General features: G+C 63.8%; 99 protein-coding genes and 1 pseudogene (1 of these 100 cut by a window edge). 68 read left to right on the plus strand and 32 right to left on the minus strand.

What is annotated here, in order from left to right:
* A protein-coding gene (locus QWY74_RS09165) for a hypothetical protein (RefSeq protein WP_264823971.1) crosses the window boundary here: on the minus strand, window positions 1-570 show its 5' portion. The gene continues 69 nt to the left of window position 1, outside the view; the window shows 570 of its 639 coding nt (coding positions 1-570); its start codon is at window positions 568-570; its stop codon lies beyond the left edge, outside the window.
* Window positions 571-648: 78 nt separating this feature from the next.
* Entirely contained in the window at window positions 649-1,581 is a 933-nt protein-coding gene (locus QWY74_RS09170) for a LysR substrate-binding domain-containing protein (protein ID WP_264823970.1), read from the minus strand.
* A 200-nt stretch (window positions 1,582-1,781) separates the two neighbouring features.
* On the opposite strand from QWY74_RS09170, the gene QWY74_RS09175 reads away from it, so the two are divergent.
* The gene (locus tag QWY74_RS09175) at window positions 1,782-3,161 is read left to right on the plus strand and encodes an L-serine ammonia-lyase (RefSeq protein ID WP_264823969.1); all 1,380 of its coding nucleotides are present in this window, start codon (window positions 1,782-1,784) and stop codon (window positions 3,159-3,161) included.
* 6 nt (window positions 3,162-3,167) lie between these two features.
* Here QWY74_RS09175 and QWY74_RS09180 read toward each other — a convergent pair whose 3' ends face one another.
* A complete protein-coding gene (locus QWY74_RS09180; RefSeq protein WP_264823968.1) occupies window positions 3,168-4,070 on the minus strand; it encodes a LysR family transcriptional regulator in 903 nt (300 codons plus the stop codon).
* A gap of 122 nt (window positions 4,071-4,192) precedes the next feature.
* Between QWY74_RS09180 and QWY74_RS09185 the strand changes: the two genes are divergently transcribed.
* Entirely contained in the window at window positions 4,193-5,302 is a 1,110-nt protein-coding gene (locus QWY74_RS09185; RefSeq protein ID WP_264823967.1) for an S-(hydroxymethyl)glutathione dehydrogenase/class III alcohol dehydrogenase, read from the plus strand.
* Between the two features lie 63 nt (window positions 5,303-5,365).
* Window positions 5,366-6,217, plus strand: a complete 852-nt coding sequence (gene fghA / locus QWY74_RS09190) for an S-formylglutathione hydrolase (RefSeq protein WP_264823966.1) — start codon at window positions 5,366-5,368, stop codon at window positions 6,215-6,217.
* Here the strand turns inward: fghA and QWY74_RS09195 are convergent.
* Window positions 6,193-6,417 carry a hypothetical protein gene (locus QWY74_RS09195; RefSeq protein WP_290314201.1) on the minus strand — a complete coding sequence of 75 codons (225 nt, stop codon included), beginning with the start codon at window positions 6,415-6,417 and terminating at the stop codon, window positions 6,193-6,195. The two genes, fghA and QWY74_RS09195, sit on opposite strands and share 25 nt — an antisense overlap.
* Before the next feature lie 146 nt (window positions 6,418-6,563).
* Between QWY74_RS09195 and gbdR the strand changes: the two genes are divergently transcribed.
* The 8 genes from gbdR to etfB all read left to right on the plus strand — a co-directional run bounded on the left by gbdR (window position 6,564) and on the right by etfB (window position 16,626).
* Window positions 6,564-7,706, plus strand: a complete 1,143-nt coding sequence (gene gbdR, locus QWY74_RS09200; RefSeq protein ID WP_264823964.1) for a choline metabolism transcriptional regulator GbdR — start codon at window positions 6,564-6,566, stop codon at window positions 7,704-7,706.
* 14 nt (window positions 7,707-7,720) lie between these two features.
* On the plus strand, window positions 7,721-8,419 hold the full coding sequence (gene mtgA, locus QWY74_RS09205) for a monofunctional biosynthetic peptidoglycan transglycosylase (protein ID WP_264823963.1): 699 nt from the start codon (window positions 7,721-7,723) through the stop codon (window positions 8,417-8,419).
* A gap of 134 nt (window positions 8,420-8,553) precedes the next feature.
* Window positions 8,554-9,531, plus strand: a complete 978-nt coding sequence (locus QWY74_RS09210; protein WP_264823962.1) for a dipeptidase — start codon at window positions 8,554-8,556, stop codon at window positions 9,529-9,531.
* Window positions 9,532-9,837: 306 nt separating this feature from the next.
* Complete coding sequence (locus tag QWY74_RS09215) at window positions 9,838-10,386, plus strand: DUF5943 domain-containing protein (protein WP_264823961.1); 549 nt, start codon at window positions 9,838-9,840, stop codon at window positions 10,384-10,386.
* Window positions 10,387-10,398: 12 nt separating this feature from the next.
* A complete protein-coding gene (gene dgcA / locus QWY74_RS09220; protein WP_264823960.1) occupies window positions 10,399-12,471 on the plus strand; it encodes a dimethylglycine demethylation protein DgcA in 2,073 nt (690 codons plus the stop codon).
* A 90-nt stretch (window positions 12,472-12,561) separates the two neighbouring features.
* On the plus strand, window positions 12,562-14,565 hold the full coding sequence (locus tag QWY74_RS09225; RefSeq protein WP_264823959.1) for a (Fe-S)-binding protein: 2,004 nt from the start codon (window positions 12,562-12,564) through the stop codon (window positions 14,563-14,565).
* Entirely contained in the window at window positions 14,565-15,833 is a 1,269-nt protein-coding gene (etfA, locus tag QWY74_RS09230; RefSeq protein WP_264823958.1) for an electron transfer flavoprotein subunit alpha, read from the plus strand. Before QWY74_RS09225 ends, etfA begins: the two co-directional genes overlap by 1 nt.
* Complete coding sequence (etfB, locus tag QWY74_RS09235; RefSeq protein ID WP_264823957.1) at window positions 15,823-16,626, plus strand: electron transfer flavoprotein subunit beta; 804 nt, start codon at window positions 15,823-15,825, stop codon at window positions 16,624-16,626. The genes etfA and etfB overlap by 11 nt, the downstream gene beginning before the upstream one ends.
* Before the next feature lie 93 nt (window positions 16,627-16,719).
* Here etfB and QWY74_RS09240 read toward each other — a convergent pair whose 3' ends face one another.
* Window positions 16,720-17,235 (minus strand): invasion associated locus B family protein, encoded by a 516-nt coding sequence (locus QWY74_RS09240; RefSeq protein ID WP_290314202.1) that lies wholly within the window; start codon window positions 17,233-17,235, stop codon window positions 16,720-16,722.
* A gap of 553 nt (window positions 17,236-17,788) precedes the next feature.
* On the opposite strand from QWY74_RS09240, the gene fdhA reads away from it, so the two are divergent.
* Window positions 17,789-18,982 carry a formaldehyde dehydrogenase, glutathione-independent gene (gene fdhA / locus QWY74_RS09245; protein ID WP_264823955.1) on the plus strand — a complete coding sequence of 398 codons (1,194 nt, stop codon included), beginning with the start codon at window positions 17,789-17,791 and terminating at the stop codon, window positions 18,980-18,982.
* A 208-nt stretch (window positions 18,983-19,190) separates the two neighbouring features.
* The gene (locus QWY74_RS09250) at window positions 19,191-19,430 is read left to right on the plus strand and encodes a hypothetical protein (RefSeq protein ID WP_264823954.1); all 240 of its coding nucleotides are present in this window, start codon (window positions 19,191-19,193) and stop codon (window positions 19,428-19,430) included.
* Between the two features lie 70 nt (window positions 19,431-19,500).
* Here the strand turns inward: QWY74_RS09250 and gbca are convergent, their stop codons facing one another.
* A complete protein-coding gene (gene gbca / locus QWY74_RS09255) occupies window positions 19,501-20,799 on the minus strand; it encodes a glycine betaine monooxygenase oxygenase subunit (protein WP_264823953.1) in 1,299 nt (432 codons plus the stop codon).
* Between the two features lie 325 nt (window positions 20,800-21,124).
* Here gbca and gbcB point away from each other — a divergent pair, with 325 nt between their 5' ends.
* The 10 genes from gbcB (at window position 21,125) to QWY74_RS09305 (ending at window position 33,776) form a co-directional block, all read left to right on the plus strand.
* Entirely contained in the window at window positions 21,125-22,231 is a 1,107-nt protein-coding gene (gene gbcB, locus QWY74_RS09260) for a glycine betaine monooxygenase reductase subunit (protein WP_264823952.1), read from the plus strand.
* Between the two features lie 152 nt (window positions 22,232-22,383).
* Complete coding sequence (locus QWY74_RS09265; protein ID WP_264823951.1) at window positions 22,384-23,421, plus strand: GlxA family transcriptional regulator; 1,038 nt, start codon at window positions 22,384-22,386, stop codon at window positions 23,419-23,421.
* A gap of 346 nt (window positions 23,422-23,767) precedes the next feature.
* Entirely contained in the window at window positions 23,768-25,066 is a 1,299-nt protein-coding gene (gene glyA / locus QWY74_RS09270) for a serine hydroxymethyltransferase (RefSeq protein WP_264823950.1), read from the plus strand.
* Between the two features lie 44 nt (window positions 25,067-25,110).
* Window positions 25,111-26,361, plus strand: coding sequence for a sarcosine oxidase subunit beta family protein (locus QWY74_RS09275; RefSeq protein WP_264823949.1), 1,251 nt, complete (start codon window positions 25,111-25,113; stop codon window positions 26,359-26,361).
* A gap of 22 nt (window positions 26,362-26,383) precedes the next feature.
* On the plus strand, window positions 26,384-26,743 hold the full coding sequence (locus QWY74_RS09280; RefSeq protein ID WP_264823948.1) for a sarcosine oxidase subunit delta: 360 nt from the start codon (window positions 26,384-26,386) through the stop codon (window positions 26,741-26,743).
* Complete coding sequence (locus QWY74_RS09285) at window positions 26,740-29,778, plus strand: sarcosine oxidase subunit alpha family protein (protein WP_264823947.1); 3,039 nt, start codon at window positions 26,740-26,742, stop codon at window positions 29,776-29,778. Before QWY74_RS09280 ends, QWY74_RS09285 begins: the two co-directional genes overlap by 4 nt.
* Window positions 29,771-30,421 carry a sarcosine oxidase subunit gamma gene (locus QWY74_RS09290; RefSeq protein WP_264823946.1) on the plus strand — a complete coding sequence of 217 codons (651 nt, stop codon included), beginning with the start codon at window positions 29,771-29,773 and terminating at the stop codon, window positions 30,419-30,421. Before QWY74_RS09285 ends, QWY74_RS09290 begins: the two co-directional genes overlap by 8 nt.
* 205 nt (window positions 30,422-30,626) lie before the next feature.
* Window positions 30,627-31,001: a DUF4168 domain-containing protein gene (locus QWY74_RS09295; protein WP_264823945.1), complete on the plus strand. Its 375-nt coding sequence runs from the start codon at window positions 30,627-30,629 to the stop codon at window positions 30,999-31,001.
* 144 nt (window positions 31,002-31,145) lie between these two features.
* Window positions 31,146-33,053, plus strand: a complete 1,908-nt coding sequence (locus tag QWY74_RS09300) for a DUF294 nucleotidyltransferase-like domain-containing protein (RefSeq protein WP_264823944.1) — start codon at window positions 31,146-31,148, stop codon at window positions 33,051-33,053.
* On the plus strand, window positions 33,054-33,776 hold the full coding sequence (locus QWY74_RS09305; RefSeq protein ID WP_264823943.1) for a 3'-5' exonuclease: 723 nt from the start codon (window positions 33,054-33,056) through the stop codon (window positions 33,774-33,776). It abuts the gene before it with no gap.
* 72 nt (window positions 33,777-33,848) lie between these two features.
* Here the strand turns inward: QWY74_RS09305 and cobO are convergent, their stop codons facing one another.
* On the minus strand, window positions 33,849-34,448 hold the full coding sequence (gene cobO / locus QWY74_RS09310) for a cob(I)yrinic acid a,c-diamide adenosyltransferase (protein ID WP_264823942.1): 600 nt from the start codon (window positions 34,446-34,448) through the stop codon (window positions 33,849-33,851).
* A 173-nt stretch (window positions 34,449-34,621) separates the two neighbouring features.
* Here cobO and QWY74_RS09315 point away from each other — a divergent pair, with 173 nt between their 5' ends.
* From QWY74_RS09315 to pepN, 3 genes are all read left to right on the plus strand, one after another.
* Window positions 34,622-35,104, plus strand: coding sequence for a GNAT family N-acetyltransferase (locus QWY74_RS09315; protein WP_264823941.1), 483 nt, complete (start codon window positions 34,622-34,624; stop codon window positions 35,102-35,104).
* 87 nt (window positions 35,105-35,191) lie between these two features.
* Window positions 35,192-35,569, plus strand: coding sequence for a YbaN family protein (locus tag QWY74_RS09320; protein ID WP_264823940.1), 378 nt, complete (start codon window positions 35,192-35,194; stop codon window positions 35,567-35,569).
* Between the two features lie 107 nt (window positions 35,570-35,676).
* Entirely contained in the window at window positions 35,677-38,307 is a 2,631-nt protein-coding gene (gene pepN, locus QWY74_RS09325; protein WP_264823939.1) for an aminopeptidase N, read from the plus strand.
* Between the two features lie 69 nt (window positions 38,308-38,376).
* Here the strand turns inward: pepN and QWY74_RS09330 are convergent, their stop codons facing one another.
* Both QWY74_RS09330 and QWY74_RS09335 read right to left on the minus strand, forming a co-directional pair.
* Window positions 38,377-38,664 carry a hypothetical protein gene (locus QWY74_RS09330; RefSeq protein WP_264823938.1) on the minus strand — a complete coding sequence of 96 codons (288 nt, stop codon included), beginning with the start codon at window positions 38,662-38,664 and terminating at the stop codon, window positions 38,377-38,379.
* A gap of 80 nt (window positions 38,665-38,744) precedes the next feature.
* Window positions 38,745-40,343: a cation:proton antiporter family protein gene (locus QWY74_RS09335; RefSeq protein WP_264823937.1), complete on the minus strand. Its 1,599-nt coding sequence runs from the start codon at window positions 40,341-40,343 to the stop codon at window positions 38,745-38,747.
* A 136-nt stretch (window positions 40,344-40,479) separates the two neighbouring features.
* Between QWY74_RS09335 and yegS the strand changes: the two genes are divergently transcribed.
* The 3 genes from yegS to QWY74_RS09350 all read left to right on the plus strand — a co-directional run bounded on the left by yegS (window position 40,480) and on the right by QWY74_RS09350 (window position 42,681).
* Window positions 40,480-41,406: a lipid kinase YegS gene (yegS, locus tag QWY74_RS09340; RefSeq protein WP_264823936.1), complete on the plus strand. Its 927-nt coding sequence runs from the start codon at window positions 40,480-40,482 to the stop codon at window positions 41,404-41,406.
* A gap of 49 nt (window positions 41,407-41,455) precedes the next feature.
* Window positions 41,456-41,884 (plus strand): VOC family protein, encoded by a 429-nt coding sequence (locus QWY74_RS09345; RefSeq protein ID WP_264823935.1) that lies wholly within the window; start codon window positions 41,456-41,458, stop codon window positions 41,882-41,884.
* Window positions 41,885-41,958: 74 nt separating this feature from the next.
* Window positions 41,959-42,681: a hypothetical protein gene (locus tag QWY74_RS09350; protein WP_264823934.1), complete on the plus strand. Its 723-nt coding sequence runs from the start codon at window positions 41,959-41,961 to the stop codon at window positions 42,679-42,681.
* 112 nt (window positions 42,682-42,793) lie between these two features.
* Here QWY74_RS09350 and QWY74_RS09355 read toward each other — a convergent pair whose 3' ends face one another.
* Window positions 42,794-43,000 (minus strand): cold-shock protein, encoded by a 207-nt coding sequence (locus tag QWY74_RS09355; RefSeq protein WP_141317413.1) that lies wholly within the window; start codon window positions 42,998-43,000, stop codon window positions 42,794-42,796.
* Between the two features lie 302 nt (window positions 43,001-43,302).
* Here QWY74_RS09355 and QWY74_RS09360 point away from each other — a divergent pair, with 302 nt between their 5' ends.
* Together QWY74_RS09360 and QWY74_RS09365 are read left to right on the plus strand one after the other, a co-directional pair.
* Window positions 43,303-43,728 (plus strand): NINE protein, encoded by a 426-nt coding sequence (locus tag QWY74_RS09360; RefSeq protein WP_264823933.1) that lies wholly within the window; start codon window positions 43,303-43,305, stop codon window positions 43,726-43,728.
* A gap of 14 nt (window positions 43,729-43,742) precedes the next feature.
* Window positions 43,743-44,387 (plus strand): LysE family translocator, encoded by a 645-nt coding sequence (locus QWY74_RS09365; protein ID WP_264823932.1) that lies wholly within the window; start codon window positions 43,743-43,745, stop codon window positions 44,385-44,387.
* Between the two features lie 174 nt (window positions 44,388-44,561).
* On the opposite strand, the gene QWY74_RS09370 is transcribed toward QWY74_RS09365, so the two are convergent.
* Entirely contained in the window at window positions 44,562-46,511 is a 1,950-nt protein-coding gene (locus QWY74_RS09370; RefSeq protein ID WP_290314207.1) for a transglycosylase SLT domain-containing protein, read from the minus strand.
* Window positions 46,512-46,764: 253 nt separating this feature from the next.
* On the opposite strand from QWY74_RS09370, the gene QWY74_RS09375 reads away from it, so the two are divergent.
* The 6 genes from QWY74_RS09375 (at window position 46,765) to sixA (ending at window position 54,003) form a co-directional block, all read left to right on the plus strand.
* A complete protein-coding gene (locus QWY74_RS09375; RefSeq protein WP_264823930.1) occupies window positions 46,765-47,112 on the plus strand; it encodes a YkvA family protein in 348 nt (115 codons plus the stop codon).
* A gap of 107 nt (window positions 47,113-47,219) precedes the next feature.
* Complete coding sequence (gene htpG / locus QWY74_RS09380) at window positions 47,220-49,124, plus strand: molecular chaperone HtpG (RefSeq protein WP_264823929.1); 1,905 nt, start codon at window positions 47,220-47,222, stop codon at window positions 49,122-49,124.
* Between the two features lie 207 nt (window positions 49,125-49,331).
* Complete coding sequence (locus QWY74_RS09385) at window positions 49,332-50,903, plus strand: Re/Si-specific NAD(P)(+) transhydrogenase subunit alpha (protein WP_264823928.1); 1,572 nt, start codon at window positions 49,332-49,334, stop codon at window positions 50,901-50,903.
* Window positions 50,904-50,919: 16 nt separating this feature from the next.
* Complete coding sequence (locus QWY74_RS09390; protein WP_264823927.1) at window positions 50,920-52,353, plus strand: NAD(P)(+) transhydrogenase (Re/Si-specific) subunit beta; 1,434 nt, start codon at window positions 50,920-50,922, stop codon at window positions 52,351-52,353.
* Between the two features lie 104 nt (window positions 52,354-52,457).
* On the plus strand, window positions 52,458-53,525 hold the full coding sequence (locus QWY74_RS09395; protein ID WP_264823926.1) for an NAD(P)H-dependent glycerol-3-phosphate dehydrogenase: 1,068 nt from the start codon (window positions 52,458-52,460) through the stop codon (window positions 53,523-53,525).
* Window positions 53,518-54,003, plus strand: a complete 486-nt coding sequence (gene sixA, locus QWY74_RS09400; RefSeq protein WP_264823925.1) for a phosphohistidine phosphatase SixA — start codon at window positions 53,518-53,520, stop codon at window positions 54,001-54,003. The genes QWY74_RS09395 and sixA overlap by 8 nt, the downstream gene beginning before the upstream one ends.
* 24 nt (window positions 54,004-54,027) lie before the next feature.
* On the opposite strand, the gene QWY74_RS09405 is transcribed toward sixA, so the two are convergent.
* Window positions 54,028-54,987: an AEC family transporter gene (locus QWY74_RS09405; RefSeq protein WP_264823924.1), complete on the minus strand. Its 960-nt coding sequence runs from the start codon at window positions 54,985-54,987 to the stop codon at window positions 54,028-54,030.
* A 277-nt stretch (window positions 54,988-55,264) separates the two neighbouring features.
* Here QWY74_RS09405 and QWY74_RS09410 point away from each other — a divergent pair, with 277 nt between their 5' ends.
* From QWY74_RS09410 to QWY74_RS09420, 3 genes are read left to right on the plus strand one after another with little or no spacing between them, the layout of a single operon-like run.
* Complete coding sequence (locus QWY74_RS09410; protein WP_264823923.1) at window positions 55,265-56,077, plus strand: alpha/beta fold hydrolase; 813 nt, start codon at window positions 55,265-55,267, stop codon at window positions 56,075-56,077.
* Window positions 56,074-56,949, plus strand: a complete 876-nt coding sequence (locus QWY74_RS09415; protein ID WP_264823922.1) for an alpha/beta fold hydrolase — start codon at window positions 56,074-56,076, stop codon at window positions 56,947-56,949. Before QWY74_RS09410 ends, QWY74_RS09415 begins: the two co-directional genes overlap by 4 nt.
* Before the next feature lie 37 nt (window positions 56,950-56,986).
* Complete coding sequence (locus QWY74_RS09420) at window positions 56,987-57,991, plus strand: patatin-like phospholipase family protein (protein ID WP_264823921.1); 1,005 nt, start codon at window positions 56,987-56,989, stop codon at window positions 57,989-57,991.
* A gap of 8 nt (window positions 57,992-57,999) precedes the next feature.
* On the opposite strand, the gene QWY74_RS09425 is transcribed toward QWY74_RS09420, so the two are convergent.
* Complete coding sequence (locus QWY74_RS09425; RefSeq protein ID WP_264823920.1) at window positions 58,000-58,572, minus strand: Smr/MutS family protein; 573 nt, start codon at window positions 58,570-58,572, stop codon at window positions 58,000-58,002.
* A 170-nt stretch (window positions 58,573-58,742) separates the two neighbouring features.
* Here QWY74_RS09425 and prmB point away from each other — a divergent pair, with 170 nt between their 5' ends.
* The 5 genes from prmB to phaC all read left to right on the plus strand — a co-directional run bounded on the left by prmB (window position 58,743) and on the right by phaC (window position 63,827).
* On the plus strand, window positions 58,743-59,699 hold the full coding sequence (prmB, locus tag QWY74_RS09430; protein ID WP_264823919.1) for a 50S ribosomal protein L3 N(5)-glutamine methyltransferase: 957 nt from the start codon (window positions 58,743-58,745) through the stop codon (window positions 59,697-59,699).
* 20 nt (window positions 59,700-59,719) lie between these two features.
* Window positions 59,720-60,805, plus strand: a complete 1,086-nt coding sequence (aroC, locus tag QWY74_RS09435) for a chorismate synthase (RefSeq protein WP_264823918.1) — start codon at window positions 59,720-59,722, stop codon at window positions 60,803-60,805.
* 118 nt (window positions 60,806-60,923) lie between these two features.
* Window positions 60,924-61,304: a hypothetical protein gene (locus QWY74_RS09440; protein WP_264823917.1), complete on the plus strand. Its 381-nt coding sequence runs from the start codon at window positions 60,924-60,926 to the stop codon at window positions 61,302-61,304.
* 127 nt (window positions 61,305-61,431) lie between these two features.
* Window positions 61,432-61,890, plus strand: coding sequence for a phasin family protein (locus QWY74_RS09445; RefSeq protein ID WP_264823916.1), 459 nt, complete (start codon window positions 61,432-61,434; stop codon window positions 61,888-61,890).
* A gap of 107 nt (window positions 61,891-61,997) precedes the next feature.
* Entirely contained in the window at window positions 61,998-63,827 is a 1,830-nt protein-coding gene (gene phaC, locus QWY74_RS09450; protein ID WP_290314209.1) for a class I poly(R)-hydroxyalkanoic acid synthase, read from the plus strand.
* A 233-nt stretch (window positions 63,828-64,060) separates the two neighbouring features.
* Here phaC and lnt read toward each other — a convergent pair whose 3' ends face one another.
* From lnt to miaB, 5 genes are all read right to left on the minus strand, one after another.
* Window positions 64,061-65,533: an apolipoprotein N-acyltransferase gene (lnt, locus tag QWY74_RS09455; protein WP_264823914.1), complete on the minus strand. Its 1,473-nt coding sequence runs from the start codon at window positions 65,531-65,533 to the stop codon at window positions 64,061-64,063.
* Between the two features lie 27 nt (window positions 65,534-65,560).
* Complete coding sequence (locus tag QWY74_RS09460; protein ID WP_290314210.1) at window positions 65,561-66,427, minus strand: CorC family transporter; 867 nt, start codon at window positions 66,425-66,427, stop codon at window positions 65,561-65,563.
* Entirely contained in the window at window positions 66,424-66,939 is a 516-nt protein-coding gene (gene ybeY / locus QWY74_RS09465) for an rRNA maturation RNase YbeY (RefSeq protein WP_264823912.1), read from the minus strand. Before ybeY ends, QWY74_RS09460 begins: the two co-directional genes overlap by 4 nt.
* Window positions 66,936-68,033, minus strand: coding sequence for a PhoH family protein (locus QWY74_RS09470; RefSeq protein ID WP_435389145.1), 1,098 nt, complete (start codon window positions 68,031-68,033; stop codon window positions 66,936-66,938). Before QWY74_RS09470 ends, ybeY begins: the two co-directional genes overlap by 4 nt.
* Window positions 68,034-68,127: 94 nt before the next feature.
* Window positions 68,128-69,471: a tRNA (N6-isopentenyl adenosine(37)-C2)-methylthiotransferase MiaB gene (gene miaB, locus QWY74_RS09475; protein WP_264823910.1), complete on the minus strand. Its 1,344-nt coding sequence runs from the start codon at window positions 69,469-69,471 to the stop codon at window positions 68,128-68,130.
* 397 nt (window positions 69,472-69,868) lie between these two features.
* Between miaB and QWY74_RS09480 the strand changes: the two genes are divergently transcribed.
* Together QWY74_RS09480 and QWY74_RS09485 are read left to right on the plus strand one after the other, a co-directional pair.
* Window positions 69,869-70,510: a TIGR04211 family SH3 domain-containing protein gene (locus tag QWY74_RS09480; protein ID WP_264823909.1), complete on the plus strand. Its 642-nt coding sequence runs from the start codon at window positions 69,869-69,871 to the stop codon at window positions 70,508-70,510.
* Between the two features lie 31 nt (window positions 70,511-70,541).
* On the plus strand, window positions 70,542-71,183 hold the full coding sequence (locus QWY74_RS09485; RefSeq protein WP_264823908.1) for a class I SAM-dependent methyltransferase: 642 nt from the start codon (window positions 70,542-70,544) through the stop codon (window positions 71,181-71,183).
* Window positions 71,184-71,234: 51 nt separating this feature from the next.
* Here the strand turns inward: QWY74_RS09485 and QWY74_RS09490 are convergent, their stop codons facing one another.
* Both QWY74_RS09490 and ggt read right to left on the minus strand, forming a co-directional pair.
* Complete coding sequence (locus QWY74_RS09490; protein WP_264823907.1) at window positions 71,235-71,822, minus strand: YajG family lipoprotein; 588 nt, start codon at window positions 71,820-71,822, stop codon at window positions 71,235-71,237.
* Window positions 71,823-72,081: 259 nt separating this feature from the next.
* Entirely contained in the window at window positions 72,082-73,809 is a 1,728-nt protein-coding gene (ggt, locus tag QWY74_RS09495) for a gamma-glutamyltransferase (protein WP_435389146.1), read from the minus strand.
* 386 nt (window positions 73,810-74,195) lie between these two features.
* Between ggt and rpe the strand changes: the two genes are divergently transcribed.
* The 3 genes from rpe to QWY74_RS09510 all read left to right on the plus strand — a co-directional run bounded on the left by rpe (window position 74,196) and on the right by QWY74_RS09510 (window position 76,100).
* Window positions 74,196-74,894 carry a ribulose-phosphate 3-epimerase gene (rpe, locus tag QWY74_RS09500; RefSeq protein WP_264823906.1) on the plus strand — a complete coding sequence of 233 codons (699 nt, stop codon included), beginning with the start codon at window positions 74,196-74,198 and terminating at the stop codon, window positions 74,892-74,894.
* A complete protein-coding gene (locus tag QWY74_RS09505; RefSeq protein ID WP_264823905.1) occupies window positions 74,891-75,172 on the plus strand; it encodes a GIY-YIG nuclease family protein in 282 nt (93 codons plus the stop codon). The genes rpe and QWY74_RS09505 overlap by 4 nt, the downstream gene beginning before the upstream one ends.
* A gap of 79 nt (window positions 75,173-75,251) precedes the next feature.
* Entirely contained in the window at window positions 75,252-76,100 is an 849-nt protein-coding gene (locus tag QWY74_RS09510; RefSeq protein ID WP_320109306.1) for a mechanosensitive ion channel family protein, read from the plus strand.
* Window positions 76,101-76,179: 79 nt separating this feature from the next.
* Here the strand turns inward: QWY74_RS09510 and QWY74_RS09515 are convergent, their stop codons facing one another.
* The gene (locus QWY74_RS09515) at window positions 76,180-77,478 is read right to left on the minus strand and encodes an NAD(P)/FAD-dependent oxidoreductase (RefSeq protein WP_264823904.1); all 1,299 of its coding nucleotides are present in this window, start codon (window positions 77,476-77,478) and stop codon (window positions 76,180-76,182) included.
* Window positions 77,479-77,572: 94 nt separating this feature from the next.
* Here QWY74_RS09515 and QWY74_RS09520 point away from each other — a divergent pair, with 94 nt between their 5' ends.
* The 5 genes from QWY74_RS09520 to trpC all read left to right on the plus strand — a co-directional run bounded on the left by QWY74_RS09520 (window position 77,573) and on the right by trpC (window position 82,720).
* Entirely contained in the window at window positions 77,573-78,238 is a 666-nt protein-coding gene (locus QWY74_RS09520; RefSeq protein ID WP_264823903.1) for a phosphoglycolate phosphatase, read from the plus strand.
* Between the two features lie 274 nt (window positions 78,239-78,512).
* Entirely contained in the window at window positions 78,513-79,997 is a 1,485-nt protein-coding gene (trpE, locus tag QWY74_RS09525; RefSeq protein ID WP_264824397.1) for an anthranilate synthase component I, read from the plus strand.
* Between the two features lie 268 nt (window positions 79,998-80,265).
* Complete coding sequence (locus tag QWY74_RS09530; protein ID WP_264824396.1) at window positions 80,266-80,847, plus strand: anthranilate synthase component II; 582 nt, start codon at window positions 80,266-80,268, stop codon at window positions 80,845-80,847.
* A 37-nt stretch (window positions 80,848-80,884) separates the two neighbouring features.
* Window positions 80,885-81,904, plus strand: coding sequence for an anthranilate phosphoribosyltransferase (trpD, locus tag QWY74_RS09535; RefSeq protein WP_264823902.1), 1,020 nt, complete (start codon window positions 80,885-80,887; stop codon window positions 81,902-81,904).
* A gap of 21 nt (window positions 81,905-81,925) precedes the next feature.
* A complete protein-coding gene (gene trpC / locus QWY74_RS09540) occupies window positions 81,926-82,720 on the plus strand; it encodes an indole-3-glycerol phosphate synthase TrpC (protein ID WP_264823901.1) in 795 nt (264 codons plus the stop codon).
* Window positions 82,721-82,805: 85 nt separating this feature from the next.
* Here trpC and QWY74_RS09545 read toward each other — a convergent pair whose 3' ends face one another.
* The gene (locus tag QWY74_RS09545; protein ID WP_264823900.1) at window positions 82,806-84,626 is read right to left on the minus strand and encodes a cation:proton antiporter; all 1,821 of its coding nucleotides are present in this window, start codon (window positions 84,624-84,626) and stop codon (window positions 82,806-82,808) included.
* 136 nt (window positions 84,627-84,762) lie between these two features.
* A complete protein-coding gene (locus QWY74_RS09550) occupies window positions 84,763-88,104 on the minus strand; it encodes an FAD-binding and (Fe-S)-binding domain-containing protein (protein WP_290314212.1) in 3,342 nt (1,113 codons plus the stop codon).
* A gap of 268 nt (window positions 88,105-88,372) precedes the next feature.
* On the opposite strand from QWY74_RS09550, the gene serS reads away from it, so the two are divergent.
* Window positions 88,373-89,653: a serine--tRNA ligase gene (gene serS, locus QWY74_RS09555; protein ID WP_264823898.1), complete on the plus strand. Its 1,281-nt coding sequence runs from the start codon at window positions 88,373-88,375 to the stop codon at window positions 89,651-89,653.
* Window positions 89,654-89,663: 10 nt separating this feature from the next.
* Here serS and queG read toward each other — a convergent pair whose 3' ends face one another.
* Window positions 89,664-90,773 carry a tRNA epoxyqueuosine(34) reductase QueG gene (queG, locus tag QWY74_RS09560; protein ID WP_264823897.1) on the minus strand — a complete coding sequence of 370 codons (1,110 nt, stop codon included), beginning with the start codon at window positions 90,771-90,773 and terminating at the stop codon, window positions 89,664-89,666.
* Between the two features lie 112 nt (window positions 90,774-90,885).
* On the opposite strand from queG, the gene QWY74_RS09565 reads away from it, so the two are divergent.
* From QWY74_RS09565 to QWY74_RS09615, 11 genes are all read left to right on the plus strand, one after another.
* On the plus strand, window positions 90,886-92,442 hold the full coding sequence (locus tag QWY74_RS09565) for an NAD(P)H-hydrate dehydratase (RefSeq protein WP_264823896.1): 1,557 nt from the start codon (window positions 90,886-90,888) through the stop codon (window positions 92,440-92,442).
* Window positions 92,423-92,932: a tRNA (adenosine(37)-N6)-threonylcarbamoyltransferase complex ATPase subunit type 1 TsaE gene (tsaE, locus tag QWY74_RS09570; RefSeq protein ID WP_264824395.1), complete on the plus strand. Its 510-nt coding sequence runs from the start codon at window positions 92,423-92,425 to the stop codon at window positions 92,930-92,932. The genes QWY74_RS09565 and tsaE overlap by 20 nt, the downstream gene beginning before the upstream one ends.
* A 23-nt stretch (window positions 92,933-92,955) precedes the next feature.
* Window positions 92,956-94,380 carry an N-acetylmuramoyl-L-alanine amidase gene (locus QWY74_RS09575; protein WP_264824394.1) on the plus strand — a complete coding sequence of 475 codons (1,425 nt, stop codon included), beginning with the start codon at window positions 92,956-92,958 and terminating at the stop codon, window positions 94,378-94,380.
* Window positions 94,381-94,547: 167 nt separating this feature from the next.
* Complete coding sequence (gene mutL / locus QWY74_RS09580; RefSeq protein ID WP_264823895.1) at window positions 94,548-96,557, plus strand: DNA mismatch repair endonuclease MutL; 2,010 nt, start codon at window positions 94,548-94,550, stop codon at window positions 96,555-96,557.
* 48 nt (window positions 96,558-96,605) lie between these two features.
* On the plus strand, window positions 96,606-97,559 hold the full coding sequence (gene miaA / locus QWY74_RS09585; protein ID WP_264823894.1) for a tRNA (adenosine(37)-N6)-dimethylallyltransferase MiaA: 954 nt from the start codon (window positions 96,606-96,608) through the stop codon (window positions 97,557-97,559).
* A gap of 125 nt (window positions 97,560-97,684) precedes the next feature.
* Window positions 97,685-97,933: an RNA chaperone Hfq gene (gene hfq, locus QWY74_RS09590; RefSeq protein WP_264823893.1), complete on the plus strand. Its 249-nt coding sequence runs from the start codon at window positions 97,685-97,687 to the stop codon at window positions 97,931-97,933.
* A gap of 8 nt (window positions 97,934-97,941) precedes the next feature.
* On the plus strand, window positions 97,942-99,255 hold the full coding sequence (hflX, locus tag QWY74_RS09595; RefSeq protein WP_264823892.1) for a ribosome rescue GTPase HflX: 1,314 nt from the start codon (window positions 97,942-97,944) through the stop codon (window positions 99,253-99,255).
* A gap of 119 nt (window positions 99,256-99,374) precedes the next feature.
* Complete coding sequence (gene hflK / locus QWY74_RS09600; RefSeq protein WP_264823891.1) at window positions 99,375-100,598, plus strand: FtsH protease activity modulator HflK; 1,224 nt, start codon at window positions 99,375-99,377, stop codon at window positions 100,596-100,598.
* Between the two features lies 1 nt (window position 100,599).
* Window positions 100,600-101,481, plus strand: a complete 882-nt coding sequence (gene hflC / locus QWY74_RS09605) for a protease modulator HflC (RefSeq protein WP_264823890.1) — start codon at window positions 100,600-100,602, stop codon at window positions 101,479-101,481.
* 222 nt (window positions 101,482-101,703) lie between these two features.
* The gene (locus tag QWY74_RS09610) at window positions 101,704-102,900 is read left to right on the plus strand and encodes an ATP phosphoribosyltransferase regulatory subunit (RefSeq protein WP_264823889.1); all 1,197 of its coding nucleotides are present in this window, start codon (window positions 101,704-101,706) and stop codon (window positions 102,898-102,900) included.
* 66 nt (window positions 102,901-102,966) lie between these two features.
* Window positions 102,967-104,262, plus strand: coding sequence for an adenylosuccinate synthase (locus QWY74_RS09615; RefSeq protein ID WP_264823888.1), 1,296 nt, complete (start codon window positions 102,967-102,969; stop codon window positions 104,260-104,262).
* An 88-nt stretch (window positions 104,263-104,350) separates the two neighbouring features.
* Here QWY74_RS09615 and QWY74_RS09620 read toward each other — a convergent pair whose 3' ends face one another.
* The 7 genes and pseudogenes from QWY74_RS09620 to QWY74_RS09650 all read right to left on the minus strand — a co-directional run.
* Window positions 104,351-104,593: a hypothetical protein gene (locus tag QWY74_RS09620; RefSeq protein WP_264823887.1), complete on the minus strand. Its 243-nt coding sequence runs from the start codon at window positions 104,591-104,593 to the stop codon at window positions 104,351-104,353.
* Between the two features lie 54 nt (window positions 104,594-104,647).
* Entirely contained in the window at window positions 104,648-106,309 is a 1,662-nt protein-coding gene (locus QWY74_RS09625) for a BCCT family transporter (protein WP_264823886.1), read from the minus strand.
* Window positions 106,310-106,910: 601 nt separating this feature from the next.
* Window positions 106,911-107,789, minus strand: a complete 879-nt coding sequence (locus QWY74_RS09630) for a glycine betaine ABC transporter substrate-binding protein (RefSeq protein ID WP_264823885.1) — start codon at window positions 107,787-107,789, stop codon at window positions 106,911-106,913.
* Between the two features lie 86 nt (window positions 107,790-107,875).
* The gene (locus tag QWY74_RS09635) at window positions 107,876-108,709 is read right to left on the minus strand and encodes an ABC transporter permease (protein ID WP_264824393.1); all 834 of its coding nucleotides are present in this window, start codon (window positions 108,707-108,709) and stop codon (window positions 107,876-107,878) included.
* A gap of 5 nt (window positions 108,710-108,714) precedes the next feature.
* A complete protein-coding gene (locus QWY74_RS09640) occupies window positions 108,715-109,917 on the minus strand; it encodes a quaternary amine ABC transporter ATP-binding protein (protein ID WP_264823884.1) in 1,203 nt (400 codons plus the stop codon).
* Between the two features lie 141 nt (window positions 109,918-110,058).
* On the minus strand, window positions 110,059-111,249 hold the full coding sequence (locus QWY74_RS09645) for a PQQ-dependent sugar dehydrogenase (protein ID WP_264823883.1): 1,191 nt from the start codon (window positions 111,247-111,249) through the stop codon (window positions 110,059-110,061).
* A 74-nt stretch (window positions 111,250-111,323) separates the two neighbouring features.
* A pseudogene (locus QWY74_RS09650) lies at window positions 111,324-111,845 on the minus strand (AEC family transporter); the annotation flags it as partial.
* A gap of 120 nt (window positions 111,846-111,965) precedes the next feature.
* Between QWY74_RS09650 and QWY74_RS09655 the strand changes: the two are divergent.
* The gene (locus tag QWY74_RS09655; protein WP_290314213.1) at window positions 111,966-113,927 is read left to right on the plus strand and encodes a ligand-gated channel protein; all 1,962 of its coding nucleotides are present in this window, start codon (window positions 111,966-111,968) and stop codon (window positions 113,925-113,927) included.
* A gap of 108 nt (window positions 113,928-114,035) precedes the next feature.
* On the opposite strand, the gene QWY74_RS09660 is transcribed toward QWY74_RS09655, so the two are convergent.
* Window positions 114,036-114,683, minus strand: coding sequence for a PRC-barrel domain-containing protein (locus QWY74_RS09660; protein ID WP_264823881.1), 648 nt, complete (start codon window positions 114,681-114,683; stop codon window positions 114,036-114,038).
* Window positions 114,684-114,698: the final 15 nt, after the last annotated feature.

The following is a 114,698-nucleotide window of genomic DNA, read 5'->3' on the forward strand; positions in this document are numbered from 1 at the left end:
GTAGCCGAACATCTCGCTGACTTCCTCGGCGGCATTCTTGAACACGCGCACATAGCCTTCGGCCAGCATGGCCTGCCATAGCTCCCCCCGGCCGAAGAGGCGCGAGAACACATAGGTGGTCAGAAAGCCGGCGGCAAACAGACCGAAGGAAAAGGTGCCGCTGTAGCGGTTCATTTCCTCGACAAAGGCACGACGGTGGCGCGCGACCTGATAGAGAACAGGCGCGACCAGCAGGCTGACAAGAACCTGCCAGGCGCCGTCGGCCACATAATGGTCGAGCCAGCTGTCCTGTTCGCGAATCAGGGAGGCGCCGAACAGGCCAATCAGCAGCAGGGTCACCCGCGGCAACTGCTGATACCGCCAGCGTGCGAACAGGGTCAGAGTGCCGGCCAGTACCAGCAGCAGCGTCTGGGTGAATTCGGTGAAGCCGACCTCGGAAAATTCCTGTTCGATGGGTTGCCGGGCTTCCAGCATCACGCCTTCCATGAGCGCGATGATCACGAGTATGTAAGCGACGGCGCGCAGGCAGGTCGGGCGAAAGTCGATGCGGTCTGGGTTGATGGGCGTCATCCGATGGTCTCACGGCCTGGTAAATCAAGCGTTCATATTATACGCGAGGCAATCGTCTTGCGCCTCCTGTCGAGGAGATCAGCGGCGGTGCGCTCGGTGCCGGCGTTGTGCTTCCTCGACCAGCCAGTCATGCACCGCCCTGACCCGACGGTCATCCAGGGCGCCGGCCGAGTAGACGATGCCGTAGTGCATGCCGGTTGCCACCCTTTGCTCGAACGGAGCGATCAGAGTACCGGTATCCAGTTCATCGGTGATCAGCGTCTGGCGCGCGATGGCCACCCCCATGCCGGCGATGGCCGCCTCCATGGTCAGGTGGTTGCGGTTGAAGGTATAGCCGCGCTGCACATTGAGGGGAGGGGCATCAATCGCCGCGAGATAGTGCTCCCATTCGCCATGATCGCGACTGCCGCGCCAGGCGGTGACATCGTGCAGCAAGGGGTACCAGGAAAGGTCCTCGGGGCGGCGCAGAGGCGGGCGGCCGCGCAGCAGGGCGGGTGAGCAGACCGGAAAGATTGTTTCCTCGAGCAGCGGCGTGATGGTCAGCCCGGGGGTCTGGCCATCATTCAGGTCCAGCGCCAGGTCAAAATCGCCTTCGCGCAGCGAGGTGCTGCTGTCCTCTGAGGTGATGTGCAGCTCGATGTCGGGGAAGCGTGCCTGCAGCCGCGGCAGGCGCGGCATCAACCATTTGTTGAGAAAGGAGGGGATGCTGCGCAACCGGATGACCCCGCTCATCACGCCGCTGCGCAGGCGTTTCACTTCCAGGCCCACGGACTGATAGGCCTCGTCGACCACGCTGGCCAGTCGCCGTCCTTCCTCGGTCAGGGTCAGGCGCCTGGGGAGGCGCTGAAACAGCTTGAAGCCCAGTCGCTCCTCCAGCTGCTTGATTTGCTGGCTGACTGCGCCGGTGGTCACGTGAAGTTCTTCCGCCGCCCGCGTGAACGACAGGTGATGCGCGCTGACGGCGAAGACTTTCAGCCAGGCGTGGGTCTGGGAGTTGAGAAGGCGGCTCATGGTTTAGTCAAACTATACTCAAAGCAAGATATTCTCGATTGTACCCGAGGAAAGCTGGGACCAACATAGGGGAAATTCTCCATAAAAACCAGCTGGCTTTAGCCTGACTGACACGAAGGCAGAAAGCTCGGCCCTCGAGGGCGGGCTGGCGTAACGACCCTGACGACCGGAACTGCCGGTCCGGCAATGAGGCACCCACCATGGCAATTAGCGTCTTCGACCTGTTCAAGATCGGTATCGGTCCGTCCAGTTCTCATACGGTGGGGCCGATGCAGGCGGCTCATGACTTCGTGCAGGCACTGCGCGCCCGGGACCTGCTGGAGCGCGTGGCCCGTATCGAGGTTCATCTGCATGGCTCGCTGTCATCCACCGGCAAGGGGCATGGCACGGATCGCGCCACCATCATGGGGCTGATGGGCGAGCGGCCACAGGCCATCGACCCGGATATCATCTCGCCGAGCATCGAGGAGCTGCTGGAATCCCAGACCCTGCTGCTCGACGGGCGCCTGGCCATTCCCTTCGTCTGGACGCGCGACCTGCAGTGGCATGACGAGAGTCTGCCTTACCATCCCAATGCCATGACGCTGGTGGCGCACGGCCATGCCGACGAGCTGTATCGTAATGTCTTCTACTCGGTAGGCGGCGGGTTCGTGGTCGACCAGGGCCAGGTCGATCGCGATGAGCTGGATGCCGACACCACGGCACTGCCTTATGACTTCAACAGTGCCGGTGAGCTGCTGGCCCTGTGTCGTCTGCATGACCTGCGCATCAGCGAGCTGATGATGGAAAACGAGAAGGCCTGGCGCGACGAGGCGGAGATTCGGGCCGGGCTCTGGCAGATCTGGGAAGCCATGCAGGCGTGTGTTCAGCAGGGCTTCGCCAATGAAGGGGTTCTGCCCGGCGGGCTCGACGTCAAGCGGCGTGCGGCCGCGCTGCATCGTCGGCTCGAGGCCATGGAAGATGATCAGAGCCTGATTTCCACCACCTTTTCCGCCATGGACTGGGTCAATGTCTTTGCCCTGGCGGTCAACGAGGAGAATGCCGCCGGCGGACGCATGGTGACAGCGCCGACCAATGGTGCGGCCGGCATCATTCCGGCGGTGCTGCATTACTACATGCGCTTCCAGCACGATGCCTGCGAGCGCAATGTGGTGGACTTTCTGCTGACGGCCGGCGCTATCGGCATCCTCTGCAAGAAGAATGCCTCCATCTCGGGCGCCGAGGTGGGCTGCCAGGGCGAGGTGGGATCGGCTTGTGCCATGGCGGCAGCGGGCCTGACCGAGGTCATGGGCGGTACCGTCGGCCAGATCGAGAATGCCGCGGAAATCGGTCTGGAACACAACCTGGGGCTGACCTGCGACCCGGTCGGCGGCCTGGTGCAGGTGCCCTGTATCGAGCGCAATGCCATTGCCTCGGTCAAGGCGATCAACGCCACCCAGATGGCCCTGCGTGGCGACGGCGAGCACTTCATCTCGCTCGACAAGGCGATTCGCACCATGCGCGACACTGGGGCCGACATGCAGGAAAAGTACAAGGAAACCTCCAAGGGCGGCCTGGCCGTCAACGCCATCGAGTGTTGATCGGGCCTAAGGCTTTCCTCGACCCTGGTTCGGTAGCCGCGGGCCCAGCGACGCCACCAGAAAGTCGAGGAACTGTCGCACCTTGGGCGAGCGCTGGCGATGGCGCGGGTAGACGGCCCAGACCGCGGTGTCGTCATGCTGGTAGGCATCCAGGACGCTGATCAGCGCTCCGCTGGCCAGGTGTTGCTCCACATAGTAATCCGGCAGCTGGGCGAGCCCCAGGCCCTTGAGCACGGCATCCAATAGTGCCGGTCCGGAGTTGCCGCGCCAGGGGCCATCGACGCGCAGGTCACGTCTGACGCCGTCGACGTCGAAGCGCCAGTGATCGCGAGTACCGATCAGGCAGCGGTGGCGCGCCAGCTCGGACAGGGCATGCGGCTGGCCATGGTGCCTGAAGTAGTCGGGGGAGCCGACGACAAATTCGCGGCGCTCGCACAGCCGGCGTGCCACCAGGCTGGAGTCCTGCAGTGTGCCCATGCGGATGGCGATATCCACACCTTCATCGATGATGTCGACGCGGCGGTTTGTGAAGTGCATGGTGACTTCCAGCTGAGGATGCCGGCGCATAAAGTCGTGCACCAGTGGTGCCAGGAAACGCTCACCGAAGGTGGTCGCGCAGGTCAGGGTGAGCAGGCCGCTGGGATGGGTCTGAAGCTCCTTGACGGCAGCCTCGGCGTCTCGGAAGCCATCGAATAGATGGTGGCAGTGCTGGTAATACAGTCGGCCGGCTTCCGTCAGGCTGATGCGCCGGGTCGTGCGGTAGAGTAGCGGCGTATCCAGCTGGCGCTCGAGCTGGCTGACCAGCCGACTGACATGCGAACTCGACACGCGCAGACGTTCGGCGGCGGCGTTGAAGGCGCCCTGGCGCACGACTTCGATGAAGGCTTCGATACGGTCCCAGCGTTGCATGGAGGCGCAATCCTAACATTGTTGCTGTATGGCAATGATGTCATGAGTTTAATGCAGTTTATACGAGCCCGAGAAGTTGCCTACACTCGGGCAGTGTCCATTCATCACTGCAAGGAGTGATTATGAAATCTCGTGCTGCCGTGGCCTTGGAAGCGGGCAAGCCGCTGGAACTGACCGAAATCGACGTCGAGGGTCCGAAGTCGGGCGAGGTACTGGTGCGCATGGCCGCTACTAGTGTCTGCCACACCGACGCCTTCACGCTCTCCGGCGCTGACCCGGAAGGCAACTTTCCCTCGGTTCTGGGCCATGAGGGGGCCGGTGTGGTCGAGGAAGTCGGCGAAGGCGTGACCAGCCTGCGTCCGGGAGATCACGTCATTCCGCTGTATACCGCCGAGTGCGGCAAGTGCAAGTTCTGCCTGTCCGGCAAGACCAACCTGTGCAGCGCCGTGCGGGCCACTCAGGGCAAGGGCGTGATGCCGGATGGCACCAGCCGCCTGTCGCTGGATGGCCAGTCACTGCATCATTACATGGGCACCTCGACCTTCAGTGAGTATACGGTCGTGCCCGAGGTGTCCCTGGCCTCGGTGTCCAAGCAGGCGCCCATGGACAAGATCTGCCTGCTGGGCTGCGGTGTGACTACCGGCATCGGTGCGGTGATGAACACCGCCAAGGTCGAACCGGGCAGCACTGTGGCGGTGTTTGGCCTGGGCGCCATTGGCCTGGCAGTCATCCAGGGCGCGGTGATGGCCAAGGCCAGCCGTATCATCGCCATCGACGTGAACCCCGAGAAATTCGAGCTGGCCGAGCAGTTCGGGGCCACCGAACTCGTCAACCCCAAGGATTACGCGGGCTCTATTCAGGAGGTCATCGTCGACATGACCGATGGCGGCGTTGACTACTCCTTCGAGTGCATCGGCAATGTCAATGTCATGCGCTCGGCGCTGGAGTGCTGCCACAAGGGCTGGGGCGAGTCGATCATCATCGGTGTGGCCGGTGCCGGCGAGGAGATTTCCACGCGGCCCTTCCAGCTGGTGACCGGTCGCGTCTGGAAGGGGTCCGCCTTCGGCGGCGTCAAGGGCCGGACCGAGCTGCCCGGCTATGTCGAACGCTACATGAACGGCGAGCTCAACATCGACGACTTCATCACTCACGATATGCCGTTCGAGAAAATCAACGAGGCCTTCGAGCTGCTGCACAAGGGTGAAAGCATCCGCACCGTGCTGCACTACTGATAGCCGGCTGGCGCCGCGCGGGAAATACCGCGCGGCATGGCGCGAATTCAACGAGGACCCCTCATGACCATGACCGAAAATCTCGAGCTGGTCTCGGCCAATCGCAGCTTCGGTGGCTGGCACAAGCGTTATCGCCATCGTTCGCGGGCGCTGGACTGTGAAATGATCTTCGCCATCTATCTGCCGCCCCAGGCCGAGACCGAGCGGGTACCGCTGCTGTGGTGGCTCTCGGGACTGACCTGCAATGACGAGAACTTCATGCAGAAGGCCGGTGCCCAGCGACTGGCCGCCGAACTGGGCATCGCCATCGTCTGCCCGGATACCAGTCCCCGCGGTCTGGACCTACCCGGCGAGCATGACAGTTATGACTTCGGCTCCGGTGCCGGTTTCTATGTCAATGCCACCCAGGCGCCATGGAAAGACCATTACCGCATGTATGACTATGTGGCCGAGGAGCTGCCATCCGTGGTGCGTCAGCACTTCCCGGTGAATGGCCGCGAGTCGATCAGCGGCCACTCCATGGGCGGACATGGCGCTCTGATCATGGCCCTGCGCCGACCCGGCCACTACCGTGCCGTGTCGGCCTTTGCGCCGGTGGTCAATCCGACGCAATGCCCCTGGGGGCGCAAGGCCTTCACGGCCTATCTCGGTGAGGATGTCAGCAGCTGGACGCAATACGATGCCTGCGAGCTGGTGGCCCGCGGCGCGTCACGCCAGCCGCTGTTCATCGACCAGGGCGAAGCGGACAATTTCCTCGAGGAGCAGCTCTGCCCGTCCCGGCTGGAAGCGGTCTGTGCCGAACATGATCACCCACTGATCTTGCGCCGTCAGCCGGGCTACGACCACAGCTACTTTTTCATCGCCAGTTTCATGGAAGACCACATGCGCTATCACGCCGAGCGTCTCCTGGCCTGATGGCCGCCAGCTCGCTGGTGGTCCATGGCGAGGCGCCGGCTGATTCTGGCGTAAAGCGTCGGCTCTTCCGGGTCGGCGCTTTTTTTGATGCTTGCCGGACCGCTTGAAAGCGACATATCGTATTCAAAAGCGACGTTATTGGGCGAGTAGACCGCTTTCATGACGCTGGCAGATAATTCCGACATGTCAAAAAACGACATAAGAGTATACATTGAGAGTGAGCGGATCCGTTCCGAGCCGCTCGTGCGGCGGTTTTCAAGGGAAGCGCTGATGGAACAGGCAGTGTTGCCCTAGGGCCGCTCGACAACAACAAGATGGATCATGACGACAGTGCTGGAGTATCACCATGACCAATTCTGCCCAGGCACCTCCCAAGATGGTTCCGCAGACGCTGGGGTTTCTGCTGCTTGACAATTTCACGCTGATTTCCCTAGCCACCGCGATCGAACCCCTTCGCATGGCCAACCAGCTCGCCGGGCGCGAGCTGTACCGCTGGTACACCCTGAGTCTCGAGGGTGAGGCCGTCAGTGCCAGCGATGGCCTCAAGGTCACGCCGGACGCCTCGACCACCGTGCCGCTGGCCCTCGACACCATCATCGTGTGTGGCGGCGTGGCACCGCATCGCAGCGTGCAGCGCGAACACGTCAGCTGGCTGCAGGCGCAGGCGCGTCGCTCGCGTCGCCTGGGGGCCATCTGTACCGGTGGCTGGGCGCTGGCGCGGGCCGGTCTGCTGGATGGTTATGAAGCCAGTGTGCACTGGGAGTGTCTGGCGGCCATGCAGGAGGCCTTTCCCAAGGTGGCGTTGAGCACGCGGCTGTTTTCGATCGATCGTGACCGGGCCACTTCCTCGGGTGGCACGGCGCCGCTCGACATGATGCTGACCCTCATCGGGCGGGACCACGGTCGCGAGCTCTCGGCGGGCATTTCCGAGATGTTCATCTATGATCGCGTCCGCGGCGAGCAGGACCAGCAACGCGTGCCGCTCAAGCATGTGCTCGGCACCACTCAGCCACGCCTGCTGGAAATCGTGGCGCTGATGGAGGCCAACCTGGAGGAGCCGATCAGTCTCGACGAGCTGGCCGACTATGTAAATGTGTCGCGTCGCCAGCTGGAACGGCTATTTCAGAAGAACCTCCACTGCTCGCCGTCACGCTATTACCTGAAGTTGCGTCTGACCCGGGCCCGGCAGCTACTCAAACAGACACCCATGTCGATCATCGAGGTGGCGTCGGCCTGTGGCTTCGTTTCCACCCCGCACTTCTCCAAGTGTTATCGCGAATATTTCGGTATTCCACCGCGGGATGAGCGTCTGAGCAGCAGTGCCGTCGAGCTGGTGGCACCGGTGCATTTGGTCGAGGATGCGGCGTCGATGCTGCAATCGGCGTCGGCCTTCGAGGCACTACCCCAGGAGCCAGTCTCCTGTGCCATCACGGCCTTGGATCAGGCACGCGGCGAGCCCACCTACGCCAGTGTGCGCTTGAAAACATAGACAAGAGAGGTCGGATGCGAGCTTGGCTGCGACGTTTAGCGCGATTTCTGGGGCTGGCGTTGCTGGGGTGGGTGGGGCTGTCCATCCTGCTGGTGTTGATGTTCCGGGTCGTGCCGGTGGGGGGCTCGATGGTCATGGCCGAGCGCAAGCTGGAAGCCTGGCTGGCCGGTGAGTCGCTGGAGATCCAGCATCAGTGGCGGGCCTGGCCGGCGTTGGCCGATAGCGCCAAACTGGCGGTGCTGGCGGCGGAAGACCAGCGTTTCCCGGACCACCATGGTGTCGATTTCATCGAACTGCGGCGCGCGGTCACCACCAGCCTGAACGGTGGTGAACTGAGGGGCGCCAGCACCATCAGCCAGCAGACCGCCAAGAACCTCTTCCTGTGGACCGGTCGGAGCTGGGTGCGCAAGGCCCTGGAGGCCTGGTTCACCCTCTGGCTCGAGCTGCTTTGGCCCAAGGAACGCATTCTCGAGGTGTACCTGAATATCGTCGAATGGGATGACGGTGTCTTTGGCCTCGAGGCGGCCTCCCAGCACTATTTCGGCGTCCCCGCGAGTGCCCTGTCGACCGCACAGGCCAGTCGACTGGCGGCCATCCTCCCCAACCCGCGCGGACTCAGTGCCTCGCAGCCGATTGATCATGTCCTGCAGCGCAGCCGCTGGATCCGCGGGCAGATGTACAACCTCGGCCATGCCTACCTGGATCGGCTGTAATGCGTCTTCGGTGAATTGTCGCGTTTACGACGCCGTTGACGTTTTTAGAACCCTCCCGGTCGCTCCCAAGCGCCGAGCGCAGCAGGCCGGGATATATCCTGCCGGCAAGATCACGCACCAACCGGAGTCTTGCCATGACACCCGCCGAGCTGCACAACGATTCCATCGTCATCGATGGTCTGGTCATCGCCAAGTGGAACCGTGAACTCTTCGAAGACATGCGCAAGGGTGGCCTGACCGCGGCCAACTGCACCGTCTCGGTCTGGGAAGGGTTTCAGGCGACCGTCAACAACATCGTGTCCACCAATGCCCTGCTGGCAGAGTCCAGTGACCTGGTGTTGCCCGTGCACACCACGGCGGACATTCGTCGTGCCAAGCAGGAGGGCAAGACCGGCATCATCTATGGGTTTCAGAATGCCCATGCCTTCGAGGACCAGATCGGCTACGTCGAGGTGTTCAAGCGTCTCGGCGTGGGCATCGTGCAGATGTGTTACAACACCCAGAACCTCGTCGGCACCGGCTGTTACGAGCGGGATGGCGGGCTTTCCGGCTTCGGCCGCGAGATCGTCGCGGAGATGAACCGGGTGGGTGTCATGTGCGACCTCTCGCATGTCGGCGAGAAGACCTCCACCGAGGTGATCGAGGCCTCCGAGAAGCCGGTCTGCTATTCCCACTGCCTGCCCTCGGGCCTCAAGGACCATCCGCGCAACAAGTCCGACGAAGAGCTCAAGTTCATCGCCGACAAGGGCGGCTTCGTCGGCGTTACCATGTTCACTCCCTTCCTGCGTGCCGGCGTCAACGCCACCATCGACGACTATGTCGAAGCGATTGCCTACGTCATGAACATTGTCGGCGAGGATGCCATCGGCATCGGCACCGACTTCACCCAGGGGCAGGACCACCACTTCTTCGAGTGGCTGACCCATGACAAGGGCTATGCGCGTCGCCTGACGCGTTTCGGCGAGATCATCAACCCCAAGGGCATCCGCACCATCGGTGAATTCGGCAACCTGCCCGAGGCGCTGTTGCGGGGCGGCTTCAGCGAGCCCCAGGTCCGCAAGATCATGGGCGAGAACTGGATGCGCGTGCTCAAGGACGTCTGGGGCGAGTAAGGAAGAAGGAAGAAGGAAGAAGGAAGAAGGAAGAAGGAAGAAGGAAGAAGGAAGAAGGAAGAAGGAAGAAGGAAGAAGGAAGAAGGAAGAAGGAAGAAGGAAGAAGGAAGGGCCTTGCGGACCGTCACTTGTTGGGCTGCACTTGCTTACCTCTTACCTCTTACCTCTTACCTCTTACCTCTTACCTCTTACCTCTTACCTCTTACCTCTTACCTCTTACCTCTTACCTCTTACCTCTTACCTCTTAGCCCCTGACCCTGCAACGAAAACCTTTTATAACAAACAGCAATTCCGAGGAATAACACCGTGACCAAGATGGACCCCGAGCTGCCCATCGAGGTGGATGCCGAGACCGGCGTCTGGACCACCGATGCCCTGCCGATGCTCTATGTGCCGCGCCACTTCTTCATCAACAACCATGTGGCCGTGGAGGAAGCCCTAGGGGCTGATGCCTACGCCGAGATTCTCTATCAGGCCGGCTACAAGAGCGCCTGGCACTGGTGCGAAAAGGAAGCGGCCATGCATGGCCTCGAGGGCGAGGCCGTGTTCGAGCATTACATGAAACGCCTCTCTCAGCGAGGCTGGGGGTTCTTCGTTACCGAGCACATTGATCTCGATGAGGGGACCTGCCGGGTTCGACTCGAGCACAGCGCCTTCGTCTACCAGCTCGGCAAGGTCGGCCGCCGGGTCGAGTACATGTTCACCGGCTGGTTCGCCGGCGCCATGGACCAGATTCTTGCAGCGCGTGGCAGCGCGCTGAGAACGGTCGCCGAGCAGACGCAGAGTGCCGCAGAGGAAGGCTGTGAGGTCGGGTATTTCACTACCGTGCCGCGTGACAATCAGGACCAGGGCTGAGGAGTCGAGACCATGGCATTCGATGCGATGTTCCAGCCGATTCAAATCGGCAAGCTGACCATTCGTAACCGGGTGGTCAGCACCGCGCATGCCGAAGTGCATGCCACCGATGGTGGCATGACCACCGATCGCTATGTGAAGTATTACGAGGAAAAGGCCAAGGGTGGCTGTGGTCTGTGCATCTGTGGTGGCTCCTCGATCGTGTCCATCGACAGCCCGCAGGCCTGGTGGAGTTCCGTCAATCTGGCCACTGACCGGATCATTCCGCACTTCCAGAATCTCGCCGACGCCGTGCACAAGCATGGCGGCAAGATCATGATCCAGATCACCCACATGGGACGTCGCTCGCGCTGGGACGGCTTCGACTGGCCGAACCTGTTGTCACCCTCCGGGGTTCGTGAGCCAGTGCACCGCTCGACCTGCAAGACCATCGAGGAAGAGGACATCTGGCGGGTCGTGTATGACTTTGCCCAGGCGGCACGCCGGGCCAAGGAAGGCGGGCTGGACGGTGTCGAGCTCTCGGCGGTGCATCAACATCTGATGGACCAGTTCTGGAGCCCGCGGGTCAACAAGCGCACCGACCAGTGGGGCGGCAGCTTCGAGAACCGCATGCGCTTTGGCATGGAAGTTCTCAAGGCCGTGCGTGCCGAAGTCGGCGAGGACTTCGTGGTCGGTATGCGCATCTGCGGCGACGAGTTCCATCCGGATGGTCTCTCACAGGACGACATGAAAGAGATTGCGGCCTATTACGATGCCACCGGCCAGGTGGACTTCTTCGGCGTCGTGGGGTCCGGCTGTGACACCCACGACACCCTGGCCAACGTGATTCCCAACATGTCCTATCCGCCGGAGCCCTTCCTGCACCTGGCGGCGGGTATCAAGGAAGTGGTCAGCGTGCCGGTAATTCATGCCCAGAACATCAAGGACCCCAACCAGGCCAATCGCATTCTCGAAGGCGGTCATGTCGACCTGGTGGGTATGACCCGGGCGCATATAGCCGACCCGCACCTGATCACCAAGATCAAGATGGATCAGGTCGACCAGATCAAGCAGTGTGTCGGCGCCAACTACTGCATCGACCGCCAGTATCAGGGGTTGGACGTGCTGTGCATCCAGAACGCCGCGACCTCCCGCGAGTACATGGGGCTGCCGCACCTCATCGAGGAAACCGAGGGCACCAAGCGTCGTGTCGTCGTGGTCGGTGGCGGCCCCGGGGGCATGGAGGCGGCCCGTGTGGCGGCCGAACGGGGGCACGCGGTGACCCTGTTCGAAGCCGCCGATCAGTTGGGTGGACAGATCACCACGGCAGCCAGGGCCCCGCAGCGTGACCAGATCGCGGGTATCACCCGCTGGTATCAACTGGAGCTGAACCGACTGGGTGTCGATCAGCGGCTGGGCACCCGTGCCGATCAGGCGACCATTCTCGATCTCAGGCCGGACATCGTGGTGCTGGCTACAGGGGGGCGCCCCTATTTGGAGCAGTTCGAGGAGTGGGGCTACGACCAGGACCCGGCCAAGAGCCTGGTCGTCAGCACCTGGGACATCCTCGACGGTCGTGTCGAGCCGGGCAGGAACGTGCTCATCTACGACACCATCTGCGAGTTTTCCGGGGTTTCGGCGGCGGACTACCTGGCCGACAAGGGCGCCCAGGTCGAGATCGTCACCGATGACGTCAAGCCGGGCTCCGCCGTGGGCGGCACCACCTTCCCGACCTACTATCGCAGCCTGTATGAAAAGGAGGTCATCATGTCTTCCGACCTGGGGCTGCACAAGGTCTACCGGGAAGGCGACGCCCTGGTGGCCGTACTCGAAAACGAGTACACCGGCGCCCAGGAAGAGCGCGTGATCGACCAGGTCGTGGTCGAGAATGGTGTTCGCCCCGACGAAGCCCTGTATTACGAGCTCAAGCCGCAATCGCGCAACAAGGGGCAGCTGGACCTGGAGGCCCTCTACGCGGCGGACCCGCAGCCCTGCCTCAGTGAAGAGGGCGACGGCTGGTTGCTGTTCCGCCTCGGTGACTGCACCTCGCCGCGCAATACGCATGCCGCCATCTATGATGCGCTGCGTATCTGCAAGGACTTTTAACTCAAGCGTGAGGCCGGAAGCCAGAAGCTGGAAGTGAGCACTTCCAGCTTCCCGCTTGATGCTTGAGGCTCTTGATAAGAGGTGAGCGAGATGCTTGATATCCTCCTGCCAATTCTGATCTTCGCGGCCCTGGCGGTGGCAGCAGTGGGCGCCTGGCGTCGCTCACGGCTGTGGCGGCAGGGGCGGCATGCGAGGGTCGACCTGCTAAAAGGCCTGGCGTCGATGCCGCGCCGCTATCTGGTGGATCTTCACCATGTCGTGGAGCGCGATAAGGTCATATCGCATACCCATGTGGCCACGGCCGGCGGTTTTGTGGCGGCCGCCCTGCTGATGATCCTGGTTCACGGCCTGGGGCTGGCCGAGGGCGTGCTGGGGTGGCTGCTGCTGCTGGCGAGCGCTTCGATGTTCGTGGGCAGCCTGTTCGTTGCGCGGCGGCGTCGTGACCCGCCGGCTCGCCTGTCACGCGGTCCCTGGATGCGCCTGCCGAAAAGCCTGATGGCGTTTTCGGTCAGCATCTTCGTCATCACGCTGCCCAGTGTCGGCCTCTTGCCCGAGGGGGTGTTGACCGGTGCCTTCGGCACGCTGTTCGCCCTGATCCTGGCGGTACTCGTCACCTGGGGGCTCGCCGAGATGCTGGTCGGCATGGGCTGGGGTGGCCCCATGAAGCACGCCTTCGCGGGGGCGCTGCACCTGGCCTTTCATCGTCGCCCCGAGCGCTTCTCCACGCGGCACGGCGGAGAAGGCCGCTCCACCGCCCTCAAGGCGCTGGATCTGAATGATCCCGATACCACCCTGGGCGTCGAGAAGCCGAGCGACTTTACCTGGAACCAGTTGCTGGGCTTCGACGCCTGTGTGCAATGCGGCCGCTGTGAAGCCGTATGCCCGGCATTTGCCGCCGGTCAGCCGCTCAACCCCAAGAAGCTGATCCAGGACATGGTCGTCGGCTTGGCAGGCGGCAGCGATGCCCATTACACCGGCAGCCCATATCCGGACCGCCCGGTGGGCGAGCACCATGGCACCCCGCATGGGCCGATCGTGGCGCGCGAGGGCAAGGCGCTGGTGGATGCCGAGACGCTCTGGTCGTGCACCACCTGCCGGGCCTGTGTGGAAGAGTGCCCGATGATGATCGAGCATGTGGATGCCATCGTCGACATGCGCCGTTTCCTGACGCTTGAGCATGGTCAGACACCGGGCAAGGGTGCCGAAGTGCTCGACAACCTGATCGCCACCGACAATCCCGGCGGTTTCGATCCCGGCGCCCGCATGCACTGGGCGGCGGACCTGGAACTGCCGCTGATGTCCCGGCGCGGCCAGGCCGAGGTGCTGTTGTGGCTCGGAGACGGGGCCTACGACATGCGCAACCAGCGCACCCTGCGCGCGTTGGTCAAGATCATGCGAGCGGCCGGAGTCGATTTCGCCGTGCTCGGTGACGAAGAGCGCGATAGTGGCGACGTGGCGCGCCGCCTGGGCGACGAGGCGACCTTCCAGTCGCTGGCCCGACGCAATATCGCCACCCTGGATCAGTATCGCTTTGCGCGCATCGTCACCTGTGACCCGCACAGTTTTCATGTGCTGGGCAATGAGTATGGCGAGCTGGGGGGGCATTACCGGGTCTCCCACCACAGTACCTTCATCGGTGAGCTCCATGATGCGGGCCGCCTCGCTTTCCGCCCCTGGAAGGGCGGTCGTGTGACCTATCATGACCCCTGCTACCTGGGGCGCTACAACGGCGAGTTCGAGGCGCCGCGCCATGTGCTCAGGGCGCTGGGCATCGAAGTGGCCGAGATGCAGCGTTCCGGCTTTCGCTCGCGCTGCTGTGGCGGCGGCGGTGGGGCTCCGATCACCGATATCCCCGGCAAGCAGCGTATCCCCGACATGCGCATGGGAGATGTGCAGGAGACCCAGGCCGACCTGGTGGCCGTAGGCTGCCCGCAGTGCACGGTGATGCTGGAGGGCGTGGTCGACAGCACCGCCGATGTTCGAGACATAGCCGAGCTGGTGGCCGAGGCGCTGACGGACCAGACGGACCAGACCGCTGCCACAGCGGGCGAGAGTGCACAGCCCGAAGCGTCACTGGCCAGGGAGGTAGCGTGATGAGTGAGGTTCAACGCCGTGATCCGCGCAGGGAGTGGATCGCCCGCAATCGGCTGCATCCACAGCACAGTGAGGTGATGGCCGAGCTGGGCCGCGGTGCGGCCAGCGAGTGGATGGGGCCGCATGGTGTATTGCGACGCAATCCGCATGCCGTGGGCTTCACCGGTCCCAATGGTGTCAAGCGCATCGACCGTAGTGGCGCCCAGCAGGGCGTCACCGGGGGCGGGGCGTCGGCAGCCGCGGCACAGCAGAAGCCTCGGGTCGAGATCAGCGACCCGGCCTTTTCGGTGGTCGTCGTGCCGGACATGGCGGGTGGCCGCTTGAGTGGTCATGACCGCGACCTGCTGGGGCTGGCGCGCCGCCTGGCCGATGCCGATGATCAGGCCCCGGGGGCCGTGTTGGCCGTGGTGTTCGGCGCCCACAAGGAGTCGGGCTTCGAGGAGGCTGGCATCGATCGGCTGCTGCATCTCGAATCCTCGGACGTGACAGGCTATGCGCCCGAGGCACGCCTCAGCGCGCTGGGCATGATCGACATGGCCTGGTCGCCCAGGCACTGGCTGCTGCCGGACTCGAAGCTGGGCGGTGGCGAGCTCGGGCGCCGTCTGGCCGCGCGTCTGGGGGAGCGGCCGGTGGCCGGTGTCTGGCAGGTCGAAGCGGATCCAGGCCAGGCCACTGGCTGGCGCTGTATTACCCGTGGTGCAGCGGAGTCGCTGGACATCCAGCGCGAGCTGCCGCGTATTGCCCTGGCGCTGGCCGAGTGTGCCGAGCCGGTCAGTGATATCCGTCATGCCGCCACGCCGGTGGCCTTGCCGGAACCCCTGCCCGCGACTCTGTCGCGGATCGAGGATCTTGGCCAGGTGCCTGTCGACCCTGCCGGGGTGGCGCTGTCGGAGGCCGAGTTCATTCTTTCTGCCGGCAATGGTGTCAGGGACTGGGATGGTTTCCATCACACCGCCGAGGTACTGGGCGCCACCGAGGGAGCCTCCCGGGTGGCCGTCGATGACGGCTACATGGCACGCGATCGTCAGGTCGGGGCCACCGGCACCTGGGTCACCGCCAGAGTCTATATTGCCGTTGGCATCAGCGGGGCCATTCAGCACCTGCAGGGTATCCAGACCTGCGAGAAGGTCATCGCCATCAACATGGATCCGGGCTGCGACATGTTCAAACGGGCGGATCTGGCGGTCGTCGGCGATTCAACCCGGATTCTACAGGCCCTGGTCGCAAGGGTGCAGCAATCAAGGGAGGAGCAACGCGATGCAGCCTGAAACTGCCACCACACCGGCGCTGGAAGCCACCGTGCTGGTCTCGGTCGGCCGTCATCCGGTCACCGGGCGGGCGCGCCGTGCCGACCAGGATGCTCGGGGCGTCGAGCTGGCGAAATCCCTGCCCAATGCCCGGGTGGGCCTGCTGTATGCCGGTCATTTGGGCTCTGACAATGAGTCGGCGTTGCGGGGTTATCTGGGCATGGGCTTCGAGACGCTCTCCCTGCTCGAGCAACCCGAAGGCGCCGATGTCCTGCCGGCGCTTGCCGAAGCCCTCGAGGCCTCATCGCCCCAGTTGGTGATCACCGGCGAGCGGGCCGAGCAGGGGGAGGGCTCCGGCCTGCTGCCTTTCCTGCTGGCCGAGCGTCTGGGCTGGCCGCTGGTTACCAGCCTGGCAGCCGTTGAAAGCGTCGAGAACGGGCAGGCGACCCTGCTGCAGGCCTTGCCGCGAGGACAGCGGCGTCGCCTCAAGGTGCGCCTGCCGGCCCTGCTGACGGTGGACGCCTCGGCGCCGGCGCCGCGACAGAGTGCCTATGGCCCGTCCCGCCGTGGCCGGCTGGATACCCGGGCAGCGGAGGCCAGCGAGGATACCGCCTGGGCCGAGTGGCAGGTACAGCCCGCCCGCAAGCGGCCCAAGCGCTTGAAGATCGTCAAGGCGACATCGGCCCGTGATCGTTTCAAGGCGGCGGCGGCCAAGGCCGAAGGCGGGGGTGGTCAGGTTCTGTCGGACGTCACCCCGGAAGAGGGCGCCGAGGCCATCTTCAAGCTGCTGCGGGAAGAAGACGTGTTGCGTTGAGTCGGATGTGTTGAGAGAGAAAGCAAAACGGCGGCCCCCGGGCCGCCGTTTTGTATTGCTATGTACCGGGGAGTTATCCGCCGGTGGTCAGGCTCAGATCTGCGACATGGCGTCGGTGAAGCCCATCAGCGAGATGTCGAGATCCATGCGCTGGCCGTTCGGCGCCATGATGCTCAGCGTGGCCGTGGTGCCACCCCGCAGGCTCTGCAGCAGAGAGGACTGCAGCGGGATATCGGCGCGGCAGCCCTGCTGCTGGCAGATCTGGTAGGGGAACTGCACCGGCTCGCCGCCATCGACACCGAGTTGCAGGCCGGGCGCCAGGCGCACACCCAGCGGCACCAGGAAGGTCATGACCGGGCGCTCTGCCTGGGGCGGGTCGGCGAGGATGACGCGCATCATGGGCTGGTTGCCCTCGTCATTGGTAATGACCTGATTCATGGTGCAGGGGCCCTGGCTGGCATCCTGAGGGCAGACGACCTGCCAGTCCTGGAACTGCTGGGTATCGACGTTGGCATTGGCGTTCTGCTGCTGTGCGAACACCTGGGGGGCGAAGGTCGTCATGGCCAGCAGTGCAGCGAGACAAAGGCGTGGCACGAGGTGGTTGAACATTCAAGTTTCTCCTGTCGGGGCAGTGACATTCGGTGATGGATGAGGGCAGCGTCCTGACCTGTCCATGAAGCGCCGGTGATGGCGTCATGGAGGGAACCGACGGCAGTGTCGCGGAGCGGTTATGAGTCCCCGTTTCTCGCAGGCCTTTTTAAAGCATGTCGGCGTGTCAAGCAACCGCGCTCGGCCAGCCACTGCGCGTGGCCGCACAGCCGTCAGCAGCCGAGCGACACGGCAGGGCCGTCGGGCATGCCTGTCACTTCGCTGTGCCCCATGTCTTGTTTTGACATGGCAATGACTTCCTGAGAATAGTCGGCCCGGCTGAAGGGGCTATTGTCGAGATGCGGAGCTTCCGCCTTTCGGGAAACACTGCTTGAATGTCCGAGCCTGCAAATCGCTGCCTTGTCCGGGATCCATGCCTCGTCCGCCAGACGCCTTGTCTGACGGCAGGACACTCCGGCCCCGGTGAGATGGACGCCCTGCGTTTTGCCCCGCTCGACGATTGATGCAGCGCTTCCTTTGCACGCTACTCACTACAAGTTTAAGGAAGATAGCCATGAGCACAGCCAACCGCGGTGTCGTCTACAAGGGTCCCGGAGAGGTCGCCGTCGAGTCCATTCCCTTTCCCGAACTGGCGCTGGGCAATCGCAAATGCCAGCACGGCGTCATTCTCAAGGTCGTGACGACCAACATCTGCGGTAGCGATCAGCACATGGTGCGTGGTCGTACCACAGCGCCGTCAGGTCTGGTGCTGGGGCACGAGATTACCGGCATCGTCATCGAGGCCGGGCGTGATGTCGAGTTTCTCAAGCCCGGCGACATGGTCTCCGTGCCCTTCAACATTGCCTGTGGCCGGTGCCGCAACTGCAAGGAAGGTCAGACCGGCATCTGCCTGAACGTCAACCCGGCGCGTCCGGGAGCGGCCTATGGCTATGTCGACATGGGCGGCTGGGTCGGTGGTCAGACCGACTACGTCATGGTGCCTTATGCCGACTTCAATCTGCTCAAGTTCCCCGATGCCGATCAGGCGATGGAAAAGATCCAGGACCTGACGCTGCTCTCCGACATCTTCCCCACCGGCTTCCATGGTTGCGTGAAGGCTGGCGTCGGCCCCGGCAGCACCGTCTACATCGCCGGTGCCGGGCCGGTCGGCTTGGCCGCGGCGGTGTCCGCCCAGCTGCTCGGCGCGGCCTGTGTGATCGTCGGTGACATGATCGACGAGCGCCTGGCCCAGGCCCGCAGCTTCGGCTGCGAGACCATTGACCTGACCCAGGATGGCGACATGGCCGACAAGGTCGAGGCCATCACCGGTGAGCGCGAGGTCGACGCCTTCGTCGATTGTGTCGGCTTCGAGGCGCATGCTTGCGGCTGCAACCATGGCAAAGAAGCGCCGGCCGCGGTGCTCAACTCGGCCATGGATGTCACCCGTGCCGGTGGCCAGATCGGCATTCCGGGGCTGTACGTGACCGAAGATCCGGGTGCGTCCGATGAAGCGGCCAAGCAGGGCTCGCTGAGCATGCGCTTTGGCCAGGGCTGGGCCAAGTCGCATTCCTTCCATACCGGCCAGTGCCCGGTCATGAAGTACCACCGCCAGCTGATGCAGGCCATCCTGTTCGACAAGGTCAAGATCGCCGAAGCGGTGAACGTCCAGATGATTACCCTGGATGACGCGCCCAAGGGCTATGCCGACTTCGACGGTGGTGCGGCGAAGAAATTCGTCATGGACCCGCACGGCAGTGTGGCAGCCTGACGTTAGGCAGACCGGGGCCCTCGGCGCCGGCCGCCCGTACTAGCCGTGTCGGCAGTACCTGATGCAAGCCGAGCCATTCATCCGTCCAGGCGGATGAATGGCTTTTTTGCCTTGAGGGCCGGTGTGGCGAGTGCCAATCTGACAATGAGATGTCTCTGGCTGATAGTGTGCCCCGGTCCAGTCTGCCGGGGCGAGGGAGGATGCCGCGATGATGATCGTGGAGCTGATTGACGGCGAAGACTTTCGCCAGCGCCTGGTCGAACTGGGCGTGCGCATTCCGGAACATGCCTGTCCGGAAACCTGCGCGCGCACGGCCCTGCGCAAGCATATGGAAGCGGGGGTGCCGGGGCTTCAGGAACTGGTGCGCGAGATGATGAGCAAGACGGATATTCTCCTGCCCTCGGTGCGCGCCGCCATCGAGCGTTTCCTGTTGCCCGCGCTGCGCTGAGCATGTTGCCGACAACAATGCCGACCCGGGGGTCGGCATTGTGTCGCGCCTTGCCGAAGCCTCTTGCCGCTCAGCCGTTGCTCTGGCCGCCTGCGGCCAGTGACAGCGTCGGCGCCTCGTTCAGGTTGTCGAGCAGGCGATCGCTGTACCACTGGACGAAGTCGATGACGCCGAATTCGAACGTCTCGGAGTAGGGGCCTGGCTGGTAGGCCGTGGAGTTGATGCCGCGCTGGTTCTCTTCCGCCAGGCGACGGTCCTGGTCATTGGTGGCATCCCAGACCCGACGCATCCAGTCCGGATCATAGTCGACGCCTTCCTCGGCATCCTTGTGCACCACCCACTTGGTGGTCACCAGGGTCTTCTGCGGCCCCATGGGCAGCACGCGGAAGACCACCGCATGATCGCCCATGAAATGGTTCCAGGAATTCGGCAGGTGCAGGATGCGTAGTACACCGAGGTCGGGGCTGGGCTGGCGGCCCAGCAGCTTGCGGCTGGCCTGCTTGCCGTCCATGGTCATGGAGACCGTGCCATTGAGCAGCGGGGTGCGCGTTAGGCGATTGCGGCGGCCGATGCGCTTGAGCGACCAGGGCACGCCGAGCTTTTCCCATTCGCTCTGCTTGCGCTCCACCAGTTCCCGGTAGGCCGGAGTGGCGCGCGGGTCTTCGCTGTCGTCGAACTCCTGCAGGGAGTTGAGTAGCTCCGGGTGTGCCCCGTTGCAGTGGTAGCACTCGCGATTGTTCTCGATCACCAGCTTCCAGTTGGCGTCCTCGACGATATTGGACTCCGCCGCTACCTTGGCGTTGTCCATGTCACACATCTCGAGGTAATGGTCCAGGCTTGTCAGCAGCTCCTCGATTTCGGGAGGCTGCTCGGCCAGGCTGATGAAGATATAGCCACCGCCGGTGCGCACATTGACCGGCTTGAGACCGTACTGAGAGAGGTCGAAGTCCGCGCCCATGTCGGTGCCGGCAAACAGCAGCCGGCCGTCGAGTTCGTAGGTCCACTGGTGATAGGGGCAGACCAGCTTGGCGACCTTGCCCTTGTCGTGCACGCACAGGCGCGAGCCGCGGTGGCGACACACATTGTGAAAGGCGTGGACCTCACCGTGGTTGCCGCGAACGATCACCACCGGGTTGTCACCGATATCGAGGGTGATGAAGTTGCCCTTGGCCGGGATCTCGCAGGTCAGGCCGGCAAAGACCCACTCCTTCTCGAAGATCTCCTGCATGTCGATGCGGAACAGGCGCTCGTCGTTGTAGAAGGGCTGCGGCAATGAGAAGCTGGGATGACGCTGGGTCAGCATCTCGGCCGTGGCAGTCCGAGCAGGGGCCAGGGGGTCATCCAGGCGTTCGAGTGACAGTGGATCCATGGAGCAACTCCTCATTGCAGGGCCACTCGAGTGGCCTCGGGATTGTAGGGCTATTGGCTTGAAGGTCGCGGTCTTGCACGCAGGGGGTGACGTGGCAAAGTAGAGCGAGTTTGGCGCAGTGACCAGGATGATATTTGCTCGTTCACGACGCCGGATGATGCAGTTGCGACGCCTCGGTCAAGAAAATTTGCGATCTCTGGAAGCCATGGATATGCCCATGTCGCTGACAGGCAAGTGACCGGCGGCCGGGCTGCGCAAAATTCCGCTAACGGCAGGCGGTCCCCGCGGTCGGATACCTCCATGCTGCAGCCTAGGCGACGCGACGATGACCATGAACTTCCTCAACCCCGTCACGACCCAGACCTGGACGAACGGCCGCCACCCGGTGCGCTGCGTCAAGGTGATCCAGGAGACGTGGGATACCCGCACCTTCTGCTTCATGGCCGAGCAGCCGGTCATGTTCTTCTTCAAGCCCGGACAGTTCGTCACCCTGGAGCTGGAGATCGAGGGTGAGCAGGTCATGCGTTCCTACACCATCGCCAGTTCGCCTTCGGTACCCTACAGTTTTTCCATCACCGTCAAGCGTATCCCCGGCGGCCTGGTGTCCAACTGGCTGCATGACAATCTGGGAGTCAATGACGAGCTGGCCGTGCATGGTCCGGTCGGCAACTTCAATATCATCGATTATCCCACCGACAAGATCCTGATGTTGTCAGGTGGCGTGGGCATCACGCCGCTGATGTCCATGGTGCGCTGGTTGTTCGATACCAATGCCGCCGTGGACCTGCAGTTCGTGCACAGCGCGCGAACGCCACGTGACCTGATCTTCCATCGCGAGCTGGATCACATCTTCTCGCGCATTCCCGCCTTCAAGCTGCACGTCGTCTGCGAGCGAGGAGATGAGTTCGGCGAAGCCTGGTCCGGCTTCCGCGGTTATCTCAACCAGGCCATGCTCGAGCTGATGGCGCCCGATTTCATGGAACGCGAGATCTTCTGCTGTGGCCCGACTCCCTACATGAACGCGGTCAAGCAGATTCTCAAGGCCAATGGCTTCAACATGGATCATTACCATGAGGAGTCGTTCGGTGCCACGCCGATGGATGTTCAGGAAGAGGTCATCGAGCATGCCGAACAGGCCGAGGCGGAGGCCGAGGAAATCGAGGTCGCCGACATGGTCAACATCGAGTTCAGTGCTTCGGGCAAGAGCGTCAAGGTGCTGCCCAGTGAGACCATCCACGCCGCGGCTTCCAAGCTTGGCCTGCACATCCCCAAGGCATGCGGCATGGGCATTTGCGGTACCTGCCGTGTCGGTGTCAGCGATGGGCAGGTCGATATGGAGCACAACGGCGGTATCACCGAGGATGACATCGAGGAAGGTTATATTCTTTCCTGCTGCAGCAAGCCACTGGGCAATGTGGTGGTGGACTTCTGATGACCGCCCGAGCCGAGATGCTCGCGCCTTCAGGGACCCGCCGGCCGGCGGGTCTCTTGTTTCAGGGGTGAGCCAGGCGAGTGGGGCGGCTGTGTCAGCGCGCGACCAGGCGCTAGACTGTCTCTCGTTTCGTGTCGCGCAGGAGAATCGCCATGTCTGAGCCTGTCGCCCGACCGCTCTCGGTCGGCTTTGTGCTGTTGCGGCGCTTCACCATGCTGCCCTTCGCCGCCTTCGTCGACTGCCTGCGACTGGCGGCCGATGAGGGCGATCGCAGCCGCCAGCTGCGGTGTCACTGGGTCTTCATGACCAGTGCCGGCCAGGATGCGATGTCCAGCTGCGGGGCGGCGGTCACCCCCTGCACCGCCTTTCGCGACCCCCGGGAGTTCGATTACATCGTCACCATCGGTGGTGTTCAGGATGAGCACGATGAGGTCGATGACACGGCGATTGCCTATCTGCGTCGTGCGGCCCAGGCCAATGTGCCACTGGTCGGCATCTGCACCGGTGTCTTTGCGCTGATCCAGGCGGGGGTGATGGGCGGACGACGCTGCTGTGTCAGCTGGTATCACCATGGTGACCTGACGCGGCGCTTTCCGGATATCGAACCAGTGGCCGATCGTTTGTTCATCGATGACGGCACTCGCTTGACCTGCGCTGGGGGTACCGCGGCGGCGGACCTGGCGGCCTATCTGGTGGAGCGTCATCTGGGCAAGGCCTGGGCCATGAAGAGCCTGCATATCATGCTGGTTGATGAAGCCCGTGGCGGGGATCATCCTCAGCCCCAGCCGGTGATCTTCGACAAGGTCGAGGACCGGGTGGTACGCCGGGCCATCGGTATCATCGAACAGCACATGGGCGAGGCCATCAGCGTGGATGAGCTGGCCCATCGGGTCGGCACCTCAAGACGCAACATCGAGCGCCGCTTTCGTGAGGTACTGGGGGTCGGGCCACAGAAATTCGCCCGTGATCTCCGCCTGCGCTACGGGCTCTGGCTGCTTCATTACACCGCCCGCAGCATCACCGACATCGGCGAGCGCTGCGGTTTCTCCGACACGGCGCACTTCTCGCGGCATTTCAGGGATGCTTTCGGTGAAACGCCGAGCGCGGTACGCAAGTCTGCCACGGGGCGTGATGCGGCCCGGGTGGATCCTTTCTTTCTGCATATCGAATCGCGCCCGGGTCGAGAGTGATTTGTCGCCAGGGTGAGCGCCGTTCATCCGCGACGTCTGCTCACCGCTGTCGGCAATCCGCGGCACGCCGCCTCGGGTGGCGTCCGGTAAGGCGGTTGGGCTGGTGGGTCTGTTCAATATTTTTTTATCCCTGAAGGGCCTGAAAGTGCCACCTTTCAGGGGCAGTCGCGAATATGGCGCTAAAGTTGTCGCATACGTTCAATCGCCCGACGGCCGGATTGGCTATTAATGATGGGCAACGGTGCAAGACTCGGCGAGTCTCGCTCAGGGCCATCAAACGGAGGCCCATCAGCGTATCGGGCAGCGCACCGATCAGCAGCCACCCCGCCAATCCTCAGGTGATGCCATGAATCACGACACCCTCACTCAGACCGATCCTCAGATCGCGGCCGCCATTGATGAAGAAGTGGCCCGTCAGGAAGCCCATATCGAGCTGATCGCCTCGGAAAACTACGCCAGTCCACAGGTCATGGCGGCCCAAGGGACCCAGCTGACCAACAAGTATGCCGAGGGCTATCCCGGCAAGCGCTATTACGGCGGTTGCGAGCATGTGGACGTGGTCGAGCGCCTGGCCATCGAGCGCGCCTGTGCGCTCTTTGGCGCGGATTATGCCAACGTCCAGCCGCATTCCGGCGCGCAGGCCAACGCGGCGGCTTTCATGGCGATGGTATCGCCGGGGGATACCGTGCTGGGCATGAGTCTGGCACATGGCGGGCACCTGACCCATGGGGCGGCCCCGAACTTTTCCGGCAAGCACTACAATGCCGTGCAGTATGGCCTGAATCCCGAGACCGGTGAGATCGACTATGAGGAAGTCGAGCGTTTGGCTCACGAGCACCAGCCCAAGCTGATCATCGCCGGCTTCTCGGCCTATTCGCGGGTCATCAACTGGCGTCGCTTTCGAGACATCGCCGATGCCGTGGGCGCCTGGTTGCTGGTCGACATGGCGCATGTCGCCGGGCTGGTGGCCGCCGGGCATTATCCGAGCCCGTTGCCCCATGCCCATGTGGTCACCACCACGACCCACAAGACCCTGCGCGGTCCGCGGGGCGGCCTGATCCTCTCCGCCAGCGGCGACGAGGCCCTCTACAAGAAGCTCAACGGCGCCGTCTTCCCGGGGCAGCAGGGCGGCCCCTTGATGCATGTCATCGCCGCCAAGGCGGTGGCCTTCCGTGAGGCCATGAGCCAGGACTTCGTGCGTTATCAGGCGCGGGTTATCGACAACGCGCGTGCCATGGCGGATGTCTTTGTCGAGCGCGGCTGCGATGTGGTCTCCGGCGGCACCGATGATCATCTCTTCCTGGTCTCCATGATCAAGCTCGGTGTGACCGGCAAGGACGCCGATGCGGCCCTGGGCCGGTCGAACATCACTGTCAACAAGAATGCGGTGCCCAATGATCCGCAGAGCCCCTTCGTCACTTCCGGCCTGCGCATCGGCACGCCCGCAGTGACAACGCGCGGTTTTGACCAGGCGGATTGCGAAGCGCTGGCCGGCTGGATCTGCGACATTTTGGATGTGCTGGCCCGGGAAGAGGATACCAGCGACATAGAAGCCGAGGTGCGCGCCAAGGTCGCCGAGCTGTGCGCTCGTCATCCGGTCTATGGCAGCGCCATGGCCAGTCAGAGTGACGCCGCTACCGCGTGAAGCCTTCTCGTCCATCCGTACGAGACACCAGTAGGAGAGATTCCATGCAACGTTATTCAGGCTTCGGGCTGGTCAAGCACGCACTGAGCCATCACGAGAACTGGCAGCGCCAGTGGCGCAATCCCACGCCCAAGAAAGCATACGATGTCATCATCATTGGCGGGGGTGGTCATGGCCTGGGCACGGCCTATTACCTGGCCAAGGAGTTCGGCATCCGCAACGTGGCGGTGATCGAGAAAGGCTGGCTGGGTGGCGGCAATACCGCCCGCAACACCACCATCGTGCGCTCCAACTATCTGTGGGACGAGGCCGCGGCGCTCTACGAACACTCCCTCAAGCTATGGGAAGGCCTGTCCCAGGACATCAACTACAACGTCATGTTCTCCCAGCGTGGTGTGCTCAACGTCGGCCACACGCTGCAGGACATGCGTGACATCCAGCGTCGGGTCAATGCCAACCGCCTTAATGGCGTCGACAGTGAAGTCCTCGACGCTAAGGGCGTGCAGGAGCTGGTGCCGGCCATGGACTGCTCTAAGAATGCCCGTTATCCGGTCATGGGCGCCTCCTGGCAACCGCGTGCCGGTGTCGCCCGTCACGACGCCGTGGCTTGGGGCTTTGCCCGCGCCGCGGATGCCTATGGCGTGGATATCCTGCAGCAGACCGAAGTCACCGGCTTCAAGATTCGCGACGGCCAGATTCACGGCGTGCACACCAACCGCGGCGATATCGAGGCCAAAACGGTGGGCTGTGTCACCGCCGGCAACTCTGGCGTCATGGCCAAGATGGCCGGCCTCAAGATGCCCATGGAATCGCATCCTCTGCAGGCGCTGGTGTCCGAGCCGCTCAAGCCGGTGCTCGACACCGTGGTGATGTCCAACCATGTGCACGGCTATATCAGCCAGTCAGACAAGGGCGACCTGGTCATCGGCGCCGGCATTGACGGCTACAACGGCTATGGCCAGCGCGGCAGCTATCCCACGGTCGAGCATACGCTGCAGGCCATCGTCGAGATGTTCCCGTCTTTCTCTCGGGTCCGCATGAACCGTCAGTGGGGCGGTATCGTCGACACCTGCCCGGATGCCTGTCCGATTCTCTCGAAGACCAGGGTCAAGGGGCTTTACTTCAACTGCGGCTGGGGAACCGGCGGCTTCAAGGCCACCCCCGGGTCGGCGCACGTCTTCGCCGCCAGTCTGGCGAAGGGCGAGATGCACCCCATCGCGGCACCGTTCTCCATCGATCGCTTCAATACCGGAGCCCTGATCGACGAACACGGCGCTGCCGGCGTGGCCCACTGACCCACCGCAAAGGAGAGTTCACATGTTCTATATCTACTGCCCCTATTGCGGCGAGCATCGGGAAGAAGAAGAGTTTCACCCCAAGGGCGAAGCCCATATCGCGCGTCCGTCCGACCCGGAGTCGTGCAGCGATGAAGAGTGGGGCGATTATCTGTTCTTCCGCACCAATCCCCGAGGCATCCACCACGAGATGTGGATTCATGCCGTGGGCTGCCGCAAGTTCTTCAACATTACCCGCAACACGGCAAGCTACGAAATTCTCGAGACCTACCGGATGGGAGAGCAGCCTTCCATCACGGATGACAGCCGTGAGCCGCTCGACGTCGCGCAAGCCCGGACTGAGAACACGCCTGCCGACAACCTCGAAGGAGCCCGAGCATGAACCAGTTGAATCGTCTCGACCGGGGTGGACGCGTCGATCGCTCGCGTGAGCTGAGCTTCACCTTCAATGGTCAGTCCTATCGCGGCTATGCCGGCGACACCCTGGCGTCGGCCCTGCTGGCCAACGGGGTGGACATCGTCAACCGCAGCTTCAAGTACTCCCGCCCGCGGGGCATCGTCGCCGCCGGCGCCGAGGAGCCCAACGCGGTCGTCCAGCTGGGCAGCAGCGAGGCGGGGCAGGTCCCCAATGTGCGGGCGACTCAGCAGGCGCTGTTCGACGGCCTGGCAGCCCGCAGCACCAACGGCTGGCCGAATGTCCAGCGCGACCTGATGGGCCTGGTCGGCAAGCTCGGGGGCGGCTTCATGCCGCCGGGCTTCTATTACAAGACCTTCATGGCCCCGGCCTCGATGTGGATGACCTACGAGAAGTTCATCCGCAAGGGTGCCGGCCTGGGTCGGGCGCCGGCCGAGCGTGACCCGGATACCTATGACCACGTCAATCGCCATTGTGACGTCCTGGTGGTCGGGGCCGGCCCGGCGGGCCTCTCCGCCGCCCTGGCCGCGGCACGCAGTGGTTCCCTGGTTATCCTGGCCGACGAGCAGGAAGAGATGGGCGGCTCGCTGCTGGACAGCCGTGAACGCCTCGACGAGCGTCCTGCCGACCAGTGGGTCGCCGATGTCGTGACCGAACTGTCCGCCATGGACAATGTCCTGTTGCTGCCACGCACCACGGCCAACGGCTATCACGACCACAACTTCCTGACCCTGCACGAGCGACGTACCGAGCATCTCGGCGAAACGGCTCCCGAGCAGGAGGGGCGCCGTCCGGTGCGCTCGCGCCTGCATCGAGTCCGTGCCGGGCGCGTGGTGCTGGCCAGCGGAGCCCATGAGCGGCCCCTGGTCTATGGCAACAATGATGTGCCGGGCAATCTCTTGGCCGGTGCCGTGTCCAGCTACATTCGTCGCTATGGCGTGGTGCCGGGCAGCAAGCTGGTGCTTTCCACTAGCAATGATCATGCCTATCGGGCCGCCCTGGACTGGTTGGAAAGCGGTCGTGACGTGGTGGCGATCGCCGATGCACGTGCTGAGCCCAGTGGTGAGCTGGTCGAGCAGGCGCGTGCCCAGGGCATTCGCATCATTCCCGGCGCTGCCGTGATCGAGGCGCGCGGCCAGAATCGCGTCAGTGGCGCGCGTGTGGCGCGCATCAATATCGACGACTTCCGGGTCGAAGACGAGGGCGAGCTGCTCGAGTGCGACACCATCGCCAGCTCCGGCGGCTACAGCCCGGTGATTCACCTGGCCTCGCACACCGGGGCGCGCCCCACCTGGCGCGATGACATCCTCGGCTTTGTGCCCAGCCTGGTGGCGGGCGTTCAGGCCGCCGGAGGGGTGCAGGGCATCTATTCCACGCCCGAGGTGCTGGTGGATGGCTGGACCGCCGGCGCCGAAGCCGCTCGGGCGGGGGGCTTCGAGGCCCTGGAGGCCGACCTGCCGAGCGTCGAGATGCGTCGTGATGGCGAAGCCGTGGCGCTCTATCAGGTTCCCCATCAAAAGGCGACCCTGCGTGCGCCCAAGCAGTTCGTCGACCTGCAGAACGATGTCACGGCCGCGGGTATCGAGGTGGCCACACGCGAAGGCTTCGAGTCCATCGAGCACGTCAAGCGCTACACCGCCATGGGCTTCGGAACCGATCAGGGCAAGCTGGGCAACATCAATGGCATGGCGATTGCCGCCCGCTGCCTGGGACGCGCCATTCCCGAGGTCGGCACCACGGTGTTCCGCCCCAACTATACGCCGGTGACCTTCGGCGCCATCGTCGGCCGGCATTGTCGCGAGCTCTTCGATCCCAAGCGCTATACCGCCATGCATCAGTGGCATGTCGAGCACGGCGCCGAGTTCGAGGACGTGGGCCAGTGGAAGCGTCCCTGGTACTTCCCGCGCCGCGTGCAGGGGCGCCAGGAGAGCATGCACGAGGCCGTGGCCCGCGAGTGCCGTGCGGTCCGCGAGAAGGTCGGCATCCTCGATGCGTCCACCCTGGGCAAGATCGACATCCAGGGCCCGGATGCGCGCGAATTCCTGGGCCGTGTCTACACCAACAAGTGGGCCAAGCTGGCGCCCGGCCGTGTCCGTTATGGCCTGATGTGCAAGGACGACGGCATGGTGTTCGACGACGGCACCACCAGCTGTCTGGCCGAGAACCACTTTCTGATGACCACCAGTACCGGCGGTGCCGCCACCGTGCTGGAGTGGCTGGAACTGTGGCACCAGACCGAGTGGCCCGAGCTTGAGGTGTACTTCAACTCGGTGACCGATCACTGGGCGACTCTGACGGTCACCGGCCCCGAGGCGCGCAAGCTGATGTCCGAGGTCACCGATATCGACCTGGATCGCGATTCCTTCAAGTTCATGGACTGGCGCGAGGGCAAGGTGGCGGATGTGCCGGCGCGTGTCTTCCGCATCTCCTTCACCGGAGAGCTGGCCTACGAGATCAATGTCCAGGCCAACTATGCCCTGCATGTCTGGGAGACGCTCTTCGCGCATGGCGAGAAGTACGAGCTGACCCCCTACGGCACCGAGACCATGCACGTGCTGCGGGCCGAAAAGGGCTTCATCATCGCCGGTCAGGACACCGATGGCTCGGTCACCCCGGAAGACCTGGGCATGTACTGGGCGATTGGCTACGACAAGCCGTTCTCCTGGATCGGCAAGCGGGCCCTGACCCGTCCGGATACCGCCCGGGCCGACCGCAAGCAGCTGGTGGGACTCAAGCCGCGTGACCCCGGGGTGATCCTGGAAGAGGGCGCACAGATTGTCTTCGAGCCCGAGCATGCCATTCCCATGCCCATGAAGGGTCATGTGACCTCCAGCTATTACAGCCCGACCCTGGACAGCGGGTTTGCCCTGGCCGTGGTCAAGGGAGGCCACCATCGCATGGGCGAGACCGTCTACCTGCCGATGGTCGACGGCCAGGTGCATGAAGCCGAGATCGTCAGCCCGGTCTTTGTCGACCCCAAGGGAGAGCGCCAGAATGTCTAACACTGTTAATGACAAGATCAAGACCTTCGATACCCGCACCGATGCCAAGGTGCCGGTCGAGTCACCGCTTGCCTATACCTATCGCAACTCGGGGGCGCCGGCCCCCGGGCAGGCGAGCCGAGCGGTACTCCGTGAGCGCCCCTTCCTGGGTCATCTGACGCTGCGTGGTGGCGCCATCGTGCTCGACGAGGCACTGCGTGCGGTCCTCGACATGTCGCTGCCGGCTGAGCCCCAGTCGCTGATTTACGACGCCAGCGGCGAGCGCAGCGTGCAATGGATCTCTCCCGACGAGTGGCTGCTGATCGTGCCGGGCGGCGAGGAGTTCGAACTGGAGAATCGGCTGCGCGAAGCGCTCGGTGATGCCCATTTCGCGATTACTAATGTCGGTGGCGGTCAGACTGTTCTCGACCTCGAGGGGGAGGCGGCCAGCGAGCTTTTGATGAAGTCGGTGATCTATGACGTGCATCCCGGTCACTTCCCGGTCGGCAAGGGCGTGACAACGGTATTCGCCAAGGCCACCGTGATTCTGCGACGCCCCTCCGAGGCGCGCTGGGAACTGGTCGTACGGCGCAGTTTTGCCGACTACATCTACCGCTGGTTGCTGGATGCCGGAGCCGAGTACGCCATCGGCGTCGAGAAGTAATTCACCGGCGCGAGTGCGCCGCTGTCATCGGGCCGGGAGACATCCCGGCCTTTCTTGTTTCTCCGGGCCGGCGGGGCAGCCGGTGTCGAGCCGGCGTCGTGAGCCTGTTACATTTTTTTACGGCAAGCGTGGAACCTGCTCGCTCTGTCGGCGTCCCAGAGTGGCGAATCAACGAAACGCACCCAATGAATGACTGGAGAAGTTCATGCAACGACTCACTACCCTGCTGTCTGCCGCCCTGCTTTCCACTGGCCTGATGGCAGGCGTTGCGCAGGCCCAGGAATCCAGCTCTGCCGAGCAGGCGCAAACTCAAGCGCAAGACTTCTCTGAGCAGCAGCTGCAGAAATTCGCCGATGCCTCCCAGGAAATCGCGGTGATCTCGCAGGAGTACACCAAGCAGCTCCAGGGTGCCGAGGGTGAAGACGCTCAGAAATCCATCCGCCAGGAAGCCAATGACGAGATGATCCAGGCCGTTGAGGAAAGCGGTCTTGAGGTTGATACCTTCAACACCATCGGTCAGGCCGTCCAGCAGAACCCCGAGCTGATGAAAAAGGTTCAGGGTATGACTTCCGGTCAGTAAGACGCGGTCTTCCCGAGCCAGACCCGATCATCGACCGGGCCACCCGACAGGGTGGCCCGGTTGCGTTGAAGGCATGTAAGAGGCTTTACAGCCCCGGGCGATCCTTTCAAACTTCACGATACCCTTTCTTCCGGAGCTTGCAACATGGATGTGGAACTGCTGGAAATTCGGCAGCACATGGGCCGCTTTCCGCCCTTCGAGGCCCTGTCCGACGACCTGCTCGATGAAGTGGTGGGTAGCGTCGATGTCAGCTACTTCAAGGCCGGTGAGGAGATTCTCTCCCTCGACCAGGAGCTGCACCACCTGTGCTACATCCGCAGCGGGGCAGTGGAAGTGTTCCGACGCAGTGGCGATCTGCACAACCGTCTGGGCGAGGGCGATATCTTCGGTCAGCTGAGTCTGCTGCGCCACCACCGTACCCGCTATCCCGCCACCGCAATGGAAGACACCTTGCTGTATTTCATCCCGGAAGCGATGTTCCAGCGGCTCTGTGAAGCGGATGATGTTTTCGCCGATTTCGTCGAGCTGCAGCGTCCGCGCCTGGAAAGTGCGGTCGAGCAGCACAAGAAGAACAACGACATGATCGTCACGCGGATCCGCAAGCTGCTGACCCGCTATCCGGTGATGGTCGAGGCCAGCACCACCGTTCAGGAAGCGGCTCGTCTGATTGGCGACTTCCAGGCATCGGCCGTGCTGGTGCTGGATGAGCCCGTGGGTAACCCGCGCTATACCTTCAAGGACAGCGAAGAGCGTGCCTGGGAGGTCCGCGGCATTCTCACCGACAGCGATTTCCGCACCAAGGTGGTGGCGGAAGGCCGGCCGCCGGAGACTCCCGTGGGCGAAGTGGTTGCCAACCGGGTCATTGCCGTGCAGTCCGATGAGTCGGTGCACGAGGCCATGCTGTGCATGCTGCGTCACAACATTCACCACCTGCCGGTTATGCACCGGCGGCGTCCGGTGGGCATCGTGCATCTGTCGGACATCATCCGTTACGAGACGCAGAGTAGCCTCTACCTGGTCAGTAATATCTTCCATCAGCCCAACATGGAAGGCCTGGCCCGGTTGGCGCCGGATATCAGCGGCGCCTTCGTGCGCATGGTCGAGGAGGGCGCCGACTCGCGCATGGTCGGCAGTGCCCTGTCGACCATCGGCCGCAGTTTTACTCGCCGCCTGCTGGAGCTGGCGGAAGACACGCTCGGGCCGCCGCCGGTGCCCTACTGCTTCATGGCGCTTGGGTCCATGGCCCGCAACGAGCAGTCGGTCGTCACCGATCAGGACAATGCCCTGGTCCTGTCCGACGACTTCGACCCCGAGCAGCATGATGCCTACTTCCTGGAGATGGCCCGGATCGTCAGCGATGGTCTGGCCGCCTGCGGCTATACCTATTGCAAGGGCGATATCATGGCCACCAATCCCCAGTGGCGTCAGCCGCTGGCGACCTGGAAGCGCTATTTCAGTGACTGGATCGATGATCCGAATCCCGAGCACCTGTTGCACAGCTCGATCTTCTTCGATCTGGACACGGTGCACGGCGAGAATGTCATGGTCGAAGAACTCCAGGACCTGGTGGCTGAGAAGGCGGCCAAGAGTTCGCTGTTCCTGGCGGCCATGGCACGCAATGCCCTCAATCGCACCCCGCCGCTCGGCTTCTTCCGCACCTTCGTGATGGAGAAGGATGGCAAGCACAACAACTCGATCAACCTCAAGCGACGCGGTACGGCGCCGTTGACCGACCTGATCCGGGTGCATGCGCTGGCCTGCGGCTCGCGGGCGCAGAACAGCTTCGATCGTCTCGATGACATCGACAAAACCTCCCTGCTGGCCCCGGGGGTCAGTGATCGGCTGCGCTATGCCCTGGAGCTGATGTCCATGTCGCGGATTCGCCATCAGGTCATCGATCTGGAGCATGAGCAGCCACCGGACAACAACATCGAACCTGAGAATGTTTCCAGTCAGGAGCGGCATAATCTCAAGGAGGCCTTCCAGGCCCTGAGCCATGCCCAGAAGTTCCTCAAGTTCCGTTATCCGCTACCCTCCTCGAGGTCGCGCTAAATGACCATGCTGGTTCCCCGTCGTCCTCAGGTTCCCGACTGGGCGGCCTACCTTGCTAAGCGCGCCGAGCATGCTCAGGATCCCCGCCTGGCGCGCTTCTTCGCGGCCGGTACGCCATCGTCGGATACGCCGATCAGTGAGGCGCCCATGGTCGCCCTGGACATGGAGACCACAGGCCTGGATTCGCGCAACCATGCGATTGTGAGTATCGGCGTGGTGCCCTTCACCCTGGGGCGTATCAACCTCAGTCAGCGTCGTTACTGGGTGGTCCGTCCCCAGCGCCCCCTGCATGCCGAGTCGGTGACCTTTCACCACATTACCCATGCCGATATCGAGCAGGCCCCCGAGCTCGGCGATGTCCTCGACGACGTCCTGGCCACCCTGGAGGGCCGGTTGGTGGTGGTTCACTACCGTCACATCGAGCGGCTGTTTCTCGATGACTCGGTCAAGGCACGGCTCGGCGAGGGGTTGATGTTCCCGGTGATTGATACCATGGCGGTCGAGGCGCGCTTCCAGCGCCAGACCTGGATGGCGCGCTTCAAGCGCTGGGTGGGGCGGCCGCCGGCGTCGATTCGCCTCTTCGACAGTCGAGCACGCTATGGCCTGCCGGCATATCAGGGGCATCATGCGTTGACCGATGCTCTGGCAACGGCCGAGCTGCTGCAGGCGCAGGTGGCTTACCACTATGAGCCGGACATGCCCATCGGTCAGCTCTGGACCTAGACTGGAACGGCCTCGCGGTGGCGCGCGCTTGCGTGCCGGCGACCTGCCCCCGCGCTTGCCCGGGCGCCATGCTCAATAATCGATGCCGCGTCTCGCTTCCAGGCCGGCATTGAAGCCGTGGCGGGTTTCCTGGATCTCGCTGATGGTGTCGGCGGCATCCAGGAGCTGGCGGTGGGCGTTGCGCCCGGTAACGATCACCGTCTGCTCGGCAGGCCGCCTGGCCAGGGCGTCCATGACGTCCTCGATGGCCAGGTAGCCGAACTTGAGCATGTAGGTGACTTCGTCCAGCACTACCAGGTAGACATCCGGGTCTTCCAGCATTCGCCGGGCCTGTTGCCAAACGCGCTGACAGGCCCGGGTGTCGGCCTCGCGGTTCTGGGTGTCCCAGGTGAAGCCGGTGGCCATGATGGCCACCTCCAGCCGAGGGTCGTCGCTCAGCCGCTCGCGCTCGCCGCACTCCCAGCTGCCCTTGATGAACTGCACTATTCCCACGGGATAGCCATAGCCAAGCGCGCGGGCCACGGTGCCCCAGGCGGCAGTGGTCTTGCCCTTGCCGTTGCCGGTGAACACCAGTAGCTGGCCGCGCTGCTCGCTGGCATTGGCGATGCGCTCGTCGACGTGCGTCTTGAGGCGTTGCATGGCCTGGCGGTGTCGGCTGTCACGATCTGTCATGCGAGGAGCCCTGTCGGTTTAAAGGCAGATGGCAGCGCAGATTACGTGACTTGCCCCGTGCGGTCGAGCGCTTCATGTGCCGAGGTGCCTCCCATGAATAACCTTCAGCCTGCTGCCGCTGACATTGTCCCTGTCAGGCGTCACAATTTACAAAACTCCTGCTTGAGCCTGACATGCATCCCGTGCTGCGCCCGGCGGTGGGCGAAGATCTCGACGCCCTGTGCGATCTGGAACACAGAGCGCTGACCATCGACCGGTTCAGTCGTCGTCAGCTCTATCATGTCCTCAATCGTGCCAATGCCGTCACTCTGGTGGCCGAGGGGGGCGAATGCCGGTTGAGCGGGTACGGCACCTTCCTGTTGCGGCGCAACAGCCGACAGGCACGGCTCTATTCCCTGGGCGTGGACCCCGGGGCGCGTGGTCGGGGCATCGGGGCGTCCCTGCTCAAGGCGTTGGTGAATGCCGCCGTGCGCCGAGGCTGTGAGCGCATGGTGCTGGAAGTGCGCATCGATAACTCGGCGGCCCTGACCCTCTACCGCCAGGCCGGCTTCATGCCCGAGGCCTGGCTCACCGAATATTATGCCGATGGTTGCTCGGCCTGGCGCATGTCCCGGGCGCTGACCACGTCTCTGCCTGACCTCGACCACCAGGCCTGATTGAGGAAGGCGATTGGCAGTTGCCCTGCCGATGCGCTTCAATAGAGGTCATCCGAATCCACATTGCCGCGGGGGAGAGCACGCCACATGTCGCACGTACGTCGTGTCGTTTTCATGGCCCTGGCGGGGGTGTGTCTCCTGCTGGGGGTGATCGGTGCCTTTCTGCCGCTCATGCCGACCACCTGTTTCATGCTGCTGGCTGTCTGGTTTGCCTCGCGCAGTTCCCCCCGATTTGCAGCCTGGATTCGCCAGCACCCCCGTTTCGGCCCCACGGTGACCGCCTGGGAAGCCGAGCGGGCTATTCCGCGTCATGCCAAGTGGACGGCGGTTGTCATGCTGCTGGTATCCATGGCGCTTCTGGCCTTCTCGGTCAGCCTGGTGTGGCTCAAGTCCGTGCTCATCATCGGGCTGGCCCTGTTGGCTGTCTGGATCCTGACCCGCCCCGAGCCTGTCACCACTACCTGACCTGCCTTCTGGACCCGGTCCGCCGCCTGGCATGGGGATTGTGCTTTGAGGTTGTGGTGGGCTGCGCCGTACAATGGCCGTAACGTTCTGACTGGAGCCCAATCTCGATGTCTCAACCCCAAGCGATTCATCTCAGCGATTATCTGCCGCCCGCCTATCGGGTTCGGCACACCGAACTGACCTTTGACCTCGACCCTGCCGCGACCCGTGTCAAGGCACGCCTGCATCTCGAGCGTCATCCCGAGCGGGAAGAGGGCGTTGCGCTGGAGCTCCACGGGGAACATCTGAGCCTCCAGGCCATCAGCATGGATGGACAGCCACTGGGCGAGGACGAATACCATCTCACCGATCAGGGGCTGCGTATCGATCGGGTGCCGTCGCGCTTCCAGCTGGATACCGAGGTCATCATTGCTCCCGAGGCCAACACGGCACTGGAAGGTCTCTACCAGTCCGGTGGCATGTTCTGTACCCAGTGCGAGGCCGAGGGCTTCCGGCGCATCACCTTCTACCCCGATCGCCCGGATGTCATGGCGACCTTCTCGACCACCGTGATCGGCCGGGTAGACCGGGAGCCGGTGCTGCTCTCCAACGGTAACCCGGTGGAGCGCGGCGAGCTGCCCGGCGGGCGTCATTTCGTGACCTGGGAAGACCCTCATCCCAAGCCCTGTTACCTGTTTGCCTTGGTCGCCGGTGACCTGAAGAAGGTCGAGGATCGCTTCACCACCATGAGCGGGCGTGACGTGACCCTGCAGATCTGGGTGGAAGAGGAAAATCTCGGCAAGACCGATCATGCCATGGCTTCGCTCAAGCGTGCCATGCGCTGGGATGAGGAGACCTACGGTCGCGAATACGATCTCGACCTCTTCATGATCGTCGCGGTCAATGACTTCAACATGGGGGCCATGGAGAACAAGGGCCTCAACATCTTTAATTCGGCGGCGGTACTGACCCACCCGGACACCGCCACCGATGCGGCCTTTCAGCGTGTCGAGGGTATCGTCGCCCACGAGTACTTTCACAACTGGTCGGGCAACCGGGTGACCTGCCGTGACTGGTTTCAGCTGTCCCTCAAGGAAGGCTTCACGGTCTTTCGTGACCAGACCTTCTCCGCCGACGTGAACTCGGCACCGGTCAAGCGCATCCAGGACGTGTCCTTTTTCCGCACCGCCCAGTTCGCCGAGGATGCCGGGCCGACCGCGCATCCAGTACGCCCCGATCATTACATCGAGATCGGCAACTTCTACACCCTGACCATCTACGAGAAGGGCGCCGAGATCGTGCGCATGCTGCGTAACCTGGTGGGCTGGGAGGCCTTCCGGCGCGGTTCGGACCTGTATTTCGCGCGCTTCGACGGCCAGGCGGTCACCATAGAGGACTTCGTGGCCTGCATGGCCGAGGCCTCCGGGCAGGACCTCAGCCAGTTCATGCTGTGGTATTCCCAGGCCGGCACGCCGGAGATTGATGCCCATGGCGAGTACGACTATGCGCGCGCCGAATACCGCCTGGTGCTGCGGCAGCGCACGCCGGCCACGCCCGGGCAACCCGAGAAGCAGGCCCTGCACATCCCGTTGCGCATGGGTCTGGTGGGCACCAAGAGTGGCCGGGACCTGACGTTGACGCTGGACGGCGAACGACTGGGCAACGACGCGGTGATTCATCTGCGCGAGGACGAGCAGGAATTCGTCTTCACCGACCTGCCCGAGGCACCGGTTCCCTCGCTGGCGCGCGGTTTTTCGGCACCGGTGAAGCTGAACTTCCCCTACTCCCGCGAGGACCTGGCCTTCCTGCTGGCCAATGACAGCGATGGCTTCAATCGCTGGGATGCCGGTCAGCGCCTGGCATTGCTCGCCCTGGATGACCTGATCGCCGCCCATCGCAACGGTGTCGAGAAGGTCATGGATCAGCGTGTCGTCGAGGCTTTCCGCTCCCTGCTGACTGCCGACACGGACGACAAGGCCGTGCTGGCCGAGATGCTGACCCTGCCCTCGGAGGCGTACATCGCCGAACAGCAGCCGGTGGTCGATGTCGACGCCATCCATGCGGCACGCCAGTTCGTCAAGGCCTCCCTGGCCGAGAGCTTGCGCGATGACTTCATGGCGGTCTATCAGGCCAATCTGGACACCACGCCCTATGCCCCCGAACCGGAGCAGATCGCCGCTCGCAGTCTGAAGAATGTGGCGCTTGCCTACCTGATGAGTATCGAGGACCCAGAGGCAGTGTCGCTGGCCCAGCGCCAGTTCGAGGCTGAGCACAACATGACCGATGTGCGTCATGCCCTGACCTTGCTGACCCACAGCAGCCGTGACGATCTGGCCGATCCGGCGCTGCGGGCCTTCGGGCAGAAGTGGGCGCATGACCCGCTGGTCATGGATCAGTGGTTCAGCATCCAGGTATCACGTCCCCAGGAGGATGCCCTGGAGCGGACACGTTTCCTGATGGAGCATGACGCCTTCTCGCTGACCAATCCCAACAAGGTGCGGGCGTTGATCGGGGCGTTCGCCCAGAACCGCGTCAACTTCCATCGCCTCGACGGGGCGGGCTACCAATTGCTGGCCGATGTCGTGATCCAGCTCAATCGCCTGAACCCGGAAATCGCCTCACGTCTAGTCATCCCGCTGACCCGCTGGCGGCGGTTCGACGAGACGCGCCAGGACCTGATGAAGGCGGAACTGGAACGCATCCGGGCAGAGGAACTCTCACCCAATGTCTATGAGGTGATCGAGAAGGCGCTCGCCTGACATCGGCGGAGACGCGCCACGCCATCAGCGCCGCCCGCGAGGCGGCGCTGATGTGAGGAAGGTATCTCACTAGTTGATCAGCCAGCCCAACACCATCATGGCCAGTAGCCACCAGAGCAGGGTGGCGAGGTAGGCGCGTTGCAGTAGGGCGCTGAAACCCCGCCACAGCATCCACAAGCCGAAGATCAGCAGTGCCAGGCTGACCCAGGAGGTCGAGATGCCGAGCGATCGGGACAGGCCGCTGAAAAGGCCGTCCACGGCATCATCGGCATGCCGGAACAGGCCGCCGAGCAGCTCGACGATCAGGCGAATGCCTTCCCCCAGGGCGTTGCCGATCAGGGCGAAGAGGTCTTCCATGGCAGAGATCCATTGCGGGCTGAAAAGCGCTCCAGTATCGCGACTCGCGTCTTGTGGGGCAAGGTTCGGCGCCGCGAGAACTAGCTCAGCTGCTGAATCCGGACGTTGATACCCGCCTCCTCGGCGGCACTGTCAGCCAGGGCGCGGCCGGCCTCGTCATAGACGTGGAATACCGCATGGGCGCCCAACTGGCGAATCGGCTCGATCTCTTCGGAGTACTCCACCACGGCCGAGATGCGCCCGGGGAAGTGTCGCCGGCGTAGCTGCTTGAGGGCGGCCAGGTTGCCGGCATGATGGGGCATGGCCAGCACTACCATGCGGGCCTCGGGCGACATCAGCAGCTTGTCCCAGAAATCCGAATCCACGGCATCCCCCTCGAGAATATTGAAGCCGCGCTCGCCCAGGCGCTTGACGCTCTTGGGGTTGCTGTCGATGCCAAGAACCTTGAGGCCATACTCCTTCTGCAGTCGGCGGTAGGCGCTGCGACCGATGCGTCCCATGCCCAGCACCACGGCTTCGGCGTCGCCCACGTCGATCGGGCGATCACTGGGCGACAGGGCATCGCTATCGACGCGCGGCAGCAGGCGCTCCAGGCGCCGGTAGAGTTGTTCGCTGAAGGCATTCAGCAGTGAGGAGGCGGCAAAACTCAGGGCGACGGCCAGTGACAGGGTGATAAGCCAGTCCGTTGGCAGCAGGCCGGAACTGGCGGCAATGGCCCCGACAATCAGGCCGAATTCCGAAAAGTTGGTCAGGCTCAATGAGGCCAGCAGCGAGGTTCGGTGGCGCATGCGGAAGCACATGAAGATGAGCTGGAACAGCACACCCTTCAAGGGCAGCAGGACAACCAGCAGGACGGCCAGCACTATCTGCTCCAGGTCGGGCAGGGCCGTCAGCCCCAGGCTGAGAAAAAAGCCGACCAGCAGCAGTTCCTTGAGGTTGAACATCGAACGAGCCAGGGCCTGGGCCGACGGGTGCGGCGACAACAGCAAACCGACGATCAGGGCGCCCAGGTCGCCCTTGACGCCGACCGCCTCGAACAGTGCATAGCCCAGCACCAGGGCCAGCAGCATGCCGAACAGCATCTGCATTTCGCCGTGGCCCATGCGATCGAGCATCCTGCGTAACAGCGGCGCCGCGGGAATCAGCAACAGCAGCCCCAAGGCCCAGGGGCTCGGCAACTGGCCGCTGGACACCGTCAGAAAGGCCACGGCGAAGATGTCCTGCATGATCAAGACACCGATGGCCAGGCGGCCATAGGCGGTCTGGGACTCGCTGCGTTTCTCCAGCACCTTGACCACCAGAACCGTGCTGGAGAACGACAGCGCAAAGGCCAGCAACAGCAGGGTGGCCGAGCTGACGTCACTGAGCATCGACAGGCCGGCCAGCTTGAGCGCCATGAAGATGCCCAGCAACGCGGTGGTTGAGGCCAGCATGTGCAGGGTGGCGCCGCCCCAGACGTCGGGTCTGAGCAGGGTGCGGATATCCAGCTTGAGGCCGATGGTGAACAGCAGCAGTGTCACCCCGATACCGGCGACGACATCAAGCAGCGGTGATGCCTCGAAGCCGAGCAGGTTGAGAGCGAAACCGGCCGTCAGGAATCCCACCAGTGGCGGCAGGCGCAGGAGCTGAGCGACCAGGCCTCCAAGAAAGGCGGCGATGATGAAGGCTGGTTCGATCATGAAGGCTCCGCTGCGACAATGATGGGTAAAGTCACGTATTATAAGGAAGTCAGGTGCCCAGTGGCATCCATCCTCCGGGCTGTTTGATCTGGCATTCAATGCAATGAGCGTATCCCTTTGCAACCCAGGAGGCCGGGTGAGCACCACCAGATTGATTCTCAACGGCCAGTCCGCGCAAGTGCCACAGGTGCGCCAGGTGGTACATGCCGCTCGGCACGCGGGTGCCAACCTGGGCGTACAGGTTACCCGGGAGTCCGGTCACGCGGCGCGACTGGCCGTACAGGCCTGCCACGAGGGGCTTGACCGAGTGATCGCCGGGGGTGGCGATGGCACCGTCAATGAAGTAGTGAATGGCCTCATGCAGGTACCGCGACGGGCTCGCCCGGCACTTGGCATTCTGCCGCTGGGCAGCGCCAATGACCTGGCCAGCTCGCTCGGCATGCCCCTGGCGCCCGGCAAGGCACTGTCGGCTGCGTTGGGTTACTCGGCGCATGCCGTGGATGTGGTCAGGCTGAACGAACGTTATTTCCTGAACATGACCACCGGCGGCTTTGGCGCTGAGGTCACATCCTCCACACCCAAGAGCCTAAAGCGCCTGCTGGGTGGCGGTGCCTACTCGGTGATCGGTGGGCTCAAGGCCTGGCAGCATCGCCGTTACCCCGCCGACATCCGCTGGAAGGAAGGTCACCGACGCGCCGATCTGTTCATCCTGGCACTCGGCAACGGCATTCAGTCCGGGGGCGGCCAACCCCTCACCCCGGGCGCACGACTCGATGATGGCCTGCTGGACGTCCTGATGATACGCGATGTCGCCTCCCTGTTGGATATGGTGGCCATGCGCCGCGAATGGCAACAGCGTCCTGTTGATGGCGACTTTGTCGAGGCCTTTCAAACCCGCTGGTTGAGCTACGAGGGGCAGCAGGCCTTGCCTCTGACGCTGGATGGGGAGCCGCTCCACGAGCAGCGTTTCACGGTCGAGGTCGAGCCTTTGGCACTGGAACTCGCGGCACCCTCGGATTGTCCCTTGCTGGGGTCGGCGGGGCAGGCAGGGGCCGAGCCCTGAACCGATTCATCCGGCAGTCATGCCGTCGCCCATTCGAGGAGATGCGATCATGTTGACACCATTTCATCTGGCCGTGCAGGTCCATGACCTGACCGAGGCGCGAGGTTTCTACGGCCATCTGCTGGGCTGTGAGGAGGGGCGTTCCAGCGATACCTGGGTGGATTTCAACCTGTTTGGTCATCAGTTCGTCACCCATCTCAACCCTGCCCTGGAAGCCGGTGGAGCGTCCGGTCACCGCAACCCGGTGGATGGCCATGGAGTGCCGGTGCCGCACTTTGGGGTGGTGCTCGAAATGGACGACTGGCAACGGCTGGTCGAGCGGCTGAGAGCGGCCGGCATGAGTTTCGATCTCGAGCCCTGTGTGCGCTTCCAGGGCAAACCTGGCGAGCAGGCGACCATGTTTTTCCGTGACCCCAGCGGCAACGCCATCGAATTCAAGGCCTTTCGAGACATCCCGGGGCAGTTGTTCGCGACCTGAGGGGGCAACCGTGAGAGCTTGCGGTACGTTAGGGGGTCTGTTGCAATATCGCTTCGTTTGTCGGGAGGCTATAAATGTCGATGAAATTCTGGGTGCCGCTGACGCTGGCACTGTCCTTGCTGGTAACCGGATGTGGCGAGGAGCCGGACACGCCGGCCAATGAACAGGGCGCTTCGCAGCAGGCATCAGCAGGCGCGCCCGAGGAAGAAGCGGCGAGCCAGGTCGATGACTCGGCGCAGGGTGAAGCGACTGCCTCCGGTAGCGAGACGACAGCAGCGGCCGGCAGCGAAGCCTCCGAGTCGGGTGCTTCAGCTGACGACGCCGCCATGACCGAGGAGGCGTCCTCGACCCTCGAGGCGACGCAGGCGAGTGACAGCAGCGAGCCACTGGACGAGTCGGACACACTGGCCGGCGAAGCCGCCGGTGATGACGTGGATGCCATCATCAAGGAGACTGAGCGGCGTTTCCAGGAGGCCAGCCAGAAGATCGACGAACAGTTCAAGGAAGCCGAGCAGACCCCCCCCGAGGCCGCCACGGACACCTCGCCGGCGGGCTCGGCGGAGCTGGACGCCGCACTGGACTCCTCCTCCACGTCGCCGACGGAGTCCACGACCCTGGAGTTCAGCTCCGACCCGGAAGTGCAGGCCATCCTTGAAGAGACCGAAAAGCGTTTTCAGGAGGCCAGCCAGAAGCTGGACCAACAGTTCGAACAGGCTGAAGAGGATGCGCCCGAGGACATCCGTGAGGCGGCTTCCGGTGATTCGTCAACTTCCGGGGATGAGGCTGCCGCGCCCTGAATCATGGGGTGGCGAGTGCCACCGGCGGGACATGAAAAAGGCCCACCGAGGTGGGCCTTCGCACAGCGCCACTGCGGCAAGTGGCGCTACCGGGTAGACAGTCGCTATGGACTCAGTCTTCAGCCCGGACGTTGGAGGCCTGAAGGCCCTTTTTGCCCTGAGTGACCTCGAAGGAGACCTTCTGGCCGTCCTGCAGGGACTTGAAGCCTTCAGCCTGGATCTCGGAGAAGTGAACAAAGAGGTCGTCGCCACCATCTTCCGGAGAGATGAAGCCGTAGCCCTTGGTGTCGTTGAACCACTTGACAGTGCCAGTTGCCATTGTCGATTTCCTTAACTAGCTAAATGATGATGCTGGGCGGCACGGTTATAGACCGGACCATGCCCAAGTGCGTGGGCAAGACAAGAAAGAAGTGCGCACTGGGTGTATCGAAGGGATCGACCTACAACTGACGACTTATCTACTTGCTAACCTACGCTTTAGATGGTGCATCAGCACCGGGGTTGCGTCAACCGCGTCCCGCGGGGAAACTGTTGCCACCAACATCATCCACTGTAGATGGTCTGCGCCCGGTCGTCCAGTGACCCCGGCAGCCACATTCCCCCTGGATTCGAGATACACTCATGCAACAGAATTCCATCGCCACGCAAGACACGCACAGCAAGCTGATCGGATACCTGCTGTGGGTTTTTGGCTTTCTGGGGGCGCACCGCTTCTATTTCGGCAAGCCTGTCACCGGCACTATCTGGTTCTTCACCTTCGGTCTCTTTCTGATTGGCTGGTTGATCGATCTGTTGCTGATCCCTGCCATGGATCGACAGGCCGATCTGCGCTTCCAGGCCGGCCCGACCAACTACACGCTGGCCTGGCTGCTGCTGACCTTTTTCGGCGTCTTCGGCCTGCACCGCTTCTATCAGGGCAAGTGGCTGACCGGTCTGCTCTACCTGTGCACGGGCGGCCTCTTCCTGCTGGGCGTGCTGTATGACTTCTGGACCCTGAACGACCAGATTTCCATGCGCCATACCCAGCGGGATGGCGCCCATCACTGAGGAGAAGCCGCGTCATGCTGATTGATGCCCAGTTCTGGCCCTTCGTGGTGGCCATTACCCTGCTCAGTATCACCCCGGGGGTCGACACCTTGCTGGTGATCCGCAACACCGCGCGTGGAGGATGGCGGGACGGTGTCCTGACCAGCCTGGCCATCTGTTGTGGGCTCTTCGTGCATGCCGCCATTTCGGCCCTGGGCATCTCCCTGATTCTGCTGCAGTCGGCCTGGGCCTTCGGGGCGCTGAAGTGGCTGGGGGCGGCCTATCTGGTCTGGCTTGGCGTCAACAGTCTGCGCGCCATCCGCCGTGGGCAAGGCCTGCCGGTCTCGAGCGTCGAGTCGCAGCGACAGCACGTGCCCGTCTGGCGCCCCTTGCGGGAAGGCCTGCTGTCCAATGTGCTCAACCCCAAGACCGTGGTCTTCTACATGGCGTTTCTGCCCCAGTTCATCGCACCCGGCGATCCGGCCTTGATCAAGTCGCTGTGGCTGGCCGGGGTGCATTTCGTCATCGCCAACCTGTGGCAGATCGCGGTAGTCTGTCTGGTGGGCAGCGCCAGCCAGTGGCTGGCCAGTCCCGCCTTCTCTCGCTGGTTGAACGGCATCACCGGCGGGGTGTTGATCTTCTTCGGGATCAAGTTGGCGGTGACACGGGCGCCAGGCTGAGCCTGGCGAGATGCGTTAAGGCAGAGGTAAGAAGTAAGAGGGAAGGGAAAGCCGCCAGTCCGTACGCTTCGGGTGGTGGTTTTCTTCCTTCTTCAAGCGGCGATAGCCGCGTTCTTCCCTCTTCAAGATTATAACTTCAGACTTCTGGTGTTGCCGGAGACGGCAACTCCGGGGTTAGTTCCTCGCCTGCAGGGTGCTGTCATAACGCCCCTGGTGTTCCTGCGGGGTCAGCAGTGCCACGCCACTGGTATTTCCTCCCCTGTTTAGGCTCTCGAAGATGACGCGATAGGTCATCACCGCCTTCACATAGGCGCGTGTTTCATGGAAGGGAATGCTTTCGACGAAGAGGTCGAACTCCTGAGACGGGTTGTCGCGCAGCCAGCGGTCCACCCGGTGCGGGCCGGCGTTGTAGGCCGCCGCGGCGGCCAACCGATTGCCGCTGTAGCGCTGGATCATGTCGCGAATGTAGGTGCTGCCCAGGCGGATATTGGTCGCCGGATCGAGCACGCCATAGGGGCCGGGGTCGGCCAGCCCCAGTTGACGACTGACGCTGGCGGCCGTGCCCGGCATCAGTTGCATCAGACCCCGGGCGCCGGCGGATGACAGGGCGTCCGGGTTGTAGGCGCTTTCGCGACGGGCAATCCCCATCAGCATGTAAGGGTCGACGCCTGTTTCCTGGCCCCAGTGCATGAATTGCGTGCGATAGGCTTCCGGGAAGCGCCAGGGCAGGGCATCCCAGAGTTCGGCGGCGATGGTGGTCTGCACCAGGCGCGCGTACCAGCCCTTGCGCTGGGCATAGTCGGCCAGGGCGCGGGCGTCGCGCTCGCTGGCACGGGCGGCGGCGTTATACCACTCGCTGGCGGCAAGCCCCGGCTCATCAATGCGCAGCAGGGCTTCGGTACGGCGTACCACCGGCCAGTTGGCCACCTGCTGACGCAGCTCGGGGGCCACCCGAGTGGCGGACATGTCGAGCGCATAGGGCTGACCTAGGCGGTCGGCGGCGGCAAAGCCATAGAAGTCGCGCTCACTGGCGGCGCGCTGATAGGCGGCCCGGGAGGCATTGGCGTTGCCCAGCTGGGACTGGGCGCGTCCCAGCCAGTACTGCCAGCGCGCCTTGCCGCGCTGATCGGGCGCCATGCGATCGATCCAGCTGATCACCCCCTGCCAGTCACGGTCGCCAAGCGCCACCCGAGTGCGCAGCTCGAAGAGGTCGGCATCGGCCAGTCGCGGCATGACGCCATCCACCCAGTCACGATGCTGGCGCACGTCACGAACCAGCGCATAAAAGACCAGGTCGCGCTCGATGGTGCGACGATGCGTGTCGGTAATCGACAGGTGAGAGGAGATCTTGCGCCAGGCCTCCAGTGCTGCTTCGCTATCGGCGCGAGTGAAGCCATGCATGGCGGCAGCGAAGAGGGCGCCGCTGCCCCGGCAGTCCGGGCCGATGCAGGTGGGCACTCGCGTCACGGCGGTGTAGTCCGACTGCAGGCGCTCCATGACCGCCTTGCCCTTGTCCCAGGCGGGGCCGAGCCGTCGGCCCAGGTAGCTGACAAGGCCGGTTTCGCCGTTGCGCCAGGCCAGCATCATGCGTTCCCAGGTTTCCACGGGGCCGATCACGCCGCGTGCCTTGAGCGTATTGAACAAGGGGTCACAGGCATCCGGCTGTGAGCGACCAGTGTGCCAGAGATCCTGGCCACCGGCGGCAGCTTCATCGGGGCGCACCGACAGCAGGGCGGTGTAATAATGGCACTGACGCTCGGTGCTCTCCGGCACCCCCGCGGAGACCTCCAGCACGCGATCATGCTGGCCGGCCCGGCCATAGGCGGAAATGGCCTGACCGCGCATCCAATCGGCCAGCGGCGAGTCCCGGTGGGCCTCGATATATTGCAGGACGCGTTGCGGCGCCGCCCCGGGCAGGCTGGCCTTGAGCCGGTGGTACTCGACATAGCCGGCCAGCACATGTCGATTCACGACCGACTGGTCGATCGCCTGCCAGCGCTGTTCACGGGCCGCCTCCAGGGCGTTGTGCATGACTCGGTCGCTGGCCTGGACAGCAAGCGGCAGACACAGCAGTGCCGCCGTGAGCAGGGGTTTCCATGAAGCGGGAGTAAGAGACCGAAGCATAAGAGGTTCTCGCTGTTTCGCCGGCAAGCGCCGAGAGTGAATGCATCACGCCTGCCTGGCAGCGTCGGTGGTGGCATCGTCCTGCCCTGTGATACACAGTATGGTGTTTCAATTCATATGAGCGTCAGGCCAGCTTCGGCGTGATTCCTTCAGGGGCGACAGGCCCTGGGGATTCGAGAGTATCCTATCGCCTGACGATTTGTCTGGATAGTCAACGTCGACGGCCTTTTGGCCATCCGCTCCGGGAGGTGTCATGGCGGGTTTCAAGGGATTGGCGCTGTTCCAGCGTCTGAAACAGCGAGCCGGTGCTTTCGGGCGCATGCGGCGTGCGCTGAGTGTTTTTGTGCCGATGCTCGCTGATGTCTGGCGCGGGCGCTTTCGTCCCGTGCCTTGGCCGGCGATCGGCTGGATGCTGGCCGCCACCGTCTATTTGATCTCTCCGCTGGACCTGATCCCGGACTTTCTGATGCTGATCGGGGTGGTCGATGACGTGGTGGTGGTCGGCTGGCTGCTGACCCGCGTGGATAATTCGCTCGCCGCCTATCGCCGCTGGAAATACGGCGATGTTGACAACGAGCTGTCGTCACCACGCCAAGACTGAGTCATGAGCGTGGTTGAAAAACGTCAGGCCAGCCCCATATCGACGTTATAACGCCATTGGTGGTTTCCACCACCGTCACTGACATGTCGAAAGGGGGTCCCGAGACGATGACCACTGCCACCCACGAAGAAACGCTGGGTTTCCAGACCGAAGTCAAGCAACTGCTTCACCTGATGATCAACTCCCTGTATTCGAACAGGGAAATCTTCCTCCGCGAGCTGGTGTCCAACGCGGCGGATGCCTGCGACAAGCTGCGTTACGAAGCACTGGACAACGATGCCATCTTCGAGGGCGACAGCGAGCTGCGTATCGAAATCGAGCATGATCAGCAGGCCGGCACCATTACCCTGCGTGACAACGGCATCGGCATGAACCGTGACGAGGTCATCGAGAACCTCGGCACCATCGCCCGCAGTGGCACGTCCGAGTTCCTCAAACAGCTTTCGGGTGAACAGCAGAAGGATGCCAAGCTGATCGGTCAATTTGGTGTCGGGTTCTATTCCGGCTTCATCGTTGCCGATGATGTCACGGTGCGCACCCGCAAGGCGGGCACGGACCACAGTGAAGGCGTCGAATGGCGTTCACAGGGCGAAGGTGAGTTCAGCGTCGCGGACATCGAAATCGAGCGCCATGGCACCGAGATCACCCTGCATCTCAAGGAAGATGCCACCGAGTTCGCCGACGATTTCCGCCTGCAGAACCTGGTGCGCAAGTATTCCGATCACATCGATGTGCCGGTGCGCATGCCCAAGACCGAGAACGCCCGCGATGACGAAGGCAATGAGATCGAGGGCAGCGAGGTCACGACCTGGGAAACCGTCAACGAGGCCACCGCGCTCTGGGTGCGTCCCAAGACCGACATCGAGGATGAAGAGTACAAGGCGTTCTACAAGCATGTCGCCCATGACTTCTCCGACCCGCTGACCTGGAGTCACAACAAGGTCGAGGGCAAACTCGAGTACACCAGCCTGCTCTATGTGCCGGGGCGTGCGCCCTTCGACCTCTACGAGCGTGATGGCGCGCGTGGCGTCAAGCTATATGTGCAGCGCGTCTTCATCATGGATGATGCCGAGCAGTTCCTGCCGCTCTATCTGCGTTTCATCAAGGGCGTGCTGGATACCCGCGACCTGTCGCTCAACGTCTCCCGCGAACTGCTGCAGCAGGACCCGCAGGTCGACAAGATCAAGTCGGCCCTGACCAAGCGTTCCCTGGACATGCTCAAGAAGTTGGCCAAGGACGACGAGGCCTACCAGACCTTCTGGAACACCTTCGGTAGCGTGCTCAAGGAAGGCCCGGCCGAGGATCATGCCAATCGCGAGAAGATCGCCGGCCTGCTGCGCTTTTCCACCACCCATACCGACAGCGCCACCCAGGATCAGTCACTGGCCGACTACATCGGGCGCATGAAGGAAGGGCAGGAGAAGATCTACTACATCGTCGCCGACGGCTTCAATGCCACCAAGAATAGCCCGCATCTGGAGATCTTCCGCAAGAAGGGCGTCGAGGTGCTGCTGCTCCACGACCGTATCGACGAGTGGCTGATGAGCCACCTGACCGAGTTCGAGGGCAAGTCCTTCGTCGACGTGGCCAAGGGCGATCTGGACCTCGGGGAAGTCGAGGACGAGGACGAGAAGAAGGCCCAGGAAGAAACCGCCAAGGCCAAGGAAGACCTGGTCAAGCGGGTCCAGGACGCCCTGGGCGGTGATGTCCAGGAAGTCCGTGTGACGCATCGCCTGACCGATTCCCCGGCCTGTGTGGTGCTGCCCGAGCATGAGATGGGTTATCAGATGCGCCGCATCATGGAAGCTGCCGGTCAGCCCATGCCGGAGGTCAAGCCGATCCTCGAGCTCAATCCGGAACACGCCCTGGTCGCGCGTCTGGAAGGGGCCCAGGGAGAGGGCTTCAATGATCTCTCGCGCATCCTGCTCGATCAGGCCGTGATTGCCGAGGGCGGTCATCTGGATGATCCTGCCGCCTACGTCAAGCGTCTCAATACGCTGCTGAGTGCCTGACGTTCACGTCAGACGCAAATTTCCTGTGGCTTTCTCGACCCCGCTTCGGCGGGGTCGAGTCGTGTCGGGGCGCTGCTTTCGGACGCATTCGGGTGCGCCTTCGACAGTGGCCTCGACGGCATGCGCCTTGAGAAAGGGGGCCAAGTCAGGTAATGATGACCGGTTCCAGTCGTGAATAACGATAAACCTGCAAAGGGGAGATCCAACGTGAAGATTGGTGCGCCCAAGGAGTCTGCTGTCGGAGAAGCGCGTGTCGCGCTGACCCCCGAAAGTGCGCAGCACCTCCAGAAGCTTGGACACGAATGTTTGGTAGAAGCGGGAGCTGGCGCGGCGGCAGGTTTCGATGATGCAGCCTACCGCGACGCTGGTGTCGATGTCATCGAGGGGGCCGAGGCACTCTGGCAGGCGGCGGATGTGGTCATCAAGGTCCGCGAGCCTTCCGACGCAGAAGCGGGGCGCTTGCGACAGTCCCAGACGCTGATCTCGTTCTTCTGGCCAGCCCAGAACGAGGAGCTGCTGGAGCGTTGCCGGGCCACCGGCGCCAATGTCATCGCCATGGACATGGTGCCGCGCATCTCGCGGGCTCAGAAGATGGATGCGTTGTCGTCCACGGCCAATATCGCCGGCTACCGTGCGGTGATTGAGGCGGGCAACCAGTTCGGTCGCTTCTTTACCGGCCAGGTGACCGCCGCCGGCAAGGTACCGCCGGCCAAGGTGCTGGTGGTCGGTGCCGGCGTCGCGGGCCTGGCGGCCATAGGCACGGCGACGAGTCTCGGGGCCGTGGTGCGCGCCTTCGACGTGCGTCCCGAGGTCTCCGAGCAGATCGAGTCGATGGGCGCCGAGTTCCTGTTCCTCGATTTCGACAATGCCGAGGACGGCTCGGAAAGCGGCGGCTATGCCAAGCCGTCCAGCCCGGAGTTTCGCGAGAAACAGCTGGCGTTGTTCCGTGAACAGGCCGCGGATGTCGATATCGTCATCACCACGGCGTTGATCCCCGGCAAACCGGCGCCGAAGCTGTGGCTGGAAGACATGGTCCAGTCCATGAAGCCGGGCTCGGTGATCGTCGACCTGGCCGCCGAAAAGGGCGGCAACTGCGACCTGACCGAGCCGGACCAGCGCATCGTCACTGATAACGGCGTGATCATCGTCGGTTATACCGACTTTCCCTCGCGCATGGCGACCCAGGCCTCGCTGTTGTATGCCACCAACATACGCCACATGATCACTGACCTCACGCCCGAGAAGGATGGTCAGTTGAATCACGACATGGAAGACGATGTCATTCGTGGCTCGACGGTGGCCTACCAGGGCGAGGTCACCTTCCCGCCGCCGCCGCCCAAGGTTCAGGCGATCGGCGCGGCCAAGCCTAAGCCCAAGGAAAAGGAACCCACACCGGAAGAAAAGAAGGCGGCGGAACATGCGGCCTTTGTCAGCCAGACCAAGCGTCAGGTCGGCATGCTGGCCGTGGGCGGGGCGCTGATGCTGTTGCTGGGCCAGGTGGCACCGCCATCCTTCATGCAGCATTTCATCGTCTTCGTTCTGGCGTGCTTCGTCGGCTTCCAGGTGATCTGGGGCGTGAGCCACTCCCTGCATACACCGCTCATGGCGGTGACCAATGCCATTTCCGGTATCATCGTGCTGGGGGCGATACTGCAGATCGGCTCGGGCAGCATCCTGGTCGGGTTGCTGGCGGCGATCTCGGTCTTGATTGCCACTATTAATATCGTGGGCGGCTTCCTGGTGACACGCCGGATGCTGGCCATGTTCCAGAAGTCATGAGCCGCGGAGAGACACCATGTTGAGTCAAGGATTCGTGTCCGCGGCGGCGATCGCGGCAAGTGTACTGTTCATCCTCTCGCTGGGAGGCTTGAGCAATCAGGAAAAGGCCAAGCGGGCGGTGTGGTACGGCATCGTCGGCATGGCAGTGGCGGTGGTGTTCACCGCTTTCGGACCGGGTATCGGCGGTTACTGGTGGATGGTACCGATGATGGTTATCGGTGCCGTGGTCGGCGTCTACCTGGCGAAAAAGGTCGACATGACCGAAATGCCGCAGCTGGTGGCGGCACTGCACAGCTTTGTCGGCCTGGCGGCGGTCTTCGTTGGCTTCAATGCCGACCTGGAGCGACGCCGCGTGCTGGCCGCGGAAGGCGTCAGTGAGGGCTTTTCGGCCTTTGCCGCCCTGGTGGCGGAAAAGACGCTGGCGGAGCTGACCTTTCTGCAGATCGAGGTGGTGCTCGGCGTCTTCATCGGGGCGGTGACCTTTACCGGCTCGGTGATCGCCTTCGGCAAGCTGGCCGGCAAGGTGGATGGCAAGCCACGCCAGCTGCCGGGTGGTCATTGGCTGAATGCCGGTGCCGCCGTACTGTCCCTGCTGCTGGCAGTGCTCTATCTCAATGGGGCCGGCTTCTGGACCCTGCTGGTGCTGGCGGCGCTGGCGCTGTTCATCGGGTATCACCTGATCATGGGAATCGGCGGTGCCGACATGCCGGTGGTGGTCTCCATGCTCAACAGCTATTCCGGCTGGGCGGCGGCGGCCATCGGCTTTACCCTCTCCAATGACCTGTTGATCGTCACCGGTGCCCTGGTGGGCTCCTCGGGGGCCATCCTGTCCTACATCATGTGCAAGGCGATGAACCGCAACTTCGTCAACGTGATCCTGGGTGGCTTCGGGGGATCTCAGGGGCCGGCGGCCGAGATCGAGGGCGAGCAGGTCGCCATCGATGTCAACGGCGTCGCCAGTGCCCTGAACGATGCCGACCGGGTCGTCATCGTGCCGGGCTACGGCATGGCGGTGGCCCAGGCACAGAATGCCGTCAGTGAATTGACCCGCAAACTGCGCAGTGCCGGCAAGGAAGTGTTGTTCGGCATTCACCCGGTCGCCGGTCGTCTGCCCGGCCACATGAACGTCCTGCTGGCCGAGGCCAAGGTGCCTTATGACATCGTTCTCGAGATGGATGAGATCAATGATGACTTTGCCGAGACCGATGTGGTGATCGTCATCGGCTCCAACGACATCGTTAATCCGGCCGCCCAGGAAGACCCCAACAGCCCCATTGCCGGCATGCCGGTGCTGCGGGTCTGGGAGTCCAAGCAGGTCTTTGTCTGCAAACGTGGGCAGGGCACGGGCTACTCGGGCATCGAGAACCCGTTGTTCTTCAAGGAGAACACGCGCATGCTCTATGGCGATGCGCGGTCCAGCATCGATTCGCTGGTTCCCCTGGTGGAATGAGTCGCGGGCCGCCCTGGCCGCCCCGTCTCGTTGCGGTATCCAACGCCCCGACTCGGGGCGTTTTTGGTTACAATCCTGCCCACACACTCTTGCACGGGGCGATCATGTCCGATGAGCACAACAGGGTCGCGGTGCTGGGCGGCGGTAGCTTCGGCACCGCCCTGGCCAGCATCGCAGCCGATAATGGCTTCGAGGTGCGACAGTGGCTGCGCGATGCCGAACTCGCCGCTCAGATCAACCGCGAGCATCGCAATGGACGCTACCTGCCCGATTTCGCCATCAACCCCGCCGTGGTAGCCCATACGCAGCTCGCTGAGGCGTTGCAGGGGGCGGGACTGGTGCTGGTGGCCATTCCCTCCAAGGGCTTTCGTGATGTAGTGCGTCAGGCGCGCCCCTGGCTCGAGCCCGAGTGCATCCTGGTCAGTACCACCAAGGGCATTCAGGAAGATGGCTTCAAGCTGATGAGCCGGATTCTCGAAGAGGAGACGGATGGCCAGCATATCGGGGTGCTATCGGGACCCAACCTGGCCTCGGAGGTCGCCCAGCATCAGTTGACGGCCTCGGTCATCGCCAGCCATGACCCCTTGACTCGCACCCGCGTGCAGACCGCGCTGGGCTGCGACTATTTCCGCGTCTATGCCAGCAATGACCGCTATGGTGTGGAGCTCGGCGGGGCCCTGAAGAACATCTATGCCATTGCCGCCGGCATGGCCGCGGCGCTGGGCATGGGCGAAAACACCCGCAGCATGCTGATGACGCGTGCCCTGGCGGAGATGAGCCGCTTCGCGGTCGCCCAGGGCGCCAATCCTATGACCTTTCTCGGGCTCGCCGGGGTCGGCGATCTGATCGTGACCTGTTCCTCGAGCCTGTCGCGCAACTATCGGGTCGGTTTTGCGCTCGGCGAGGGGCACAGCCTGGACAAGGCCGTGGAGGTGCTCGGCCAGGTGGCGGAAGGCGTCAACACCGTGCGCCTGGTGCGTGACATGGCGCATCAGGAAGGTGTCTACATGCCGTTGGCCGAGGGGCTCTATCAGGTGCTCTTTCGGGATGTGCCGGCCCGTGACATGGCGCGCCTGCTGATGCAGGGTGAGCAGAGCAGCGATGTGGAATTCGTTCTGCCGCGCGAAAATGTACAGCAGGATCACCGCGACTCGGGACCGAACGATGGCTGAAACCCTGATGATCATGCGCCACGGTGAAGCCGCGGCGGGGCGACCGGATAGCGAACGCGAACTGACACCCACGGGGCATCGTGAAGCCGCGCGCATGGCGGCGTGGCTGGCCGGGCGTCGGGACCAGGACCTCGCCCGCTTGCGGCTGCTGGTCAGCCCGTATCGACGCGCTCAACAGACGGCCGAGCCTATCGCCGAGGCGCTGGGCGCTTCTGTGGAGACCCTGGCCCTGATCACACCGGATGATGACCCGCGGGTTGTACTCGACTGGCTGCTGGAACAACCCATGGAAGGGCCTGTCATGCTGGTCAGCCACATGCCGTTGGTCGGCGCCCTGACCGGCCTGCTGGTGGAAGGGCGCAGCGAGCATGGCCTGGGCTTGCCGACCGCCGCCATCGCCGAACTCACGGCCGAAGTGCCGGCAGCCGGTTGTGCACGCCTGGCCGGCTTCATCACGCCCGCTGACCTTCCCACCTGACCTGGCGCGGCTCCCTATCTCTAACTAGATTACGCCGGCGATACGCAGCATGAAAACACCGGCCGTCACCGTAATGCTGGCCATCAGGGTGGTCAGGGCAATGATGTTGGCGGTGAGGGTCTCATCACCGCCCATGGCCTTGGCCATCACGAAAGCCGCGGCCGCCGTGGGGCTGGCGAAGAACAGGAACATGACGCCCAGCTCGCGCCCTTCGAAGCCGGCCCACCAGGCCATGGCGGTCGCCAGGATGGGGATGCCGACCATCTTCCACAGGCTGGCGCCCAGGGCGGTGTGGAAGCTTTTCTTGAAGGCGCGCGTCGAGAGGGTGCCGCCGATGCAGATCAAGGCCAGCGGTAGGGTCAGCGAGGCAAAGTAATCGCCGCTAGTGGCCAGCCACACCGGCAGCTCGACCTCCACAATCGCCAGTGGGGTGGCCGCCAGCACCGCCAGAATCAGTGGGTTCTTGCCAATGTGGCCGACAATACTGCGCCACTGGGCATGGCTCGATCGCTTGTCGCGGGGGCGGTAGGCGCTGAGCACCAGCACCGCAAGCATGTTGTAGGTCAGGATCACCACCCCCAGCAGTAAGCCGCCGATGGACAGCCCGGCCTCGCCATACATGCCGTGGGCCAGCGCCAGGCCGACAATCCCGCAATTGCCGCGAAAGGCGCCCTGCACATAGACGCCGCGCTGATGCCAGGGCACCCGCCATGCCGCCCAGCCCCAACTGATCAGGAAGCAGGCCAGCGTCGCCAGTGCGAAGAACAGCAGCAGCCAAGGATCCAGGGTGCTGTCCAGATCCGCCCCGATCAGGCTCAGGAAGATCAGCGTCGGCAGGGTGGCGCGGAATACCAGCCGGGACGCCGTATTGATGAACCCCTGGTCGATCCAGCCCAGCCGCTTCAGGCCAACACCGATGAACACCATAGCAAAGACCGGCAGGGTGATGTTCAGTGTGGAAAGGAAAACGGTCAGCAAGCTCATCAGCGAATCATCCACAGTCCCACGATCACCGCCAGCAATACGGTGGCGAAAAAGAGGCGGTTGCGCAGGCGATTGTCGCGGCGGGGCTTGTCAGTGTGGTGCGGCACGGTGGCTCCTCGAGCAGGCGGGTGAGTCGAAGGTCTCGGGTACGCGGACGCAAGAAGATGATACGCTCGCATGAAACGGTTGAATGAAATGGGTCCCGGAGTGACCCCTTGCGTCATGGTATTCCCGTTAGCCTGCTATCTCCAGTTGTCCCGTTGCTCGGAAGTCGATCATGCTCTCGCCCGATACCGCCATACCGCTTGTCTTCGCCCATGCCAACGGCTTTCCCGGCCGCAGTTATCGCAGCTTTCTGGCCCCCATGGCGAAGGATTTCGACCTCCATCCCGTCGAGCGGCTCGGGCATCATCCCGACTTTCCGGTGGGCCACAACTGGCTGGCGCTGCGTGATGAGTTGCTGGAAACCCTGTCCACCCTGTCGTCTCCCGTGGTGGGCGTGGGGCACTCCATGGGAGGTGTGCTGATGGCCATGGCGGCCGAGCAAGCCCCGGCGCGTTTTCATTGTGTGGTCATGCTGGATCCCCCCTTGATGCTGGGTATCGATGCCCTGGCCATGAAGCTGGCCAAGCGCCTGGGGCTGATGGACCGCCTGACGCCGGCCGGCCGCAGTCTGGGGCGACGCTCCGTGTGGGCCAGCCGGGACGAGATGCGCGACTACCTGATGCAACGACGCCTGTTCCGGTGCTTTACCGAACCGGCACTCGAGGACTATCTACAGGCCGGCGCCGACGTACAGCCGGATGGGCAGCTCCGACTGCGCTATGACCCGGATATCGAGGTCGAGATATTTCGCCACCTGCCCGACCATCTGAATGGCCTGCCGTCGCGCTTGCAGGTGCCGGTGGGAGTGCTGGCGGGGCAGGACTCGGACCTGATGACACCGCGTCGAAGGCAACGTCTGCGGCGTCATGGGGTGTCGGTCAGCGAGGTGTCTGGTGGCCACATGTTCCCCATGGAGCATCCCCGGGCGGCTCGTCTGGGCTTGCAGCAACTCCTCGATCGACTGATGCCCGGAGAAGTCCGATGAGTGACGCGATACCCCTTAGCCTGGCCAGCCATCGCCTGGCCGCCCTGTCCTGGGGAGATGCCGCGGCGCCGACCTGGCTGGCACTGCATGGCTGGCTGGACAATGCGGCGAGCTTTTCCCGGCTGGCGCCGTATCTGGTGGAGCAACTGGGCATCCGGGTGGTGGCGCTGGATTTCGCCGGTCATGGCCATTCGCGACACCGAGCGGGCGACGGCGATTACGCGCTCTGGGATTATTGCCATGATGTGCTCGATGCCCTGGATGCTCTGGGACTCGACAGCGCGCCTCTGCTGGCGCATTCCATGGGCGCCGGCGTGGCCTGCCTGCTGGCCGCCGGCTTGCCGGAACGTATCGCCGGCCTGCGCCTGATCGATGGCCTGGGCGCCCTGAGCACCCCGCCTTCGGGCGTCGCGGAGCAGCTGCGCAAGGGGTTGCTGGCGGCCCGCCGGCCATCCTCGCCATCGCCGTGTTATGCGGATCTCGACAGTGCCGTGCAGTCGCGGGTGAGGGGCAGTGTCACTCCGATCGATGCCGAGACCGCGCGGCCACTGGTGAAGCGCAACCTCGAAGCCCTGTCCACGGGCGGGTGGCAGCTGCGCAGCGATCCGCGGCTGCGCTGGCCGTCGCCGGTTCGCTTCACCTCGGAACAGGTCAGTGCCATGCTGGAAGCCATCTGCTGTGAGGTATTATTGGTCGAGGGCAAGGACGGCATTCTGGCTCAACGGGAACAAGCCGCCCGCGCACGGGCCGCGGTCCAGGGGCTGACGCGGTGCGTCCTGCCGGGTGGTCACCATCTTCATCTGCAGGCCGAGCGAGTGCCGGCGGTCGCGGAGGCCATCGTGGCGCATCAGCTGGCCGCCGAGGGGCGCTGACCCGGCTTGCCGGAATCGATCAACAGGAGGAGATTTCATGGACGAAACGCAGGCTGCACAGGGCAATGGTCGACGCGTCATGCTGGCACTGGGGAGTGGCGGTGCCCGGGGCTATGCCCACATCGGCGTGATCGAAGAGCTGGAAGCCCGAGGTTACGAGATCGTGGCACTATCCGGGTGCTCCATGGGGGCGCTGGTGGCCGGTGTCTATGCGGCCGGCCAGTTGAGCGCCTATCGGGACTGGGTGTGTCGCCTCGATTATTTTGACGTCCTGCGCCTGGTGGACGTCACCTGGAGCCCGATGGGCGCCATGAAGGCCAGCAAGGTCATGAGCAAGCTCTCTGAACTGGTGGGGGATGCGCTGATCGAGGATTTGCCAGTGCCGGTGACCACGGTGGCCACTGACCTGACACGCCAGCGCGAGGTGTGGTTCCAGTCCGGCTCCCTGCTGAAGGCCGTGCGCGCCTCGATAGCCGTGCCCGGTGTCATCACCCCGGTCTATCGCGGTTCTCAGGTGCTGGTGGATGGCGGCCTGCTCAATCCGCTGCCGGTGATGCCGGCCGTGGAAGCGCGCGCCGATTTTGTGATGGCCGTCAATGCCACGGCCCAGACGTCGCGCCCCATCTCGCTGGATGCCATGCTGCCGCCCGACGAGGCGGCCGAAGAGCGGGCTCGAGAGGAAGCCCGGGATGCCTCGGAGGGTGTCGACTTCGATGGCTGGATGAAGGGCGTGAAGGGCGCGACCCGACGGCTGTTCGATGGCTTCGGTGGCGGCGAGAGCGACGAGGAACCGGGCACGCAGGAACGCGACCAGCGCGCCTGGGGGCGTCTCGACATGATGTTGGCGTCCTTCGACATCGCCCAGGGGGCGATTGCCAATTACCGCCTGGCCGGCTACCCGCCGGATGTGCTGGTCAAGATCCCCAAGACGGTGTGCGGCGCCTACGAGTTTCATCGCGCCGAGGCGCTGATTCGTCTGGGGCGCCATCTGGCAAGGGAAGCGCTGGACAAGCGCGAACGCGAGCTCGCCGAAGGCATCTGATCAAGGCATCAGGCCTGGCGATGGCGCCGCAATAGGACATAGACGGCGCCGGTCCCGCCATCGACGGGTGTCGCCGAACAGAAGGCCAGCACGCTCGGCCACTCGCGCAGCCAGGCGTTGACGTGACTCTTGATGACCGGGTAATCCGCGCTGGCGCCCCAGGCTTTGCCATGCACGACCAGCACGCAGCGCGCGCGTTCGGCCTCGGCCTCGTGGAGGAAGCTCTCCAGCTCCTGGCGCGCCTCGTCGATGGTGTAGCCATGCAGGTCGAGACCTGCCTGCCAGCCGAGCCGGCCCTTCTTGAGCTCGCTGCGCGTACGATAGGGCAGGTCGGGAAGGGCGAAGTCGAGATAGGTCGAGGGCCTGACGGGCTCGACACGGCCGTCCGAGGTGCGTCCCGGCACATTCTGGTTGCCGGCGTCCGTCGCCGCGGCTCGTCGCGCCTGGGCGGCCTCCTCGGCGCGCCGGGGGCGCCCCGGGTCGGCGCGATTGTGCTGCATGGGGCGCACACCGGCCTCGCTTAGCGCCTGGCGAAAGGCGCTGATCTCGTCGTCATCCGGCTTCTGGCGTCGTCGGCTCATGGTCAGGCTCGTCGGCCACGCGGCGTGGCGTCGTGAAGTGCATGCAAGGGGCGGTGGCCGCTTTCTGGCAGCAAGTCTCCAGTATAACGGCCCTGGCGTGGCTGTGAACCGCCGGCGGAGGTACAATCGTCAGTCCACGCTTATCATGCAACCGCCCAACAGGATGCCCCGTGGCCGATTACGACTGCACTTCATCGACTTCCACCCTGACGCTTGGCAACGGCGAACTCGCCGAGGGGCTGATCACTCTGCGGGACTGCCTGCGCTGGGCCACCAGCGAGTTTCACCTGGCCGGCCTTCATTACGGTCACGGTACCGATTCGGCCTGGGACGAGGCCGTGGCGCTTACCCTGGGGGCCCTGCATCTGCCCTGGAATGTCGACCCCGGCGTACTCGATGCCCGCCTGCTGCCCATGGAACGCGCGCGCATTGTGGCGCTGGTGCGCGAGCGTATCGCCAGCCGGCGCCCCTTGCCCTATCTGCTGGGGGAGGCGTTCTTCGCCGGTGTCCCCTTCAATGTCGACGAGCGGGTGTTGATCCCGCGCTCGCCGATCGCCGAGCTGATCGAAGATGGCTTCGACGCCTGGTTTCCGGTCGAGCCGCCGACGCGGGTGCTGGACCTGTGCGCCGGATCCGGCTGCATCGGCATTGCCACGGCACTGTATCTGCCGACCAGCGAGGTGGACCTGGCCGATGTCAGTCCCGAGGCTCTGGAGGTATCGCGACAGAACATCACCCGCCACGATGTCGGCGCTCGAGTGCGCGCCGTGATCGCGGATCTTTTCGACGGACTGGAAGGGCAGTGTTATGACGTCATCGTCTCAAACCCGCCTTATGTCGATGCCCGCGACCTGGCCGCCATGCCTCGCGAGTTTCATCACGAACCGAGCCTGGCACTGGGAGCCGGGGCCGATGGCCTGGACATCGTGCGGCGCATCCTGCGCGAGGCCCGCCAGTACCTGAGCGACGACGGGGTGCTGATTGTCGAGGTCGGCAACTCCGATCACCACCTGGAGGCGGCGTTTCCCGAAGTGCCCTTTATGTGGCTTGAATTCGAACGTGGCGGTCAGGGCGTGTTGGCACTGACCGCCGCGGAACTCGACGCCCATGCGGCGTCCTTCGCCTGATTCGTCATTGAGGAGCGCCCATGTCCGGCAACACCTTCGGCAAGTTGTTCACCCTGACCACCTTCGGCGAGAGCCACGGCCCGGCCCTTGGTGCCATCATCGATGGCTGCCCGCCCGGGGTGGTGGTGGATGAGGCCACTCTGCAGCACGAGCTGGATCGTCGTCGCCCCGGTTCGTCGCGCTTCACCACCCAGCGTCGCGAGCCCGATCAGGTGCGTATCCTTTCCGGTGTCTTCGAGGGCGTGACGACCGGTACCTCGATCGGCTTGATGATCGAGAACACCGATCAGCGCTCCAAGGATTATTCGCGCATCAAGGACCAGTTCCGGCCAGCCCATGCGGATTACACCTACCATCACAAGTACGGGCGCCGCGATTACCGTGGGGGCGGGCGTTCCAGTGCCCGCGAGACCGCCATGCGCGTTGCCGCCGGCGCCATTGCCAAGCAGTACCTGGCCGGGCTGGGGATTCGGGTGCGCGGCTACATGAGCCAGCTCGGCCCTATCGAGATTGCGTTTCGCGACTGGCAGGCCGTGGACGAGAACCCCTTCTTCTGCCCCGACCCGGACAAGGTGCCGGAGCTCGAGGACTACATGGAACAGCTGCGCCGCGACCAGGACTCCGTGGGAGCGAAGATCTCGGTGGTGGCTGAGGGTGTACCGCCCGGTCTGGGCGAGCCGGTCTTCGATCGCCTGGATGCCGAGCTGGCCCATGGCCTGATGAGCATCAACGCGGTCAAGGGAGTGGAAATCGGCGACGGCTTCGCCGCGGTGGCCCAGCACGGCAGCGAGCACCGCGATGAGATGACCTCGGAGGGCTTCCTGTCCAACCATGCCGGCGGCGTGCTGGGGGGCATTTCCAGTGGTCAGACGATCATCGCCCATCTGGCCCTCAAGCCGACCTCCAGCATCACCACACCGGGGCGTTCCATCGACATTCACGGCGAGCCGGTCGAGGTCATCACCCGCGGGCGGCACGATCCCTGCGTGGGCATTCGCGCCACGCCGATCGCCGAGGCGATGATGGCCCTGACGCTGATGGACCATCTGTTGCGCCACCGCGGGCAGAATCACGATGTGGTGGTGTCGACGCCGCGCCTGTCGTGACTGGGCCAGGGTGCCGGCCTGGCCGAGCATGCCTTCCCGTCCAGGGAACGCAGCGAGCGCTGGTGGGGCTGCTACACTGTGGCAGTGATACGCCACTCATCAGTCAGGTACGTAACCCATGAAGATCAATGTCGAATTCGATTTGACGCCCGATGAGTTTCGCCGGGCACTCGGGCTGCCCGATGTAGAAGCCTTTCAGCAGGATCTGTTGCAACGCATTCAGAACCAGATGGAGTCGGGCGTAGAGGGGTATGACCCTATGAGCCTGATGCAGCCCTTCCTTCAGCAACCCTTCTTTCAGCAGGGCATGCAACAGAGCATGGCCAATGTCGGCAATTATCAGCAGATGATGATGGACATGCTGAACCGCGCCGCGTCCAGTGCCGGTCGCCAGGCATCAGGGGACGACGACGACCCCGCCGCCTCGAAGACCTCCGGCAAGAGCGGTGCCGAGGCATCCTCGGCCAGCGCCAGTTCACGCAGCAAGCGCAGCAGTTGACGCATGTCGTGCCGGCTTTACAGCCGGCAGATGTCATTATCTTGCAACCTGAGGCGTGCCAGACTAGCCTTTGTGCAGTGCAGCAAAAATGCTGCGTCATCCGATCGCTGTTCGGGAGGTAACGACCATGCAAGACAAGATGATGGATTCATTCAACCAGCAGGCCCGCGAGTTCTTCACGCCTATGCGCAAGCTCAACTCCCTGATGCTCGACAACATGGAGCGGGTAACGCAATATCAGCTGGAGGCCATGAAGCGCTACAGTCAGATGGGCACTTCCACGCTGCGTGATGCCACCGACATCAGTGATGCCGAGCAGGCTCGTGACTTCGGCACGCGCCAGGTCGAGATGATGACCGAGCTCTCCAACCAGATGCTGGCCGATGTGCGCGCCATGAGTGAAATGAGCCAGCGCATGAAAAGCGAGATGGAAGCCTTGTTCGGCGAGTCCGGTCAGGCCATGGCCGACAGCATGGAAGAGGCGACCCAGGCCACTCAGCAGAGCGCCAAGTCCGAAGGCACCGCCAAGGCCAACAGCCAGGCCGGTCGCAAGCGTGGCTCCGGTAACGGCAACAGCTCCAGCTGACGCCCACCAGGGCCACAGTTCAGGAAGCTTGCAGCCAGTTCTGTCATGAGCCGTCATCCTGTCGACCAACCGGGTGACGGCCTTTCTTTAGAGACCGGGAGGGGGCGATGCAGCCAGGGAATCATGCGCCGTCGCAGGAAGAACTCGCAGCCTGGGGTGAACAGGCCCGATTGATTGGTGAGCACTACCAGGCACTGCTCGAGGATGTGCTGCCTCGGCTGGTACCCGACAGTGCGGCGGAATCTGTCTATACCGACATGCGCGATACTTTTCGTGCTGGTGCCCAAGCGCTCAATCGTGACCCGTCGCTGTTCTATCAGACCCAGGTGCGTCTGATGCAGGACCAGTACCAGCTCTGGCAGTACGGGCTCCAGGCGTTCGCTGGCCAGCAGATCGAGCCCCTGGTGACGCCGGCCCGGGGCGACCGGCGCTTTCGCGATGAGGCCTGGCAGAACGAACCCTTCTACATGGCCATCATGCAGCAGTACCTGTTGTTCGCCCAGCGAGTCGAGGCGCTGATCGACAACCTCGAGGGTCTCTCGGACGAAAACCGCCGCAATCTTGCCTTCTATGCCCGGCAACTGGTCAATGCCATGTCGCCGACCAACTTCGTGACCACCAACCCGGAGGTCATGCGCCGCACCCTGGAAACCCGCGGGCAGAACCTGGTCGACGGCCTGGCGCGCCTGCGCGAGGACTTGGCCAACTCGGTCGAGGGCATCAATGTCACCATGACCGATCGCACGGCCTTCAAGGTCGGCGAGAACATCGCGGTCACCCCGGGCTCGGTGGTCTTCGAGAACGAGCTGATGCAGCTGATTCAGTATGCGCCCAGCACCGAGAAGGTCTTCAAGACTCCCCTGCTGGTGGTACCGCCCTGGATCAACAAGTATTACGTGCTGGACCTGCGCCAGGAAAACTCGCTGATCAAATGGCTGGTGGACCAGGGCCACACGGTCTTCCTGATCTCATGGCGCAACCCGGGGCCCGAGCAGCGGGACCTGACCTGGGCCGATTACATGCAGATGGGCCCCATCGCCGCCATGGAAGCCATCGAACAGGCGATCGGCGAGAAATCGGTCAACCTGCTGAGTTACTGCGTGGGTGGGACTCTGGCGGCTTCCACCGTGGCCTATCTGACCAGCACGCGGCGCGGCCGCAAGGTGCGCTCCGTGACCTACATGGCCACGCTGCAGGACTTCCGTGACCCGGGTGAGCTGGGCGTATTCCTCACCGAGCCGGTGCTGGCCGGACTCGAGCAGAAACTCGAGCAGGATGGCTATCTGGATGGCCGTGTGATGGCCTATTCCTTCAACCTGCTGCGCGAGAATGACCTCTTCTGGTCGTTCTACATCAACAACTACCTCAAGGGCGACGCTCCGGCGCCGTTCGACCTGTTGTACTGGAACACCGATGGCACCAACCTGCCGGCCGGCACCCATGGTTGGTACCTGCGGCATCTGTATCGCGAGAACCGCCTGGTCCAGCCCAATGGCATCGAACTGGACGGCGTCAAGATCGACCTGCGCAAGATCTCTACCCCCAGCTATTTCGTGTCGACCCGCGAGGATCACATCGCCAAGTGGAACAGCACCTACTACGGTGCCCTGCTGCCCAAGGGGCCGGTGACCTTCGTGCTGGGTGGCTCCGGCCACATCGCGGGGATCGTCAACCCGCCGCACAAGAACAAGTACGGCTTCTGGACCAATGACGAGCTACCGGACGACCACGAAGCCTGGCTGGAAGGCGCCGAAGCCCACGAAGGCTCCTGGTGGCCGCACTGGCAGGCCTGGATGACCGACAACGGCTACGCCGATGCCGAGAAGATGGTCGCGGCCCGCCAACCCGGCGACGGCGAACTCGACATCCTCGAACCCGCCCCCGGCCGCTACGTCACCACCACGATCCCCGAAGTGCTGGGTGAAGGCCAAGGCTGATGCTGAAAGAGGTAAGAACGCGGCTGGCGCCGCTGGAAGAAGGAAGAACGGCGCTTCGCGCCTTGAAGAGGGAAGAAAAAACCTTGACTCCATGCCGTCGTGGGTCATGCTGCCTTCCTTCTTCCTTCTTCCTTCTTCCTTCTTCCTTCTTCCTTCTTCCTTCTTCCTTCTTCCTTCTTCCTTCTTCCTTCTTCCTTCTTCCTTCTTCCTTCTTCCTTCTTCCTTCTTCCTTCTTATCCCCTGCGCCGGCGCCCCCGCACCCCTGCGAGTGCCATCCCCAGCCCGAGCAGCCAGACCGGCCAGCTGCCGGTGTGGGTGAAGGGGGTGAGGCCTTCCATCGGGGTGAATTCGCCGATCAGGGTGGCGGTCTCGAACTGGGGCAGGCGCTTTGTGATTCGGCCCCGGGAGTCGATGATGGCGGTCACGCCGTTGCTGGTGGCGCGTACCACATAGCGGCCGTTTTCCAGGGCGCGCAGTCGAGCCATCTGCAGGTGCTGTTGCGGCCCCAGGGAGTCGCCGAACCAGCTGTCGTTAGAGAGTGTCAGGATCACCTCGGCTTCGCGGGCCTGTTTTGCCACCAGGTCGGCATAGATGATCTCGTAGCAGATGGCGTTGCCGATGTGGGTCCCGGCGGCCATCAGGGGGGCTTGATCCGCCGCGCCCGGGGTCATGGCCGGCATGGGCAGGTCGAAGAAGGCGATGGCACCCCGCAACAGGCTCTCCAGTGGCAGGTATTCGCCGAAGGGCACCAGGTGGTGTTTGCGGTATTCGCCCTCGACGCCGTTGCGCCCCACCACACTGTTATAGAACAGCCCCTGTGCATCGCGTTGCAGGATACCGGTGAGCAGCTGTGTCTCGTCTCCCAGGCTGGCCTGGGCGCGCTCGATGATGGGAGCGGCCCGGTCCTCGAACATCGGCAGGGCGGCCTCCGGCCAGATCACCAGGTCGAGCGGAGTGCTGTTGAGTTGTCGGGTCTGGCGCAGATAGGTGTCGATGGCCGTACGCTGCCCCTGGGGCGTCCACTTGATGTGTTGCGAGAGGTTGCCCTGCAACAGGGCCACCCGCACCGGGTCGCCGGCGGGTTGTGTCCAGTGCATCGGCAGAGCCAGCGGCATCAGCCACAGACCGGCCAGGGGCAGGGCGCACCACCAGCGCCGGCGCAGTAGCTGGACGCCCAGGGCGCCGCTCAGTGCGGTCACCAGCGACAGTAGATAGGCCCCACCGACAGGCGCCCAGGGGGCCAGCGGCGAGTCGACCTGGCCGCTGCCCAGTAGAAGCCAGGGAAAGCCGGTGAACAGCCAGGTGCGCAATGCTTCGCCCAGCACCCAGGCGCCGGCAAAAGTGATGACGTCCAGACGCGGCCCGATCAGGCGGCGGTAGAGCCCTAGTGACACGGCAGGGAACAGCGCCATGGCCGCGACGAACAGGGCGGTCAGGGCAATGGCCAGGGGGACGCCGGTATAGCCGAAGTCGTGGATCGAGACATAGACCCAGGAGACGCCGCTGGCGAACAGCCCCAGGCCGTAATACCAGCCCCGCCAGGCCGCCTGGCGCGGCGTGCTCTCGCTGAGTCCTGCATACATCAGGCCGGCCGCGATGGGGGCGAGCCACCACAGCATGAAGGGGGCGGCGGAGAGGGTGGTCAGGACACCGGCGACGACCGCGGCGAGATAGCCGAGGCGAGGGTGGCGGCAAAAGGCGTGCATGGTTCCGTCCGTGGTGATCGAGCCTGGTCAGGTGTCGTCGTGTCCGATGCGCTCGGCTTCCAACAGGCGGATGCGACGGTTGTCGGCATTCAGCACGGTAAAACGCCAGCCGCCGATGTCGGTGTATTCGCCACGTCCGGGCAGGTGGCCAAAGCCCTGCATGATCAGGCCGCCCAGGGTGTCGAATTCCTCATCGGAAAATTGTGTGCCGAAGTGGTCGTTGAAATCCTCGATCGGCGTCAGGGCGCGAATCGCGAAGCGGCCTTCGCCGAGGTCGCGGATGTCGGCTTCCTCGTCGGTATCGTGTTCGTCCTCGATGTCCCCGACGATTTCCTCGAGGATGTCCTCGATGGTCACGATGCCGGCCGTGCCCCCGTACTCGTCGACGACCACGGCCATGTGATTGTGGGTGTCGCGGAATTCCTTGAGCAGGCTGTTGAGGCGCTTGGATTCGGGCACGAACATGGCCGGGCGCAGAACTTCCTCGACCTGGAAGACATGGCCGTTGTCGTAGCCCTGGCGAAGCAGCGGCAGCAGATCCTTGACCAGCAGGATGCCCTTGATTTCGTCGAGGTTTTCGCCGATGACCGGATACCGGGAGTGCCCGGTCTCGAGGATCACGGGCAGATACTCCTCCAGCGGCTGGTCGAGGTCGATGGCATTGACCTGAGAGCGCGGAATGAGTACTTCGCGAACCTGCTGGTCACTGATGTTGAGCGCGCCCTCGATGATCATCATGGCATCCTGCTCGAGTTTCAGCCGGGTTGCCGCCTGGCGCAGGAATTCCAGCAGCTCGTCTCGTGAGTTGGGTTCATCACTGTCACTGGACAGGGCGCTGAACAACTTGTCGAGCCAGGACTTGCTGCTCTGGCTGCTCGATCGGTCTTCGCTCATGCGTCGGCTCTCTCGTCCTCGGAATCGATATGACCTGTGGGCGGGCTGGGGCTCATGTAAGGGTCGGCAATGCCCAGCTCGGCGAGAATGTGGCGCTCCAGGGCTTCCATGTCCTCGGCCTCCGCGTCCTCGATATGATCGTAACCCAACAGATGCAGCGTGCCATGCACGACCATATGCGCATAGTGATCGCGACATGACTTGTGCTGCTGGTTGGCTTCCTCGACCACCACGGGGTGGCAGATCACCAGATCACCCAGCAATGGCAGGGGAACACCCGGCGGACATTCAAAGGGAAAGGAGAGCACATTGGTCGGCCGATCGCGATCACGATAATCACGGTTCAACGCCTGGCTCTCGGCGGCATCGACAAAGCGAATGGTCAACTCGCGGCGTGTCTCGTCGGGGTGGCGGGCCAACACGCCAGCGACCCAGGCTTCCAGTTGCGCCTGGTCGGGCAGGTCGTCGGCCGCCACGGCCACCTGGCGGTCGATGTCGGGTGCCGAGCTCATTCGTTGCCCGCCTCCCTGTCGTCCCGGCGCTGCTGACGCAGGGCTTCCCGTTCCTGCTCGCGAGCTTCGCGCCTGGCCCGGGCATCGGCTTCTTCCTCCGCCTCGAAAATATCGTAGGCTTCGATGATGCGCTGGACCAGCGGATGGCGCACCACGTCCTTGGCGGCGAAATGGGTGACCCCGATGCCCTGGGTGTCCTTGAGCACATCGAGCACCTGGATGAGGCCTGACGTCTGACCGCGGGGCAGGTCGACCTGGGTAATATCGCCGGTGATGACGGCAGTGGAGCCGAATCCGATGCGCGTCAGGAACATCTTCATCTGCTCGCGCGTGGTGTTCTGACTCTCATCCAGGATGATGAACGCATTGTTGAGCGTTCGCCCTCGCATGTACGCCAATGGCGCGACCTCGATGATCTGGCGCTCGATGAGCTTGGCGACCTGCTCGAAGCCGATCATTTCGTACAGGGCGTCGTACAGGGGGCGCAGGTAAGGGTCGATCTTCTGGGCCAGGTCGCCCGGCAGGAAGCCGAGCTTTTCGCCGGCTTCGACGGCCGGGCGCACCAGCAGGATGCGCCGCACTTCCTGTTGGTTCAGCGCTTCCACGGCCGCAGCCACGGCCAGATACGTCTTGCCGGTACCGGCCGGGCCGATGCCGAAGTTGATGTCATGCGCCCGAATGCTCGAGACATAGCCCTGTTGATTGATGCCGCGTGGCTTGATGAGCGCCTTGGGCGTGCGAATCAGGACTTCACCCTCGTCCCCGGGGCTGTCCTCTTCTTCCTCCAGCGCCTCGATGCCCGATTCCTGGAGAAACAGGTGCACGGTATCAGGCGTCAGCTCGGTCGCTTCGGTCTCGCGATACAGGTGCTCGACGACATTCGCGGCGGCCTTGACCCTGGGACCCGGCCCGGCGAGCTGAAAGGTATTGCCACGATTGCGCAGGGTCACGCCAAGGCGCTCCTCGACGAGCTTGAGGTGCTCGTCGCGCTGCCCGCACAGAGCGGCCAGACGGCGCGGATCGTTGGGCTCGAGGTTGAGGGTGATGACGCGATTGGCCGAAGTAGATGACTGGCTCAAAGGGCACGAATCCATCGTTGGGTGTGTGATGAGCAACAGCTTACTGCCCCGGAGCTTGCCGGGGCAACGTGCTGAAGGTGGCGAGGGAGCCGTATGGCGCCGGAGCGCCCTAGAAGCACTCCGGCGATGCCAGCTCGCCACGCAGTGAGTTGGGCAGTGCCTCGGTGATTTCCACATCGACGAAATAACCGATCAGCTCGGTGGGGTTCGGCGCGCGGAAGTTGACCACCCGGTTGTTCTCGGTTCGCCCGGACAGCTGGCCCGGATCCTTGGACGAGAAGCCGGTGACCAGGACGCGCTCCGTGGTCCCCACCATGCGGCGGCTGATCTGCATGGCCTGCTGATTTATGCGCTCCTGAAGGATGGCTAGGCGCTGCTTCTTGACCTCTTCCGGTGTCTCGTCGGGCAGATCGGCCGCCGGTGTACCCGGACGGGCCGAGTAGACGAAACTGAAGGACACATCGAAGCCGATGCGATGGATGAGATCCATGGTCGACTCGAAGTCCTCCTCTGTCTCGCCGGGAAAGCCGATGATGAAGTCCGAGGAGAAGCTGATGTCCGGCCGCAGGGCGCGGATGCGCTCCAGCTTGGCAACATATTGTTCGACGGTGTGGCCCCGTTTCATGGCGGCAAGCACCTTGTCCGACCCGGCCTGCACGGGCAGGTGGAGGTGGCTGACCAGCTCCGGTATCTCGCCGTAAGCCTCGATCAGGCTGTCGGAGAATTCCACCGGGTGCGAGGTCGTGAAGCGAATCCGGTCGATTCCCTCGACAGCGGCCACGCAACTGATCAGTTCGGCCAGGTCGATTTCGTCACCCAGCTGGTTGGCGCCACAGTAGGCATTGACGTTCTGTCCCAGCAGGTTGATTTCGCGAACCCCCTGGTCGGCCAGATGGATGACCTCGTCCATCACCGTCTCGAAGGGACGCGACACCTCCTCGCCACGGGTGTAGGGCACCACGCAGAAGGTGCAGTACTTCGAGCACCCTTCCATGATCGAGACAAAGGCGGTGGCCCCATCGGCAGTGGGCTTGGGCAGATGATCGAACTTCTCGATCTCCGGGAAGGTGACATCCACCACGGAGATCTTGTCCTCCTGGCGGCTTTCGAGCATCGACGGCACGCGGTGCAGGGTCTGCGGGCCGAAGACCATATCCACCTGAGGGGCCCGCTTGCGCAGTGCCTCACCTTCCTGGCTGGCGACACAGCCGCCGACGCCGATGACCAGGTCTGGATTGGCTTCCTTGAGCTTCTTCCAGCGACCCAGCTGATGGAAGACTTTTTCCTGGGCCTTCTCGCGGATCGAGCAGGTGTTGAGCAGGATGACATCGGCATCCCGTTCGTCGTCGGTAAGTTCCAGCTGGTGGGATTCGCCGAGCATATCCGCCATGCGTGCGGAGTCATACTCGTTCATCTGGCAGCCGTGTGTCTTGATGAAGAGTTTCTTCGCCATAAGAGTCTGGTCGTGGCGCGAGGCCCGACGGGTTTACACCGGTGGATGATCGTTCGCGGGGCAAGACCTGGGGTCTTTCGATAGGTTGTCCATTATACGTGCTGCAGGTCAGGCTTGTCATGGTCTGTGGCCGCGGCCCGGGGGCCTGCCGGGGCTGCCCGACTGTGGTACCGTTATGTTTTTCGTCGGTCACGAGTGCTGGTCATGAATTGATCGCTGACTCGGCTGGGCCGGCATCGCGCCGTCGGGGAAGGGTTTCCAGCCGCTTTCCCGCGACTTATCCACAACAGCGGTGGATACGTCGCGCGTCAGGCCCGCGGCGGCGTGGAATGCGAGAGGGACGCCACGCGGTGCAGCACGGCGTCCGATGGACAGCTTGGACAGCCAGGATAACGGCATGACAAAGCAGCAACGCAGAATCACCCTTCTGGGCCTACTGATCGGGGCGCTGGCCCAGCCGGTGCAGGCCCAGCAAGCGGAAAATGACGAGGGCGAGGCCGAGCGCTGGGTCACCGACGAGTTGACCACCTATGTGCGCAGCGGCTCCACGGACGAGTACCGGATTGTCGGCCGCCTGACGGCGGGTGATCCGGTCACGATGCTCAGTGTCGAGGGTGACTACACCGAGGTGCGCAGTCAGAGCGGCGATGTCGTCTGGATCCCCAGCGACCGCTTGCAGGACACTCCCAGTGCGCATGTGCAATTGCCTCGCCTGGAAGAGCAGGCCAGCGAGCTGCGTTCCCGGCTGGTGGAGGTCACGGATACCTGGGAAGGCCGTGTCCAGGCGCTCAACGAAACCCTAGAAGTGCGCGAGACGCGCATCGCCGAGCTGGAAGACCGCAACCAGCAGCTGGCCAGCGAGGCCGATGCATCGCGCGAGAAGGCGCGTGAACTGGAAGCGCGCCTGAATACCCGGGAAAATGACCTCCTGATGCGCTACCTGATGTACGGGGGCGGTATCGCCGGTGGCGGGCTGCTGGTCGGTCTGATCGTGCCGCACCTGCCGCGCCGGCGTCGCAAGCGCGATCGCTGGTTCTGAGCGGGTTTTCCGAACGTCGGGAGGAGACGGCATGGCGCAGGAGTGGCAGGATCGCTGGCAGCAGGGGCGTATCGGCTTTCATCGCGAGACGATTCATCCGGCATTGCCGCACTATTGGTCCGGCCTCGAGCGAGGCGTCGGCACCCGGGTTCTGGTGCCACTGTGCGGCAAGAGCCATGACATGCGCTGGCTCGCCAAGCAGGGGCACAGGGTGCTGGGTGTCGAGTTCGTCGAGACCGCCATCGAGCAGTTCGTCGCCGAGGGCGAGGGTGAGGTGACGCATGACACCCAGCACCCCTTCACCATCACCCGCCAGGGTGATGTGGAGCTCTGGTGCGGCGACTTCTTTCACTTCCCCCTGGACCACGCCGATGCCTTCGGCGCCTTCTATGATCGCGCTGCCCTGATTGCCTTGTCGGAACCCGCGCGACAACGCTATGCCTTTCACCTGGCGCAGCTATTGCCACCCGGTGTGCCCGGGCTTCTGGTCTCCTTGACGCGGGCGCCCGGCGATGAGGGCGGACCGCCTTACACCGTCACGGCGGAGGAGGTGCGTGAGCTGTTCGCGGCCAACTTCGAGGTACGTCACTTGGTCGACGCGCCACGCGATGCCGACAGCGGTTTTCAGGAAAGCGTCTGGCAGTTGACGAGGCGGGGGCCCCGGGGCCATTGATCTCCCGGGGGGCGACAGGCCGTCGCCCCGGCGGCCTCCCGCCGAGTCATTTCAGCGAGCCAGGAAGCGCCCCAGTGCCTGATCGCGGAAAATGCGGTTCAGACCGTCGCTCAGTACGCGCTCGACCATGGCTTGGTTTTTCTTCAGGCCGGGGCTCAGGGCGAACTCCTGGCTCAGGCTCGAGGTGTAGGTGCCGGAATAGGTCTCGCCACCCCGGCGGGCGGTGACCTCGAGCACCGACTCCAGCTGCGCCTTGTCGAGCATCGGACGACTGTCCTGACGGCCATAGTCAAGCCGCTGCAGGGTCAGGGTCAGGCCGGGGCGGCCATCGGCGGCCTGGGTGGTCGGCTGGAATCCCATGTCGCGCAGGGCGCGTTCGGCTTCGTCCTGCAACCCGGGGATCAGGGTGCCGGCTGGCACGCTGATGACCGAGGTCGACATGGCATTACCGCTGCGGGTGCCGATCTGCTCACTCTGCCGACCATCGACGGCCGTCACGCTGACGGCCTGGCCCTGGCCGATGCTGGGCACGGTGATCGTGCGCTCCGGGGATGGTTGCAGGTATTGCGGTGACGCACAGCCAGCGAGCCAGCCTGCCGTCAGCACCAGGGCTGTCAGTGTCATCAAGCGTCGCAGCATGGTCTCTCTCCGTGAAATGGCGATCCGTCCTGGAGTATAACCGGGTGGACGGTATAGGCGTGAGTTGTGAAGTGTGAAGGGTGAGGAGTGAGGGACGAGGAGGGAAGAGTGAAGAGATAAGAAGGAAGAGGGGAGAGGGAAGAGGGAAGAGGGAAGAGGGAAGAGGGAGGTGTCTACAAAATCGGGGGCATAGCAGATGGCGTGCTGTGAGTCTGGAAGAGGGGCCATGCCCCCGGCGGTGCGGGGGCATGGCGGGCCGTCAGAGGCCGATGGCGGAGGAGGTGGAGCGGCGCGGGTCGGCGCCGCCGAAGAACTTGCCGTCCTCGATGACGATGGATTGCGCCGCGCCCATGGCGGATTGCTGGCTGATGGTGTGGCCCTTGCCCTCGAGGAGCTCGATGGTGTCGGGACTGATGCCGGCCTCGATGCGAATCTCGTCGGGCAGCCACTGGTGGTGAATGCGCGGCGCGCTGACCGCCGACTGGATATTCATGTCATGGTCAATGACATTCATCAGCACCTGCAGGGTGGTGGTGATGATGCGTGAGCCGCCCGGACTGCCGGTAATCAGGAAGTTCTTGCCGTCACGCTTGACGATGGTCGGCGTCATGGAGGAAAGCATGCGCTTGCCGGGCTCGATCTTGTTGGCTTCGCCGCCGATCAGGCCATAGGCATTGGGCACGCCCGGCTTGGCCGAGAAGTCATCCATCTCGTTGTTGAGCAGAAAGCCGGCGCCTTCCACCGCAATCCCCGAGCCATAACTGAAGTTGATGGTGTAGGTGTTGGAGACGGCCAGGCCATTGCCATCGGCAATCGAGAAGTGGGTAGTCTCGTTGGACTCATAAGGCAACGGCTTGCCCGGCGAGATATCGCTGCTCGGGGTGGCCGTGTCCATTCTGATCTGTCTGCGCAGTTCCTCGGCATAGCCCTCCGAGGTCAGGCCCTCGAGGGGCACATCGACGAAGTCGGTATCGCCCAGGTATTCCGAGCGGTCGGCATAGGCGCGCTTCATGGCCTCGGCCATGACATGCAGGGTATCGGCCGAGTTGAAGCCCCAGTTGCCGATCGGGTACTCCTCGAGGATGTTGAGCATCTGCACGATGTGCGCGCCACCCGAGGAGGGTGGGCTCATGGCATAGATGTCATGGCCGCGGTAGCTGCCGTGGCTGGGCTCGCGAATCGCCGGTTGATAGCCGGCCAGGTCCTCCAGGGTGATCAGGCCGTCGTGGTGCTCCATTTCGGCGGCGATCAGTTCGGCGGTCTCGCCCTCGTAGAACTCCCGTGCGCCCTCCTCGGCGATACGTTTGAGGGTGGTGGCCAGGTCGGGCTGGCGGAAGGTGTCACCGACCTCATAGGCGCTGCCATCTTCCTTAAAGAACATCTTGCGGCTCGACTCCCACTTTTCCAGCCGTTCGCGGGTGTCGTTGACGCCGGCGACGAAGCGCGGCGGCACCTCGAAGCCTTCCTCGGCCAGGCGAATGGCCGGGGCCAGCGCATCGGCCAGACTCAGGGTGCCGTATTTCTCGAGAGCCAGCGCAAGGCCGGCCACGGTGCCCGGCACACCGGCGGCGCGATGGGTGAAGCGCGACCACTCGGAGACGGCGTTGCCATCCTCGTCTTGGAACATCGTCTCGGTGGCGGCGGCCGGAGCAGTCTCGCGGTAATCGATGGCGATGACCTCGTCGCTGCTCTCGTTGGAGATCAGCATGAAACCGCCACCTCCGATATTGCCGGAGCGCGGCTGTGTGACCGCCAGGGCAAAGCCGGCCGTGACAGCGGCATCCACGGCGTTGCCGCCATCGGCCAGGACGTCCCGGGCAACCTGCGAGGCCAGGAAGTGACTGGTCGCCACCATGCCCTGGGTGCCTTCCTGGGGATGGAAGCGTTCGCCTTCCAGGATGGCCGGCTGCGCCATGGCCAGCGGGGTCATCAGCAGGGTGCCGGCGAGCAGGCCGGCGGCCAGTGGGGTATGTTTCCAGTGTGGCATGAACTTCTCCTTGTAGGGGGTGACAAGCCCTTCCATTCGGGCTTCTTGTAACTATCAGCAGGCAGCGATGATTGCGCAAGGTAAACACTGCTTAAATACCTGCGCATGCAAATCGCTTCGCTATAGTCGCCATCCTTGGCGGCTACCCTGCGGGCCCGTCTAAAGACGGTTCAAATTCGCTCCTGACGAATTTGTGCGCGGTGCTGGTGCGCCAGCCCGGTCGAAATCTCGCCTAACTAGATGTTATGCCTCATTTTCTTTGCTCCGTGCGCCTTGCGCTTCACGATGCTCGACGATCTAATCAGCGTTTCCCAAGTCGTAATCCGGGTGATGGATGCTGTTAGAATATCCGCCATTGTGTTCTTCGAATTTCGCCAGGGAGCCCCATGAGCGCCACAACCTCTGACTACCTGATCGCCCCCTCGATCCTGTCCGCCGACTTTGCCCGACTGGGCCAGGAAGTCGACGATGTCCTTGCTTCCGGGGCGGACATCGTGCACTTCGACGTGATGGACAATCACTATGTGCCCAACCTGACCATCGGCCCCATGGTGTGCGAGGCGCTGCGCAAGCATGGCGTGACCGCTCCCATCGACGCCCACCTGATGGTCAAGCCGGTGGATCGGCTGATTGGCGATTTCATCGACGCTGGCGCCAGCTATGTCACCTTCCATCCGGAGGCCTCAGAGCATATCGATCGCTCGCTGCAGTTGATCCGTGATGGCGGCTGTCGGTCGGGGCTGGTGTTCAATCCCGCCACGCCGCTGCATTTCCTCGATCATGTCATGGACAAGGTCGACATGATCCTGCTGATGAGTGTCAATCCGGGCTTCGGTGGCCAGTCCTTTATTTCCGGCACTCTCGACAAGCTGCGTGAAGTGCGTCGGCGTATCGATGCCTCCGGCCGGGCCATTCGCCTGGAAGTGGACGGCGGCATCAAGCCCGACAACATTGCCGAGGTGGCGCGAGCCGGCGCCGATACCTTTGTCGCCGGTTCGGCGGTCTTCAAGGGGCGCGATGCACAGGACCCGAATCGCTACGACAGCGTCATGCGCGAATTTCGCCGCGCCCTCGAAACCGCATGAGCGAGCTCGACGTGAGTGGCGACCACTGGCACCTGTACATCCTCGAAACCGCCAGTGGCGCGCTCTATACCGGGATAACCACGGATGTGCAGCGGCGCTTCAACGAGCATCAGGCAGGGCGCGGTGCCAAGTCGCTGCGTGGCAAAGGGCCGTTGCATCTGGTATATCACCAGGCGGTGGGCGAGCATGGGGAAGCGCTGCGCCTGGAAGCAGGCATCAAGCGCCTGTCGGCACGAGAAAAACGACGCTGGCTACAGATGCGCCATGACGAGCCCTGACAAGCCGGGTTATCGGCTCATGGGCACGGCGCCGTCAGCGTCAGCAGGGAACTGACCGGTTGGAATTCAAGGAGTCGAGATGGACGTGGACGTAGAACGTATCGTGGAGTTCCTGCAGGTGCAGGGCACGAGTTTCGTGATCAATCTGGTGGCGGCAATCGTCATCTTTGTGGTCGGGCGCTGGGTGGCCAAGCTGCTGCACCGCCTGGCGGTCAAGGCCATGAAGAAGGCCAAAGCCGACCCGCTGATTGTCACCTTCGTGGGCAACATCCTCTATGTGATGATGATGTTTGCCGTGGTGCTGGCCACCATCAGTCAGATCGGTATCCAGACGACGTCGCTGATCGCCGTCATCGGTGCCGCAGGGTTGGCCGTGGGCCTGGCGCTTCAGGGGTCGCTGGCCAACTTCGCCGCCGGTGTCATGGTGGTGCTGTTCCGCCCCTACCGGGTCGGCGATTACATCGAGGGTGGCGGCGTGTCCGGCACCGTGGAAGAGGTGCAGATTTTCAACACCGAGCTCAACACCCCGGACAATCGCCGCATTATCGTGCCCAACGGTCAGATGATGTCTGACGCCATCACCAATTATTCTTCGTACGCCACGCGCCGCGTCGACCTGGTGGTGGGTGTCGGCTACAACGATGACATCGACACCGTGCGCCGCGTGCTGGAAGGCGTGGTGTCCGATGACAGCCGCGTCCTGGCCGATCCGGCGCCGAATATCCGTATTGGCTCGCTGGGGGATTCAAGCGTCAACTGGATCGTGCGGCCCTGGGTCAATGCGGCGGATTACTGGGATGTCTACTGGGAAATGACCGAGGAGATCAAGCGCCGCTTCGATCGTGAAGGGATCAATATTCCCTTCCCGCAGCGCGATGTGCATGTCTATCACCACGGTGACAAGGGTGAAGGCGACGCGCTCGTCTGATCGGCGTGCTGACAGCCGGGCATGACAAGGGCCGCCGGGGTTAACCGGCGGCCCTTGCCGTTTGCTGGCCCGGGATGCCTCAGTGGAGCTTCATGCGCGGCTTCAGGAAACGGTTCAAACCATCGACAATGACCATCAGGGCGGCCTTCAGGCTGCCGTGAATGGCGCGCTGGTGCATGCGATACAGGGATGCGTAGAAGAATTTCGCCAGATGGCCCTCGATAAAAAGGCTGCGGGCCGAGGCGCCACGCATCAGGCTGCCCACTGCGTCAAAGTGGGCCAGCGAAATCAGCGAGCCGCGATCACGGAACACGAAGGGTTTGAGTGGCTTGCCCTCGAGCCGCGCGCGCAGGTTCTTGTAGAGTCGGTCGGCCTGCTGATGAGCCGCCTGGGCGCGCGGCGGAACCTGGGAGCCGTCTTCCTGGGGGCAGCTGGCGCAGTCGCCCAGGGCGAAGATGTGCGGGTCATCGACGCTCTGCAGACTGGGCTCGACCCTGATGCGGTGATTGCGTTCGGTGGCAAGGCCCAGCTCCGAAAGAAAGGCCGGGGCCTTGATGCCGGCCGCCCAGACGCCGAGATCGGTCTCGATGCGCTGGCCGTCGGCGGTGATGATGGACGAGGGCTCGACCCGGGTCACGCGGGTCGCGACATGCACCCTGACGCCCAGACGCTCCAGCTCGCGATGCACCGCTTGACTGATGCGCTCGGGCAGGGCGGGAAGAACCCCGGGGGCGGCCTCGATCAGGTGCACTTCCAGTTGTTCACTCTCCAGCCGGGTGACCCCATAGGCATGCAGCATCTGGGAGGCATCATACAGCTCCGCAGCGAGCTCCACGCCGGTGGCGCCGGCGCCGACGATGCCCACCGTCATGCGGCTGTGCTGGTCCTGCCGGGGTGTGTTGTAGCGCAGGAAGGTGTTGAGCATGTCCTTGCGAAACGCTTCGGCCTGGCGCGGGCTGTCGAGAAAATGGCAGTATTCGCCGACGCCCGGGGTGCCGAAGTCATTGCTCACGCTGCCCACCGCGATGACCAATTCACTGTAGGACAGATGGCGAGAAGGCAGGACCTCCTGGCCCTCGTCATCGAGGATCGGTGCAAGGGTCAGTTGCCGCGACTCGCGGTCCAGCCCGGTGACCGTGCCGAGCTGGAAATGGTAGCCGTTGGTGCGGGCATGTCCCTGGTAGGAGATTTCGTCGAGTCCCGAGTCCAGGGCGCCGGTGGCCACTTCGTGGAGCAGCGGCTTCCAGATGTGGGTGGTATGCCGGTCAACCAGAACGATCTCGGCCCGGCCGCGTCGCCCAAGGCGCTGGCCCAGCCGGGTGACCAGCTCCAGACCGCCGGCACCGCCGCCGATCACCACGATTCTTGGTACGCTCATGGTGCACAAGCTCCTCGGAAATAGACCACCAGCATAAGCCTATCGCCATGACATTCCCATGGCCTGAAAACCCCAAACCACAGGACACCGCCTCATGCATCGTCTGCTGGATGACATTCAACTGATCGGCTTCGACCTGGACGGCACCCTGGTGGATTCGGTGCCGGACCTGGCGGCCGCGGTCGACGCGGCCCTGTGCGACCTCGGGTTCCCGGCGCCGGGAGAGGGGCATGTCAGGGACTGGGTCGGCAATGGGTCGCGGATGTTGATGGAACGCGCGCTGTGCCACGCCCTGGACGAGGCGCCCGACGATGCACGCTGTCGCGAGGCGCATGACGCCTTCCTGTGCCATTACGCGCGACGCCCCTGCCACGCAAGCCGGCTCTACCCCGGGGTAGCCGAGGCGCTGCCACGCCTGCACGCCGCCGGTCTGACGCTGGTGCTGGTGACCAACAAGCCCGCGGCCTTCATCGCGCCGATTCTCGAGCACTTTGGTCTTTCGGGGTACTTTTCGCTCTGCCTGGGCGGCGACAGCCTTGCGCGTCGCAAGCCCGACCCACTGCCGCTGCAGCATGCTGCCGAGGTCTTCGCGGTTTCACCGGCGCATTGCCTGATGGTCGGGGACTCTCGCCACGACATCGCGGCGGGCAGGGCGGCGGGCTATCGCACCCTGGCCGTGCCCTATGGCTACAACCATGGTGAGCCGGTCGAGCTGAGCGAGCCGGATGGCGTGATTGAATCGCTGGTAGAACTCCTTTAGCTTGAGCCTGGCCCTTGTCGGTGATCGGGCCATGCACCCGGAAAACTGAACCCGTATAATCGTTTGACAACACCGGACTACCTGCCCTTATGGACACTCGCATGATGCTGGATGCTCTTGTTCTTCGTGACACCGTGACCCCGCTCGATCATCGGGTATTCACCGGCAGTCGGCGATGGTGACGCGGACGCCCCGGCACGGCTCGACCGTTGTTTGACCCACCGCTTGTCACTCCATCGTGAGTTCTTTCTTTACCCGAGGCCCAGGGCAGATGATGACCCCCGAACGTTTTCAGGAGCTGGCCGATGCCGGCTATAACCGTATCCCCGTGACCCGCGAAGTCCTGGCGGATCTTGATACGCCGCTTTCCACCTACCTCAAGCTCGCCGATGCGCCTTGGACCTTCCTCCTCGAGTCGGTGCAGGGCGGCGAGAAATGGGGGCGTTATTCGATCATCGGCCTGCCGTGTCGCGAGCGTATTGAAGTGCGTGGTTTTCGGGTCGAGCATGTCGTCGACGGCGAGGGCCGCGGGGCGACCGAGGTCGAGGACCCACTGGCCTGGATCGAGGCCTTCCAGGCGCGCTTCAAGGTGCCACGCCTGGACGACAACCCCCGCTTCGATGGCGGCCTGGTGGGCTATTTCGGCTATGACACCATTCGCTACATCGAGCCCCGCCTGCGGGGGGTGGAAAAGCCCGACCCGCTGGGCGTGCCGGATATTTTGCTGATGGTCTGTGATGACCTGGTGGTCTTCGACAACCTCTCGGGCCGCCTGACGCTCTGGACCCACGCCGATCCCGCCGAGGCCGAGGCCTACCCCCTGGCGACCCGGCGGCTCGATCAACTCGAGGAGCAGTTGCGCAGTGCTGTGCTGCAGAGTCGCAGCCCCGGTACCGGGCGGTCGGATATCTCCGAGGACGACTTCCACGCCAGCTTCAGCGAGGCCGGCTACAAGGCTGCGGTGGAGCGCATCAAGGAGTACGTCAAGGCCGGCGATGTCATGCAGTGTGTGCCCTCGCAGCGCATGTCAATTCCCTATCAGGCACCACCGCTGGATCTCTACCGCGCCCTGCGCAGCCTCAATCCCTCGCCCTACATGTTCTTCCTCAATCTGGGCGACCATCATGTGGTCGGGTCCTCGCCGGAGATCCTCACCCGCCTCGAGGAAGGCGAGGTGACCGTGCGGCCCATCGCCGGCACGCGGCATCGCGGTGCCACCGAGGAAGAGGATCGCGCCCTGGAGGCCGACCTGCTCAACGACCCCAAGGAAATCGCCGAGCATGTCATGCTCATCGACCTGGGCCGCAACGACGTGGGGCGCATCAGCGAGCCGGGATCGGTCACCGTGACCGATAACATGGCCGTCGAGCGCTATTCCCACGTCATGCACATCGTCTCTCAGGTCACCGGGCGTCTGCGCTCGGGCATGACGGCGATGGACGCACTGCGCGCCACCTTCCCGGCGGGCACCCTGTCCGGGGCTTCCAAGGTGCGGGCCATGGAAGTCATCGATGAACTGGAGCCGGTCAAGCGGGGGATCTATTCGGGCGCCGTGGGATACATTTCCTGGCACGGCAACATGGATACCGCCATCGCCATTCGTACCGCCGTGATCAAGGACGGTGAGCTGCACGTCCAGGCCGGCGGCGGCATCGTCGCCGATTCCGATCCCGATGACGAATGGCAGGAAACCATCAACAAGCGGCGCGCCCTGTTCCGGGCGGTGGCCATGGCGGAGAGAGGGCTCGACAACCTCTAGGCCAAAGGCGCCCGAAAGCGCCTTGACAGGCATGAGCGCGCCGCACACTATAGCGAACATGATGCATTTCGCGATGACCTCAGTGACGCAGTGGCGCCTCCAGTATTGAAGGGGCGGCGTGCGTGTGTCTGAGCAATAGTGCCGCCCGCGAGGCGGCATTTTTGTATCTGCTGGCTCGCGGCATCCCTCGGGCATGTCGAGTCATCATGAGCAAGCGAAGGTCTTGGGCTTTTATAAGCCCGATTGATATCAGGAGTAGATGCCCGACATGATCGTGATGATTGATAATTACGACAGTTTCACCTTCAACATCGTCCAGTACCTCGGCGAGCTGGGGCAGGACGTGCGCACCTACCGTAACGACGCCATCAGTATCGCCGACATCGAAGCCCTTTCACCGACCCATCTGGTGATTTCGCCGGGGCCCTGCACGCCCAATGAGGCGGGGGTTTCCCTCGAGGCCGTGCGTCACTTCGCCGGTCGACTGCCGATCCTCGGCATCTGTCTGGGGCACCAGGCCATCGGACAGGTTTTCGGCGGCAGCGTGGCGCGGGCTCCCCAGGTCATGCACGGCAAGACATCGGCGATTGTTCACGATGGCCGCGGCGTCTTCAGCGGGCTGGAGAATCCCCTGGAGGTGACGCGTTATCATTCGCTGGTCGTTGCCCGTGAAGGCTTGCCGGCGTGTCTCGAGGTCACCGCTTGGACCGGCGAGGAGGATGTGACGCCGGGGCTGGTCATGGGGCTGCGCCATCGCGAACTGGACATCGAGGGGGTACAGTTTCACCCCGAGTCGATCCTCACCCGCCAGGGCCACGAGCTGTTGACCAATTTTCTCGAGCGTCGGTGACGGCACTGGATCACGCAACGGTTAGGAGAACGCTGCCATGCAGATGCGAGACGTCCTGGGTGCGCTGATGCGCCGGGAGAACCTGAGTTATGAAGCGACCCACGACGCCATGACGGCCATCATGACCGGCGAGGCCTCCGAGGCCCAGGTGGCGGCTTTCCTGATGGGCATGGCGATGAAGGGCGAGTCGGCCGAGGAAATCAGCGCCGCGGCTCAGGTCATGCGCGAACTGATGAAGCCGGTGACGCTAAACGCCGAGAACATCGTCGACATTGTCGGCACCGGAGGCGACGGCGCCAATCTCTTCAATGTCTCCACGGCCTCCAGTTTCGTGGCCGCCGCCGCCGGGGCGCATGTCGCCAAGCACGGCAATCGCGGGGTGTCGTCCTCGTCGGGCAGTGCGGATCTGTTCTCGGTGGCGGGCATCGGGCTCGATCTGTCGCCGGAACAGGTCGGGCGCTGCATCGAGGAGGTCGGGGTCGGCTTCATGTTCGCCCCCAACCATCACCCCGCCATGCGCCACGCCGTGGGGCCGCGCCGGGAGATGGGGGTTCGGACTCTGTTCAACATCCTCGGCCCCCTGACCAACCCGGCCGGGGCGCCGAACCAGTTGCTCGGCGTCTACTCGGCATCGCTGGTGCCGCTGATGGCCGAGGTCATGCGGCGTCTGGGCAGCCGGCACGTGCTGGTGGTATGCGCCGAGGACGGCCTGGACGAAATCTCCCTGGCGGCGCCGACCCGGGTGGCCGAGCTCAAGGATGGCGAGATTCACGAGTATCGCATCACGCCCGAGGACTTCGGCATCGAGCGTCAGTCGCTGGAGGCGCTGAAGGTCCAGACCGCCGAGGACAGCCTGCGCCTGGTAGAGCAGTCGCTGGTGGGCGAGGGGCCGGCGGCCGATATCGTCGCCCTGAATGCCGGTGGCGCCCTCTATGCCTCGGGGGTTGCCGATACCCTCAAGGAAGGCGTGGCGCTGGCGCAGGATGCCCAGGGGTCCAAGCTGCCCCGCGAGAAGCTCCGGGAGCTGGCCAATTTCACGCGCGTCTTTGCCCAGTAAGGCGCCGATCAGGAGCATGGTATGACCATCCCCACCATTCTGACCCGCATACTCGCGCGCAAGGACGCCGAGGTCGCCGAGCGCCGCCGTGCCGTGTCCGAGCAAGAGCTCCTGGCGCTTGCCGGGCAGGTGACAGCGCCCCGCGGCTTCATTGCCGCCCTGGATGCGTGCATGCGCGATGGCGATCCGGCGGTGATCGCCGAGGTCAAGAAGGCCTCGCCATCCCGCGGGGTGATCCGGGAAGACTTTGATCCGGGGCAGATCGCCGCCAGTTACGCTGCCGGTGGCGCCGCTTGCCTATCGGTGCTGACCGATGCCGACTACTTCCAGGGCCATGAGGACGATCTTATCGCCGCCCGCGACGCCTGCTCACTGCCGGTAATCCGCAAGGACTTCATCACCCACGGCTATCAGGTCAGCGAAGCACGCGCCATCGGTGCCGACTGCATTCTGCTGATCGTCGCGGCGCTGGATGACGCCCGTCTTACGGATCTGCATCGCCAGGCCTGCGAGCTCGGCCTGGATGTACTGGTCGAGGTGCATGATGCCCAGGAGCTGGAACGCGCTCTCGCCCTGGATATCGGCCTGGTGGGCATCAACAATCGGGATCTCCATACCTTCGCCACCCGCCTTGATACCACCCTCGAGTTGCTGGGCCGCGTTCCCGCCGGGGTGACGGTGATCACCGAGTCGGGCATTCACACGCGTGATGATGTGCTGCGCATGCGTGAGCATGACGTGCATGGCTTTCTGGTGGGCGAGGCCTTCATGCGTGAGGCCGAGCCGGGAGAAGCCCTGCGGCGCCTGTTCTTCTAGCACCAGGCCCCGGCCCTCCAGGCTTCGAAACGACACAACGCCGACCCTCGGGTCGGCGTTGTCATGTAGCAGCTCCGGCGCGGCCTCAGGAAATCAGCGGCGCTTCCATCACCGGCGAGTCGGCGTAGACCAGGCTCACCAGGGTGTCGCCGCGTTTCGGCGTCAGCCCGTTCTCGGCCGTGGCCAGGCGCAGTCGGCCGGACGGCCCGATGCACAGCAGCGGCAGGCAGCGCCCGGCATGACGGCGCTTGAGGTGCTCCAGCCGGGTCTTCTCGGTGCACTGGGTACGCTGCATCTCGCCGCCCTCGGCAACCAGGCGTGACAGCCGGGCATAGGTCACGTTGCGACCGAAGAGCAGGGGCAGGTGGCTCAGCGCCCGACCATGCGGGCGGTTGCCGATGCGCCCTTCGTCGACGGCCAGACGGAAGACGCGTTCGCGACCCAGCAAGTGTTCGAAGTGCAGGGTCGCCATGTCGTTGAGTTCGCGGTAGGGCGAGAGCGGCAGCAGATAGCCGATATTGCTCAGCTCCAGGTGCTGGGCCGCGTGTTCCGAGAGCGGGTCGCCGAAGTAGGTGGTCAGCGCCAGCGCCTTGGCCTCCTGGATGGCATCCCAGTTGCTGTCGGTGAGCACCACGCTGACCCCGGCGGCACGCAGCTGCTGGCCGATCTGGCGGGCCACCGGGTTGGCGCCGATGATCAGCACGCCATCCGGTGACGGCCGCTGCACGCCCAGCCAGCGTGCCAGTGGCCGCGACAGCAGACTCTGCCCGACCACGGTGCTGATGATCACCAGAAAGGTGACCGGCACCAGCATCTCGGCGCCGGGCATATCGAGCTCTTCCAGCCGCAGGGCGAACAGCGAGGCCGTGGCGGCGGCCACGATGCCGCGCGGCGAGATGAAAGCCAGCAGGGCCTTCTCGCGGGCTTCCAGGCGGCTGCCCAGGGTGCAGAGCCAGACCATCAGCGGGCGCGCCACGCCCAGCAGCACAAACAGGAATGTCCAGGCCGGCCAGCCCAGCAGGGCCAGCTGGTCCACGGTGAGCCGCGCCGCCAGCAGGATGAACAGCCCCGAGATCAGCAGTACCGACAGCGTTTCCTTGAACTCGATGATCGGCCGGGTCGGCACGCCGCGCATGTTGGCCAGCCAGGCGCCCATGACGGTGACGGTCAGCAGGCCGGACTCATGGAACAGCAGGTTGGAGACCGAAAACAGCGTCAGCATCATCATCAGGGTGCCGAAGCTGTGTAACTGGCGGGGCAACCAGTGACGACGCAGGATCAGGCCCCATAGATAGCCGCCGCCGATGCCCAGGCCGAAGCCGATCAGGGCGGTCTTGCCAAACAGCACCAGGGTGTGAGTGGCGGCGCCGGTGGCCCCGGAGCCCAGGGCAACGTACTCATAGACCAGCACGGCGCCGATGGCGCCCACCGGGTCGATCAGGATGCCTTCCCAGCGCAGTATCTGGGTCAGGTGCTGGCGGGCGCCCAGGGTCTGCAGCATGGGGAGGATCACCGTTGGCCCCGTCACCACCAGCAGGGCGCCCAGGACACTGGCCATTTCCCAGGAGAGCGCAAGCAGAAAGTGGGCGGCAATGGTGCCGATGATCGCGGTGATCAGGGCGCCCCAGGTGACCAGCCGGCGCACCGTTCGCCCATGACCGCCCAGCTCGCGGAAGTCCAGGGTGAGACTGCCCTCGAACAGAATCACCGCGACGGCCAGCGAGACCAGCGGAAACAGCAGGTCGCCGAACAGCGCATCGGGGTTCAGCAGCCCGGTGACCGGCCCCGCCACAATGCCGGCGACCAGCAACATCAGAATGGCCGGCAGTTTCAACTGCCAGGCAAGCCATTGGCAGACCAGCGCCAGCAGGCCGATCACTGCCAGGTCGAAGCCGGCATGCTCCATGGGGATTGAGCTCCATCGGTTCGGGTCGTATGAGGGGCCGGGCAGACTAGCGTCGTCGGCCCCAACATGCAATCCATCCTCCGACCTGCTACCGCTGGCCCTCGCGCGGCGCTGCCTGGAAGCCCCGCATGGCGGCCTATGATCGAGAAATGGTCGTCGCGTCGGGCGCTTGTTGCAAAGCCGTCAGCAGGCCCTGCAAGGGGTGTGGCAGGTTGGCGTCGGACAGGCGCCGCGCCTGGCTGCGGCAGGAGTAGCCGGTGGCCAGCAGACGCCCCTGGAGCTCCGGCGCCTCGACCCTGGGTTGCCAGGACTGGGCATAGATGGTCTTCGAGGTCTCGAGGTTGCGGGCCTCGTGACCATAGGTGCCGGACATGCCGCAGCATCCCGATGCCAGCACCTCCAGCTCGAGGCCGAAGGCGGCAAAGATGCGCTGCCATTGTGCCGTGGCGCCGGGCACACTGGTCTTTTCCGTGCAGTGGGCGAGCAGCCGATAGCCCGGGTCGCTCGGACAGGGCTGGCCGGCGGCAAGCTGCTCAGCATGTTCGGCGAGCCACTCGCTGAGCAGCCGTACCTCGGGCACCTTCTCGGCACCCAGTGTCTTCACGTATTCCTGGCGATAGGTCAGGGTCATGGCCGGGTCGAGGCCCACCAGGGGAACGCCGAAGTCGGCGAGCGACCCAAGGCGTTCGGCCTGTTTCTCGGCGGTGCGCGCGAAGGCGCCCAGGAAGCCCTGGACCTGCATGGGCTTGCCGTTGGCGGCATAGGGAGCAACGAAGACAATCACGCCAAGGCGCTGCAGTAGTTCGATGATGTCACGCGCCACGCTGGCCTCGAAATACCGCGTGAAGGCATCCTGGACGACAATCACGCTGCGTGCTTTCTGAGCGGTCGTCAGTCGGCCCAAGCTGGTCGGCGTGGCGGCTGGTACGCCCCAGGCTGTCAGTTGCTTGTCCAGGCGTGCCCGGGAAAGCCGCGGGCTGTCGACCATGCCCAGGGGGCCGGCCAGGAATCTGCCGAGCATCCGGTTGCCGAGGGCAGCGTTATACAGCGGCGCCAGGCGCGACAGGTTCGGGGCCAGAAACTCCAGGCCGCCGATCAGGTAATCCCGCGGCGGGCGCAGGTAGCGGCCGTGATAGACCTCGAGAAATTGCGAGCGGAATGCCGGCACATTGACCTTGACCGGACACTGGCTGGCGCAGGACTTGCAGGCCAGGCAGCCGGCCATGGCCTCGTGGACCTGGTGGGAGAAGTCCTCCTCGCCGCGCCGCCGAGCCAGGGTATTGCGCGCCCGGCGCGGAAAGTCGCGCACGAAGCGCCACACGCTTGCCTGCTTGTGCCGGTGTGCCTCTTCCACCACATCGACACCGGCCTCGCCCTGGCGGCGCAGCCATTCGCGCATCAAACTGGCGCGCCCCTTGGGCGAGTGAATGCGCTGGCGCGTGGCTTTCCAGGACGGGCACATGGCGTCGTCCGGGTCGTAGTTGTAGCAGGCGCCATTGCCGTTGCAGTGCACCGCATCGGCGTGGGCCTGCCACACATGCGGCGCGATACGGCGGTCGAGCTGGCCGCGGGTGGGCACGCCATCGATGGTCAGCAGTCCTGGGTCAACCCACTTGACCGGCTCGGCCTCGGCGGCTGCGTCGGCGGCGTCGCTCGGGCCAGGAACTCCGCCCTTGGTGGATGGAGCCGTAGATGGGGCTGTATCGGGAGCAGGCCTTCGCGAAAGCGCTGTGAACCCCTCCCTGGGCGCTACATTTGCCATACCTGGCAAATGACCTTCGCTACGACCTGCCCCCGATATCCTGTCATTCGGGATAGCACTCCCCGCGTCCTCGGGCGGGATGGAAAGCGGCGTGGCGATCTTGCCCGGGTTGAGCTGGTTGTGCGGGTCGAAGGCAGCCTTGAGACGCTGCAGGCTGGGATACAGCGGGCCGAAGAAGGCCGGGGCGTATTCCGAGCGTACGCCCTTGCCGTGCTCGCCCCACAGCAGGCCGCCGTAGCGCCGGGTGAGCTCGGCGACGGCATCCGAGAGGGGGCGGATCAGGGCTTCCTGGGCCGGGTCCTTCATGTCGATGGCCGGGCGCACGTGCAGCACCCCGGCGTCGACATGGCCGAACATGCCGTATTCCAGGCCATGGCGGTCCAGCAGGGCGCGGAACTCGGCGATGTAGTCGGCGAGAACCGCCGGGGGCACCGCCGTGTCCTCGACGAAGGGGATCGGGCGTTTCTCGCCCTGCACATTTCCGAGCAGACCCACGGCCCGCTTGCGCATGGCGTAGACGCGCTGGATGGCGGCGCGGCCTTCGGCCAGGCGGTGGCCCAGGCGCGGTACGCTGGTATCTTCACTCAGGTGGCGGCAGAAGGCCTCGACGCGGCCGGCGAGTCGCTCTGGGTCGTCGTCGTTGAATTCGACCAGATTGATGCCGTCCACGGGCGTGGCGCCATCCTCGGGAAAGAATTCGGCCACGCTGTCCCAGACCATGTCCCCCTTGGCCAGGCCGAGCACCTTGCTGTCCACCGTCTCGATGGAGGTCGGCGCAGCGTCACTGGCCATCAGTGCCTCGGCGTCGCGCAGGGCGTCCATGAAGCCGGCGTAGCGCACGTTGACCAGGGTGGAGTGTCGGGGGATCGGCAGCACCTGGAGTACCGCCTCACTGGTGAAGGCCAGAGAACCTTCGGCGCCGCACAGCACGCTGTTGAGATCGAAGCGGCCGTCTGCGGTGCGCAGGTGTGCCAGGTCATAGCCGGTCAGGCAGCGGTTGAGCGGCGGAAAGGTTGCGTCGATGCGCTGGCGTTCGCTGTCGATGATCGCCCTGGCCTGGCGGTGCACGCGGCCGACGGCGTCCTCGCGCGCGCACAGTGCATCGAGCTCGGCCTCGCTGACCGGATGGCTGGCCAGGCGTTCACCACCGAGCAGCACACTGTCGAGTTCGAGCACGTGGTCGCGGGTCTTGCCGTATTCGCGGCTGCCCTGGCCGCTGGCGTCGGTGGCGATCATGCCGCCGATGGTGGCGCGATTGGAGGTCGATAGCTCCGGAGCGAAGAACAGGCCATGGGGCTTGAGCGCGGCGTTGAGCTGGTCCTTGACCACGCCTGCCTGGACGCGCACCCGCTGATTCTTGACGTCGATGTCGAGGATGGCATTCATGTGCCGCGAAACATCGATCATCAGGCCATCGGTGAGCGACTGGCCATTAGTGCCCGTGCCACCACCGCGTGGCGCCATAACGATGTCGCAGTAGGCGTCCTGCCCGGCCAGGCTCGCCAGGCACTCGAGATCGCTGACATCGCGCGGGTACAGCACGGCCCGGGGCAGGCGCTCATAGATGGAGTTGTCGGTGGCCAGCACGGTGCGGTTGGCGTCGTCCGCGGCGATCTCGCCGGCGAAGCCAGCCGCGCGCAGGGCCTCGAGGAAGGCCTGATAATGTTCGGCGTGCGCATCCGACGAGGCGTCACGGGGGTCCAGTCGTGCGATCATAATGGGATATCGGTTATAGCGCCGTCCCGAGCTGCTCACGGATGGCAGCATCGGGCGGCCGGGTAATGAGGGGCACTCGACGCATATCACTTTACCGTGCCTGGACGCCGGCGCCCACCCCGACTCCGGGATATCATCCATTACGGACGCGGAGTGACGCTCTTGTGCGTGTCGCTGGAGCCACCCCGGCGGCGTGGCACCCGGGCAGGGTTTTGCCTACAATGGACGCTTTCGTTTGCCGCTATTTATCATCGACGGACAGGTTTCCATGCTCGATCCCAAACTGCTGCGCAGCGACCCCGATGGTGTCGCCCAACGACTGGCCAAGCGGGGCTTCGCTCTCGATACCGACCAACTGGCCGCTCTGGAGTCTCGGCGCCGGGAGCTTCAGTCGGAGACCGAACGCCTGCAGAATGAGCGCAACACCCGCTCCAAGGCGATCGGCCAGGCCAAGGCCCAGGGCGAGGATATTCAGCCGTTGCTCGACGAGGTCAGCGACCTGGGCGAGCGACTGGATGCCGCCAAGGCGCGACTCGCCGAGGTTCAGGCCGAGTGGGATGAGCTGGTCAGCGGGCTACCCAATCTGCCTCACGAGAGCGTGCCCGAGGGCGACGACGAGGACGACAACGTTGAAGTGAGTCGCTGGGGCACGCCGCGCCACTTCGATTTCGACGTCCTGGATCATGTCGACCTGGGGGCGCGTACCGGCCAGCTGGATTTCGATCTGGCCACCAAGCTCACCGGGGCCCGCTTCGCCGTGATGCGCGGCAGTGTGGCGCGGCTGCACCGGGCTCTGACGCAGTTCATGCTCGACACCCAGACCCTCGAGCATGGCTACGAAGAGTGCTATGTGCCCTACATGGTCAATGACGACTCCCTCTTTGGGACCGGCCAGTTGCCCAAGTTCGGCGAGGACCTGTTCCGCCTCGAAGACGAACGGGGCTATCGACTGATCCCCACCGCCGAGGTGCCGCTGACCAACTTTGCCCGCGACGAGATCTTCGAGCACAAGCAGCTGCCCGTGCGGCTCACCGCGCATACCCCCTGCTTCCGCAGTGAGGCGGGCTCGCATGGTCGCGATACCCGCGGCATGATTCGCCAGCATCAGTTCGACAAGGTCGAGATGGTGCAACTGGTCGACCCTTCCACCAGCTACGATAGCCTGGAAGAAATGCGGGGTCATGCCGAGACTCTGCTGCAGGCGCTGGCGTTGCCTTACCGGGTGGTCACGCTGTGCACCGGCGACATGGGAGCGGGGGCCGCCAAGACCTATGACCTGGAGGTCTGGCTGCCCAGTCAGGCGGCGTATCGCGAGATTTCCTCCATCTCCAACTGCGAGGACTACCAGGCCCGGCGCATGCAGGCACGCTTCCGTCATCCCAACGAGAAGAAGCCGCAACTGCTGCACACCCTGAACGGCTCCGGTCTGGCGGTGGGGCGCTGCCTGATCGCCGTGATGGAGAACCATCAGAACGCCGACGGCTCGATCAGCGTGCCCGAAGCACTGCGCCCTTATATGGGGGGCGTGGAGACGATCAACGTCTCCTGACGCGGGCGTCTCAGGAGGCCTCGACCGCAATCATGCCGGCGCGGCGTTGTTGCTGTTGTGCCAGCGCCCAGCGCACATGCTCGCGCACCAGGTCGGAGGGGTAGGCCAGGCGGGCCTGCAGGGCGGCTTCGACGCGCTCGCTCCAGGGCGCGTTGCCCAGCCCGACCGCCAGGTTGCGCAGCCAGCGTTCGTAGCCGATGCGGCGAATGGGGCTGCCGGCGGTCTTGTCGAGGAATTCTTCCTTGCTCCAGCTGAACAGCCGGGTCAGCTCGGCCCGGTCGAGGTCATGGCGGGGGGCGAAGTCCTTCTCGTCGCTGACCCGGGTGAAGCGCGTGAAGGGGCAGACCAGCTGGCAGTCGTCGCAGCCGAATACTCGATTGCCCATGGCGGTCCGGAATTTCTCGGGGATCGCGCCATGCAGCTCGATGGTCAGATAGGAAATGCAGCGCCGCGAGTCGACCACGCGATCCTCGACGATGGCATCGGTGGGGCAGGCCGTGCGGCAGGCGCTGCAGCTGCCGCAATGCGCGCCCTCGTAGGGCGGGTCCACGGGTAACGGCAGGTCGGTATAGAGCTCGCCGAGGAAGAACAGTGAGCCGGCTTGAGGGTTGAGAATCATGGCGTTCTTGCCCACCCAGCCGAGTCCGGCCTTGCGGGCCAGGGCACGTTCCATGACCGGCGCCGAGTCGACGAAGGCGCGGTAGCCGAAGGGGCCGATCTCGGCCTCGATCTGCTTGGCCAGGGTGTCGAGCCGCTTGCGCATCAGCTTGTGGTAGTCGCGACCCAGCGCATAACGCGAGATGTAGGCTTTCTCGGGCTGGCCCAGGGTGCGGGTGGTCTCGACCTCCGGTGGCAAGTAGTCGAGGCGCACGCTGATCACGCGCAGTGTGCCGGGCACCAGTTCCTCGGGGCGAGTGCGCTTGGTGCCGTGCTTGGCCATGAAGTGCATCTCGCCATGATGGCCGAGGTCGAGCCAGCGCTGCAGTCGAGCTTCATCCTCGGCCAGGTCGACATCGGTGATGCCGACCTGCTGGAAGCCCAGCTCGCGCCCCCAGGTCTTGATCGAGCTGGCCAGGGCCTCGAGGTCGGGAGTGGCGTCCTTGACAGACGGCTGAGACATGATTGTGAAATACCACGCAGGAGGGTGCCACGACGCTTGGTTTCCCTTGGCGTCGGGCACGGAAAACGACACACTTTCCATGATAAAGCATCAGCGGGCGGGGGAATAGCCAATGGCCGAGGCGTCACAGATTGATACGCCGCAATACGGGCAGTCTCGGGATGGTATGCGGGCCCTGTATCGCGCCGACCAGGTGCGCGAGCTGGATCGGCGCATCATCGATTCGAGGATCGAGGGCTTCGCCCTGATGCAACGCGCTGCGGCGGCGGCCTGGCAGCAGTTGCGCTGCCACTGGCCCGAGGTGCGTCACCTCAGTGTGCTGTGCGGCGCCGGCAACAATGGCGGTGACGGTCATGTTCTGGCCGCCCTGGCTGCCGCGGAGGGCCTGGAAGTCGAGCGCATCCTGCTCAAGCCTGTCGAGCAACTGACGGGCGACGCGCGGCGCGCGGCCGAGATGGCCGATGCCGCCGGTGTGGTGCGGGTGGCCTGGCAGGATGGCATGACGCCGAAGGGTGAGCTGATCGTCGATGCGCTGCTGGGGACCGGGCTCGCGGGCGAGGTGAGCGGCGCCTCGCGTGCGGCGATTGCCGCCATCAATGCCACCGCGCGCCCGGTGCTGGCGCTGGACATTCCTTCCGGCCTGCACGCCGATACCGGTGCCGAATTGGGAGAGGCCGTGCAGGCCACGCGAACCGTCACCTTCATCGGCGACAAGCTGGGACTGCATACCGGCTGTGGGCCGGCGCGGGTCGGCGTCTTGACGCTGGAACCCCTGGTGGACGCCGAGCCACTGTTCTCAGGCCTGTCACCGGCAGCCCTCTGCCTGGACCGCTGTCTCATTGCGACGCTGTTGCCGCCGCGGCCGCGCGATGCCCACAAGGGCAGGGCGGGGCATGCGCTGATTCTGGGGGGCGCACCCGGCATGGGCGGCGCCGGCCTGCTGTCCGCCGAGGCCTGTGCGCGGCTCGGGGCCGGCAAGGTCAGCCTGGCCACCGACCCGGCCCATGTTGCCGCTAGCCTGATTCGCCGCCCGGAAGTCATGGCCCACGGGGTCCGCGGCCTGGCCGATCTGGGCGATCTACCACAGCAGGCCGATGTGCAGGTGCTCGGGCCCGGCCTGGGGCGCGACAGCTGGGGGCAGGCGCTGTGGCAGGGCGCGGTGGCGGCCGGGCGGCCGCTAGTGATCGACGCCGATGGACTCAATCAGCTCGCCGAGCGTTTCGATGGCCAGCGTCGCGACGACTGGATTCTCACCCCGCATCCTGGTGAGGCGGCCCGCCTGTTGGGCATGGCCACCAGCGAAGTGGAAGCCGATCGCCCGGCCGCGGTTCTTGCCCTGCAGGCACGCTACGGGGGCGTGGTGGTGCTCAAGGGCAGTGGCAGTCTGGTCGCCGGCCCGTTGGGGCTCACGGTCTGCCCCTACGGCAATCCCGGCATGGCCAGCGGCGGCATGGGCGACGCGCTTTCCGGCATGCTCGGTGCCCTGGTCGCCCAGGGACTCTCGCTTGAGATGGCGGCCCGCCTGGGCGTGATGCTCCATGCGCTGGCCGCCGACCTGGCGGTACTCGAGGGCGGTGAGCGTGGCTTGCTCGCCAGTGATCTGGCATCCTGTGCGCGAATTCTTGTCAATACGACGATGGGCAATGACGATGCAGTGGCGACTGGCTGATGAAGACCAACAGGTCGCGTTGGGGGAAGCGCTCGGTCGAGCGCTGGCCGGTCGTGGGCACGTCTATCTCGAAGGCGAACTCGGTGCCGGCAAGACGACGCTGACGCGAGGCATTCTGCGGGCCCATGGCCACCAGGGCGCCGTGAAGAGTCCTACCTACACCCTGGTCGAGCCCTACGAGCTGGGTACCGCCAGGGTCTACCACTTTGATCTTTATCGGCTCGCTGACCCGGAAGAGCTGGAGTTTATCGGCGGGCGCGACCTGCTGGGGGACGATGCCCTCTGCGTGGTGGAGTGGCCGAGCCGGGGCGAGGGCTGGCTGCCGCCGCCGGATATTCGCGTGCAACTGACTCTCGATGCGCCCGGACGCCTGGCCGTGATGCAGGCGCCAAGCGATCTGGGCCGCCAGGTGCTGGAAGGCCTGAAACAGAGCCAGGCACCAGCCAACCAGCCTCCGGATGTTGCCGGTACGGACGAAAACGATACATGAGGAAAGGGATGTTGCGCCGACACATGGCCCGCTGGGTACTGCCCCTGCTGCTTCTGGTACCGCTCTGGGCCCAGGCCGCCAGCGTCGATAATCTGCGCCTGTGGGCGGCACCCGATCACTCGCGGCTGGTGTTCGACCTGTCGTCGCCGGCATCGGCCAATGTCTTCACGCTGGAGGATCCCCGTCGGCTGGTGATCGATGTAGCCAACAGCGAACTCAACGCCGATGTCAGTCGTCTGGACCTCTCCGAGAGTGCCATCGAGAAGGTGCGCACCGGCGTGCGCAATGGCTCGGACCTGCGGGTGGTGCTGGAGCTCTCGCGCGCCATCGAGCCGCGACACTTCAGCCTCGCGCCCAATGAGCAGTATGGCCATCGGCTGGTGGTGGATCTGGAGTATCCGGGCGAAAGCGCTGTCGAGGACCCCATCGACCCCATCGAGTCGAAGATTCGCGAACAGGAGATTGCCGCTGAGCGCGCCCAGAAAGAAGCCGTCGCCAAAGGGCGTGACCCGAGCACGGTGTCACCGCCGCGCCAGGCCGCACAGCCTCATCCCAAGCGGGACATCATCATTGCCGTGGATGCCGGTCATGGTGGCGAGGACCCGGGGGCCATCGGTCCCAGCGGCACCCGCGAAAAGGACGTGGTGCTGGAAATGGCCAAGCGCATGGCGCGCTTGATCAATGCCACCCAGGGCTTCAAGGCCGTGCTGATTCGCGACGGCGACTATTATGTCGGACTGCGTCAGCGCACCCGGATTGCCCGGGAGCAGAAGGCCGATTTCTTCGTCTCCCTGCATGCCGATGCCTTCAACAGTCCGCGGCCCCATGGCAGCTCGGTGTTTGCGCTGTCGCAGAGTGGCGCGACCTCGGAGACCGCCAAGTGGCTCGCGGCCTCGGAAAACCGCTCGGACCTGGTCGGCGGCGTGGATGGCAATCTCTCGCTGGACGACAAGGACGAGGTGTTGCGCGGCGTCCTGCTCGACCTGACCATGACCGCAACGCTCAATGACTCCCTGACCATCGGCGGGCGCGTGCTGGATCGCATGGGGCGCATCAACGAACTGCACAAGCCGCGGGTCGAGCAGGCCGGTTTTGTGGTGCTGAAATCGCCGGATATCCCGTCGCTGCTGGTGGAGACGGGGTTCATCTCCAATCCCGAGGAAGAGCGCAAGCTGCAGCAGGGTGGCTATCAACAACGCATGGTCGAATCCATCTTCGGCGGCGTGCGCGCCCATTTCCAGCGCAACCCGCCGCCGGCCAGCCTGCTCGCCTGGCAGCGCGACCAAGGCCGAGGTGGCGCCGGCGATGAATACCGTATTCAGCCCGGCGACACGCTCTCGGAAATCGCCGCACGTCATAACGTCCCGGTCGGCCGGCTGCGCCAGGCCAACGAGCTCAATGGCGACGTGATCCGCGTCGGGCAAGTGCTGAGGATACCGAGTTCTTAAGAGAAAAGAAGGAAGAGGTAAGAGGGAGTCCAGAAGGCAACTAGAAGTGGGAATGAGGGGGGCGGTTCGCCATATCGACCAGGCTTTCTTCTTCCTTCTTGAAGGCGCGGAGCGCCGTACTTCCCTCTTAACCGCGGCGAAGCCGCGTCTTCGATTTTGGGGTGGTCATGACCGACAGACAGCATATCCAGGTTCTCGATCCGCGTCTGGCTAACCAGATCGCCGCGGGGGAGGTCGTCGAGCGGCCGGCGTCGGTGGTCAAGGAGCTGGTTGAGAATGCCATCGACGCTGGCAGTCAGCGTATCGAGGTCGAGCTGGAGTCCGGCGGGGCGCGGTTGATCCGGGTGCGTGACGATGGTGTCGGCATCAGCGAGGATGATCTGCCACTGGCGCTGTCGCGGCATGCCACCAGCAAGATCGCCTCGTTGAATGATCTCGAAGGGGTGGCGAGCCTGGGGTTCCGCGGCGAGGCACTGGCCTCGATCAGCTCGGTGTCGCGCCTGGAGCTGACCTCCAATGTCGACGATGACCCGACCCGGGGCTGGCGCGTCGTGGTCGAGGGACGACGCATGGAGCCGCGGGTCACGCCCTCGCCGCACCCGCGGGGTACCTCGGTGACGGTGCGTGATCTCTTCTTCAATACCCCGGCGCGGCGCAAGTTCCTGCGCAAGGAAAAGACCGAGTTCGGCCATGTGGAGGAGGCGTTTCGCCGTCAGGCTCTGTCGCGTCTCGACCTGGGCTGGGTGCTACGTCACAACCAGAAGACCGTTCACCAGTTGAGTGCCGGCAGCGACCTGGTCGGCCACGAGCGCCGCCTGCAGTCACTGCTGGGCAAGGACTTTCTGGAAAACGCCCTCTACCTGGACCTGGGAACCGGCGGACTGCGGCTCTGGGGCTGGGTCGGCCTGCCGACCCACTCACGCGCCCAGGCCGACCAGCAGTACTTTTTCGTCAATGGCCGGGTGGTGCGCGACCGTCTGGTGGCCCATGCCATCCGTCAGGCCTATCGCGATGTGCTCTTTCATGGCCGCCAGCCGGTCTTCGTGCTCTACCTGGAGGTCGACCCGACGGTGGTCGATGTCAATGTCCATCCCACCAAGCATGAGGTGCGCTTCCGGGACGGCCGCATGGTCCACGACTTTCTGTTTTCCAGCCTGCATCGGGCGCTGGGCGAGTCTCGGGCCGGCCAGTCAACGGATTCGTCCGGCGCGCAACCGGACGCTACGCCGGCGGCCGGCGAGGAGGGCGCGGCATCGGGAGAAAGCGCGCCGGCTCCCTCGTCCAGTGAGCGCGTGGCGGAGTCCGCCGGGCGCTGGCAACAGCAGCCCATGGCCCTGCATGGTCGTGACGACGGCCAGCAGCAGAAGGTCACGCCGGACCGTGTACGCGCCTTCATGGAAGGCTATCGCGCCCTGCATCCCGAGCACGAAGACAGCCTGCTCACTCCCCAGCCTGCGGCTCCCGGGGCCGGTGGTGCAGCGGCCGATGTGGCCCTGGCCGAACGCCAGGCATCGCCGGATACCGCGACGTCTCCCGCCGTCAGCAGCCCGGCGATGCCGGAAGAAGACGCCACCCGAGCGCCGCCCCTCGGCTACGCGGTGGCGCAGCTGCATGGTGTCTACATTCTCGCGCAGACCGAGCGGGGCATGGTGATCGTCGACATGCATGCCGCCCACGAACGCATCGTCTACGAGGGGATGAAATCGCAGGTACACGGCGAGGCCGAACAGCCCGGTCGCCTGCAGGCCCAGTCATTGCTGGTGCCGGTGTCGATGGCCGCCAGTGCCGCCGAAGTGGCCACCGCCGAGGCCGAACGCGAGGCCTTTTCCCGCCTGGGCGTCGAGCTCGACGTCGCCGGTCCGGAGACCCTGCTGGTGCGCCAGGTGCCGACCCTGCTGGTGGACGCCGATGTCGAGCTGCTGGTGCGCGACATGCTGGGCGACCTCGAGCGCTATGGGCGCTCCGATCGCCTCGAGGCGCACATCAACGAACTTCTTTCGACCATGGCCTGTCACGGTAGCGTGCGGGCCAATCGCCAACTGACCATCGCCGAGATGAACGCCCTGCTGCGTGACATGGAGCGCACCGAGCGCAGCGGGCAATGCAACCATGGTCGGCCGACCTGGACTGAGATGAGCATGAAGGAACTCGACCGCCTCTTCCTGCGCGGCCAGTAACGGCCCACCAGGTGACCGCCCTTATTCCCGAACCAGACCCGTGACGCCATGACAGCCCCGAACCACTCCGATTCACGCCCCCCCGCCATTTTCCTAATGGGGCCGACAGCCGTCGGCAAGACCGACATGGCCATGGCGCTGCACGAGCAACTGGGCTGCGAGCTGATCAGTGTCGATTCGGCGATGGTCTATCGCGGCATGGACATCGGCAGCGCCAAGCCCTCGGCCGAGGAGCTGGCGCGGGCACCGCATCGGCTGATCGATATTCGCGACCCCGCCGATCCGTATTCGGCGGCGGTCTTTCGGGCGGATGCGCGCCGGGAGATGCAGCGCATCACCGAGGCCGGTCGGGTGCCGCTGCTGGTGGGCGGCACCATGATGTACTATCAGCGGCTCTGGGTCGGCGAGCCCAACCTGCCGTCGGGGGATGCCGCCGTGCGCGCCCAGCTCGACCGGGAAGTGCAAGAGCACGGCCTGGCGTCGCTACACGAGGAGCTGTCCAGGGTCGACCCCAGGGCGGCACAGCGCATCCATCCCAATGATCCGCAGCGGCTGACACGGGCTCTGGAGGTATATCGGCTTAGCGGGCGTCCCTTGACCGAGCACTGGGATGCCCAGCAGGCGGAAACCTTTCCCTGGCGGGTGTTGTCGATAGGCCTGGCGCCGGACGATCGCAGTGTGTTGCACGCGCGAATCGCCGCGCGCTTCGATGCCATGCTCGAGGCCGGCCTTGTCGAGGAGGTCGCCGCCCTGAAAGCCCGTGCGGATCTGCACCCGCGGCTGCCGGCGATGAAGAGCGTGGGCTATCGTCAAGCCTGGCAGTATCTGGATGGCGAGGGAGACCGGGAGATGCTGCGGCGGCGGGGCATCGTCGCGACCCGGCAACTGGCCAAGCGGCAATTGACCTGGATGCGCAGTTGGCCCGATCTGAACTGGGTCGACATCCTGGGCGTCCGACCACTCGATCATGTCCTGAAATTGGTGCGTGAATTCAGTGGTTAGCGTAAGATGGGAAATTCCATACTGCACCCGAGCGGGCTTTGCCGGGTGAAACGTGCCACCTTGAAAACAGCGGTGAGCACCCAATAATACTATTAACGCAAATTATATGATTTAGGGAGAGCCACATGTCCAAAGGACAGTCCCTTCAAGATCCTTACCTGAACGTTCTGCGCAAGGAACGTATCCCGGTGTCGATCTTTTTGGTCAATGGCATCAAGTTGCAGGGCCAGATCGAGTCCTTCGATCAGTTCGTTATTCTGCTGCGCAACACCGTCAGTCAGATGGTCTACAAGCATGCCATTTCCACCGTCGTGCCGTCGCGCAATGTACGTTTGCCGGCTGCCGATACCGGGCAACCGGATGCGGACGCGTGAGGTACTGATTGTTTTTTGAGCGTCCCGACGCCGGTGAAACGGCGGTTCTCGTCCATATAGACTTCCAGGACGAAAGCGAGCGTGAGGATTCCGGTGAATTCCTCGAGCTCGTGCGCTCGGCCGGTGCGGAGCCGGCCACGCTGTTGACGGGGAGCCGGGGGCGGCCCGACCCGCGCAGCTTCATTGGTTCGGGCAAGCTGGAAGAGGTGCGCGAGGCATTGCAGGTCCACCAGGCGGAACTGGTGATCTTCAACCATGCACTGAGCCCGTCTCAGGAGCGCAATGTCGAGCAGTCCCTGAAGTGCCGGGTGCTGGACCGCACCGGGCTGATTCTCGACATCTTCGCGCAGCGTGCGCGGACTCACGAAGGCAAGCTGCAGGTGGAACTCGCCCAGCTGGAGTATATGTCCACGCGGCTGGTTCGTGGCTGGACGCACCTGGAGCGTCAGAAGGGCGGTATCGGCCTGCGCGGCCCCGGGGAAACCCAGCTCGAGACCGACCGCCGCTTGCTGCGGGGGCGCATCAAGGCGATTCACAAACGCCTGGACAAGGTGCGCAGCCAGCGGGGGCAGAATCGCCGGGCACGGGCGCGTGCCGAGATTCCGAGCATCTCGCTGGTCGGCTACACCAATGCGGGCAAATCGACCCTGTTCAACGCGGTGACACAATCCCGGGTCTATGCGGCGGACCAACTGTTCGCTACCCTCGACCCGACCCTGAGGCGCCTCGAGGTTGAGGATGTCGGCCCAGTGGTGCTGGCCGACACCGTCGGCTTTATTCGCCATCTGCCGCACAAGCTGGTCGAGGCCTTCCAGGCGACGCTACAGGAGGCGGCCGAAGCTAGCCTGCTGGTGCATGTTATCGATGCCGCCGACCCCGACCGCGAGCTCAACGTGAGTCAGGTCGAAGAGGTGCTCGATGAGATTGGTGCGCTGGAGGTGCCGACCCTCAAGGTGATGAACAAGGTTGATCTCTTCGACAGTGCGCCTCGCATCGAGCGTAATGTGGACGGCAAGCCTGACACGGTCTGGCTGTCGGCGCAGGATGGTCGAGGGCTGGAGCTTTTCGAGCAGGCTCTGACCGAGTGCCTGGCCGATGACATCATCGATTTCGACATGACCCTGGCACCGGCTCAGGGCAAGCTACGGGCCGGCCTGCATGAGCTGAGCGCCGTCCGCGAGGAAAGCTTCGACGAGCAGGGTCATACCCTGCTCAAGGTGCGCCTGCCGCGACGTGATTTCATGCAGTTGATGTCGCGCCTCGGTGAACGCGCCGACGATTATCTGCCGCAAGCGCTGCAGCAAGGAGCGGTCTGGGAGTAGTGAGTTGCCTTGTGCATTGCCGCTGTTGTCAAACAGGGCGGGTGGATGTCACAAGGAATGTATCGATGCCTGCCGTGACTTCGCGAGCGGTGGCACGCAACGTATAGTGGAGACGACGTATGGCCTGGAATGAGCCTGGTGGCGGCAACCAGCATGACCCTTGGAGTGGTGGTGGCCGCCGTGGTGGCAACGGCAGTGGCGACGGCGGCAAGGGGGGCGGCAATCAAGGCCCTCCGGACCTCGATGAGGCGCTGAAAAAGTTTCAGAACAAGCTCAACAACATGCTGGGAGGCCGTGGCAAACGCGGTGGCAATGGCGGTGGATCCGGCGGCGGCAAGCCGCGCAACACCTTTGCTTTGCCGGGCCTGCTGCTGATCGTAGCACTGGCCATCTGGGCCGCTTCCGGCTTTTATCTGGTCGACGAATCGGAGCGTGGTGTGGTGCTGCGCTTCGGCAAGTACCAGGAAACCGTGACGCCGGGCCTGCAGTGGAACCCGCCCCTGATCGATGACGTGCGCATGGTCAATGTGACGCGGGTGCGTTCGATCAGCCAGACGCAATCGATGCTGACCCAGGACGAAAACATCGTCTCAGTGGAAATCTCGGCGCAGTATCAGGTCGCCGACCCGCGTGACTATGTGCTCAACGTCCGCAACCCCGAACTCAGTCTCGAGAATGCACTGGATTCGGCGCTTCGCCATGTGGTGGGCGGTACCGACATGATCGAGATCCTGACCTCGGGACGTGCCATCCTCGGCAGCTCGGTCAGCAGCCGCCTGCAATCCTATCTGGACAGCTATGGTACCGGCATCACGCTGCAGACTCTGAACGTCGAGTCGACCTCGCCGCCCGATGCTGTTCAAGATGCCTTCGATGATGTCATCCGCGCACGCGAGGACCGCCAGCGCACCATCAACCAGGCCATGGCCTATGCCAATGCCGTGATTCCTGAAGCCCAGGGTAAGGCGCAACGTCTTATCGAGCAGGGGCAGGGGTATCGCGAGTCCGTCGTCGCCGAAGCGCAAGGTCAGGCCAACCGCTTCAATGCACTACTGACGCAATATGAGCAGTCCCCGGATATCATGCGCGAACGTCTCTACCTGGAAACCTTGTCTGAGGTCTACAGCGGAACCTCGAAAGTCATGGTGGATGTGGCCGAGCAGAGCCCATTGATGGTATTGCCGATGGATAAGCTCAACAGCAGAACGAGCAGCAGTGCCAGCGGCCAGTCGTCTGATTCGCAATTGGACCCTCAGGTGCTGCAGCGTCTGCAGAATTCCGAGTCCTCATCCAGCACGGGCCGCTCCGGCAACAACAACGGCGCGCTCAGGGAGGGTCGCTGAAATGATCAATAATCGTTCCCTGCTTATCGTCGGCGGACTGGCGGCGGCTGCCTGGCTGGCCAGTAGCAGTCTTTACGTGGTCGATGAAACCGAACGCGCGATCAAGTTGCGTTTCGGCGAAATCGTGGAGGAGGGCATTGAACCCGGACTGCACTTCAAGGTGCCCATCACCCAGACGGTTCGCAAATTCGAAACGCGCGTCAGGACGCTGGATACCGATCCCAGCCGTTATCTCACGCTCGAGCAGAAAGCGGTGATCGTCGATTCCTACGTGCAGTGGCAGGTGGTCAACCCGACGCAGTACTACCAGGCGACGTCCGGCGATGAAATGCAGGCGGTACGCCTGATTCAGCCGCGTGTCGACGAGAGCCTGCGTAACGAGTTCGGTCGACTCAATCTTTCGCAGATCATCTCCGAGCAACGCGATGAGCTGATGACCGGGCCGACCCAAGAACTCGACGAGTTGATGCGTGATGAACTGGGTGTCGCCATCCTGGATATCCGCGTCAAGCGTATCGACCTGCCGGAGGATGTGTCCTCGGCGGTCTATGAAAGGATGCGCTCCGAACGTGAACGTCAGGCGCGTGAATGGCGTGCCCAGGGTCAGGAAGAGGCCGAGCGCATCCGCGCAAATGCCGACCGCCGCCGTGAAGTGCTGCTGGCCCAAGCCAGGGCTCGTGCGGAAACCCTGCGTGGTGAAGGCGATGCCGAGGCGGCGGAGATCTTCTCCCAGGCCTACGGTAAGGACGAGGAGTTCTTCTCCTTCTGGCGCAGCCTCGGGGCCTATCGGAATAGCTTCCAGGGCGACGGCGACATGATGGTGCTGGACCCTTCCAGCGACTTCTTCCAGTACCTGAAGAGCCCGACGCCCACCCAGGAGTGACCCTCGGCCGCGGATGAACAGGCACTCCGACCACCACGCCGATGCCGCCCAGGCATCGGCGTGGTGGGTTCATCCCGTAGGCAAACGTGCTAACATTGGTTAACCGGGTGCCCCCCGGTTTTTTTGTGGGCTCTCCGCTCCCGGCGAGCTTTGACCGGCATCCCGCCATGCCGTCGACCTCAGCTCGCGCAGGCCAATCACTGTCTTGCAGGAAAGAACGTCATGACCATCGCTGACCGCTGGCTCTTGCCCGACGGCATGGACGAAGTGCTGCCGCCCCAGGCCAGTCGCATGGAGGAAGTGCGTCGGGCTCTGCTCGATCTGTATCACAGCTGGGGCTATGATCAGGTAATGCCCCCACCCGTCGAATTTCTCGACTCCCTGCTGACCGGCACGGGGACCGAGCTGGACCTTCAGACCTTCAAGCTGACCGATCAGATGACGGGACGCATGATGGGCGCCAGCGCGGATGTCACGCCCCAGGTGGCGCGCATGGATGCGCACTCCTTGAAACGCCAGGGACCGGTGCGCCTTTGCTACTGCGCCAATGTGTTGCGCGCCAAGCCGGACCAGTATCAGGCCGGTCGCAGCCCGATCCAGGTGGGGCTGGAGCTCTTCGGTCATGCTGGCCTGGAAGCCGACCTCGAAGTCCTGCGCCTGGCCCTGACTAGCCTGGCCGTGGCGGGGGCCGGGGAAGTACATCTGGCGCTGGGACATATCGGCATCTATCGCGCCCTGGTCGAGGCCGCCGAGTTGAGTCGCGAAGAAGAGCGCGCGGTCTTTCAGGCGCTGGAACTGAAGTCCCCCGGCGAGCTTTCCCGCTGCATCGAAAGCAGTGTGGCCGACCCGGCACTGGCCCGGATGCTGCGTGCCCTGGCGACCCTGCACGGTGGTTCCGAGGTGCTGGAAGAGGCCCGGCAAACGCTTGCCGAGGCCCCTCCGGCGGTTCGCGACGCCCTGGAGCAACTGCGTGCCCTGCATGAGGGGGTGGCGGCCGAACACCCCGAGGTCGAGTTCTACTTCGACCTGGCGGAGTTGCGTGGCTACCAATATCATACCGGCATGATGTTCTCGGCCTTTGTGCCGGGCTTCGGTCAGGCGCTGGCCAAGGGCGGACGCTATGATGATACGGGCCGTGCCTTCGGCCGTGCCCGCCCCGCGACCGGCTTCTCGCTGGAGCTCAAGTTGCTGGCCGGCCTGGCTCCGGGAGCGCGTGAAGACGGCGGTATCTGGGCACCCGCCGAGGGCGAGGGCCTGGCCGAGGCCATCAGCCGTTTACGCGCTCGGGGTGAGCGCGTGGTACAGGCTATGCCGGGGCAGGAGACCGGCCCTCGTCAGCATCACTGCCGTCGACAACTGGTGTGCCATGACCAGGGCTGGCAAGTCAGCGAGCTGCCGACTTCCGAGGACCCGAGCTGAGGCCGGGCGAACTGCATTTTTGACTCCGGCCGACTGCCGGCGTGCAGCAACGAGAGACGAGACACTATGGGCAAGAACGTAGTCGTACTGGGTACCCAATGGGGTGATGAAGGCAAGGGCAAGGTCGTCGACCTGCTGACTGAATCCGCCAATGCCGTGGTGCGCTTCCAGGGCGGCCATAATGCCGGCCATACCCTGGTCATCGATGGCGAGAAGACGGTACTCCACCTCATTCCCTCGGGCATCCTGCGGGACGACAAGACTTGTGTCATCGGCAATGGTGTCGTGCTGTCACCCGAGGCGCTGATCAAGGAAATCCGCGAACTAGAAGACAAGGGCGTGCCGGTGCGTCAGCGGTTGCGTCTTTCACCGGCCTGTCCGCTTATCCTGCCGTACCACGTGCGTCTCGATCAGGCGCGCGAAAAGGCCCGTGGCGTGGCCAAGATCGGCACCACCGGGCGGGGTATCGGCCCGGCCTATGAAGACAAGGTATCGCGTCGCGGTCTGCGCCTGGGCGACATCCTGCACCGTGAGCGTTTTGCCTCCAAGCTGGGCGAGGTGCTGGATTATCATAACTTCGTGCTGACCCAGTACCATGGCGAACCGCCGGTGGACTTCCAGGAAGTCCTGGATGAGGCGATGCGCATGGCCGATGAACTGCGTGACATGGTCTGCGATACCGTCAGCCTGGTGCACCAAATGCGCCAGGATGGCGATGACATCCTGTTCGAGGGTGCGCAGGGCTCGCTGCTCGACATTGATCACGGCACCTATCCCTACGTCACCAGCTCGAATACCACCGCAGGCGGCACGGCCACCGGGTCCGGCGTCGGGCCCTTGTACCTCGACTATGTGCTAGGGATCACCAAGGCCTACACGACGCGCGTCGGCTCCGGCCCCTTTCCCACCGAGCTGTTCGATGAGCACGGCCGTCACCTGGCCGAGAAGGGGCACGAATTCGGTGCCACCACTGGCCGGGCGCGGCGTTGTGGCTGGTTCGATGCCGTGGCCCTGAGGCATGCGGTGCAGGTCAACTCGGTGTCCGGCATCTGCCTGACCAAGCTGGATGTACTGGATGGCCTGGAAAACATCCGGGTCTGTGTCGGCTATCGGAGCAAGGACGGCGATGTGCTCGATGCGCCGGTCGACTCGGAAGGCTATGAAGCGGTCGAGCCGGTCTATGAGGATCTGCCGGGCTGGAACGAGTCGACCATCGGCCTCAAGAGCATCGAGGCGCTGCCGGCCAATGCCCGGGGTTACATTCGCTTCCTCGAGGAGCAGGTGGGCACCCCCATCGACATCATTTCGACCGGGCCGGACCGCAACGAGACCATCGTGTTGCGCAACCCCTTCGGCGCATGATCGCTCGGGCGCCCGGGCCCACGGAGCCGGGCGCATGTTTCCGCCCATGAAAGACGGGCCGGCAGAAATCTGCCGGCCCGTCTTTTCTTTAGCGGTATGTCATCCAGCAGGTGTTGCCCAGATGGCCAGTGAGAAAGTTGAAGGCCGTATCGAAGATCACGGCGACCTCCTTCTGCAGCGCCAGTGTCAGGATCATGAAGACCAGAATCACCAGCGACGACACGAAAAAGACCTTGCCGAGTAGATCGACTTTGATGCCCAGGAAGCTCGCCAGGCGGGCGAGCTGCCCCGGTAGGGAGACAGGCCGCTCCTGAACGACAACGCCCCGCACGAGGCGGGGCGTTGTCGTCTTTCACGCGTCAGGCGTGTGCATCAATGACGCGTTTCAGACACTCTTGGGCTCGCTCATCAAGCCCTTGACGATGGCAAAGCAAGCCACCAGCAGCACCACTGTAAACGGCAGGCCAGTCGTGATGACCGCGGTCTGCAGTGCCGTGAGGCCGCCACCCAGCAGCAGGGCAATGGCGATGGCCCCCTCGATCAGACACCAGAAAATGCGCTGCGATGTCGGGGCATCGACCTTGCCGCCGGCGGTGATGGAGTCGATCACCAGGGAACCGGAGTCCGAGGAGGTGATGAAGAACACCATGACCAGCACGATGCCCACGAAGGACGTGATGCTTGTCAGCGGCAGCTCACCGAGCATGGTGAACAGCTGGACTTCCAGCGCGGCGTTCTTGACGCCCTCGAAACCGTCAGTGATGTACTGATCGATGGCGGTGCCGCCGAACGCGGTCATCCACAGCACGGACACGACCGACGGCACGAGCAGCACGGCGATCAGGAACTCGCGCACACTGCGGCCACGGCTGACGCGGGCAATGAACATGCCGACGAACGGCGACCAGGAAATCCACCAGGCCCAATAGAAGGCAGTCCAGCCCTGGCTGAAGTTGGCATCCTCACGACCGAACGGCATGGACAGCGCCGGCAGATTGACCACATAGGCCATCAGGTTGTCGAAGAAGCCAGTGGCAATCGCCAGGGTCGGGCCGACGGCAATCACGAAGATCAGCAGCAGGAAGGCCAGTGTCATGTTGAGCTGCGACAGGCGTTGCACGCCCTTGTCGACGCCCAGCACCACCGAGCCGAGTGCCACGACCGTGATACCCAGGATCAACAGCACCATGGTGGTGTCGGTTTCGGGAACCCCGAACAGGTAGCCCAGACCGGCCGACGCCTGGGAGGCACCGATACCCAGGGAGGTCGAAAGACCGAAGAGGGTAGCGAAGACCGCCAGGATGTCGATCAGGTGACCCGGCCAGCCCCAGACGCGCTCACCGAGCACCGGGTAGAAGACCGAACGCATGGTAAGCGGCAGACCCTTGTTGAACGAGAACAGCGCCAGTGCCAGCGCGACGACCGCATAGATCGCCCAGGGGTGAAGGCCCCAGTGGAAGATGGTCGCGGCCATGCCCAGCGAGATCGCGGCCTGCTCATCACCGGCGGCGGCCCCCAATGGTGCCCAGTCCGTACGCACACCATTCTCCGCGGCGGTGCCGCCGAGGGCTGTGCTGAAGTGGGTCATGGGCTCGGAAACGCCATAGAACATCAGGCCGATGCCCATGCCGGCAGCAAACAGCATGGCGAACCAGCCGGCATAGCTGAAGTCCGGCGTGGCCTGGGCACCGCCGATGCGGACCTTGCCCATCGGTGTGAAGATCAGCGCCACCGCCAGTATCACGAAGATATTGGCCGCCAGCAGGAAGAACCAGGACATTTTGCCGGTCAGGAAGCCGAAGATGGCATCGAAGATCGGCGCGATCTGGTCCTGCATGGCCAAGGTGGCGATCACGAAGAACAGCACCACCAGCGAGGAGATGGTAAAGACCTTGCCGTGCAGGTCCATGTCCACCCCGAACTTGCGGCCGGTGATGTTGTCCTGACCGATCACGTAATCGGTGTCGATCAGGTTAGCGGGCCCGTCGGGGGCGGGTATCCCCTGGGAACCCGCATTGGGCTCTTGGTCTTTGTTGTCGTTCGTCACGGGACTTCTCCTTGTTGACGTCGATTCGCGGTAGTGGAGAAGCGTCAATCGTGAGGTTCACGCACGGCTGACGCTTCGCCAAAGTTGGCGTTCATCTCGCGCAGGCGAGATCAAGCACACGCCGTTATCGATCCAAGCAACTTCAAGCGATCACTACCGATCGCATCGATTGAGTGCTTTGGCAGTCCTTTGGACACCGGGTGTCCAGCGGATATGTCAGAGCTCCTTTTCAGTTGGCCTGTTAATTACACGACAAGTTTGGCCGTTTGACGACAGTTGAGCGGTACGTCGTTTTCAACGGATGGACTTGCCTCGTCTCGGGGAGTAACCCTACATCATCCCGCCGCAGTCGTCTGCGCCCGGCGACAGTGCTGACGGCGTTGGATAGCTGGTGGTCGCAATTTCGATCGATTTTTGCGCCTTTTGATAAAGGATTCATGTGCTTGAGCGGCCATGTATTTCACTTCTTTATGCGACATTTATGCCCATGATGGGGCCTTGTGGGGCGACTGGCGCACAAGGACCGGGCAGATCGGCACAAAAAAAGGGCAGGCATCGGGATGCCTCCCCTTGAGCGAGCCGCTGGCTCATCAAACCGGGTTCATGACGCCGGGAGCCACTCCGCGACCACGTCCGGATGGTTCTCGACCCAGGTCCGGGCGGTTTCGGTGGGGTCGGCTTCTTCGTCCTGGTTCATCAGCATGACTTCACCCATCTGCTCGGGGGTCCAGGAGAAGGCATCGAGGATGGCGTAGGCCTCCGGCATGTCGCCCTTGAGGTCCTGGCGAACCACGGTGCTGATGTGCTCGGCGCCGCCATACACGTTCTTGGGGTCCTCGAGATACTTGAGGTCCCAGCGCGCGAGCATCCAGTGCGGTGTCCAGCCGGTGACCACGATATCTTCCTCGTTGCGGATCGCCGACTGCAGGGCCGCGGTCATGGTGGCGCCACTGCCGCTCTGCAGGTTGAGGTCCAGCTCGTATTCCTCGATGACGTCCTCGGTCAGGCTCATCAGCCCGGCGCCGGGGTCGATGCCGACGATCTTGTCGTTGAACATCCCGGCATTGGCATTGAGTTCGTCGATGGCCTCAACGTCGGTATACTCGGGCACGATCAGGCCAAGCTTGGTGCCCTGGAGGTTGGGACCGAGGTTTTCGACGCTATCATTGACTCGCTCGAGGTAGTCCTCATGCGTGGTGGGCAGCCAGGCCGCGACAATGGCATCTGCATCCCCAGTGGATACGGCCTGCCACATGGCAGCGGCCGACAATGAGGTCAACTCGACGTCATAACCGGCCTGCTCAAGCACGGCCGCGATCACATTGGTGGAAGCGACTTCTGAGGACCATTCGACATACCCCAGCTCAATCGTACCCTTGGATTCTTCCTGAGCCATTGCCGGGCCCGTGGCGAGAACCGTGCCGGCGGCCAGTGCCAGGCCGGCGATACGCATCGTGTGGGGGATGGTGGAGTGGGTCATCTGAATTGCCTTTCTTGGATGTGAAACATCAGCATGCAGGTATGAGGGCGAGGTTACAACCTCCCCCTCATCGTACCAGGCGATACTCAGGACTTGCGTTGCTTGCGCAGCGACTGGGTCACGCGGTCGAGGATCATCGCCAGGATGACCACGGCAATACCGGCCTCGAAGCCGTCACCTGGGCGCAGGCGCTGGATGGCACGCCACACCTCGCTGCCCAGGCCATCGGCGCCGATCATCGCGGCGATGACGACCATGGAGAGGGCCAGCATGATGGTCTGGTTGATGCCGGCCATGACGGTCGGCAGCGACATCGGTAGCTGTACCTTGATCAGTTTCTGTCGGCGCGTGGCACCGTAGGCGTCGGCGGCCTCGACCAGTTCCACCGGTACCTGACGGATGCCCAGGGTGGTGAAGCGAATCGCCGGCGGCATGGAAAAGATCACGGTGGCAAAGATCGCCGAGACTGAGCCGATGCCGAAGAACGGAATTGCTGGAATCAGGTAGACGAAGGCCGGCATGGTCTGCATGAAATCCAGTATCGGCATGATGGTGCGGTAGAGGCGCTCCGAAAGGGCGGCGGCGATGCCCACCGGCAGGGCGATGATCACGGCCACCAGGGTGGCAATGACCACAAGTGTCAGCGTCTCGATCATCGGGTCCCACAGCCCCAGGTTCCAGATCAGTGCCATGCCGGCGGCCGCACCGATGGCCAGACGCGTGCCGGCCAGCCACCAGCAGAGCGCGGCGATGATCACCAGCAGCGACCAGGGCGGCAACCACATCAGGGCATCATTGAGTACGTCGATACCGGTCTGCGTGACCCGGGAGATACCGCGCGTCACCACGGAATATTCGCTGGTCAGCCAGTTCAGGCTGTTTTCGATCCAGTCGCCGAGTGGAATGCGAGGAATATCGATAGCCATCATGCTTCTCCTGCCTGAGCGAGTTCATCCAGCACGGCGCCCTTGACCACCACGCCCTGAAGTTGTTGCCGGTCGTCCACCACGGCAATGGGGAAGTGATTGTCATGGAACATGGCGAACAGGTTGTGCAGCGGTTCATCGCGCTTCACGCTACGGAAGTCCTGGGTCATGGCCTCCGTGACCCGCTCCTTGCCCTTTTCGTGGGCCTGGCTGGCACTTTCGGCATCGATCAGGCCGACCAGGCGCCGCTCGCGGTCCAGGATGTAGATCGAGTCGAGGCTGTGCTCGCGCATCTTTTTCAGCGCGGTGCGCGGGCCGTCGCTGTCGCGAACCGTGGAGCGTACCCGACGCATGGCGCTCTCGGCGGTGAGGATGCGGGACTTGTCGACGCCTTCGATGAAGCGCCGCACATAGTCATCCGCTGGCTGGGTGAGGATCTCCTCCGGGGTGCCGATCTGTACCACCTCACCGTCCTTGAGCAGGACAATGCGGTCGCCGATGGTCAGGGCCTCGTCCAGGTCATGAGTGATGAAGACGGTGGTCTTCTGCATGCGATGCTGCAGGGCCAGCAGCTCCTGCTGCATGTCACCGCGGATCAGCGGGTCCAGAGCCGAGAAGGCCTCGTCCATCAGCAGCACCGTGGCATCGTTGGCCAGGGCCCGGGCCAGGCCGACACGTTGTTGCATGCCGCCCGAGAGCTGGTTGGGGTAGGCATCTTCCCAGCCGTCCAGGCCGACCTGCTTGAGCGACTTGTCGGCCGCCTCGCGGCGTTCGTCGGGCGCCACACCGCGCACTTCGAGGCCGAACTCGGCATTCTGGCGCACCGTGCGGTTGGGGAAGAGGGCGAAGTTCTGGAAGACCATGGAGAAATGCCGGCGGCGGCACTCCAGTAGCGCCTTATCCTTGAGGTCGGGAATGTTCTCGCCATCGATCACGATCTCGCCCTCGGAGGGCTCGATCAAGCGGTTGAGGCAACGGATCAGCGTCGACTTGCCCGAGCCGGAAAGGCCCATGATGACCAGCAGTTCCCCTTCGTGGACATCAAAGTCGATATTGGACAGTCCCAGGGTCTGGCCGGTCTTGTCGAGGATTTCGGGGCGCTTGAGTCCCTGGTCGCGCAACTCCAGCGCCTTTTTCGGCTGGCTGCCGAAGACCTTGCTGAGGTTGCGGACCCGAATCTTGACGTTTCGGTTGTCACTCATGGATGTGTCCTTGGTGGCTTTCCCTCTCGATTCCGAGAGGCGCAAAAGCCGGGTGAATGAAAGGCAGCTGACGTTGGCGCTGGGCGACGAGGTGTCGCCATGATTTATTCTTTTACTTTGCTATTATGTCTTTTTTATCAGTTAGTTATTTTTTGTTTTAGTGTCCGGAACGGGGCACCCTGTGCCCGCTTGAGGTGCGGAATCCAGCGGCAGCAAACGAAAAAGGCTACCGGTGGGACTGTCGTTCAGCAAGTACAGGGCGCCGTCGTGACCCTGTCGCACATCGCGAATGCGACCGATGTCGCCGTCCAGAATGACCTCTCGGGCCACGCCGTCGGTCGCGCCCCGGCTCAGGCGCACCAGCTTCTGACTGCTCAGGCCGCCGGCCACAAAGTCGCCGTGCCAGGCGTCAAAGCGTTCCGACGTGACCTGGGCCAGACCCGAGGGAGCAAAGCGTCCTTCGAACACGTATCGCGGCTCTCGCATGCCCGGTGCGCTGTCCAGGCCGATGGGCTCATTGGTGGCGTAGTCGCGCCCCAGGCTGACGACCGGCCAGCCATAGTTGGCGCCGGCCACCAGGTGGTTGAACTCGTCGCCGGTACGCGGCCCGTGTTCCGTTGACCAGGCCGAGCCATCCTCGGCGACTACCAGCCCCTGGGGGTTGCGGTTCCCCAGGGTATAGATCGCATCCGCCCGGCGCGGGTCATCAATGAAGGGGTTATCGCCGGGCGGCTGACCGAGCGGGTCGAGACGCAGGATGCTGCCGGCATGGTCGCGGCCATCCTGGGCACGGTCCGGCTCCAGGCCACGATCGCCAATGCTCATCAACAGGGTTTCATCCTCTCGCCAGGCCAGTCGCGAGCCATAGTGGCGGCCCGGCGGAGAAAAGCGGTTCTGGGTGAAGAGGTGTTGCAGGCCCGTCAGTCGTTGGTCCTCCAGCCTGGCGCGACTCAAGCTGGTGGCACTGCCGCCTTCGCCTGCCCGGCTCCAGGTGAAGTACACCCAATCAGCCTGGCCATTGTCGTCGCTGGCAAAGCGGGGGTGCAGGGACACATCCAGCAACCCGCCCTGGCCGCGGGCCGAGACCTCGGGCACTCCGCTCAGCCGGGTCGCGTCGCCACCGGCCGTCACCAGCTTCAGCTGGCCCGATCGTTCGCTGATCAGGAAGCGACCATCGGGCAGTTGCGCCAGGCTCCAGGGATGTTCGAACCCCGTCGCGATCGGCTCGAGGCAGAGTGTGAGCTGTCGGGTTTCGATAACGCTGGCAGCCTCTGCGCCGAAGCTTGCACACCACAACAGACTGGCCAGCAGGGGGGAACGAAAGGCAGGCATGAGGCCTCCGGATGAACTGAGTGTGGCGTTCAGTATAGGGGCCTGAAACCTTGGTCGCGCACCAGGCTCGCGACCTAGATCAGAATGGCCAGCAGTATCGGCAGATAGATCAATGACAGCAGGGTCGAGCAGAACACCAGGCTGGCCACGTACTCGGGCTCGCGCTTGGCGCGCTGGGCAAACAGGTAATTGAAGACCGCCACCGGCATGCTCATCTGCAGCACCAGCATGCTCAGCGCCATGGGCGGCAGGTCCAGCAGGCTGCCGATGCCCCAGGCGGCCAGCACCGTCAGCGGAATGCGCAACAGGCTGAAGCCGATCCCCGAGCGCAGGCTGCGCACCTGAATGCTGGCCAGAGAGATCCCCAGAGTGATCAGCATCAGAGGTACGGTGAAACCGGAAATCAGCTCGACGCTGTTGGCCAGCCACAGCGGCAGCTCGGTATCGGTAAGCAGCAGCAGTGTCAGGGCAATGAGGATGGCGTAGACCGTGGGTGTTCTGGCCAGAGAGGCCAGCGGATTGCCGCGGCTGCCCAGCATCGAGCCGAGACTGAACTGGAACAGCGAGACCGTGACCATGACGGTAATTGCTGGGGCACTGGTCGGCGAGGCGTCCGCCAAAGGCGACAGGACGGGATTAATGTGAAATAATACAAACGATAAAAATTCGTATTATTTTTCATAACCCCGAGTCAGGATCACCAGGAGACAACCCGCATGCCCCATCCCTTCGCCCGCAACCTGCTCGTCACTGCCGTGTCGGCCTTCAGCGCCTCCGGCGCCATGGCTCAGGAGGCACAGGAGCAGCAACTCAATGACGTCGTCGTCACGGCCGCCGGCTACGAGCAGCAGACCAAGAGTGCACCGGCCTCGATCAGTGTGATCACTCGCGAGGACCTGGAAGGCCATGCCTATCGTGATGTCACGGATGCCCTGCGCAAGGTTCCGGGCGTGACCATTACGGGGGGAGGATCTTCCAAGGACATCAGTATTCGCGGCATGGGCGCCAAGTACACCCTGATGCTGGTCGACGGCAAGCGCCAGGGTTCAAGGGAGACCCGCCCCAACAGCGATGGCCCGGGCATCGAGCAGGGCTGGATGCCGCCGCTTTCGGCCATCGATCGCATCGAGGTGATTCGTGGCCCCATGTCCTCACTTTATGGCTCCGATGCCCTGGGCGGGGTGATCAACGTCATCACCCGCAAGGTTCCTCAAGAATGGGGTGGTGAAGTTTCGACCAGCATGACGGTTCAGCAGGATTCGGATTCCGGTGATTCGCACAACAGTCGATTCCATGTCGCGGGGCCGCTGATTGAAGACCGCCTGGGCCTCCAGGTGCATGGCCAGTACGACCAGCGCGACGAGGACTCCATCATCGGGGGGTATGCCGATCAGCGTCTTGCCAGCGGCACCGCGAAACTGACCTGGACACCTGATGATATCAACGAGGTCGGCGTTGAAGCGGGTTACAGTCAACAGCGACGCATTACCAATCCGGGCGAGTCTGTTGCACTGGAGGGGCGCCGAGGGCCGAACGAGCGTTCCGAGCAGGAATACGACCGGCGTCACTTCATGCTGAGTCACGATGGCTACTTTGATTTTGGCAACACGACCAGCTACGTGCAGCAGGAAGAGATCGACAACCCATCGCGCGACATGAACTACCAGAGCACGGTGGCGGATGCCAAGGCGGTGATGCCGCTGGGCGATCATATCCTCACTGTAGGGGGGCAGTACGAGCAGCAGCGTCTCAAGGACGGTGGCAACCAGTCCGATACCTCCGATCTGAGCAAGCTGGAACGCTACCGCTGGGCGCTGTACGCCGAGAACGAGTGGATGATGACCGAGGACCTCTCGCTGACCGGCGGTGTGCGACTCAACGAGGACGAGAAGTACGGCAGTCACTGGTCGCCGCGCCTCTACGCTGTCTGGGACCTGGACGCTAGCTGGACTTTGAAGGGCGGTGTTTCTTCTGGCTTCCGGGCGCCGGACCTGCGCGCTACCAACCCGAACTGGGTCCAGATAAGTCGCGGCGGCAATATTTATGGCAATCCCGATCTGGAACCGGAAACCTCGCTCAGTCAGGAACTGGGGCTACACTATGCCGGCGACCATGGCCTGACGGGCGGGGTGACCCTTTTCCACACCGACTTCGAGGACAAGATCAACCGCGTCGTCTGCCCGGCCTCGGTATGCACTCAAGGGCCCAACCAGTTCGGCTCTGACCCGACCTATCGGCTCAACGTCGACGAGGCGGTCACCCAGGGGGTGGAGTTCTCCCTGTCCACGCCCCTTGCCGACAATCTGGACCTGAGTTCCAGCTACACCTACACCGACTCCGAGCAGAAGACCGGTGAATATGCCGGCGAACCGCTCAACCAGCTGCCCAAGCATCAGGTGACGGCCTCGCTGGACTGGCAGGCCACGCAACAGCTCAACCAGTGGACTCGCGTGACGTATCGCGGCGAGGAGAGCCAGCCCACGACCGGCCCCTCCCAGGGCAGCACGGTGGCGCCGTCCTACACCTTCGTCGACACCGGAATCGGTTACGACATGACGGAAAAGGCCACTCTCAATTTCGGTATCTACAACCTCTTCGACGAGTCGATCACGGAAGAAGAGTACGGCTATGTGGAAGACGGTCGTCGTGTGTGGCTCGGCCTGAGCGTCGATTTCTAGGCACTTTCGCGACACTCGGCGAACGACGCCCCGGCAGGACGTAAAAGGCCCGGCGCATCATGGCCGGGCCCGCAATGCCGTCAGTGTTCGGAAGCGAGTAGGGCAGGGTTACTGAGAGGCGTCTTCCACGCTCTGCTGCGTGGACTCGGCGGCTTCTCCTGTGGCATCGGCCGCTTCTCCTGTGGCATCGGCGGCATCACCGGCGGCTTCCTGCGTCTGCTCGCCTAAGGACTCCAGGGCACCGCCGGCCTTGTCGAGCAGGCTGTTGGCGGTGGATTGGGTAGTTTCCCAGGCGCTGCTGGCACCCTGTTTGGTATCCTGCCAGGCCTGCTGGAGGTTCTGCCGGGCCTCGCTCCACCAGGTGTCGGTGTATTCCGGCTGCTTGCTGAGCGCCTCGGCCTCGAGGTTGAGGTGGACCCGGTATGCGATGGTGTCCAGATTGTCGCCATTGCGTGTCTCGACGGTGAAGTCTTCCACGCCGATCACATACTGCTTCTCGCCCATGTCGAGCAGATTGCCGGTATCGACCACCAGGGCATGGAGGCGCATCTCGTCATTCAGCAGCACGTCCTCGACCTCGCCGATGGACTGGTGGTCGTCCGACCTGGTGTAGACGTCGGCATCCAGCAGCTCGTCGATGGAGTAAAGCCCCTGCGGTGCCTCCATGGCGTTGGCTGAAAGCGCTGTTGTGAACACCAGGCCGGCGCCGAGCAGGGGGAAACGCGTAGAGTGTTGAATCTTCTTGGCTAATGTCATGCAGGTCTCTCCGTG

Origin of the sequence: Halomonas almeriensis, assembly GCF_030409235.1 — a bacterium.
In the GTDB taxonomy this organism is placed as follows: domain Bacteria; phylum Pseudomonadota; class Gammaproteobacteria; order Pseudomonadales; family Halomonadaceae; genus Halomonas; species Halomonas almeriensis.

Excerpts from the sequence above, each read along its gene's own strand:
- QWY74_RS09170 (WP_264823970.1), bottom strand. The coding sequence starts at position 1,581 with ATGAGCCGCCTTCTCAACTCCCAGACCCACGCCTGGCTGAAAGTCTTC.
- QWY74_RS09175 (WP_264823969.1), top strand. The coding sequence starts at position 1,782 with ATGGCAATTAGCGTCTTCGACCTGTTCAAGATCGGTATCGGTCCGTCC.
- QWY74_RS09180 (WP_264823968.1), bottom strand. The coding sequence starts at position 4,070 with ATGCAACGCTGGGACCGTATCGAAGCCTTCATCGAAGTCGTGCGCCAG.
- QWY74_RS09185 (WP_264823967.1), top strand. The coding sequence starts at position 4,193 with ATGAAATCTCGTGCTGCCGTGGCCTTGGAAGCGGGCAAGCCGCTGGAA.
- fghA (WP_264823966.1), top strand. The coding sequence starts at position 5,366 with ATGACCATGACCGAAAATCTCGAGCTGGTCTCGGCCAATCGCAGCTTC.
- QWY74_RS09195 (WP_290314201.1), bottom strand. The coding sequence starts at position 6,417 with ATGTCGTTTTTTGACATGTCGGAATTATCTGCCAGCGTCATGAAAGCG.
- gbdR (WP_264823964.1), top strand. The coding sequence starts at position 6,564 with ATGACCAATTCTGCCCAGGCACCTCCCAAGATGGTTCCGCAGACGCTG.
- mtgA (WP_264823963.1), top strand. The coding sequence starts at position 7,721 with ATGCGAGCTTGGCTGCGACGTTTAGCGCGATTTCTGGGGCTGGCGTTG.
- QWY74_RS09210 (WP_264823962.1), top strand. The coding sequence starts at position 8,554 with ATGACACCCGCCGAGCTGCACAACGATTCCATCGTCATCGATGGTCTG.
- dgcA (WP_264823960.1), top strand. The coding sequence starts at position 10,399 with ATGGCATTCGATGCGATGTTCCAGCCGATTCAAATCGGCAAGCTGACC.
- QWY74_RS09225 (WP_264823959.1), top strand. The coding sequence starts at position 12,562 with ATGCTTGATATCCTCCTGCCAATTCTGATCTTCGCGGCCCTGGCGGTG.
- etfA (WP_264823958.1), top strand. The coding sequence starts at position 14,565 with ATGAGTGAGGTTCAACGCCGTGATCCGCGCAGGGAGTGGATCGCCCGC.
- etfB (WP_264823957.1), top strand. The coding sequence starts at position 15,823 with ATGCAGCCTGAAACTGCCACCACACCGGCGCTGGAAGCCACCGTGCTG.
- QWY74_RS09240 (WP_290314202.1), bottom strand. The coding sequence starts at position 17,235 with ATGTTCAACCACCTCGTGCCACGCCTTTGTCTCGCTGCACTGCTGGCC.
- fdhA (WP_264823955.1), top strand. The coding sequence starts at position 17,789 with ATGAGCACAGCCAACCGCGGTGTCGTCTACAAGGGTCCCGGAGAGGTC.
- QWY74_RS09250 (WP_264823954.1), top strand. The coding sequence starts at position 19,191 with ATGATGATCGTGGAGCTGATTGACGGCGAAGACTTTCGCCAGCGCCTG.
- gbca (WP_264823953.1), bottom strand. The coding sequence starts at position 20,799 with ATGGATCCACTGTCACTCGAACGCCTGGATGACCCCCTGGCCCCTGCT.
- gbcB (WP_264823952.1), top strand. The coding sequence starts at position 21,125 with ATGACCATGAACTTCCTCAACCCCGTCACGACCCAGACCTGGACGAAC.
- QWY74_RS09265 (WP_264823951.1), top strand. The coding sequence starts at position 22,384 with ATGTCTGAGCCTGTCGCCCGACCGCTCTCGGTCGGCTTTGTGCTGTTG.
- glyA (WP_264823950.1), top strand. The coding sequence starts at position 23,768 with ATGAATCACGACACCCTCACTCAGACCGATCCTCAGATCGCGGCCGCC.
- QWY74_RS09275 (WP_264823949.1), top strand. The coding sequence starts at position 25,111 with ATGCAACGTTATTCAGGCTTCGGGCTGGTCAAGCACGCACTGAGCCAT.
- QWY74_RS09280 (WP_264823948.1), top strand. The coding sequence starts at position 26,384 with ATGTTCTATATCTACTGCCCCTATTGCGGCGAGCATCGGGAAGAAGAA.
- QWY74_RS09285 (WP_264823947.1), top strand. The coding sequence starts at position 26,740 with ATGAACCAGTTGAATCGTCTCGACCGGGGTGGACGCGTCGATCGCTCG.
- QWY74_RS09290 (WP_264823946.1), top strand. The coding sequence starts at position 29,771 with ATGTCTAACACTGTTAATGACAAGATCAAGACCTTCGATACCCGCACC.
- QWY74_RS09295 (WP_264823945.1), top strand. The coding sequence starts at position 30,627 with ATGCAACGACTCACTACCCTGCTGTCTGCCGCCCTGCTTTCCACTGGC.
- QWY74_RS09300 (WP_264823944.1), top strand. The coding sequence starts at position 31,146 with ATGGATGTGGAACTGCTGGAAATTCGGCAGCACATGGGCCGCTTTCCG.
- QWY74_RS09305 (WP_264823943.1), top strand. The coding sequence starts at position 33,054 with ATGACCATGCTGGTTCCCCGTCGTCCTCAGGTTCCCGACTGGGCGGCC.
- cobO (WP_264823942.1), bottom strand. The coding sequence starts at position 34,448 with ATGACAGATCGTGACAGCCGACACCGCCAGGCCATGCAACGCCTCAAG.
- QWY74_RS09315 (WP_264823941.1), top strand. The coding sequence starts at position 34,622 with ATGCATCCCGTGCTGCGCCCGGCGGTGGGCGAAGATCTCGACGCCCTG.
- QWY74_RS09320 (WP_264823940.1), top strand. The coding sequence starts at position 35,192 with ATGTCGCACGTACGTCGTGTCGTTTTCATGGCCCTGGCGGGGGTGTGT.
- pepN (WP_264823939.1), top strand. The coding sequence starts at position 35,677 with ATGTCTCAACCCCAAGCGATTCATCTCAGCGATTATCTGCCGCCCGCC.
- QWY74_RS09330 (WP_264823938.1), bottom strand. The coding sequence starts at position 38,664 with ATGGAAGACCTCTTCGCCCTGATCGGCAACGCCCTGGGGGAAGGCATT.
- QWY74_RS09335 (WP_264823937.1), bottom strand. The coding sequence starts at position 40,343 with ATGATCGAACCAGCCTTCATCATCGCCGCCTTTCTTGGAGGCCTGGTC.
- QWY74_RS09345 (WP_264823935.1), top strand. The coding sequence starts at position 41,456 with ATGTTGACACCATTTCATCTGGCCGTGCAGGTCCATGACCTGACCGAG.
- QWY74_RS09350 (WP_264823934.1), top strand. The coding sequence starts at position 41,959 with ATGTCGATGAAATTCTGGGTGCCGCTGACGCTGGCACTGTCCTTGCTG.
- QWY74_RS09355 (WP_141317413.1), bottom strand. The coding sequence starts at position 43,000 with ATGGCAACTGGCACTGTCAAGTGGTTCAACGACACCAAGGGCTACGGC.
- QWY74_RS09360 (WP_264823933.1), top strand. The coding sequence starts at position 43,303 with ATGCAACAGAATTCCATCGCCACGCAAGACACGCACAGCAAGCTGATC.
- QWY74_RS09365 (WP_264823932.1), top strand. The coding sequence starts at position 43,743 with ATGCTGATTGATGCCCAGTTCTGGCCCTTCGTGGTGGCCATTACCCTG.
- QWY74_RS09370 (WP_290314207.1), bottom strand. The coding sequence starts at position 46,511 with ATGCTTCGGTCTCTTACTCCCGCTTCATGGAAACCCCTGCTCACGGCG.
- QWY74_RS09375 (WP_264823930.1), top strand. The coding sequence starts at position 46,765 with ATGGCGGGTTTCAAGGGATTGGCGCTGTTCCAGCGTCTGAAACAGCGA.
- htpG (WP_264823929.1), top strand. The coding sequence starts at position 47,220 with ATGACCACTGCCACCCACGAAGAAACGCTGGGTTTCCAGACCGAAGTC.
- QWY74_RS09390 (WP_264823927.1), top strand. The coding sequence starts at position 50,920 with ATGTTGAGTCAAGGATTCGTGTCCGCGGCGGCGATCGCGGCAAGTGTA.
- QWY74_RS09395 (WP_264823926.1), top strand. The coding sequence starts at position 52,458 with ATGTCCGATGAGCACAACAGGGTCGCGGTGCTGGGCGGCGGTAGCTTC.
- sixA (WP_264823925.1), top strand. The coding sequence starts at position 53,518 with ATGGCTGAAACCCTGATGATCATGCGCCACGGTGAAGCCGCGGCGGGG.
- QWY74_RS09405 (WP_264823924.1), bottom strand. The coding sequence starts at position 54,987 with ATGAGCTTGCTGACCGTTTTCCTTTCCACACTGAACATCACCCTGCCG.
- QWY74_RS09410 (WP_264823923.1), top strand. The coding sequence starts at position 55,265 with ATGCTCTCGCCCGATACCGCCATACCGCTTGTCTTCGCCCATGCCAAC.
- QWY74_RS09415 (WP_264823922.1), top strand. The coding sequence starts at position 56,074 with ATGAGTGACGCGATACCCCTTAGCCTGGCCAGCCATCGCCTGGCCGCC.
- QWY74_RS09420 (WP_264823921.1), top strand. The coding sequence starts at position 56,987 with ATGGACGAAACGCAGGCTGCACAGGGCAATGGTCGACGCGTCATGCTG.
- QWY74_RS09425 (WP_264823920.1), bottom strand. The coding sequence starts at position 58,572 with ATGAGCCGACGACGCCAGAAGCCGGATGACGACGAGATCAGCGCCTTT.
- aroC (WP_264823918.1), top strand. The coding sequence starts at position 59,720 with ATGTCCGGCAACACCTTCGGCAAGTTGTTCACCCTGACCACCTTCGGC.
- QWY74_RS09440 (WP_264823917.1), top strand. The coding sequence starts at position 60,924 with ATGAAGATCAATGTCGAATTCGATTTGACGCCCGATGAGTTTCGCCGG.
- QWY74_RS09445 (WP_264823916.1), top strand. The coding sequence starts at position 61,432 with ATGCAAGACAAGATGATGGATTCATTCAACCAGCAGGCCCGCGAGTTC.
- phaC (WP_290314209.1), top strand. The coding sequence starts at position 61,998 with ATGCAGCCAGGGAATCATGCGCCGTCGCAGGAAGAACTCGCAGCCTGG.
- lnt (WP_264823914.1), bottom strand. The coding sequence starts at position 65,533 with ATGCACGCCTTTTGCCGCCACCCTCGCCTCGGCTATCTCGCCGCGGTC.
- QWY74_RS09460 (WP_290314210.1), bottom strand. The coding sequence starts at position 66,427 with ATGAGCGAAGACCGATCGAGCAGCCAGAGCAGCAAGTCCTGGCTCGAC.
- ybeY (WP_264823912.1), bottom strand. The coding sequence starts at position 66,939 with ATGAGCTCGGCACCCGACATCGACCGCCAGGTGGCCGTGGCGGCCGAC.
- QWY74_RS09470 (WP_435389145.1), bottom strand. The coding sequence starts at position 68,033 with ATGGATTCGTGCCCTTTGAGCCAGTCATCTACTTCGGCCAATCGCGTC.
- miaB (WP_264823910.1), bottom strand. The coding sequence starts at position 69,471 with ATGGCGAAGAAACTCTTCATCAAGACACACGGCTGCCAGATGAACGAG.
- QWY74_RS09480 (WP_264823909.1), top strand. The coding sequence starts at position 69,869 with ATGACAAAGCAGCAACGCAGAATCACCCTTCTGGGCCTACTGATCGGG.
- QWY74_RS09485 (WP_264823908.1), top strand. The coding sequence starts at position 70,542 with ATGGCGCAGGAGTGGCAGGATCGCTGGCAGCAGGGGCGTATCGGCTTT.
- QWY74_RS09490 (WP_264823907.1), bottom strand. The coding sequence starts at position 71,822 with ATGCTGCGACGCTTGATGACACTGACAGCCCTGGTGCTGACGGCAGGC.
- ggt (WP_435389146.1), bottom strand. The coding sequence starts at position 73,809 with ATGCCACACTGGAAACATACCCCACTGGCCGCCGGCCTGCTCGCCGGC.
- rpe (WP_264823906.1), top strand. The coding sequence starts at position 74,196 with ATGAGCGCCACAACCTCTGACTACCTGATCGCCCCCTCGATCCTGTCC.
- QWY74_RS09505 (WP_264823905.1), top strand. The coding sequence starts at position 74,891 with ATGAGCGAGCTCGACGTGAGTGGCGACCACTGGCACCTGTACATCCTC.
- QWY74_RS09510 (WP_320109306.1), top strand. The coding sequence starts at position 75,252 with ATGGACGTGGACGTAGAACGTATCGTGGAGTTCCTGCAGGTGCAGGGC.
- QWY74_RS09515 (WP_264823904.1), bottom strand. The coding sequence starts at position 77,478 with ATGAGCGTACCAAGAATCGTGGTGATCGGCGGCGGTGCCGGCGGTCTG.
- QWY74_RS09520 (WP_264823903.1), top strand. The coding sequence starts at position 77,573 with ATGCATCGTCTGCTGGATGACATTCAACTGATCGGCTTCGACCTGGAC.
- trpE (WP_264824397.1), top strand. The coding sequence starts at position 78,513 with ATGACCCCCGAACGTTTTCAGGAGCTGGCCGATGCCGGCTATAACCGT.
- QWY74_RS09530 (WP_264824396.1), top strand. The coding sequence starts at position 80,266 with ATGATCGTGATGATTGATAATTACGACAGTTTCACCTTCAACATCGTC.
- trpD (WP_264823902.1), top strand. The coding sequence starts at position 80,885 with ATGCAGATGCGAGACGTCCTGGGTGCGCTGATGCGCCGGGAGAACCTG.
- trpC (WP_264823901.1), top strand. The coding sequence starts at position 81,926 with ATGACCATCCCCACCATTCTGACCCGCATACTCGCGCGCAAGGACGCC.
- QWY74_RS09545 (WP_264823900.1), bottom strand. The coding sequence starts at position 84,626 with ATGGAGCATGCCGGCTTCGACCTGGCAGTGATCGGCCTGCTGGCGCTG.
- QWY74_RS09550 (WP_290314212.1), bottom strand. The coding sequence starts at position 88,104 with ATGATCGCACGACTGGACCCCCGTGACGCCTCGTCGGATGCGCACGCC.
- serS (WP_264823898.1), top strand. The coding sequence starts at position 88,373 with ATGCTCGATCCCAAACTGCTGCGCAGCGACCCCGATGGTGTCGCCCAA.
- queG (WP_264823897.1), bottom strand. The coding sequence starts at position 90,773 with ATGTCTCAGCCGTCTGTCAAGGACGCCACTCCCGACCTCGAGGCCCTG.
- QWY74_RS09565 (WP_264823896.1), top strand. The coding sequence starts at position 90,886 with ATGGCCGAGGCGTCACAGATTGATACGCCGCAATACGGGCAGTCTCGG.
- tsaE (WP_264824395.1), top strand. The coding sequence starts at position 92,423 with ATGCAGTGGCGACTGGCTGATGAAGACCAACAGGTCGCGTTGGGGGAA.
- QWY74_RS09575 (WP_264824394.1), top strand. The coding sequence starts at position 92,956 with ATGGCCCGCTGGGTACTGCCCCTGCTGCTTCTGGTACCGCTCTGGGCC.
- mutL (WP_264823895.1), top strand. The coding sequence starts at position 94,548 with ATGACCGACAGACAGCATATCCAGGTTCTCGATCCGCGTCTGGCTAAC.
- miaA (WP_264823894.1), top strand. The coding sequence starts at position 96,606 with ATGACAGCCCCGAACCACTCCGATTCACGCCCCCCCGCCATTTTCCTA.
- hfq (WP_264823893.1), top strand. The coding sequence starts at position 97,685 with ATGTCCAAAGGACAGTCCCTTCAAGATCCTTACCTGAACGTTCTGCGC.
- hflK (WP_264823891.1), top strand. The coding sequence starts at position 99,375 with ATGGCCTGGAATGAGCCTGGTGGCGGCAACCAGCATGACCCTTGGAGT.
- hflC (WP_264823890.1), top strand. The coding sequence starts at position 100,600 with ATGATCAATAATCGTTCCCTGCTTATCGTCGGCGGACTGGCGGCGGCT.
- QWY74_RS09610 (WP_264823889.1), top strand. The coding sequence starts at position 101,704 with ATGACCATCGCTGACCGCTGGCTCTTGCCCGACGGCATGGACGAAGTG.
- QWY74_RS09615 (WP_264823888.1), top strand. The coding sequence starts at position 102,967 with ATGGGCAAGAACGTAGTCGTACTGGGTACCCAATGGGGTGATGAAGGC.
- QWY74_RS09630 (WP_264823885.1), bottom strand. The coding sequence starts at position 107,789 with ATGACCCACTCCACCATCCCCCACACGATGCGTATCGCCGGCCTGGCA.
- QWY74_RS09640 (WP_264823884.1), bottom strand. The coding sequence starts at position 109,917 with ATGAGTGACAACCGAAACGTCAAGATTCGGGTCCGCAACCTCAGCAAG.
- QWY74_RS09645 (WP_264823883.1), bottom strand. The coding sequence starts at position 111,249 with ATGCCTGCCTTTCGTTCCCCCCTGCTGGCCAGTCTGTTGTGGTGTGCA.
- QWY74_RS09655 (WP_290314213.1), top strand. The coding sequence starts at position 111,966 with ATGCCCCATCCCTTCGCCCGCAACCTGCTCGTCACTGCCGTGTCGGCC.
- QWY74_RS09660 (WP_264823881.1), bottom strand. The coding sequence starts at position 114,683 with ATGACATTAGCCAAGAAGATTCAACACTCTACGCGTTTCCCCCTGCTC.